The 88,262-nt window shown below is 75.7% G+C and carries 82 protein-coding genes; 51 read left to right on the top strand and 31 right to left on the bottom strand.

Going from position 1 to position 88,262, the window contains the following annotated elements; translation table 11 throughout:
- A partial coding sequence (locus ACI79U_RS12465; RefSeq protein WP_457069350.1) for a pentapeptide repeat-containing protein occupies positions 1 to 1,285 on the top strand: 1,285 nt, incomplete at its 5' end.
- Between the two features lie 19 nt (positions 1,286 to 1,304).
- On the opposite strand, the gene rfbA is transcribed toward ACI79U_RS12465, so the two are convergent.
- From rfbA to cofD, 4 genes are read right to left on the bottom strand one after another with little or no spacing between them, the layout of a single operon-like run.
- Complete coding sequence (gene rfbA / locus ACI79U_RS12470; protein ID WP_457069348.1) at positions 1,305 to 2,171, bottom strand: glucose-1-phosphate thymidylyltransferase RfbA; 867 nt, start codon at positions 2,169 to 2,171, stop codon at positions 1,305 to 1,307.
- A 56-nt stretch (positions 2,172 to 2,227) separates the two neighbouring features.
- Positions 2,228 to 2,830, bottom strand: coding sequence for a dTDP-4-dehydrorhamnose 3,5-epimerase family protein (locus tag ACI79U_RS12475; protein ID WP_457069346.1), 603 nt, complete (start codon positions 2,828 to 2,830; stop codon positions 2,228 to 2,230).
- 47 nt (positions 2,831 to 2,877) lie between these two features.
- Positions 2,878 to 3,933: a coenzyme F420-0:L-glutamate ligase gene (locus ACI79U_RS12480; protein WP_457069344.1), complete on the bottom strand. Its 1,056-nt coding sequence runs from the start codon at positions 3,931 to 3,933 to the stop codon at positions 2,878 to 2,880.
- Positions 3,934 to 3,967: 34 nt separating this feature from the next.
- Positions 3,968 to 4,918 (bottom strand): 2-phospho-L-lactate transferase, encoded by a 951-nt coding sequence (cofD, locus tag ACI79U_RS12485; RefSeq protein ID WP_457069342.1) that lies wholly within the window; start codon positions 4,916 to 4,918, stop codon positions 3,968 to 3,970.
- 318 nt (positions 4,919 to 5,236) lie between these two features.
- Here cofD and ACI79U_RS12490 point away from each other — a divergent pair, with 318 nt between their 5' ends.
- Both ACI79U_RS12490 and ACI79U_RS12495 read left to right on the top strand, forming a co-directional pair.
- Positions 5,237 to 5,566: a WhiB family transcriptional regulator gene (locus ACI79U_RS12490; RefSeq protein WP_457069340.1), complete on the top strand. Its 330-nt coding sequence runs from the start codon at positions 5,237 to 5,239 to the stop codon at positions 5,564 to 5,566.
- A 126-nt stretch (positions 5,567 to 5,692) separates the two neighbouring features.
- Positions 5,693 to 6,559, top strand: a complete 867-nt coding sequence (locus ACI79U_RS12495; protein WP_457069338.1) for a hypothetical protein — start codon at positions 5,693 to 5,695, stop codon at positions 6,557 to 6,559.
- Here the strand turns inward: ACI79U_RS12495 and ACI79U_RS12500 are convergent.
- Genes ACI79U_RS12500 through ACI79U_RS12510 form a run of 3 tightly spaced genes read right to left on the bottom strand, consistent with a single transcriptional unit; the run spans position 6,534 to position 9,219 of the window.
- The gene (locus ACI79U_RS12500; protein WP_457069336.1) at positions 6,534 to 7,946 is read right to left on the bottom strand and encodes a hypothetical protein; all 1,413 of its coding nucleotides are present in this window, start codon (positions 7,944 to 7,946) and stop codon (positions 6,534 to 6,536) included. The two genes, ACI79U_RS12495 and ACI79U_RS12500, sit on opposite strands and share 26 nt — an antisense overlap.
- Positions 7,947 to 7,975: 29 nt before the next feature.
- Entirely contained in the window at positions 7,976 to 8,434 is a 459-nt protein-coding gene (locus tag ACI79U_RS12505) for a metallopeptidase family protein (RefSeq protein WP_457069334.1), read from the bottom strand.
- A gap of 41 nt (positions 8,435 to 8,475) precedes the next feature.
- A complete protein-coding gene (locus ACI79U_RS12510; protein WP_457069332.1) occupies positions 8,476 to 9,219 on the bottom strand; it encodes an SDR family NAD(P)-dependent oxidoreductase in 744 nt (247 codons plus the stop codon).
- A 120-nt stretch (positions 9,220 to 9,339) separates the two neighbouring features.
- Between ACI79U_RS12510 and ACI79U_RS12515 the strand changes: the two genes are divergently transcribed.
- The 11 genes from ACI79U_RS12515 to hpf all read left to right on the top strand — a co-directional run bounded on the left by ACI79U_RS12515 (position 9,340) and on the right by hpf (position 21,577).
- Positions 9,340 to 9,690 carry a DUF3499 domain-containing protein gene (locus ACI79U_RS12515; RefSeq protein ID WP_457069330.1) on the top strand — a complete coding sequence of 117 codons (351 nt, stop codon included), beginning with the start codon at positions 9,340 to 9,342 and terminating at the stop codon, positions 9,688 to 9,690.
- 60 nt (positions 9,691 to 9,750) lie between these two features.
- Entirely contained in the window at positions 9,751 to 11,130 is a 1,380-nt protein-coding gene (locus ACI79U_RS12520) for a phosphomannomutase/phosphoglucomutase (RefSeq protein WP_457069328.1), read from the top strand.
- A complete protein-coding gene (locus ACI79U_RS12525; RefSeq protein WP_457069325.1) occupies positions 11,127 to 11,318 on the top strand; it encodes a Trm112 family protein in 192 nt (63 codons plus the stop codon). The genes ACI79U_RS12520 and ACI79U_RS12525 overlap by 4 nt, the downstream gene beginning before the upstream one ends.
- Before the next feature lie 10 nt (positions 11,319 to 11,328).
- Positions 11,329 to 12,477 carry an SIS domain-containing protein gene (locus tag ACI79U_RS12530; RefSeq protein ID WP_457069323.1) on the top strand — a complete coding sequence of 383 codons (1,149 nt, stop codon included), beginning with the start codon at positions 11,329 to 11,331 and terminating at the stop codon, positions 12,475 to 12,477.
- Between the two features lie 133 nt (positions 12,478 to 12,610).
- Positions 12,611 to 13,786, top strand: a complete 1,176-nt coding sequence (manA, locus tag ACI79U_RS12535) for a mannose-6-phosphate isomerase, class I (protein WP_457069321.1) — start codon at positions 12,611 to 12,613, stop codon at positions 13,784 to 13,786.
- A gap of 132 nt (positions 13,787 to 13,918) precedes the next feature.
- Positions 13,919 to 15,403 (top strand): adenosylhomocysteinase, encoded by a 1,485-nt coding sequence (gene ahcY / locus ACI79U_RS12540; RefSeq protein ID WP_457069319.1) that lies wholly within the window; start codon positions 13,919 to 13,921, stop codon positions 15,401 to 15,403.
- 234 nt (positions 15,404 to 15,637) lie between these two features.
- The gene (gene mtrA, locus ACI79U_RS12545; RefSeq protein ID WP_457069317.1) at positions 15,638 to 16,345 is read left to right on the top strand and encodes an MtrAB system response regulator MtrA; all 708 of its coding nucleotides are present in this window, start codon (positions 15,638 to 15,640) and stop codon (positions 16,343 to 16,345) included.
- Between the two features lie 37 nt (positions 16,346 to 16,382).
- Complete coding sequence (gene mtrB, locus ACI79U_RS12550) at positions 16,383 to 18,131, top strand: MtrAB system histidine kinase MtrB (protein WP_457069315.1); 1,749 nt, start codon at positions 16,383 to 16,385, stop codon at positions 18,129 to 18,131.
- A complete protein-coding gene (locus ACI79U_RS12555) occupies positions 18,128 to 19,858 on the top strand; it encodes an LpqB family beta-propeller domain-containing protein (protein WP_457069312.1) in 1,731 nt (576 codons plus the stop codon). Before mtrB ends, ACI79U_RS12555 begins: the two co-directional genes overlap by 4 nt.
- A 96-nt stretch (positions 19,859 to 19,954) precedes the next feature.
- Positions 19,955 to 20,758 carry a ComF family protein gene (locus ACI79U_RS12560; RefSeq protein ID WP_457069310.1) on the top strand — a complete coding sequence of 268 codons (804 nt, stop codon included), beginning with the start codon at positions 19,955 to 19,957 and terminating at the stop codon, positions 20,756 to 20,758.
- A gap of 90 nt (positions 20,759 to 20,848) precedes the next feature.
- Positions 20,849 to 21,577 carry a ribosome hibernation-promoting factor, HPF/YfiA family gene (gene hpf / locus ACI79U_RS12565; protein WP_457069308.1) on the top strand — a complete coding sequence of 243 codons (729 nt, stop codon included), beginning with the start codon at positions 20,849 to 20,851 and terminating at the stop codon, positions 21,575 to 21,577.
- A 101-nt stretch (positions 21,578 to 21,678) separates the two neighbouring features.
- Here the strand turns inward: hpf and ACI79U_RS12570 are convergent, their stop codons facing one another.
- Both ACI79U_RS12570 and ACI79U_RS12575 read right to left on the bottom strand, forming a co-directional pair.
- Positions 21,679 to 22,233 carry a GNAT family N-acetyltransferase gene (locus ACI79U_RS12570; protein ID WP_457069306.1) on the bottom strand — a complete coding sequence of 185 codons (555 nt, stop codon included), beginning with the start codon at positions 22,231 to 22,233 and terminating at the stop codon, positions 21,679 to 21,681.
- 2 nt (positions 22,234 to 22,235) lie between these two features.
- A complete protein-coding gene (locus ACI79U_RS12575) occupies positions 22,236 to 22,649 on the bottom strand; it encodes a pyridoxamine 5'-phosphate oxidase family protein (protein ID WP_457069304.1) in 414 nt (137 codons plus the stop codon).
- A gap of 86 nt (positions 22,650 to 22,735) precedes the next feature.
- On the opposite strand from ACI79U_RS12575, the gene secA reads away from it, so the two are divergent.
- Positions 22,736 to 25,885: a preprotein translocase subunit SecA gene (secA, locus tag ACI79U_RS12580; RefSeq protein ID WP_457069302.1), complete on the top strand. Its 3,150-nt coding sequence runs from the start codon at positions 22,736 to 22,738 to the stop codon at positions 25,883 to 25,885.
- A gap of 65 nt (positions 25,886 to 25,950) precedes the next feature.
- Here the strand turns inward: secA and ACI79U_RS12585 are convergent, their stop codons facing one another.
- Together ACI79U_RS12585 and ACI79U_RS12590 are read right to left on the bottom strand one after the other, a co-directional pair.
- Positions 25,951 to 26,532: an Rv3235 family protein gene (locus tag ACI79U_RS12585; RefSeq protein WP_457069300.1), complete on the bottom strand. Its 582-nt coding sequence runs from the start codon at positions 26,530 to 26,532 to the stop codon at positions 25,951 to 25,953.
- The gene (locus ACI79U_RS12590) at positions 26,529 to 27,326 is read right to left on the bottom strand and encodes a hypothetical protein (protein WP_457069298.1); all 798 of its coding nucleotides are present in this window, start codon (positions 27,324 to 27,326) and stop codon (positions 26,529 to 26,531) included. The genes ACI79U_RS12585 and ACI79U_RS12590 overlap by 4 nt, the downstream gene beginning before the upstream one ends.
- An 86-nt stretch (positions 27,327 to 27,412) precedes the next feature.
- Between ACI79U_RS12590 and ACI79U_RS12595 the strand changes: the two genes are divergently transcribed.
- Entirely contained in the window at positions 27,413 to 27,979 is a 567-nt protein-coding gene (locus ACI79U_RS12595) for a hypothetical protein (protein WP_457069296.1), read from the top strand.
- A gap of 17 nt (positions 27,980 to 27,996) precedes the next feature.
- Here the strand turns inward: ACI79U_RS12595 and ACI79U_RS12600 are convergent, their stop codons facing one another.
- The gene (locus ACI79U_RS12600) at positions 27,997 to 28,248 is read right to left on the bottom strand and encodes a helix-turn-helix domain-containing protein (RefSeq protein WP_457069294.1); all 252 of its coding nucleotides are present in this window, start codon (positions 28,246 to 28,248) and stop codon (positions 27,997 to 27,999) included.
- Positions 28,249 to 28,443: 195 nt separating this feature from the next.
- Between ACI79U_RS12600 and ACI79U_RS12605 the strand changes: the two genes are divergently transcribed.
- From ACI79U_RS12605 to ACI79U_RS12620, 4 genes are all read left to right on the top strand, one after another.
- Positions 28,444 to 29,154: an SAF domain-containing protein gene (locus ACI79U_RS12605; RefSeq protein WP_457069292.1), complete on the top strand. Its 711-nt coding sequence runs from the start codon at positions 28,444 to 28,446 to the stop codon at positions 29,152 to 29,154.
- Positions 29,154 to 30,431 carry an AAA family ATPase gene (locus tag ACI79U_RS12610; protein WP_457069290.1) on the top strand — a complete coding sequence of 426 codons (1,278 nt, stop codon included), beginning with the start codon at positions 29,154 to 29,156 and terminating at the stop codon, positions 30,429 to 30,431. The genes ACI79U_RS12605 and ACI79U_RS12610 overlap by 1 nt, the downstream gene beginning before the upstream one ends.
- A gap of 95 nt (positions 30,432 to 30,526) precedes the next feature.
- Entirely contained in the window at positions 30,527 to 31,924 is a 1,398-nt protein-coding gene (locus tag ACI79U_RS12615; RefSeq protein ID WP_457069288.1) for a WS/DGAT/MGAT family O-acyltransferase, read from the top strand.
- Positions 31,925 to 32,068: 144 nt separating this feature from the next.
- Positions 32,069 to 32,581, top strand: coding sequence for a DUF6912 family protein (locus ACI79U_RS12620; protein ID WP_457069286.1), 513 nt, complete (start codon positions 32,069 to 32,071; stop codon positions 32,579 to 32,581).
- 13 nt (positions 32,582 to 32,594) lie between these two features.
- On the opposite strand, the gene ACI79U_RS12625 is transcribed toward ACI79U_RS12620, so the two are convergent.
- The gene (locus tag ACI79U_RS12625) at positions 32,595 to 36,782 is read right to left on the bottom strand and encodes an FtsK/SpoIIIE domain-containing protein (RefSeq protein WP_457069284.1); all 4,188 of its coding nucleotides are present in this window, start codon (positions 36,780 to 36,782) and stop codon (positions 32,595 to 32,597) included.
- A gap of 152 nt (positions 36,783 to 36,934) precedes the next feature.
- On the opposite strand from ACI79U_RS12625, the gene ACI79U_RS12630 reads away from it, so the two are divergent.
- Positions 36,935 to 37,228, top strand: coding sequence for a WXG100 family type VII secretion target (locus ACI79U_RS12630; protein ID WP_457069282.1), 294 nt, complete (start codon positions 36,935 to 36,937; stop codon positions 37,226 to 37,228).
- Positions 37,229 to 37,239: 11 nt separating this feature from the next.
- Here the strand turns inward: ACI79U_RS12630 and ACI79U_RS12635 are convergent, their stop codons facing one another.
- On the bottom strand, positions 37,240 to 38,169 hold the full coding sequence (locus tag ACI79U_RS12635; RefSeq protein WP_457069280.1) for an MFS transporter permease: 930 nt from the start codon (positions 38,167 to 38,169) through the stop codon (positions 37,240 to 37,242).
- Positions 38,166 to 38,675, bottom strand: a complete 510-nt coding sequence (locus ACI79U_RS12640; protein ID WP_457069278.1) for a hypothetical protein — start codon at positions 38,673 to 38,675, stop codon at positions 38,166 to 38,168. Before ACI79U_RS12640 ends, ACI79U_RS12635 begins: the two co-directional genes overlap by 4 nt.
- 139 nt (positions 38,676 to 38,814) lie before the next feature.
- Here ACI79U_RS12640 and ACI79U_RS12645 point away from each other — a divergent pair, with 139 nt between their 5' ends.
- On the top strand, positions 38,815 to 39,396 hold the full coding sequence (locus tag ACI79U_RS12645; protein WP_457069276.1) for a MaoC family dehydratase: 582 nt from the start codon (positions 38,815 to 38,817) through the stop codon (positions 39,394 to 39,396).
- Positions 39,397 to 39,400: 4 nt separating this feature from the next.
- Here the strand turns inward: ACI79U_RS12645 and ACI79U_RS12650 are convergent, their stop codons facing one another.
- Positions 39,401 to 39,859: an NUDIX domain-containing protein gene (locus ACI79U_RS12650; RefSeq protein ID WP_457069274.1), complete on the bottom strand. Its 459-nt coding sequence runs from the start codon at positions 39,857 to 39,859 to the stop codon at positions 39,401 to 39,403.
- Positions 39,860 to 39,972: 113 nt separating this feature from the next.
- Between ACI79U_RS12650 and ACI79U_RS12655 the strand changes: the two genes are divergently transcribed.
- From ACI79U_RS12655 to ACI79U_RS12675, 5 genes are all read left to right on the top strand, one after another.
- Positions 39,973 to 40,596 carry a DUF6758 family protein gene (locus ACI79U_RS12655; protein ID WP_457069272.1) on the top strand — a complete coding sequence of 208 codons (624 nt, stop codon included), beginning with the start codon at positions 39,973 to 39,975 and terminating at the stop codon, positions 40,594 to 40,596.
- A gap of 151 nt (positions 40,597 to 40,747) precedes the next feature.
- A complete protein-coding gene (locus ACI79U_RS12660) occupies positions 40,748 to 40,903 on the top strand; it encodes a hypothetical protein (RefSeq protein ID WP_457069270.1) in 156 nt (51 codons plus the stop codon).
- Between the two features lie 8 nt (positions 40,904 to 40,911).
- On the top strand, positions 40,912 to 41,595 hold the full coding sequence (locus ACI79U_RS12665; RefSeq protein ID WP_457069268.1) for a PH domain-containing protein: 684 nt from the start codon (positions 40,912 to 40,914) through the stop codon (positions 41,593 to 41,595).
- Positions 41,596 to 41,646: 51 nt separating this feature from the next.
- Positions 41,647 to 42,504 (top strand): PHP domain-containing protein, encoded by an 858-nt coding sequence (locus ACI79U_RS12670; RefSeq protein ID WP_457069266.1) that lies wholly within the window; start codon positions 41,647 to 41,649, stop codon positions 42,502 to 42,504.
- A 49-nt stretch (positions 42,505 to 42,553) separates the two neighbouring features.
- A complete protein-coding gene (locus ACI79U_RS12675) occupies positions 42,554 to 43,402 on the top strand; it encodes a RecB family exonuclease (RefSeq protein WP_457069264.1) in 849 nt (282 codons plus the stop codon).
- Between the two features lie 22 nt (positions 43,403 to 43,424).
- Here ACI79U_RS12675 and ACI79U_RS12680 read toward each other — a convergent pair whose 3' ends face one another.
- A complete protein-coding gene (locus ACI79U_RS12680; RefSeq protein ID WP_457069262.1) occupies positions 43,425 to 44,045 on the bottom strand; it encodes a LysE/ArgO family amino acid transporter in 621 nt (206 codons plus the stop codon).
- A gap of 76 nt (positions 44,046 to 44,121) precedes the next feature.
- Between ACI79U_RS12680 and ACI79U_RS12685 the strand changes: the two genes are divergently transcribed.
- Positions 44,122 to 45,006 carry a LysR family transcriptional regulator ArgP gene (locus ACI79U_RS12685; protein WP_457069260.1) on the top strand — a complete coding sequence of 295 codons (885 nt, stop codon included), beginning with the start codon at positions 44,122 to 44,124 and terminating at the stop codon, positions 45,004 to 45,006.
- Here the strand turns inward: ACI79U_RS12685 and ACI79U_RS12690 are convergent.
- The gene (locus ACI79U_RS12690) at positions 45,003 to 46,106 is read right to left on the bottom strand and encodes a mandelate racemase/muconate lactonizing enzyme family protein (protein ID WP_457069258.1); all 1,104 of its coding nucleotides are present in this window, start codon (positions 46,104 to 46,106) and stop codon (positions 45,003 to 45,005) included. The two genes, ACI79U_RS12685 and ACI79U_RS12690, sit on opposite strands and share 4 nt — an antisense overlap.
- A gap of 126 nt (positions 46,107 to 46,232) precedes the next feature.
- Between ACI79U_RS12690 and ACI79U_RS12695 the strand changes: the two genes are divergently transcribed.
- Entirely contained in the window at positions 46,233 to 46,535 is a 303-nt protein-coding gene (locus ACI79U_RS12695) for a hypothetical protein (protein WP_457069255.1), read from the top strand.
- An 8-nt stretch (positions 46,536 to 46,543) separates the two neighbouring features.
- On the opposite strand, the gene ACI79U_RS12700 is transcribed toward ACI79U_RS12695, so the two are convergent.
- The 4 genes from ACI79U_RS12700 to ACI79U_RS12715 form a co-directional block, all read right to left on the bottom strand.
- Positions 46,544 to 47,416 carry an oxygenase MpaB family protein gene (locus ACI79U_RS12700; protein ID WP_457069253.1) on the bottom strand — a complete coding sequence of 291 codons (873 nt, stop codon included), beginning with the start codon at positions 47,414 to 47,416 and terminating at the stop codon, positions 46,544 to 46,546.
- Positions 47,413 to 48,387, bottom strand: coding sequence for an alpha/beta fold hydrolase (locus tag ACI79U_RS12705; RefSeq protein ID WP_457069251.1), 975 nt, complete (start codon positions 48,385 to 48,387; stop codon positions 47,413 to 47,415). The genes ACI79U_RS12700 and ACI79U_RS12705 overlap by 4 nt, the downstream gene beginning before the upstream one ends.
- Before the next feature lie 150 nt (positions 48,388 to 48,537).
- Positions 48,538 to 49,761 (bottom strand): outer membrane protein assembly factor BamB family protein, encoded by a 1,224-nt coding sequence (locus ACI79U_RS12710; protein ID WP_457069249.1) that lies wholly within the window; start codon positions 49,759 to 49,761, stop codon positions 48,538 to 48,540.
- Entirely contained in the window at positions 49,761 to 51,590 is a 1,830-nt protein-coding gene (locus tag ACI79U_RS12715) for a DEAD/DEAH box helicase (protein WP_457069247.1), read from the bottom strand. Before ACI79U_RS12715 ends, ACI79U_RS12710 begins: the two co-directional genes overlap by 1 nt.
- Before the next feature lie 301 nt (positions 51,591 to 51,891).
- Between ACI79U_RS12715 and ACI79U_RS12720 the strand changes: the two genes are divergently transcribed.
- The gene (locus ACI79U_RS12720; RefSeq protein ID WP_457069245.1) at positions 51,892 to 52,548 is read left to right on the top strand and encodes a ferritin-like fold-containing protein; all 657 of its coding nucleotides are present in this window, start codon (positions 51,892 to 51,894) and stop codon (positions 52,546 to 52,548) included.
- 138 nt (positions 52,549 to 52,686) lie between these two features.
- Here the strand turns inward: ACI79U_RS12720 and ACI79U_RS12725 are convergent, their stop codons facing one another.
- Positions 52,687 to 52,914: a DUF3107 domain-containing protein gene (locus ACI79U_RS12725; protein ID WP_457069243.1), complete on the bottom strand. Its 228-nt coding sequence runs from the start codon at positions 52,912 to 52,914 to the stop codon at positions 52,687 to 52,689.
- Between the two features lie 105 nt (positions 52,915 to 53,019).
- Entirely contained in the window at positions 53,020 to 53,670 is a 651-nt protein-coding gene (locus tag ACI79U_RS12730; RefSeq protein WP_457069241.1) for a TetR/AcrR family transcriptional regulator, read from the bottom strand.
- A 102-nt stretch (positions 53,671 to 53,772) separates the two neighbouring features.
- Here ACI79U_RS12730 and ACI79U_RS12735 point away from each other — a divergent pair, with 102 nt between their 5' ends.
- The 9 genes from ACI79U_RS12735 to ACI79U_RS12775 all read left to right on the top strand — a co-directional run bounded on the left by ACI79U_RS12735 (position 53,773) and on the right by ACI79U_RS12775 (position 66,304).
- Positions 53,773 to 54,798, top strand: coding sequence for an alpha/beta fold hydrolase (locus ACI79U_RS12735; protein ID WP_457069239.1), 1,026 nt, complete (start codon positions 53,773 to 53,775; stop codon positions 54,796 to 54,798).
- 74 nt (positions 54,799 to 54,872) lie between these two features.
- Positions 54,873 to 55,901: a DUF3152 domain-containing protein gene (locus ACI79U_RS12740; protein WP_457069237.1), complete on the top strand. Its 1,029-nt coding sequence runs from the start codon at positions 54,873 to 54,875 to the stop codon at positions 55,899 to 55,901.
- Positions 55,902 to 56,032: 131 nt separating this feature from the next.
- The gene (locus ACI79U_RS12745) at positions 56,033 to 56,395 is read left to right on the top strand and encodes a DUF6578 domain-containing protein (protein WP_457069235.1); all 363 of its coding nucleotides are present in this window, start codon (positions 56,033 to 56,035) and stop codon (positions 56,393 to 56,395) included.
- A gap of 148 nt (positions 56,396 to 56,543) precedes the next feature.
- On the top strand, positions 56,544 to 57,704 hold the full coding sequence (gene moeZ, locus ACI79U_RS12750) for an adenylyltransferase/sulfurtransferase MoeZ (RefSeq protein ID WP_457069233.1): 1,161 nt from the start codon (positions 56,544 to 56,546) through the stop codon (positions 57,702 to 57,704).
- A 130-nt stretch (positions 57,705 to 57,834) separates the two neighbouring features.
- Positions 57,835 to 58,422 (top strand): TIGR03086 family metal-binding protein, encoded by a 588-nt coding sequence (locus ACI79U_RS12755; protein ID WP_457069231.1) that lies wholly within the window; start codon positions 57,835 to 57,837, stop codon positions 58,420 to 58,422.
- A 324-nt stretch (positions 58,423 to 58,746) separates the two neighbouring features.
- Positions 58,747 to 59,382 carry a hypothetical protein gene (locus ACI79U_RS12760; protein ID WP_457069229.1) on the top strand — a complete coding sequence of 212 codons (636 nt, stop codon included), beginning with the start codon at positions 58,747 to 58,749 and terminating at the stop codon, positions 59,380 to 59,382.
- A gap of 4 nt (positions 59,383 to 59,386) precedes the next feature.
- A complete protein-coding gene (locus ACI79U_RS12765; protein ID WP_457069227.1) occupies positions 59,387 to 59,701 on the top strand; it encodes an MGMT family protein in 315 nt (104 codons plus the stop codon).
- Between the two features lie 55 nt (positions 59,702 to 59,756).
- Complete coding sequence (locus ACI79U_RS12770) at positions 59,757 to 62,978, top strand: ATP-dependent helicase (RefSeq protein ID WP_457069225.1); 3,222 nt, start codon at positions 59,757 to 59,759, stop codon at positions 62,976 to 62,978.
- A complete protein-coding gene (locus tag ACI79U_RS12775; RefSeq protein ID WP_457069223.1) occupies positions 62,975 to 66,304 on the top strand; it encodes an ATP-dependent helicase in 3,330 nt (1,109 codons plus the stop codon). The genes ACI79U_RS12770 and ACI79U_RS12775 overlap by 4 nt, the downstream gene beginning before the upstream one ends.
- 82 nt (positions 66,305 to 66,386) lie before the next feature.
- Here the strand turns inward: ACI79U_RS12775 and ACI79U_RS12780 are convergent, their stop codons facing one another.
- Positions 66,387 to 67,271: an alpha/beta fold hydrolase gene (locus ACI79U_RS12780; protein ID WP_457069221.1), complete on the bottom strand. Its 885-nt coding sequence runs from the start codon at positions 67,269 to 67,271 to the stop codon at positions 66,387 to 66,389.
- Positions 67,272 to 67,332: 61 nt separating this feature from the next.
- On the opposite strand from ACI79U_RS12780, the gene ACI79U_RS12785 reads away from it, so the two are divergent.
- From ACI79U_RS12785 to nudC, 5 genes are all read left to right on the top strand, one after another.
- On the top strand, positions 67,333 to 68,745 hold the full coding sequence (locus ACI79U_RS12785) for a dipeptidase (RefSeq protein ID WP_457069219.1): 1,413 nt from the start codon (positions 67,333 to 67,335) through the stop codon (positions 68,743 to 68,745).
- Positions 68,746 to 68,754: 9 nt separating this feature from the next.
- The gene (locus tag ACI79U_RS12790; protein ID WP_457069217.1) at positions 68,755 to 69,648 is read left to right on the top strand and encodes a DUF2510 domain-containing protein; all 894 of its coding nucleotides are present in this window, start codon (positions 68,755 to 68,757) and stop codon (positions 69,646 to 69,648) included.
- Between the two features lie 284 nt (positions 69,649 to 69,932).
- Positions 69,933 to 71,240 (top strand): M16 family metallopeptidase, encoded by a 1,308-nt coding sequence (locus tag ACI79U_RS12795; RefSeq protein ID WP_457069215.1) that lies wholly within the window; start codon positions 69,933 to 69,935, stop codon positions 71,238 to 71,240.
- Positions 71,237 to 72,607 (top strand): M16 family metallopeptidase, encoded by a 1,371-nt coding sequence (locus tag ACI79U_RS12800; protein WP_457072653.1) that lies wholly within the window; start codon positions 71,237 to 71,239, stop codon positions 72,605 to 72,607. Before ACI79U_RS12795 ends, ACI79U_RS12800 begins: the two co-directional genes overlap by 4 nt.
- Complete coding sequence (gene nudC / locus ACI79U_RS12805; RefSeq protein ID WP_457072349.1) at positions 72,604 to 73,566, top strand: NAD(+) diphosphatase; 963 nt, start codon at positions 72,604 to 72,606, stop codon at positions 73,564 to 73,566. The genes ACI79U_RS12800 and nudC overlap by 4 nt, the downstream gene beginning before the upstream one ends.
- A 60-nt stretch (positions 73,567 to 73,626) precedes the next feature.
- On the opposite strand, the gene ACI79U_RS12810 is transcribed toward nudC, so the two are convergent.
- The 3 genes from ACI79U_RS12810 to ACI79U_RS12820 form a co-directional block, all read right to left on the bottom strand.
- The gene (locus ACI79U_RS12810; RefSeq protein WP_457072802.1) at positions 73,627 to 74,193 is read right to left on the bottom strand and encodes a uridine kinase; all 567 of its coding nucleotides are present in this window, start codon (positions 74,191 to 74,193) and stop codon (positions 73,627 to 73,629) included.
- A 101-nt stretch (positions 74,194 to 74,294) separates the two neighbouring features.
- The gene (locus ACI79U_RS12815) at positions 74,295 to 74,879 is read right to left on the bottom strand and encodes an ANTAR domain-containing protein (RefSeq protein ID WP_457072345.1); all 585 of its coding nucleotides are present in this window, start codon (positions 74,877 to 74,879) and stop codon (positions 74,295 to 74,297) included.
- Positions 74,880 to 75,004: 125 nt separating this feature from the next.
- Positions 75,005 to 75,268, bottom strand: coding sequence for a mycoredoxin (locus ACI79U_RS12820; RefSeq protein WP_457072343.1), 264 nt, complete (start codon positions 75,266 to 75,268; stop codon positions 75,005 to 75,007).
- A 145-nt stretch (positions 75,269 to 75,413) separates the two neighbouring features.
- Between ACI79U_RS12820 and ACI79U_RS12825 the strand changes: the two genes are divergently transcribed.
- From ACI79U_RS12825 to ACI79U_RS12840, 4 genes are all read left to right on the top strand, one after another.
- The gene (locus tag ACI79U_RS12825; protein WP_457072341.1) at positions 75,414 to 77,444 is read left to right on the top strand and encodes an ATP-dependent DNA helicase UvrD2; all 2,031 of its coding nucleotides are present in this window, start codon (positions 75,414 to 75,416) and stop codon (positions 77,442 to 77,444) included.
- 209 nt (positions 77,445 to 77,653) lie between these two features.
- Positions 77,654 to 77,989, top strand: a complete 336-nt coding sequence (locus ACI79U_RS12830) for a hypothetical protein (protein WP_457072339.1) — start codon at positions 77,654 to 77,656, stop codon at positions 77,987 to 77,989.
- 148 nt (positions 77,990 to 78,137) lie between these two features.
- The gene (locus tag ACI79U_RS12835; RefSeq protein ID WP_457072337.1) at positions 78,138 to 78,467 is read left to right on the top strand and encodes a WhiB family transcriptional regulator; all 330 of its coding nucleotides are present in this window, start codon (positions 78,138 to 78,140) and stop codon (positions 78,465 to 78,467) included.
- Positions 78,468 to 78,611: 144 nt separating this feature from the next.
- Complete coding sequence (locus tag ACI79U_RS12840) at positions 78,612 to 78,776, top strand: hypothetical protein (protein ID WP_457072269.1); 165 nt, start codon at positions 78,612 to 78,614, stop codon at positions 78,774 to 78,776.
- Between the two features lie 127 nt (positions 78,777 to 78,903).
- On the opposite strand, the gene ACI79U_RS12845 is transcribed toward ACI79U_RS12840, so the two are convergent.
- Together ACI79U_RS12845 and ACI79U_RS12850 are read right to left on the bottom strand one after the other, a co-directional pair.
- On the bottom strand, positions 78,904 to 80,226 hold the full coding sequence (locus ACI79U_RS12845; protein ID WP_457072271.1) for an ABC1 kinase family protein: 1,323 nt from the start codon (positions 80,224 to 80,226) through the stop codon (positions 78,904 to 78,906).
- The gene (locus tag ACI79U_RS12850) at positions 80,219 to 81,295 is read right to left on the bottom strand and encodes a ThiF family adenylyltransferase (RefSeq protein ID WP_457072274.1); all 1,077 of its coding nucleotides are present in this window, start codon (positions 81,293 to 81,295) and stop codon (positions 80,219 to 80,221) included. The genes ACI79U_RS12845 and ACI79U_RS12850 overlap by 8 nt, the downstream gene beginning before the upstream one ends.
- A gap of 332 nt (positions 81,296 to 81,627) precedes the next feature.
- On the opposite strand from ACI79U_RS12850, the gene ACI79U_RS12855 reads away from it, so the two are divergent.
- Entirely contained in the window at positions 81,628 to 82,242 is a 615-nt protein-coding gene (locus ACI79U_RS12855) for a M48 metallopeptidase family protein (RefSeq protein ID WP_457072277.1), read from the top strand.
- Positions 82,243 to 82,308: 66 nt separating this feature from the next.
- Here ACI79U_RS12855 and ACI79U_RS12860 read toward each other — a convergent pair whose 3' ends face one another.
- Positions 82,309 to 83,739 (bottom strand): zinc-dependent metalloprotease, encoded by a 1,431-nt coding sequence (locus ACI79U_RS12860; RefSeq protein WP_457072280.1) that lies wholly within the window; start codon positions 83,737 to 83,739, stop codon positions 82,309 to 82,311.
- 170 nt (positions 83,740 to 83,909) lie between these two features.
- Between ACI79U_RS12860 and ACI79U_RS12865 the strand changes: the two genes are divergently transcribed.
- Positions 83,910 to 84,932 (top strand): YlbL family protein, encoded by a 1,023-nt coding sequence (locus ACI79U_RS12865; protein WP_457072283.1) that lies wholly within the window; start codon positions 83,910 to 83,912, stop codon positions 84,930 to 84,932.
- Between the two features lie 243 nt (positions 84,933 to 85,175).
- Entirely contained in the window at positions 85,176 to 88,139 is a 2,964-nt protein-coding gene (locus tag ACI79U_RS12870; RefSeq protein ID WP_457072286.1) for a UPF0182 family membrane protein, read from the top strand.
- The last annotated feature ends 123 nt before the right edge of the window (positions 88,140 to 88,262 follow it).

Genomic DNA, 88,262 nt, shown 5'->3' on the forward strand with positions numbered 1-88,262 from the left:
CGAGGGCGCGGACGTCGAGGGCGCGGACGTCGAGGGCGCGGACGTCGAGGGCGCGGACGTCGAGGGCGCGGACGTCGAGGGCGCGGACGTCGAGGGCGCGGACGTCGAGGGCGCGGACGTCGAGGGCGCGGACGTCGAGGGCACGGGTGTCGAGGGCGCGGACGTCGACGAGCAGCCGGTTCGAGCGGAGCAGCCGTGGGACCAGTGGCGCGCCGACGGCCGGTTCGGCGAGGGAACGTCAGGTGCCGGCGAGGACGCCGCGACCGAGGCTGCCTGCTGCGCGGGTGGCGGCGGAGGCGGCGGCGTCTACGGCGGCCGCGGCGGTGGGATCGGGTCTGGTGGAGAGGGCGGCACCTCGCTGATTCCGGCCGGTGGCTCGAGTGAGCTGGTCGAGGGCGCCGCGGTCGTGACGCTGTCCTACGCGCTGCCGAACGCCGCCCCGGTTCCCGAACCGGCCGAGCCGGTCCAGAAGCCGATCGCGCCGGTCGAGGAGCCGGTCGCTCCGGTTGAGGAGCCGGTGGCGCCGGTTGAGGAGCCGACCGAGCCAGTCCGGGAGCCGGCCGCGCCGGTTGAAGAGTCGGCGGCGCCGGTCGAGGAGTTGGCCGCGCCGGTCGAGCCCGTCGAGGAGCCGGCTGCTCCGGTCGAGGAGCCGGTCGCTCCGGTCGAGCCCGTCGAGGCGGCGATCGCCGGCCCGGCCGACCCGGCCCCGGCGCCGGCCGAGGTGCCCGCGGCTCCCGAGTCGTCGAGCGACGTCGAGATGCCGGCCGGCGTCCAGGCGCCCGACGCCCCGGTCGAGGAGGCTCCCGGCGAGGGCATCCCGGCGGAGCAGGCCCCCAGCGATGCGGCCCCGGTCGAGGAGGCCCCGGTCGAGGAGGCCCCGGTCGAGGAGGCTCCCGTCGACGGGCCCACGGTGACCGCCGCCGCTCCGCAGGTGGTGCCCAGCACGACCCAGGTGCTCACCGGCACCGGCTTCGCGCCCGGTGAGGTCGTCGCCGGCACGCTCGCGTCCGAGCCGGCGGACCACGTCACCGCGGTCGCCGACCGCACCGGGACCGTCGAGGTGGCGGTCGAGCTCCCCGAGTCCGTGGAGCCCGGCGACCACAGCGTCACCCTGGAGGGGGCCTCTAGCGGTCGCGTCGGCAGCGCCGGATTCGCCGTCCAGAGTGCGCAGAGCCGGTCGTTCCTGGACGCCGGTGGCGTCCGGCTGCTGGCCGGCGGTGTGCTCGGCGGCGGCATCCTGGCGATCGGCGTCGGGGTCGTGGCCGCCGTCCGGCGCCCCCTCTGAGCACCCGGGCCGCAGCCGGTCAGCGCTCGGCCAGCAACCCCAGCAGGTAGTCGCCGTACCCGCTCTTGCCCAGCGGCTCGGCGACGGCCCGCAGGCCGTCGTCGTCCAGCCAGCCCTGCCGCCAGGCGATCTCCTCGATGCAGCCGATCTTCAGCCCCTGCCGCTCCTCGATGACGGAGACGAACTCGGTGGCCTGCCGCAGCGAGGCGAAGGTGCCGGTGTCCAGCCAGGCGGTGCCCCGGTCCAGCGCGGTGACCGTGAGCCGCCCGGCCTGCAGGTAGTGGTCGTTGATCGCGGTGATCTCCAGCTCGCCCCGGGCGCTGGGGGTGATGCCGCGGGCCACCTCGACGACGTCGGCGGCGTAGAAGTACAGGCCCGGCACGGCGTAGGAGCTCTTCGGCACGGCCGGCTTCTCCTCGATGGAGAGCACCCGCCCCGCCGCGTCGAACTCGACGACGCCGTACTCCTGGGGATTGGCCACGTGGTAGGCGAACACGTGCCCGCCGTCGGGTTCGGGCAGCCGCGCCAGCGCGGTGCCGAGGCCCGCGCCGTAGAAGATGTTGTCGCCGAGGACGAGGGCGACCGAGGAGTCCCCGATGAAGTCCGCACCGATGAGGAAGGCCTGGGCCAGCCCCTCCGGCCGGGGCTGGCTGGCGTACTCCAGCCGCATCCCGAGCCGGGAGCCGTCGCCGAGCAGGTTGCGGAACGCGCCCTCGTCGCCCGGGGTGGTGATGATCAGCACCTCACGGATGCCGGCCATCATCAGCGTCGACAACGGGTAGTAGATCATCGGCTTGTCGTAGACCGGCATGAGCTGCTTGCTCACGGCCTGGGTGATCGGGAACAGGCGACTGCCCGTCCCGCCGGCCAAGATGATCCCGCGCATGAGGCGCACGCTACCGAGCAGAGGCGCTGGTGGCGGGGGCCTCCCACCCGGGAGGGTCAGGGTGCGCGGAGCTCCGCGTACCGGGCCAGGCACTGCTCCATCGTCGGCAGCAGCCCCTGCTCGCGGGCCTCGGCCAGGGTGGGGGCGGCGGAGTCCTTCGCGGAGAGCTGCAGCTCGACGTCGTCGGGCCAGGGGAGATCGAGCTCGGGGTCCAGCGGGTGGACGCCGAACTCGCGGCCCGGCGAGTACCCGGTGGAGACCAGGTAGGTGACCGAGCTGTGGTCCTCGAGGGCGAGGAAGGCGTGGCCCAGCCCCTCGGACAGGTACACCGCCCGCGGCTGCTCGCTGTCCAGCAGCACGGAGTCGTGGACGCCGAAGGTGGGGGAGTCGACCCGGACGTCGACGACCACGTCGAGCACCCGGCCCGCGGGGCAGTAGACGTACTTGGCCTGGCCGGGCGGCACCAGCGCGAAGTGCACCCCGCGCAGCGCGCCGCGGGCGGAGACGCTGTGGTTGGCCTGGGCGAGGGACAGCCCGAAACCGGTCGCCCCGGCCAGCACGTCGGCCCGGTACCACTCGGTGAACCGGCCGCGGGCGTCGCCGTGCGCCACGAGGTCGAGGACATAGCTGTCGGGCACGGCCAGTTCGCGGATCTCCACGTCCTGACGCTAGCGACCGGCCGTCGGTCGGTCAGCGGCCCTCCCCCTCAGGGGTGGAGCTGCGTCCCGGGGGCCGGGCTGCCCAGGTGCAGCCGCCCGGCCAGCGAGGCGCCGCCGAAGGTGGCCGCGGGCTCCCAGCGGGTGGACCACCCCTCGGCCTGCAGCTGGACCAGCGCTGCACCGACGATCGCGCCCAGCGCCAGCGAGGTGGCCGGCGTGATCGGGTCCGCCAGGTGGACGTCGACGACCTCGCCGGCGTCGCCCTCCTCGCTGCCGTAGCGGAAGACCACCGGGAACTCGGGCATCGCGGCCACGGCGGTGCGGAAGGCCTCGGTGGCCGCAGCCAGAGCGCCGTCCCAGGAGCTGAGCTGGGCCGCCGGGCGACGGCTGGCCACCAGGTCGCGGGTGCCGGTCGGGAAGAGGTCACCGGCGCCCAGCCGGACGAGTGGGCGGGTGCCGGGGTCGGGCTCGGGCGCCGGCAGGGTCAGCCCGCGGACGACGGCCACCGGCAGCCCGGCGAGCTTGCCCTTGACCAGGTCGGCGGCGGCGGCGAGCTCGTCGACCACCGCGACCTGGGTGGTCTCCAGCCGGTTGCCGTGCGCGTCGACGCGGCCCCGGTGGTCGACCAGGGCCGGCAGCCCCGCCGATCCGATGGCCACGTCGGTGACCCCGTCCCGCCAGGGCCGGCCGAAGGTGTCGCTCACGACCACGGCGACCGACACCCCGAGCAGGTCGGCCAGCGCGGCGCGCAGCTGCCGGGCGGACGCGTCGGCGTCGGCCGGCAGCAGCACCAGCGCGTCGGCGGCGACGTTCGAGGCGTCGATGCCGGCGGCGGCGACCACCCAGCCGTGCCGGGTCTCCACGATCCGCAGCGGCCCGCGCCGGGCCACCACCCGCACCGTCTCCGCGTCGATGGCGCGCTGCCGGGCGGTCTCGCGGTCGGCGCCCGGCTCGATCGGCACCAGGTTGCCCTCGACCTTGGACACCACCTTGGAGGTGACCACCACGACGTCGCCGTCGGTCAGCCAGGGGGCGGCGCCGGCGATGGCCCCGGCCAGGTCGTCGCCGGGCACGAACTCCGGCAGCCCCGGCACCGGCAGCACCGAGATGCCTGGTGGGGGGCGGAGGGGTCCTTCCTCAGACACCGGCGGCGTCCAGGGCGGCCCGGGCCATCGCGCGGGTGGCCTCGGGAGAGCTCATCAGCAGCGGCACGGCGCGCACGTCGACCCCGGGCACCGTGGCGGCGTCCCCGGTGTGCACCAGCCAGGCGTCCAGCAGCCCGCCGTCGCGCCGGGCGCCGTAGTGCCGGCCGACGCCCTCGGCGCTGACCTCCACGCCGACCACCGGCAGGCAGCGGTCGGCCATGCCGCGCACGACCTCACCGCCGACGACGGGGGACAGGCCCACCACCCGCCCGGCGGCGCCGCGGAGGGCGTCCCGCACGCCGGGCACACCCAGGATCGTGCCGATGGAGACCACCGGGTTCGAGGGGGCGAACAGCACCGCGTCGGCGGTGCCGAGGGCCTCGACCACCCCGGGAGCGGGGTGGGCGTCGTCGACCCCCACCTGGACGAAGGCCCGGGCGTCCAGGGCGGCGCGGTGGCGCACCCACCACTCCTGGAAGTGGATCGCCCGCTGCCGGCCGGTCTCCGGATCGCCGACGACGACGTGGGTCTCCACCCGTTGGTCGCTCATCGGCAGCAGCCGCACCCCCGGACGCCACCGTTCGGCGAGCGCGGCGGTGACCTCCGAGAGCGGGTAGCCGGCGTCGAGCATGCGGGTGCGGACGAGGTGGGTGGCGAGGTCGCGGTCGCCGAGCCCGAACCACGTCGGCTCGGCGCCGTAGGCGGCCAGCTCGTCCTTGACCGTCCACGTCTCACCGCGCCGGCCCCACCCGCGGTCGTCGTCGATCCCGTCACCCAGCGTGTACATCACGGTGTCCAGGTCGGGGCAGATGCGCAGCCCGTGCATGGTCACGTCGTCGCCGGTGTTGACCACGGCGGTGACCTGCGCCTCCGGTGCGGCGTTCGTCACACCGCGCAGGAAACGCGCTCCGCCGACGCCGCCGGCCAGGACCACGATGTGCACCGCCCCATCGTGCCCCTCGGCAGATGTGCACCGCGGCACCGGTTGCCACCGCCGCGATCTTCACGAAACCGGCCGGTTCCGGTGGGCAGATGGTGCTGGAAACCGCGGCGTGTCCGAGTGTTCGGTGATCACTTCCGGACAACTTGTGACTGGAGTGCTCAGAGTGACGAGCGGTTACACCTTCCCAACTTGACCTCGGCTCAACGACACGCGTGTAATTCCGATGTTGTCATCAGCCGCCGGCGGCTAGCAGCGCCTCCGGTGCGGTGACAGGAAGCCAGCGAGAGGGGACGCAACGTGATGGCCGAGGTGTCGTGGATGAGCGAGTACCGGAGCGCCGCGGCCGGTGCCGCGCCGGCCGGTCACGGGCGGGACGTGCTGGGGGTCGCCGCCGTGTTCGACCCCGGTTTCCCCGGGCTGGACGGCGACGAGCAGGGCTGGCAGGAGCGCGCGCTGTGCGCCGAGACCGACCCCGAGGCCTTCTTCCCGGAGAAGGGCGGCTCCACCCGCGAGGCCAAGAAGATCTGCACCGGGTGCGAGGTCCGCGCCGAGTGCCTGGAGTACGCGCTCTCCAACGACGAGCGCTTCGGGATCTGGGGTGGGCTGTCCGAGCGGGAGCGCCGCCGGCTGCGTCGCCGCGCCGTCTGACGAAGGACCCCGTCCTCCTCACCCCTCGCACGCTCGGGGCGAGCCTCTGGACGGGGCCGACCACCGGGCGATCGGGTCCCTCCCCTCAACGGGACCCAGCCGCTCCCGTTGTGGTCGACTGACCGCGTGGACTGCCGCCTCGCCACCGGTCGGGCCCGGGTGGTCCGGGAGATCCGCGCCGCCGCGCCGTTGATGGCCGCGGCCGCCGCCCCGGTCACCGCGCGCGGCCCCTGGCTCACCGCCGCCCTCAACGCACAGTCCGCCCGGGTGCTCTCCCCGGTGCGGCCGCGGGCCCTCGTGGTCGCCCCCGACCTGCGGACCCGCCCCGACGCGGTCGCCCTGCTCACCCTGCACCGGCGGGGCGCCGCAACCGTGGTCGGCCTGCTCGGCTCCGGCCCGGGCACCGCCCCGCTCCCCGAGGGCCGGCCGCCGGCCCGGCTGCTCGCCCGCGACCCCGAGGCCGCCGGGCACCTCGCCGCGGGCGTGCTCGACCTGCTGGACTCGATCCGCGGGGCCTGGACCCTGCGGCTGGCCGGCCTGCCACTGGGTGACCCGGTCGTGCGCAGGCTGGCCGCGGCCCTGCCCGACGCCCAGCTGGCCACCACCCGCAGCCGCCGGCTGGTCGACGAGCTCGACGCCGTGGGCGAGGTGCGGCGCAGCCGCGACCCCGCCGAGCTGGAGCACTGGCTGCCGGTGCTGGCCGACCGCCTCCCGCCCCGGGAGTTCGTGCCCGTGCGGGCCGCCGCCCGACTGCACGCCGCCATCGGGCGGCTGGAGCTGGCGGTGGTGCCCGCCGGCGCGGGCGCCGCGGCGATCCTGCTCACGCTGCTCGACAACGGTCCGGCCGGGGAGGACCGCTGGCCCTGGTGGGGGGCCAGCGACATCGGCGGGCTCCGCCGGGAACTCGGGTCGCCCTGGGTGGCGCTGACCGCCTCCTCCCGGCTGGTCAACCTGACCCGGCGCGGGGTCAGCCGGAGAACTCCAGCTCGCTGACGCTCGCCGGGGCGCTGTCCAACCCCAGCTGGAGCGCGCCGCCGTCGGCCGTCAGCGTCGCGGAGAGCCGGTAGGCCCGGCCGGTGTAGCTGGGCGCGCCGCCGTTGGGTCGGGTGTAGGTGGGGAACAGGCCGGTCAGCTCGACCCGCTCGCCGTCCCGGCGCGCCTGCAGCCCGGGGTCGGCGAGATCGGCGTACTCGGTGCGGCCCCGGGCGCAGCCGGCCGCGGCCGGCTCGGCCGGGGGCTCGTCGGTGAGGCAGTTCCAGATCGGCAGCCGGACGTGCGCCAGCGCGCGGTCCCCGTCGGTGGACAGGCTCAGGCTCGGGGTGGTCACCGTCAGCCCGACCGCGCGCTCCTCCAGCAGCAGCCCGGTGAACGTCGCCCGCGCGGTCAGCCCGTCCTCGCCGGGGAGCACCGAGTCGAACGCCCGGGACCCCGCCGCCTCGGCATCCGCCGGCGGCCCGGTGGAGTCCGGCGTCGGTCCGCTGGGCCCCGGCTCGGCCGGGTCGGCCGCCGGGAACGCCAGCGGGACCGACCGGGCCGCGGTGGTGGGGGAGCCGGCGTCGGTGCGCCCGGTGCCCGCCAGCACGGCGGCGCCGAGCAGCAGGACCACGGCCGCGGCGGTGCCGGCCCGGACGCCCCGGCCGCCCGGGTGCACGGGGGTGGCGACCGCGGTGCTGCCGCTCCGGGGCGCGGCGGTCGGCTCGGTGGTCGGCCGGGCGGGGGAGCCCGGCGGGTGCTCCAGGAAGCCGGGCAGGTCGTCGACGACGTCGTCCGGCGCACCGTGGTCCGGGCTGCCGTGGTCCGAGGCACTGGCGCCCGGGGCCGGTCCGCGGCGGGCGGCGGTGAGCGCGGCGGTGGCCAGGCCCAGGGCCAGCCCGGTCAGCAGCCCCACGACCAGCCACCGCCCGGTGTCGCTGCCGGTCGGTTCCGGCGCGGCGGTCGAGGCCCGGGCGACGTCCACCAGCTCCTCCGACGCGCCCTCCGCGACGAGCACCTCGACCACCGCGTCGGCGGCGCGGACGGCGTCCGTGCGGTCGGGCAGCGTGCTGCGCACCGTGATGGTCGCGGAGTCGCCGACCCGCTCGACCGCGAGGCCGTCCGCCAGCTCGGCCGGCGGCACCCCGGCCAGCTCCGCGGCGGCGGCACGCACCGTGCCCGGCGCGGTCGCCAGTGCGGTGTACCGGTCGGCCACCAGCACGGCCGCCGCGGCGCCGGTCTCGGTCCGCGGGGTGACGGTGAGGCTGGCGGCGGCGGTCGCCCGGTCCGGGCGCAGGGCCAGCGTGCCGAGGGTGACCGCCAGCACCAGGAGCAGGACCAGTCCGCCGGCCAGCCAGGGTCGCCGGGCCTCCCGTCGCGCGGTCGGGCGGTCGCCGGGTGTGCTCATCGCCGGACAGCATGGCAGGCGGTCCTGGGTCAGCCGGTCGGGTCGATCTCCTCCGGGTCCCGGCCCAGCAGCACCGCCACCTGGTCGACCACCACGTCGCGGACCAGGTCGGCGAGGTCGTCCCGGTCGGCGGCCCGGATCTCCAGCGGCCGCCGGTAGACCACGATCCGCGCCGGGTGCTCGCGGCCGTCCTCGCGGCGGGCCGGCAGCACCCGGGCCAGCGGGACGCTGCCGTCGTCCAGCACGTCGGAGTCGAGCACGACGTCGTCGGGGCTGGAGTGGTCGACCCACGGGACGTCCTCGACCGCGAACTCGACCCCGGCCAGCTCCCGCTCCCAGCGGCGCTCCAGGTCCTCGACCGCGTCCAGCACCAGGTCGTCGAACTGCTCGGCGCGGCTGCGCGACAGCGGCACGCCCGGCGGCACGAGGCGTCCGCGCAGGCCACGGCCGTGTCGGTCGCGCCGGGCGCGGGCAGGAAGGCGGTCCATGACGGCGCAGAGCCTACGGCGTGCCGGTGCCCGGGTGGGGCTCAGCGCGGCAGCCGCCGCCAGACCGCCCGCGGCAGCACCGCGAAGGCGGCCGCCAGCAGCCGCAGCGAGCCGGGCACCCAGACCACGGCCCGGCCGCGGCGCAGCCCGTCGACCACGGCGTCGGCCACCTGGGCGGGGGTGCTGGAGAGCGGGGCCGGCGTCATGCCCGCCGTCATCCGTCCCACGACGAAGCCCGGCCGCACCAGCAGCACGCGGACGCCGGAGCCGTGCAGCGCGTCGGCGAGGCCGGAGGCGAACCCGTCGAGGCCCGCCTTGGCCGCGCCGTACACGTAGTTGGCGCGCCGCACCCGGAACCCGGCGATGGAGGAGAACACCACGAGCGAGCCCTGCCCCCGCGCCCGCAGCAGCCGGGCGAGGTGGGTCAGCACGGACACCTGCGCCACCAGGTCGGTGTGCAGCGTGGCCACCGCCGCCGATGCGTCCACCTCGGCCCGGGCCTGGTCGCCGAGCACGCCGAACGCCACGACCACCACCACGTCGCCGGGGGGCAGCTCCGCCACCACCCGGTCCAGCAGCGGCCCGTGCGAGGCCAGGTCGTCGGCGTCGAACTCGACCCGGGTGACCGCCGTGGCCCCGGCGGCGCGCATCCGCTGGTCCTCCGCGTCCAGGTCGGCGTGGCGGCGGGCCGCGAGCACGACCGTGCCGGCCCCCTGCCGCACCAGCCGTTCGCCGACCTCCAGGCCGATCTCGCTCCGCCCGCCCAGCAGGACCACGGTCCGCATCGACGTCGTCTGCCCCTCTGTCCCCATCAGCACGTCCGGCCCACTCGCCTCACGCGTTCGGTGTGCCTGCTCCCCAAGTCGCGGGTGCGGGATTACTGTGCCCGACGTGAGGAACCGGTGGTGAGGCAGTCCCGTCGCTGCTCGCGCAGCGGCTGCGCGCAGCCGGCAGCGGCCACCCTGACCTACGTGTACGCGGAGTCCACGGCCGTCGTCGGCCCCCTGGCGACGTTCTCGGAGCCGCACAGCTACGACCTGTGCGAGTTCCACGGCCAGCGGCTGACCGTGCCGCGGGGCTGGGAGGTCGTGCGGCACGAGATCGACGCCGACGACGCCGGCATGACCGGTGACGACCTGCTGGCGCTGGCCGACGCCGTCCGTGAGGCGGCCCGTCCCGAGCCGCCGCGCAACCCCGCGGACGACGGCAGCGGTACCCGCCGCGGCCACCTGCGGATGCTCCCCGACCTCCCCTGAGCAAGGACCCCGACCTGCGGGCGGGCGCGATGGTGTCGGCTCGCCGTTAAGGTCCTCGGCGTGACAGACCTGTCGTCGATCATCAAGGCCTACGACGTGCGTGGGCTCGTCCCCGAGCAGTGGGACGAGGACGTCGCGCGTGCGATCGGCGCCGCGTTCGCCGAGTTGGTGCAGGCCGAGACCGGGGCGACCGCGGTCGTCACCGCGCACGACATGCGTGACTCGTCGGTCCCGCTGTCCCGCGCGTTCGCGGAGGGCGTCCTCTCCCGCGGGGTCGACGTCGTCGAGGCGGGGCTCGGCTCCACCGACATGCTGTACTTCGCCGCCGGGTCGCTGGAGATGCCCGGGGCGATGTTCACCGCCAGCCACAACCCCGCCCGGTACAACGGGATCAAGCTGTGCCGCGCCGGCGCCGCCCCGATCGGCCAGGACTCCGGGCTGGTCCAGATCCGCACGTGGGCCGAGCGGCTGGTCGACGGCGAGCCCGTCTTCGACCGCCGGCCCGAGCGGCTGGGCGCGGTGAGCAGCCGCGACCTGGTGGCCGAGTACGCCGCCTACCTGCGCGGGCTCGTCGACCTCTCCGGCATCCGCCCGCTGAAGGTCGTGGTCGACGCCGGCAACGGGATGGGCGGCTTCACCGTCCCGGTGGTGCTCACCGGGCTGCCGCTGGAGGTCGTCCCGATGTACTTCGAGCTCGACGGCTCCTTCCCCAACCACGAGGCGAACCCGCTGGACCCGGCCAACCTGGTCGACCTGCAGGCCGCGGTCCGCGAGCACGGCGCCGACATCGGCCTGGCCTTCGACGGCGACGCCGACCGCTGCTTCATCATCGACGAGCGGGGTGAGCCGGTCAGCCCCTCGGCGATCACCGGGCTGGTCGCCGTCCGGGAGCTGGCCAAGGGCCGCGGGACGACGATCATCCACAACCTGATCACCTCCCGCGCCGTGCCGGAGATCGTCCGCGAGCACGGTGGCGAGCCGGTGCGCACCCGCGTCGGGCACTCCTTCATCAAGGCGGAGATGGCGCGCACCGACGCGGTCTTCGGCGGCGAGCACTCCGCGCACTACTACTTCCGCGACTTCTGGCGCGCCGACACCGGCATGCTCGCCGCGATGCACGTGCTCGCGGCGCTGGGCGAGCAGTCCCGGCCGCTGTCGGAGCTCACCGCGGCGTACGAGCGCTACGCGGCCTCCGGCGAGATCAACTCCACCGTGGACGACGCCGCCGGGCGGGTCGCCGCGGTGCAGGAGGCCTTCGGCGAGCGCGAGGGGGTGACCGTCGACGAGATGGACGGGCTGACCGTCTCGCTGCCCGACGGCTCCTGGTTCAACCTGCGGGCCAGCAACACCGAACCGCTGCTGCGGCTGAACGTGGAGGCCCCGGACGCGGCGCGGATGGCCGAACTGCGCGACGAGGTGCTGGAGATGGTGCGGGCATGACCACGGACGCGACGTTGGGCATCGACCCGCAGCTGCTGGAGATCCTCGCCTGCCCGGACACCCACCACACGGCGCTGACCGTCGACGTGGCGGCGAGCGAGCTTGTGTGCCCGACCTGCTCCCGGGCCTTCCCGGTGCGCGACGGCATCCCGGTGCTGCTGCTCGACGAGGCGCGGCTGCGGTCATGAGGACCCGGTCATGACGTCGCCGGAGCTGGCCGAGGAGGTCCTCGACGACCTCTCGCTGCTGCGCGCCCGCGATCCCCGCGGCCTGCTGCCGGCGGTCGCCGGCGCCGGCGCCCAGGTGCGGGAGACCGCCGCGCTGACCAGGGAGACCGACCTGGGCCGGGTCACCGCCGGCGGCCGTCCCCGCGGCCTGGTCATCGTCGGCCGGCGCGAGGGCGCCGTCGCCGCCGACGTGCTCCGCAGCCTGCTCGGCCCGGCCAGCCCGGTCACCGTCGACGTCGTCCCCGGGCCGGCGCTGCCGGTGTGGATGGGCGCCTCGGACATCGCCGTGATCGCCACCCGGACCGGCGCGGGGCAGTACGCCGTCGCCCCCGCCTACGAGGCCGCGCGCCGCGGTGTCGCCGTCGTCGGCATCGGCGCCGTCGACGCCCCGCTGCACGCCGCCTGCGCCACCGCCCGGGCGCCGTACGTGCCGCTGCCGGTCAACCGGGTGCGGCACGCCACGCTGTGGTCGCTGCTCACCCCGATGCTGCTGCTCGCCGCCGAGCTCGGGCTACTGCCGGCCGACGCCGCCGACGTCTCCCCGGTCGCCGACGCGCTGGACGCGGTCGCCGCGGAGTGCGGCCCGGCCCGGGAGTCGTTCGTCAACCCGGCCAAGACGCTGGCGCTGGAGCTGCTGGACGCGCTGCCGGTGATCGTCGCCGAGGGGCCGCTGGCCGGCGCCGCGGCGGGCCGGGTCGCCGACCAGCTGGCCACCCTCGCCGGGCTGCCCGCGACCACCTTCCGGCTGCCCGACCAGCGGGTCGCCGCGCGCACGGTGCTGGCCGGTCCGCTGGCGCCGGAGGGCGGGCAGGACGACTTCTTCCGAGACCGCCTCGAGGACGCCGGCCGGCGGCTGCGGCTGCTGCCCATCCGCGACGCGGGCGCCGGCGCGACGGAGGGGGCGCACGAGCGCGAGCCCCGGTCGGCCGGCGAGGCGATGGCGGAGGTGCTCCGGATCGCCGCGGAGCACAACGTGCCGGTGAGCCGGCTGGCCGACGACGGCGACGAGGCCGAGCGGCAGCCCCGGCTGGGCCGGGTGGCCCGGCAGCTGGCCGTCGCCGACTTCAGCGCCGTCTACCTGGCGCTCGCGCTGGACCACGAGCGGGCGCTGGGTTCGTGAGCGGCACCTCGGCGACGACCGCCTCGGGCGCGACTGCCCCGGCCGGGTGAGCCCCGGCGCTCCGGGTCTCCAGCGGGCGGGGGAGGCTGCCGACACCCGGGAAGTGACCTCTACACCGGTAGCCTCCGTCTCGATGTGGCAGCTGGACAGCCCGGTACGGCACTACCCGTGGGGGAGCCGGACGGTGATCCCCGAGCTGCTCGGCCTGCCCTCCCCGGCCGAGCAGCCCTTCGCCGAGCTCTGGATGGGCGCCCACCCCGACGCCCCCAGCCGGCTGGCCGACGGCACCGGCCTGGACGACGCGATCGGGGCCAACCCCGACGAGCTGCTGGGCACCCGGGTACGCGAGCGCTTCGGCCCCCGGCTGCCGTTCCTGATGAAGGTGCTGGCCGCGGACACCCCGCTGTCGCTGCAGGCGCACCCCACCACGGCGCAGGCCGAAGCGGGCTTCGCCGCCGAGGAGGCCGCCGGGGTCCCGCACGACGACCCCACGCGCACGTTCAAGGACCGGTTCCACAAGCCGGAGCTGCTGCTCGCCATCACCCCGGTCGAGGCGCTCTGCGGCTTCCGCCCGCTCGAGGAGTCGCTGCACTGCCTGGCCAAGCTGCAGCTGCCCGAGCTGAAGCCGACGATCGCCGCGCTGGCCCAGGGTGGGCTGCGCGCCGCGATCCCGCAGCTGCTGGCGCTGTCGGAGCTGCGCAAGACCTCGCTGGTCGCCGCGGTGGCCGAGCGGGCCGCCTCCTTCGTGGCCGCGCACGACCCGGAGTTCATCAACACCTACCGCTGGGCGGCCTCGCTGGCCGAGACCTACCCCGGTGACCCCGGCGTCGTCATCTCGCTGATGTGCAACCACCTCCGGCTGGCACCCGGGGAGGCCGTGTTCCTCCCCGCCGGCAACCTGCACGCCTACCTGTGCGGAGCCGGGGTCGAGGTGATGGCCAGCTCGGACAACGTGCTGCGCGGCGGGCTCACCAGCAAGCACGTCGACCTGGCGGCGCTGATCGAGGTGCTCGACTTCACCGACGGCAGGGTCCCGGTCATCCACCCGGTGCTCGGCCCCGGCGGCCTGCGCTACCCCGTCCCGGTCGACGACTTCGACCTCACCCGGTGCCAGGTCGACGTCGAGCCCGGCGTGCTGACCACGGCCGGCCCGCAGCTGCTGCTGTGCGCCGAGGGCACCGCCCGGCTGGCCTCGGCCGACGGCGAGCTCGTCCTGGCCCAGGGGCAGTCGGCGTTCGTGCCGGCGGGCGCCCCGGTCACCGCCGAGGGCCCCGCGGTGCTCTACCGGACCACCACCGCCCTCCGCTAGACCGGCGGTACCCTGGACGACGGCCACGAGCCCCGCCGAAGCCTCGGCATGCTCGCTCGCCCCGCACAGCCGGGGACCCACAGCGACCGACAGCGCCCGCCCCTCCCGGGCCGGGCCGGACACTGGAGCGACATGACCGCCAGCACTGGCAACCCCGTCCTGACCGACGGCGACTTCAAGGTCGCCGACCTCTCCCTGCACGGCTTCGGCCGCAAGGAGATCTCCCTCGCCGAGCACGAGATGCCGGGCCTGATGGCGCTGCGCGCCGAGTACGGCGACGAGCAGCCGCTGGCCGGCGCCCGGATCGCCGGCTCGCTGCACATGACCATCCAGACCGCGGTGCTCATCGAGACGCTGACGGCGCTCGGCGCCGACGTCCGCTGGGTCAGCTGCAACATCTTCTCCACCCAGGACCACGCCGCCGCGGCGATCGTCGTCGGCGACGGCACCGCCGAGCAGCCCACCGGCGTCCCGGTGTTCGCCTGGAAGGGCGAGACGCTGGAGGAGTACTGGTGGTGCACCCAGCGGTTGTTCGAGTTCCGCGACGAGAGCGGGGACGTCGTCGGCCCCAACATGCTGCTCGACGACGGCGGTGACGCCACCCTGCTGGTGCACCTGGGCACCCGGTTCGAGGCCGACGGCGTCGTCCCGGACACCACCGACGCCGACTCCGAGGAGTACGGGGTGATCCTGCAGGTGCTGCGGGACAGCCTCGCCGAGGACCCGCAGCGCTGGACCCGGATCGGCCAGGGCATCAAGGGCGTCACCGAGGAGACCACCACCGGCGTGCTGCGGCTGTACGAGCTCGCCCGGGAGAACCGGCTGCTCTTCCCGGCGATCAACGTCAACGACTCGGTCACCAAGAGCAAGTTCGACAACCTCTACGGCTGCCGGCACTCGCTGATCGACGGCCTGAACCGGGCCACCGACGTGATGATCGGCGGCAAGGTCGCCGTCGTCTGCGGGTACGGCGACGTCGGCAAGGGCTGCGCGGAGTCGCTGCGCGGCCAGGGCGCCCGGGTCATCGTCACCGAGATCGACCCGATCAACGCCCTGCAGGCGGCGATGCACGGCTACGAGGTGACCACGCTGGACGAGGTGATCGGCAAGGCCGACATCATCATCACCACGACCGGCAACAAGGACATCATCTCCGCCGAGCAGCTGGCCTCGACCAAGCACCAGGCGATCATCGGCAACATCGGCCACTTCGACAACGAGATCGACATGGCCGGCCTGGCCCGCACGCCCGGCGTGGTGCGCACGACCATCAAGCCGCAGGTCGACGAGTGGCGGTTCGCCGACGGCCACACGATCATCGTGCTCTCCGAGGGGCGCCTGCTGAACCTGGGCAACGCCACCGGGCACCCGAGCTTCGTGATGAGCGCGTCGTTCTCCAACCAGACGCTGGCGCAGATCGAGCTGTGGGGCAACCGCGCCGCCTACGAGGGCAAGACCCCCGGCGTCACCGTGCTGCCCAAGAAGCTCGACGAGCACGTCGCCCGACTGCACCTGGACGCCCTCGGGGTGAAGCTGACCACGCTGACCAAGGTGCAGGCCGACTACCTCGGCGTGCCGGTCGAGGGCCCGTACAAGAGCGACCACTACCGCTACTGAAGAAGGACCTGGCCGCCCCCCGCGACACGCTCCGCGCGCCGCGGGTCCCTGCGGCCAGGCCGTTCCAGCACGTCACCAGCTCGCGGCGGGACCCTGCGAGGGGGCCGTTCCAGGCCCTCACCAAGGCCGTTCCATCCGCTCACCTCCGCCCCTCACCCCGTTAGGGGTGAGGGGCGGGTGGCTTTTCCCGGCGGGTGGGAACGATTGCCGCGCTCCGTCACGCACAATGGCGCCGTGCCCCCTTCCGCACCCATGCCAGGAGCCAGTCGCGGCCGCGTGCTGGTCGTCGACGACGACGCCGCCCTCGCCGAGATGCTCGGGATCGTGCTGCGGCGCGAGGGCTACGAACCAGCCTTCGTGTCCGACGGCGCCCGCGCGGTCGCCGCGTTCCAGCAGGTCCGGCCCGACCTGGTGCTGCTGGACCTGATGCTGCCCGGCCGCAACGGCCTGCAGATCTGCCAGGACATCCGCAGCGAGTCCACCGTGCCGGTGATCATGCTGACCGCCAAGGGCGACACGATCGACGTCGTCCAGGGCCTGGAGGCCGGCGCCGACGACTACGTCACCAAGCCGTTCAAGCCGGTGGAGCTGGTCGCCCGGGTGCGGGCGCAGCTGCGCCGCGGGGAGAACGTGCAGGCGGAGAGCCTGTCCATCGGGGACGTGCTGATCGACGTCCCGGCGCACCAGGTCACCCGGGACGGCGTCCCGATCGCGCTGACCCCGCTGGAGTTCGACCTGCTGGTGGCGCTGGCCCGCAAGCCGCGCCAGGTGTTCACCCGCGAGCTGCTGCTGGAGCAGGTGTGGGGCTACCGGCACGCCGCGGACACCCGGCTGGTCAACGTGCACGTGCAGCGGCTGCGGGCCAAGGTCGAGCGCGACCCGGAGAAGCCGGAGGTCGTGCTGACCGTCCGCGGTGTCGGGTACAAGGCCGGCCCCCCGTGATGCTGCGCCGACGCACCGGAAGTGGACCATCGGTCTGGTGAGCACCGTCCGACCCGCGCCGCCGGCCCCGTCCGTCCCGCCGGCGACCGGACCCGACCCGGAGCCGGCACCGGCCGCGCGTCCCGGCGGCGCGCCGGGCACCGTGCAACGGCTGCGGCGCGGCCTGGCCCGCCGGGCCCGGCGGTTCCGCCGCAGGGCGCTGGTCAGCAGCTGGCGGCTGGCCCGCAGGGTGCTGCACGCCTGGCGGTCCTCGCTGCAGCTGCGGGTCGCCTCGATCACCGTGCTCATCGCCGGCGCCGTGGTGGTCGTCGTCAGCCTCGTGCTGTTCCGCCAGATCACCGACCAGCTGCTGGGCGTCAAGGAGCAGGCGGCGATCGACCAGACGCTCAACGGCATCCCGTTCGCGCAGTCCGAGGTGAGCGGGATCGCCACCGGCGACTCCGCGAGCGTGCGGTCCGCGCTGGCCCGCACGGTCGCCGGCCTGCAGCAGCGCGGTGGCGCCGCCGGTGACTTCGACGTGGTGATGGTCTACCGCTCCGGGGAGCTCGAGCGACCACCGGCATTCAGCCGGCGCGACGTCTACCCGGCGCTGCCCAGCGACCTGCGCGCGGAGGTCGCCGCCGGGTCGCAGGCCTACCGCTACGCGCCGGTGCCCGACGACGAGGGCAACCCGGTGCCGACCCTGCTCGTCGGCGCGCCGGTGCCCACCGACGCCGAGGCGGGGGAACGGGTCGAGCTGTACTTCGCCTTCCCGCTGGACCAGGAGCAGGAGAGCCTGGAGCTGATCCGTAGCACCGTGGTGATCAGCGGGACCGCGCTGGTGCTGTTCGTGGTGGGCATCGGGGTGCTGGTCACCCGGCTGGTCGTGGACCCGGTGCGGCGCGCCGCCGGCAGCGCCCAGCGGCTCGCCGAGGGGCACCTGGAGGAGCGCCTGGCCGTCCGCGGTGAGGACGAACTCGCCCGGCTGGCCACCAGCTTCAACGCGATGGCCGACAGCCTGCAGCGCCAGATCACCCAGCTGGAGGGGCTCTCCCAGCTGCAGCAGCGGTTCACCTCCGACGTCTCGCACGAACTGCGCACCCCGCTGACCACGGTGCAGATGGCGGCCGCCGTGCTGCACGACGCCCGCGGGGAGTTCGACCCGGCGGTGGCCCGCTCCGCGGAGCTGCTGCAGGCCGAGCTGAACCGGTTCGAGGTGCTGCTGTCGGACCTGCTGGAGATCAGCCGGTACGACGCCGGGGCCGCGGTGCTGGAGGCGGAGGCGCAGGACCTGCGGCGGCTGGTCGAGCAGACCGTCGAGGGGATGACCGCGCTGGCCGAGCTGCACGGTTGCGAGCTGCGGGTCGACGTCCCGGCGAAGCCGGTGGTCGCCGAGGTCGACGGCCGCCGGATCGAGCGGGTGCTGCGCAACCTGGTCGGCAACGCGATCGAGCACGGCACCGGGCGTCCGGTGGAGGTGACCCTGGCCGCCTCCGGCAGCGCCGCGGCGATCACCGTCCGGGACCACGGCGTCGGGTTGAGCAATGCCGACGCCCAGCACGTCTTCGACCGCTTCTGGCGGGCCGACCCCTCGCGGGTGCGGACCGTGGGCGGCAGCGGGCTGGGCCTGTCGATCAGCCTCGAGGACGCCCGCCTGCACGGTGGCTGGCTGCAGGTGTGGGGCCAGCCGGGGCAGGGCGCCCAGTTCCGGCTCACCGTGCCGCTGACCGCGGGGGCGGCGCTGACCAGCAGCCCGCTGCCGCTGCGCCCGGCCGCGCTGCGCCGGACGGAGGGGGATGCCCGGTGAACGCACCACCGCGGTCCGCCGCGCTGCTGGGCCTCCTCGTGGTCCTCCTCCTCGCCGGCTGCAACACCGTGCCGAGCAGCTCGCCCACCGTGCAGATCACCCAGGTGGCCCAGCCGCCCCCCGGTGACGTCGGGGTGGAGCCCTTCGGTCCGGTGGCCGGGGCGACCCCGGAGGAGGTCGTCCGGGGCTTCATCGAGGCCAGCGCCAGCCCGACCCGCAACCACCCGGTGGCCCGCCAGTACCTGGCCGCCGGGGCAGCGGAGTCCTGGTCCGACGCCGATGGCGTCACGATCATCAGCCGCGACTACGCCGCGGTACGCACCCAGCCGGGCACCGTGGAGGTGACCGCCGCCCAGGTGGGCACCGTCGACCGGCGCGGGGTCTTCACCGTGGCCGGCGACGAGCCGTACAACCGCTCCTTCACCCTCGTGGAGGAGGACGGGGAGTGGCGGATCACCGACCCGCCGGGTGGCCTGGTCATGCTGCAGCCGGACTTCGAGCGCACCTACGACCAGCTCGACGCCTTCTTCCTGGACCCCACCCTGAGCCGGGTCGTGCCCGACCCCCGCTACCTCGTCTCCGGCGACGCCCAGCTCAACCAGCTGGTGGAGCGGCTGCTCGCCGGGCCCGCGCCGACGATCGCCGCCGGCGTGGAGAACCCGCTGGCGGGGGCCACGCTGCGCAGCGCCGTCGAGGTGTCCGGCCAGACGGCGACGGTGGACCTCACCTGGCCGGAGCGGGTCCCCGACACGACGGTGGAGGCCGCGGCGGGTCAGCTGGTCTGGACCCTGGTGCGCGCCGGGCTCGGCGCGGTCGAGGTGCTCCGGGACGGCCAGCCGCTGGGCATCGACGGCCTGCCCACCGCCCAGACCGCCGAGGACTGGGTGCGGCTGGACCCCGACTACGCACCGGCCGAAGCCGTCGGGCACTACCTCGCCGACGGCGCGCTCCGCCGGGCCAACGACGGGGAGCCGGCGCCGGGCCCGGCGGGCACCGGCGTCTACGGGCTGCAGTCCGCGGCGATCACCACCGACCGGGACGGTGCGCTCGGCCTGACCGCGGGGGTCTCGACGACGGTGTCCCCGACGGGCGCGCCGGCCACGCTGTACGCCGGGCCCTACGGCGGGGAGCTGGCACCGGTGCTCGGTGGCCCGGGGTTCACCCCACCGACGACCGCGGGACCGCGGGCGGAGGTGTGGACGGTCCGCGACGGCACCGAGGTGGTCCGCCTCGCGGCCGGGGGCGCGCCGCAGACGGTGAGCGCGACCACGCTGGCCGGCCTGGGACGGGCGACGGCGTTCCAGCTCTCGCCGGACGGGGTCCGCGCGGCCGTGGTCATCGAGGGGCCCGACGGTGGCCGGCTGCACGTCGGCACCGTGGTCCGCGACGAGGAGGCGGTGAGCGTCCGCGACCTGCGGTCGATCACCCCCTCGCTGCGCGGGGTCACCGACGTGGCCTGGCGGACCGCGGGCGGGCTCGTCCTGCTCGCCGCCGACGCGGGGGAGGAGCGCGCCGTGCCCTGGTCGGTCGACGTCGACGGCTGGGGGCTGACCCAGCTGGCCACCGCCGGCCTGCCCGGTGACCGGACCGGCCTGGCCGCCGCCCCGGGCCGCCCGCTGCTGGTCAGCGCCGACGGCACGATCTGGCAGCTGGTCAGCGGCACCTGGGTGACGCCGATCCGCAGCGAGGGCCCGGTGGCCGGCGCCGCGCCGTTCTACCCGCTCTGAGCAGCCGGTGACGGCCGCCGTCCCCAGCGCGGGTGGCCGTCCCCAGGTCGCCGTGCGGTGCGGCGGTCGCCGCGGGCGGCGGGCAGCCTGACCCCCGTGGGTACGACGCCGGCCGGCCCCGGCCCCGGCGGCCCACGGGCGGGCCGGTGGGCGGATGCGGCCCGGGCGCTGGCCGACCTGGTGCTGCCCCGCGCCTGCGCCGGGTGCGCGGTGCCCGGCCCGGTGCTGTGCCCGCGCTGCTCGGCGCTGCTGGCCCGTCCCCATCTGGCCCAGCCGCGGCGGCACCCGCCGGGGTTCCCGCCCACCGTCGCCGCCGGCGCCTACGCCGGCCCGGTGCGCCCGGCGGTGGTGGCGTTCAAGGAGCACGGCCGGGCGGAGCTGGCCGGTCCGCTGGGCAGCGCGCTGGGGCTGGCGGTCGCCGCGGTGCTGACCGGCCTGGCGCAGCCGCCCGCTCCCGGCACGCCGGTGGTGCTGGTGCCGGTGCCCAGCTCCGCCGCGGCGGTCCGGGCCCGCGGCCGGGACCACGTCCGCGAGCTGGCCGACCGGGCGGTGGCCGAGCTGCGCGCCGCGGGGGTGCCGGCGGCGGCGGTCCCGCTGCTGCGACGGCCACGGGGGACCGCGGACAGCGCGGGCCTCGGCGCACGGGAGCGGCAGGCCAACCTCGCCGGCCGGTTCGCGCTGCGGCGTCGCCCGGCGCCGTCCGGCGTCCTGGTCGTGGTCGACGACGTGGTGACCAGCGGGGCCACCCTGACCGAGGCGGCCCGGGCGCTGCGGGCCGGCTCCGGGCACGCCCCGCCGGCCCGCGCGCCGGTGCTCGCCGCGGTGGTCGCCGCGACTCCCCGGCGTACTTCGGGCCAGGCCACGGCGCCCCCACCAGGGGCCTTCACGGTGCGTTCCTGACGGCCGGTCCCCGTGGGGGTGTCCCCGGTGTCGGGAACGGCGTGGGGCAACTAGCGTGGGTGCGATCACACCCGCTCACCGGGAGGTCCCATGGAGATCGTGGTCCGTGGCAGGAACGTCGAGGTGCCCGAGCACTTCCGCACGCACGTCGAGGACAAGGTCGGTCAGCTCGAGCGGTTCGACGGCAAGTTGATCCGGATCGACGTCGAGCTGCTGCACGAGAAGAACCCGCGTCAGTCGGCCATCGCCCAGCGCGTGGAGATCACGCTGCGCGGCAAGGGCCCCGTGGCCCGCGCCGAGGCGTCCGCCCACGACTTCTACGCCGCGCTCGAACTCGCGGTGGAGAAGGTGGAGAACCGGCTGCGGCGGGCCAACGACCGCCGCCGCGTGCACCACGGCCGCCGGACGCCGGCGAGCGTCCGGCTCGACGGCGCCTCCGACGCGCCGGTGGAGACGATGCTGACCGGCAACGCCGCCGACCTCGGCGGGGGCGTGCCCGACCTCGAGCCGAACGCCGCGCCGCTGGTCACCGATCTCGACGAGCACCTGCCCGGCCGGATCGTGCGCGAGAAGATGCACCCGGCCACGCCGATGCACGTCGACCAGGCCCTCTACGAGATGGAACTCGTGGGTCACGACTTCTTCCTGTTCCTGTGCGCCGACACCGGGCAGCCGTCGGTGGTCTACCGCCGGCACGCCTTCGACTACGGCCTGATCCGGCTGGGCGGCGAGCCGGCGGGCGACGGGACCGCCGAAGCCGACGCGGCGAGCGGCGGGGACACCGTGGGCACGACGGAGCGGCAGCCCGCCACCGTCTGAGGAAGGACCTCCCTGCCCCCCACCACTCGCAAGCTCGCGGCGGGCCCCTGCAGGGAGGCCGACGGCGGGCCGTCTCCCTATCGGGAGGCTGCCCGCCGTCCTCAGTCGCCGGGCAGCCGGGAGAACAGCGCGGCGTCGCCCACGCCGCCGTCCGGGTAGTGCAGGTAGGAGCGCAGCACGCCCTCCTGGGTGAAGCCGGCCCGGCGGGCCACCGACTGCGAGCCGGTGTTGCGGACGTCGGCGACCAGGTACACCCGCGGCGCACCGAGCCCGATGGCCCACTCGGCCATCGCATGCGCGGCCTCGGCCGCGTAGCCGTGCCCGCGGGCGTCGGGGGCGATCCAGTAGCCGACCTCCGGGCCCAGCGGGTGCTGGTTGATCCGGTGCACGCCGGTCGACCCGACGAACCGCCCCGCCGCCTCGATGGCGACGGTCAGCCCGGTGCCGGCCGACCGCTCGCCCGGCGCCTCCCGGGTGACCCAGTCGACGGCGTCGTCCCGGCTGTACCGGGGCCCCACGGCGGGGATCCAGCGCCCGACCTCCGGGTCCTGGCAGGCGGTGAACACGGCGTCGACATCGTCGGGCCGGTAGGGCCGCAGCACCAGCCGTTCGGTGCGTACCACCTCGGTGGTGAGGTCGATGCCGGAGATGTCCATGCTCAGCCCTCCTCGCCGGTCGGCGGGAAGCGGTTGGCGTTGCCCAGCACCCGGTCCACCGCGATCTCCAGCACCACCCGGGCCGGGTTGGGGCGCGGCTGCCGGTAGCGGCGGGCGTAGCGGGCCTCGGCGTCGGTGATCGACGCGGCGTCCTCCCGCAGCACCGCCGTCCCCTCCAGCGTCGCCCAGCGCCGGCCGTCGACGGTGCAGACGGCCACCCGGGTCTGCCCGGCCCGCACGTGCCCGGCCTTGACCGACGTGCCCGAGGTGATCACCCGCGCGGTGCCGGTGGCCGGGTCGAAGGTGACCCCGACCGGGACGACGTGCGGGGTGCCGTCGGCCCGCATCGTGGTGAGGGTCGCGAGGTGGCGTTCGGTCAGCAACGCGATCAGACCCGGGCCGTAGGCGTCATCCACGCCTGGAGAGGGTACGGACGGGGCAGGCGTGACCAGAGCGGTCCAGCGGGCAGCAGGTTCCCAGCCGGGCCGCCTACGCTGGGGTCGTGGTGTTCTCCAAGATCCTCCGTGCCGGTGAGGGCAAGATCCTCCGACGTCTGTCGAAGATCGCGGATGCGGTCGAGGCGCTCGAGGTCGACGTCGTCGACCTCACCGACGCCGAGCTGCGGGCCAAGACCGACGAGTTCAAGGAGCGCTACGGCGACGGGGAGACCCTCGACCAGCTGCTGCCCGAGGCGTTCGCGGTGGTCCGCGAGGCGAGCAAGCGGACGGTCGGCCAGCGGCACTACCGAGTCCAGCTGATGGGCGGCGCCGCGCTGCACCTGGGCAACATCGCCGAGATGAAGACCGGTGAGGGCAAGACCCTCACCGGCGTGCTGGCGGCCTACCTCAACGCGCTGAGCGGCGACGGCGTGCACGTCGTCACCACCAACGACTACCTGGCCTCCCGCGACGCGGAGTGGACCGGCCGGATCCAGCGCTTCCTCGGCCTGAGCGTCGGCACGATCGTCTCCGGGCAGAAGCCCGACGTCCGCCGGCAGCAGTACCTGGCCGACATCACCCACGGCACGAACAACGAGTTCGGCTTCGACTACCTGCGCGACAACATGGCCTGGTCCAAGGCCGACCTGGTGCAGCGGGGGCACTCCTTCGCCATCGTCGACGAGGTCGACTCGATCCTCATCGACGAGGCCCGCACCCCGCTGATCATCAGCGGCCCGGCCGAGACCAGCGCCAAGTGGTACGGCGAGTTCGCCCGCATCGCCCCGCTGATGAAGCGCGACCGGCACTACGAGGTCGAGGAGAGCAAGCGAACGATCGCCATCACCGAGGAGGGCGTGGAGTTGGTCGAGGACCAGCTCGGCATCGACAACCTCTACGAGGCGGCCAACACCCCGCTGATCAGCTACCTGAACAACGCCCTCAAGGCCAAGGAGCTGTTCAAGAAGGACCAGCAGTACATCGTCAGCAACGGCGAGGTGCTCATCGTCGACGAGTTCACCGGCCGCGTGCTGGCCGGCCGCCGCTACAACGAGGGCATGCACCAGGCCATCGAGGCCAAGGAGCGGGTGCAGATCAAGGACGAGAACCAGACCCTCGCCACGATCACCCTGCAGAACTACTTCCGGCTCTACGACAAGCTCTCCGGGATGACCGGCACGGCGCAGACCGAGGCCGCCGAGCTGCACCAGACCTACGGCCTGGGCGTGGTGCCGATCCCGACGAACCGGCCGATGATCCGGGCCGACGAGTCCGACCTGATCTACAAGACCGAGAAGGCCAAGTTCGAGGCGGTCGTCGACGACATCGCCGAACGGAACGAGGCGGGCCAGCCGGTGCTCGTCGGTACCGCCAGCGTGGAGAAGTCCGAGGTCCTGGACAAGCTGCTGACCCGCCGGGGCATCCCGCACAACGTGCTCAACGCCCGCCACCACGCGCAGGAGGCGTCGATCATCGCCCGGGCCGGCCGGCTGTCCGCGGTCACCGTGGCCACCAACATGGCCGGCCGCGGCACCGACATCCAGCTCGGTGGCAACGCCGACGTGATCGCCGACGAGGCGCTGCGGGCCAAGGGGCTCACCCCGGCGGAGACCCCGGAGGAGTACGAGGCGGCGTGGGACGACGCGCTCGCCGCGGCCAAGGCCCAGGTCAAGGTCGAGCACGACCAGGTCACCGAGGCCGGGGGCCTCTACGTGCTGGGCACCGAGCGGCACGAGAGCCGCCGCATCGACAACCAGCTGCGCGGGCGCTCCGGCCGTCAGGGCGACCCGGGCGAGTCCCGGTTCTACCTGTCGCTCGGCGATGACCTGATGCGCCGGTTCAACGGGCCGATGCTCGAGAACATGATGAACACGCTGCGCGTCCCCGACGACCAGCCGATCGAGCACAAGATGGTCAGCCGGGCCATCCGCTCGGCGCAGACGCAGCTGGAGCAGCAGAACTACGAGGTCCGCAAGGACGTCCTGAAGTACGACGAGGTGCTCAACCGCCAGCGCACCGTCATCTACGCCGAGCGCCGCAAGGTGCTCGACGGTGAGGACCTGCACGTGCAGGTGCGCGGCATGGTCGACGACGTCGTCGCCGCCTACGTGGACGGCGCCACCGAGGCCGGGTACGCCGAGGACTGGGACCTCGAGCAGCTGTGGTCCGGCCTGAAGGCGCTCTACCCGGTGGGCCTGGACCGGCAGGAGCTGCTGGACCGGGTGGCCGACGGCGAGCAGGCCGCGCTCACCGCCGACGTGCTCAAGTCCGAGCTGCTCGCCGACGTGCACCGCGCCTACGAGGAGCGGGAGGCCGGGCTCGGCGCGGAGGTCATGCGCGAGCTGGAGCGGCGGGTGCTGCTCTCGGTGCTGGACCGCAAGTGGCGCGAGCACCTCTACGAGATGGACTACCTGCGGGCCGGCATCCACCTGCGCGCGATGGCCAACCGCGACCCGGTCGTGGAGTACCAGCGCGAGGGCTACGACATGTTCAACGCGATGCTCGACGGGATCAAGGAGGAGTCCGTCGGCTTCCTGTTCCACCTCGAGGTCAAGACCAAGGACCAGCAGGAGGCGGAGGCCCGGGCCAAGCAGGCGCAGTCCGAGGCCGAGGCGCTGGCTCGCGCCCAGGCCGGGACCCAGCGGGTGCTGGCCCGGCAGGCCGCCGCTGCGGCGGCGCAGGCCGCCACCGCGACGGCCGCGCAGGCCCCGGCGTCCACCGACGGGGACGGCGCCGCGCCGGCCACCGCCCCTCCCGCGCCCAGCACGGACGGGAACGGTGCCGCTCCGGCCGCGGCTCCGGCTCCGGCTCCGGCCGCGCGTCCGGCCGCGGACGCCGACGGCGCGGGCGACGGTGGGGGGACGACGAGCTCCGCCCGGCGCACCCGGAAGCCCGCGCCCGCCACCGCGTCGGCGCCCGCTGCCGCGTCTGCGCCCGCTGAGGCCACGGCGCCGGCTGCCCCAGCCGCGGCGGCGGTGCCCGGCGCCCCCGACGGCGGGCCGGAGCTGTCGGTGAAGGGGCTGGAGGCGCCGAAGCAGGAGCAGCTGACCTACAGCGCGCCGAGCCTGGACCAGTCCGCCAAGGACGCCGGCCGGCCGAAGGCGGCGAAGTCCGCGACGGTCACCGGTACCAAGGAGACCCCGCGGAACGCGCCCTGCCCCTGCGGCTCGGGCAAGAAGTTCAAGCAGTGCCACGGAGTGGCCGGCAACAGCTGAGAAAGGGCCCCTCCGCAGGTCCCACGCCTCGCAGGCTCGGCGCGGGACCTGCGGAGGGGCCGGACTCAGCCGATCTGCAGTGCGGTGCACCGCCAGCGCCCGTCGATCCCCTCCAGGCGCGCGGCGACCGCGTGCGCCCGCCCGCCCCGGCGGGCCACCGCGCTGATCTCGGCGACGCCGTCCACCGGCTCGCAGACCCGCACCCCACCCACCACCAGCGGCGCCGTGCCCTCGGCGCACCAGCGAGGGCGGCGCCGCTCGCCGAGCGCGGTGTAGAGCGCAGGGGTCACCAGCGGCTGCAGCTGCGCCATCGGCCGGCGGCCGGCGAACGCCTCCAGGGTGAGGATGACCAGCCGGCGGCCGGCCGACATGGCATCGGGCAGCTCCGCCCGCCCGGACCAGCGGGGACCGAACTCCGCCTCCACCGGCGCGAGCAGGGGCTGGACCCGGTCCAGCCGCGGGCGGGGGCCGGGTGGCGGCGCCGGCCGGCGGTGCCGCTGGCCGGGCACCAGCACCCGCACGGGGTGCGCCGCCGGTTCCAGCGCCGGCCCCGGGGTGCGCACCACCGTCAGGTGCAGGCGTGGGCGGGTGGTCGGTCCGGCCGGGCCGGGGACCGTCGGGGTCAGCTGGTGCTGCGGTGCGCTCATCGGAGCTCCTCGGAGGACGGGGGCGGCGCCTGCAGCACCTGACCGGGCAGCAGGAGGTCGGGGTCGGGGCCGATCACGTCGGCGTTCGCCTGCCACCAGTCGGCGACCGCGGCGGCGGTGGCGGCGTCGGTGACCGGGGTGCCGGGGGAGGACCGGGCCAGCCAGGCGGCCGCGATGTCCCACAGGCAGTCACCGCGCAGCACCACGTGCTGCGCGGACCGGGTGTCGGGCGGCGCGCTGTCGGCTGGCCCGGTGTCGGCCGGCCCGGTGTCGGCCGGTGCGGTGTCGGCCGGTGCGGTGTCGGCTGGCGCGGTGCCGGGGGCGCCGGGCCGGTCCACCGACCACGGCCAGTCGGCATCGGGCGCCGTCGGCCAGTCCACCGACACCGGGAACCCGATGTCGGTGGCGTCGGCCACGGTCGCGACGACGGTCGGTGCGGGCCACGCCACCGCCGGCGCGGCGGTGACCAGGCCCAGCCCGACGGCGAGCGCGGCCGCCCGCCGGGCACCGGCGGGCAGCAGCAGGTGGAGCAGCCGGCCCGCGGCCCGACCCGCTGCGCCCGGCGCGGTGGACAGCGCGGTGAGCAGCAGCCCGACGGCGCCCCATGCCCAGCAGGCCCAGGCCGCCGCGGTCACCCCCACGACCACCAGCGCGTCCGGGCCCGCGCCGTCGACCAGCCCCTGCGGATCGGCCAGCGCCGCCCGCACCGCGGCCGGATCGGCACCCAGCGCCGCCAGCGCCCAGGCGACAGCGGCCATCACCGCCGCCGTCGTCAGCCATCGCCGAGTGGACATCACACCTCCTGGATGACCACCAAACAGCACCAACGCAAGCAAATGCAACCAAATGCAAGCATCTGTGGACGAGTTACGCTCCGGCCATGCGCTGGGAGCAGCTGTTCGCCGACCTCGAGGCGCAGGCCGCCGACCAGGAGGCGGCGGAGCTCGACGCCGAGTCGGCCTCGCGGTCGCGCGCCGAGCTCGGGCGGGTGCACCTGGCCGATCGGCTGCGTGGCGCGGTCGGCGCCGAGGTGGTGCTGACCTGCGCCGGGGTGGGTGAGCTCGCCGGCCGGCTGGTCGAGGTGGGTGTCGACTGGCTGCTGCTGACCGACGTCCAGCAGCGTGAGCTGCTGGTCGCCACCCGCGCGGTCCGGGCCGTCGGCGGGCTGACCACCCTGACCGTCGACGGTGCTACCGACGGGACGCAGTCGCGGCTGGACCTCCGCCGGGCGCTGCGTGGCCTGGCCCGGGACCGGGCGACGGTCCAGTGCCTGCTGGACGACGGCAGCGTCTTCGCCGGCACGGTCGACCGGGTGGGCGCCGACCACCTGGAGCTGGCCGAGCACGCGGTGGACCGCCCGCGCCGACGGGGTGCGGTCAGTGGCGTGCGGGCGATCGTGCTGGCGGCGGTGGTCGCCGTCCGGACCCTGCCGCCGGCGGTGGTCTGAGCCGGGAGCTCAGCCGGTCAGGAGGGGGAGTCGACCTGGGTGTCGGCGGTCGTCTCGGCGTCGGCGGCCTCCGGCTCGACCGCACGCGCCTCGGCGTACTTCTGCTGGATGAAGCGCTCCAGCTCGTCCTTCTCCACCCGCCACTGCCCGCGGCCACCGATCTGGATGGCGCCCAGCTCCTTGCGGCGGACCAGCGCGTAGGCCTGGGACCAGGAGACGTTGAGGATCTCCGCGACGTCGTCGAGGGTCCAGAACCGCTGGGTGGCCATGAGGTGGGTCGCTCTCCCGTCGAAGGTGGTCGCCAGTCTGTCAGTCGGGTGATCCGGGGCCCCATCGTCCACCCGAAGGTGTGGACAACGGCTGCGCGGTCCCCGGTTCCTCGGTCATGATCTGCCTCCGCCGCACCGTGCGGTACCGCTCCGGACGCCGTCCGGTGGGCGGTGACCGGGGAGGACGACCCAGCCATGAGCGCGCCGACCACCTCCGCGGCCCCGGTCGTCGAGTCGGCGCCGGCCGGCCCGGTCGCCCGGCGCGTCCGCCCGCCGCGCTGGCTCGACCTGCGCCTCGTCCTGGGGATCCTGCTGGTGCTCGGGTCGGTGCTGGTCGGGGCCCGGGTGGTCACCGCCGCCGACGCGACCGTGCCCGTGTGGTCGGCCGGCGCCGACCTCGCGGCCGGCACGGCGCTGACCGCCGAGGACCTGGTGCCGGTGTCGGTGCGGCTGGACGACGTCGCCGGCTCCTACCTGTCCGCGAGCACCCGCCCCGAGGGCCGGGTCCTCGCGCGGGCGGTCCGCGCCGGTGAGCTGGTGCCCAGGTCGGCGCTGGCGGAGGTCACCGGGCAGGTGCAGCTCGCGCTGCCGGTCCAGGCCGGGTACGTGCCGCCGGGGCTGTCCCGCGGTCAGCTGGTCGACGTCTACGCCGTGGCCGACCCCGCCGTGGGCGCGTCCCTGGAGACCGGTGGTGACGTGGACCTGGTGGTCGGTGCGGCACCGGTCCAGGCGGTGACCGGCCGGTCCGACGGCGTGCTGTCGGCGTCCACCAGCACCCTGCAGGTGGTGGTGACCGTCCCGGCCGACGAGGCCCCGGAGGTGCTGGCCGCGATCGGTGGCCGCGGTCTGGTCGTGGTCGTCCGCGACTCGGTCGACGCCACCGCCGAGGCGGGGTCGACCGGCTGATGTCGCTGCAGGTCTTCACCGCGGTCACCGGGGCGGCCTGGGAGTCCGAGCTGGTCGGTGCCCTGGACCGGGAGGACCACGGCGTCACCGTCGTCCGCCGGTGCGTCGACGTCGCCGACCTGCTCGCCGCGGCCAGCACCGGCACCGGCCAGGCCGCGCTGCTCTCGGCCGAGCTGCGCCGGCTGGACGGCGCGGCCGTGACCCGGCTGGTCGCCGCCGGGGTGGCGGTCGTGGGGCTGGTCGAGCCCGGGGATGCACGCGCCGGTGACCGGCTGCGCCAGCTGGGGGTCGAGCGGGTGCTCCCGGCCGACGCCCCGCCGGAGGAGATCGCCCGCGCGCTGCGTGCCGCGGTCGCCGGGGGAGCGCCGGCCGGCCGGGACGTGGCCGATCCGCGTGCGGCGCTCCGCCCGGTGGGTCCGGAGCAGCAGGAGCCGCCCCGCCCGGGCGGCCGCGGCCGGGTGGTCGCCGTCTGGGGCCCGACGGGCGCGCCGGGGCGGACCACGGTCGCGGTCGGCCTGGCCGACGAGGCCGCCCGGCTGGACGTGACGACCCTGCTGGTGGACGCCGACGTGTACGGCGGCGTGGTGGCACAGGTGCTCGGCCTGCTCGACGAGTCGCCGGGGGTGGCCGCCGCGGCCCGGCAGGCCGGCGCGGGCACCCTCGACGGACCCGCCCTCTCCCGGCTGGCGGGGTCGGTGGGACCGCGGCTGCGGGTGCTCACCGGGCTGGCGCGCGCCGACCGCTGGCCGGAGGTGCGCCCCCAGGCGCTCGCCGTGGTGCTGGCGGAAGCCCGGCGGCTGGCGACGCTCACCGTGGTCGACTGCGCCTTCTGCCTGGAGGAGGACGAGGAGCTGTCCTTCGACACGGCGGCGCCGCGACGCAACGGCGCGACCCTGGCCGTGCTCGAGGCGGCCGACGAGGTGCTCTGCGTGAGCGGCGCCGACCCGGTGGCCCTGCAGCGGACGATCCGGGCCCTCGGCGAGCTGCGTGAGGTGCTGCCCGAGGTCCGCCCCCGGGTGGTCGTCAACCAGCTCCGCCGCGGTCCGGTGGCCGGTGACCCGCGGCGGGAGATCGCCGCGGCGCTGACCCGCTTCACGGGCGCGGAGGTGGACTGCTTCCTGCCCGCGGACCGGCGGTCGACCGATGCCGCCCTCGCCGCGGGCCGGACGCTGGCCGAGGTCGCCCCCGGGTCCCCGCTGCGGGTGGCGCTGCGCGAGCTCGCCGTCGGCCTTAGTGGCGCGCCGGTGCCCGCCGGCCGCCGGCGCGCCCGCGGCTGAGCCGCCGGCCGGACGTGACCGGTTCCGGGGCCACCCCGGCCGGGGGCGGGGCCTCCGCGTAGGTTGGGGCGACCGTCAGTGGGGGAGGTCACGCCGTGGTCCAACGGCTCACCGCGCTGGACGCGTCGTTCCTCTACCTGGAGGAGCCGGCGACGCCCATGCACGTGGGTGGGGTGCTCGTGCTCGAGTGCCCCGACGGCGGGCTCGACCACGAGGCGCTCATCGAGCTGGTCCGGGCCCGTCTCCCGCTCGTGCCCCGCTACCGGCAGAAGGTGCTGGAGGTCCCCGGGCACCTGGCGAACCCGGCCTGGGTGGACGACCCGGACTTCGACATCAGCTACCACGTGCGGCGCTCGGCGCTGCCCCGGCCGGGCACCGAGGAGCAGTTGCTGGACCTCGTCGCCCGGCTGACCGCCCGACCGCTGGACCGCACCCGCCCGCTGTGGGAGATGTACCTGGTCGAGGGGCTGGCGGGCGACCGCACGGCGGTGGTGACCAAGACCCACCCGGCGCTGGTCGACGGTCTGGGGGCCATCGACATCGGTCAGGTGATCCTGGACCCCAGCCAGCACGCCGACGCCGGCACGGTGGCGGTGCCCGACGACTGGCGGCCACAGCGGCCCCCGGGGTCGGCCGCGCTGGTCTGGGAAGCGGTCGAGGACTACCTGCAGCGACCCTCTGCCGTGCTGGACACGGCCCGGACCGCGGTCGGTGACGTGCGCGCCACCGCCGCCCGGTGGGCCGGGGTGGCCACCGGGCTGCTCGCCGCCGCCGCCCGGACCGCGGTGTCGCCGGCGCCGGCGAGCCCGCTGAACGCACCGATCGGCCGGCAGCGGCGGTTCGCCGTCGCCCGGGTGTCGCTGGCGGAGTTGCGGGAGGTGCGCCGGTCCCTCGGGGGCACCGTCAACGACGTGCTGCTCAGTACGGTCACCGGCGCGCTGCGGGAGTGGCTGCTGTCCCGCGGGGAGCCGGTGGTGGGCAGCACCGTGGTGCGGGCCCTGGTGCCGGTGTCGGTGCGCACCGAGGATGACGGCGGCGGCAACCGGGTCTCCTCGCTGCTGGTCGACCTGCCGGTCGGTGAGCCGAACCCACGGGTGCGCATGGCCCGGATCAGCTACGCCATGCGCGGCCTGGCGCCCCGCGGCCAGTCGGTGGGCGCCGACACGCTCAGTGCGCTGAGCGGCTTCGCCCCGCCGACCCTGCACGCGCTCGGCGCCCGCGCCGCCAGCGGGCTGTCCCGCCGGCTGTTCAACCTCGTGGTCACCAACGTGCCCGGCCCCCAGGTGCCGCTGTACGCCGGCGGGGCCCGGATGGTCGAGGTCTTCCCGGTGGTGCCGCTGGTCCGCGGCCAGGGTCTGGCCATCGGCCTGACCAGCTACGACGGCACGGTGTACGTGGGCCTGAACGCCGACCGGGACAGCATCAGCGACGTCGAGGTGCTGGCCGACCTCATCGAGCGGGAGGTCGGCGACCTGCGGGAGGCCGCCCGCTGAGCGAGCACCAGCTGGTCCCCACTCCTCGCCGGCCCGCGGCGGGCGTCGGGAGGCGGTCGGCCGGGCCGGCTCGGACCGCCGGGGAACGGGCAGCCCGGTCGGCGACGTTACGGTCGCTGTTCCACGACTGAGGAGGCGACCCGGGTGCGCGTGTACCTGCCGGCCACGACGACCGTTCTGCGGCGGCTGCTGGACGACGGCCGACTGGAGGGGCCGCTCACGGTGTTCGCGGTCACCCCGCAGCTGCGTGCCCACTACGAGCTCAGCGACGACCTCCGCGATGACGAGGAGCTGGAGTACGCCGCCCTGCTGGCCGCGGCCCGGGCCAGCCTCCGGTTGATCGACGTCGACCCGACCGCGGCCCGGCGCCGGGTGGTGCTGGCCGCCGACGTGCCGGAGTCCTCGCTCACCCCGATCGAGGACCTCGGGGCCGACCCCGGCGCCGCGCGGACCACCGCGACCGTCACGCTGGCCGACGTCGCCAGTGCGCACGTCGACGTGGCCGAGGCCGAGGCCGACGTCGCGGCCGCGGTCGCCGTCGTGCTGGAGGCCGACCTCGGCAGCGACGAGGCGCAGTTCGCCGTCGACCAGGCCGAGGGGCACGAGCTCGCCTGGTACGCCACGCAGGAGATCGGGCCGGCGCTCGAGCTGCTCTGACCGGCGCACCGGGTCACCGTTCCCGGCCCGGCCCGGGAACGGGCACCCGGTGCCGCGCCACCTGCACCCGGGTCGGCTCGCCGCGGGCGAGCAGCCAGCCGGAGCCGGGGCGGGCCGGCAGGGGGGTGCGCGGCACCCGCAGCCCGAGCAGCTCCGCGTCCCCGGGTCCGGGGCGCAGCAGCAGCGCGGTACGGGACCGCCGCAGCGCCGCCACCGGACCGCGGAAGCTCCCGGCGAGCTCGGTCGGGCTGCCGGCGGCGATCACCAGCACGTCGCCCGGGGGCGGTGCGTCGTCCGGGGGCTGCTCGGCCGGTGAGCTCAGCGCGACCGCGAGCACGTCGGCCACCGCGTCGGGTAGCGAGGTGACGTCGTCGGCGAGGACCACCCGGGCGTCGGGTGTGGTCTCGGCGAGCCAGGCCCGCAGCCCGGCCGCGTCGCGGCGGTCCACCCGGTCGATCCGGTGCTCGGGGCCGTCCGGGTCGCCATGGAGGTCGCCATGGAGGTCACCGAGGTCACCGCGCGGGCGCGACGACGTCAGCTCGAGCACCCGGGCTCCCGCGGCGCGGCAGTGCCGGCCGAAGGCCCGCACCGCGTCGCTGCGACCGCTCCCCGGCGGGCCCACGACGAGCAGCCCGCCGGCTGCCCCGAGGTCGATCCCGGTCACGCGCCCCTCGTCGCCGCCGGGGCCCACCGGCAGCCAGCGGTACCCGGCGTCCGGGAACGGCAGCGGCAGCTCGGGGTCGGCGGACAGGTCGCTCACCCGCAGCGGGACGGGGGCGGCGCCGGCCGGGAGGGGCCAGGCGCGGACCGCGTCCCGGGGCAGGGCCAGCTGGCACTCCACGGCGTCCTCACCCACCAGCGCCCGGCCCGGGGGACGGTGTTCGGGGACGGCGCGCGCGGGCACCCCGGCGACCGCGTAGTCGGTCCGATCGGGCAGCGGCAGCACCAGGCGCTCCCGCACCGAACCGGCCAGCCGGCTCCCGGGTACCGCCCGGTCGGCCGTCAGCGCGACGGTCAGCCCCACCGCGCCACCCTCCCGGCACAGCCGGATCAGGTCGGCGGCGCCGCCCGCGGGGTCGCCGTTCTCCAGCTCGGCGGCCAGGCCGTCGTAGCCGTCGACCAGGAGCAGGACGAGGGGCCGGTCCGCCGGTGCGCCGGTGCGCCGGCTGTCCAGCTCCGCGGCCAGGCGGTGCAGCAGCCGGCCGCTGCGGTGCGGGTCGCCGCGTCGCACCACGGTGCCGGTGTGCGGCAGGTCCGCGGCCCGCGCAGCCAGTGCACCGCCGCCGTGGTCGAGCACGTGGACGTGCAGCTGCTCAGGGGAGAGCTGGGTGGCCGCCTCGGTCAGCACCGTCTCCAGCGCGGTGCTCCGCCCGCTGCGTGGCCCGCCCACCGCGAGCCACCCGCCACCGGCGGCGAGGTCCAGTTCGTACGGCGGCTGCACCTGCCGGTCGGGGACGTCCAGCAGGCCGATGCGGACGACCGTCGGGGCGGTCGGGGCCCGGTCGGGGTTCAGGTCGGCGGCGGTGAGCCGGCTGGGGAGCGGGGGCAGCCACGGCCGCTGGGGCAGCGCCAGCCCCGCCGCCGCGGTCCGCCGCGCGACGGCGGTGACGATCCGGGCCAGGTCGCTGTCGCCGGCGGGGGCCGCGCCCGCGGTCGGGGCGGGCAGCGGCGGCCAGGCCCGCCGGCGCACGTGCACCGCCGGCCCGGTCGGTGCCGAGGTGGCGACCCGGGCCACCTGGAGGAGGACCGGTGCCGCGCCGCCGGCCCGCAGCCACGCGCGACCGGGCCGGTCGGCGGGCAGCTGGGCGGGCAGCGCGCTGCCCAGCACGTCACGGGCCTCCGCCTCGTCGGTGGTGCGCAGGCAGATCCGCAGGGAGCAGTTGGCCCGGATCTCGGGGCTGACCACGCCGGAGGGGCGCTGGGTCGCGAGGACCAGGTGCACGCCCAGCGAGCGTCCGCGCTGCGCGATGCCGACCAGGCCGCTGACGAAGCCGGGCAGGTCCTCCACCAGCGTGGCGAACTCGTCGACCACGATGACCAGCCGGGCCAGTGCCACGTCGTCGGGGAGCTCCCCGACGTCCCGGGCGCCGTGCGCGGCGAGCAGCCGCTCCCGGCGGGTCAGCTCGGCGGCCAGGGAACGCAGCGCCCGCGCGGTCGACTGGTGGTCCAGATCGGTGAGCACCCCGACGGTGTGCGGCATCGCCGCCGCCTCGGCGAAGGCGGCGCCGCCCTTGTAGTCGACCAGCAGGAGGCTGCACCGATCCGGTGGGTGGTGCAGGGCCAGGCCGGCGACCAGCGTCTGCAGCAGCTCGGACTTCCCCGAGCCGGTCGTGCCCGCGACGAGCGCGTGCGGCCCCTGGGCCACCAGGTCCAGGGTCAGTGGGCCGCGGGCGGTGGCGCCGAGGGTGGACAGCAGCCGGGTGCGGGACCGGTCCCAGGCCGGTGCCGGCTGGTCGGCGTGCTGCCCGGGGGGCGCGGACAGCTCGAGCAGCCGGGCGCTGTCGGGGATCCCGTGCGCGTCGGCCGGCGCGGTGAGGGAGGCCAGGGTGCGGGCCAGTGCGGCCGCGGTCGTCTCCCGCAGCGCGTCGAGGACGACCGACCGGCCGGGGGTGCCGGGCAGCTCGAGTCGGCCGGCCGAGCCCGTCTCGCCGGTGACGGTCAGCTGCGCCCCGGCCCCCGACCCCGGCCGGTCGGTGAGCTCGAGCAGGGACACCCGGGGCGCGGCGGCCACCAGCGCAGCCCGCGTCTCGGCGTTCACCGCGCCGTCGACCACGACGAGGGTCCGGCCGTCGCCGGCGGTCGGGGACGGGGCGTGGTCGCCGTCCGCGGCGTGCCCCGCCGGGCGGACGGTCCCCAGGTGGGGCAACCAGCGGGCCCAGGCCCAGTCGGCCAGTCGGGCCGGGTCGCAGACCAGCTCGAGGGACAGCGCACCGGGTGGGCAGAGCGCGGCCAGCTGGCACACCAGCGCCCGCGCGGTGCCCAGCACTGCCGGCCGCGGCCCGCTGAGCGTCAGGCCGGCGCAGGAGCCGAGGTCCAGGGTGACCGGGACGGCGCCGGCCGGAGCTGCCGACCGCGCGCCGTCCGGGCCGGCCGCGGTCACCGCCGTGGGGCCGGGGCCGCTGCCCAGGCGCACCACCCAGCCGGTCGGGTCGTGCCCGCCGCGGGACCACAGCGGCGAGACGCGCCGCCGGGCCGCCGCGACCAGCCGGGCGGGATCGGGGTGGCGTTCCTCCTGGCCGGCCACGTCGGCGGTGACCGCGGCAGCCAGCTCGAGCTCGGCCCGGGCCAGCGCGACCGCGTGCTCGGCCCGGGCCCGCCGGCCGGCCCGACGGCCGGTGAGCCGGTCGGACCACCAGCCGCCCACCGCCACCGCGGGGCCGAGCAGGGCGAAGAACAGGAACGCCGGGGTGTCGAGCAGCCAGGCCATCGTGACGCCGCCGACCGCGGGGAGGGACACCGCCACCCAGCCCAGGCGCCGGCTCGGCGGGTCAGCCGGCGGGGCGGGCAGCTCGACGCTGACCGGGACGGCCGGCGGCGGGCTCACCGCGAGGGGGCGCACCACCACCCGTCCCGCGCCGGTGCCCTCGGTCTCCAGCGGTGCGCCCGCCGGGCCGGTCAGCCGGACGGTCGTGGCGCCCAGCCGGATCGCCTCGCCCACGGGCCAGGTCGTCGCGGTGCGGTCCAGCGGGGCGGCGCCCCGCCGCGTCGTCAGCACCGTGCCGTTCGAGGAGCCGAGGTCGGCGACGGTCACCCGCCCCTCGGCGACCGTGACCACGGCATGCCGGCGGGACACGTCCGGGTCGGCCAGGTGCAGCCCGCACGTCGTGCTCCGGCCCACGACGAGCCGCCCGCGCCCCAGCGGCAGGCTGCGCCCGGCATCCGGCCCGCCGACGACCTGCAGCTCCAGTGCACCCGAGCCGTCCGCGGCCGGGTCGCGGGGGGCCGGCCGGCCCCAGCCCAGCACCGCCCCGTGGCGCAGAGCCGGGGCGGACAGGGGTGTGCCGCCGGGCAGCTCCGCCGACCCGGACCACAGCGGGCCGGCCGGCAGCCCCAGCTCGGCCGCGAGGGCGGGCAGGACGTCGGCCAGCACGGCGTCCTCGGGCGCGGAGACCTCGACGTCGACGGCGCCACGGGCCGCGCACAGCGTCCAGCCGCGGCTGCTGGTCCGCGCCCCGCCCGGGGCGCCGGCTGAGGTGGGCACCGGGTGATCGTGCCGCTCGGGCGGGGCCCGCGGTCGGCGGCGGAGGCGACCTGTGGACAGCCCTGGGGGCTGTGGACAACAGCCGACCCGGACCGACTCGGCCCCCTACCGTCCTGCTCCACCGGGAGGTGCCCGGGTCAGGAGGAGGAACCGTGAAGGTCGACATCGCGACGTTGCAGGGGATGGCCGGCCGCTGCCAGGCCGAGGCCGGGGACACCACCGCGCGGCACCCCGCCTTGTCGGCGGGGATCAACACCTCGGTGCTCGAGGGGTGGACCGACAGCCAGGCGGCGGTGCAGTTCACCGAGCTCTACGAGAAGTGGCGGCTGTCCAGCCAGGGGCTGAGCGAGGCGCTGACGGGCATGGGTCAGCTGCTCACCAACGTCGCGGCCGCCTACCAGCAGCACGAGGCGGAGATGGCCGCCCGGATCGGCGCGATGATCTGAGGCGGCACCGGTCAGCTCCGGGCGGGAGCCGGGACCGGTGCGGCGGGCCGGTCGAGCACCGTGTCCCGCCGGCGGGTGGTCAGCCGCTCCCAGGGCAGGATCGACAGGATCGCGATGCAGTGCGGCAGGAAGATGATCGCGACGCCGGCGTAGACCATCACGTGGAAGCCGAGCAGGAAGAGCACCAGCCCGATCCGGGCCCGGTCGGTGCGCACCAGCAGGATCAGGGGTGCGGCCAGCTCCAGCACGATCATCACCCACTGCGCCGCCGGCAGCAGCCAGGCCACGTCCAGCGTCCACATCGACAGGTCGGTGCCCCGGCGCACCAACGCGCGGGTGAGCGTGGCCCCGGTCGCCCAGTCCCAGCCCCCGAACCGGATCTTCGCCCAGGCGGCGAGGAAGTAGGTGAGCATCACGGTGACCAGCACCGCCGCCATCGCGAACCCGGCGGCCTCCGACGAACGCCGGTCACGCAGCCGCGCCCGCCCGATCGTCGGCAGCACCGCCAGGGCGACCAGGAAGGCGATCCGGTCGTGGTCGACCTTCCCGTAGCTCATCGCGATCACCATCCACTCCGAGTAGAGGAGGAAGACGGCGAAGCCGAGCAGCCGGGGCGCCCGGCCGGTGGCGGCGGCCAGTGCGGCGATCACCAGCGCCCACTGCACGACGAGCACGACCGTGTGGGTCGGGGTGGGCAGCGGCAGCAGCCGGCCGATGAGCAGCGGTGCGTACCAGTCGGTGGGCACGTCGGCGTGGGCGCGCACCCACCCCGTGGTCAGGAAGACGTCCACCGGGATGAACAGGTAGGCGATCAGCCGGAAGACCGCGACGCGGGCCAGCGGCACCGGGCGGAACCACCAGCGGGGGGTGCCGGGGATGGCCGGCGCCTCCTCCGGGCGCACCGGCGCCGCGGTGGGTGGGGTGGTGGCCGCGGTGCTCACTCGCCGTCCTCCAGCTGGTACTCGATCAGCACCCGGTCGCTGACCGCACCGGTCCGCTGACCGTCGGAGAGCTCGAACCGGCGCTGCACGACCTGCACCTCCACCAGCTCCTCGGCGTCGGGATTGCGTTCGGCGTAGGAGTCGGCGAGGAGCCCCAGCAGCGACGGGTCGCGGTGAATGCGGGGGAGCTGACCCTCGAACTCCGCCCGGCGCAGGCCCACCTCGCCACCGGAGAGCCGCACCTCCGCACCCGCCGGGGTCAGCCCGACCACCCGGGTGGAGGTCACCGGGGTGTCCGGGTTCGCGCGGGTCGAGTACATCCGGAACGGGCCGAAGGGGAAGGCGTCGTCGTCGCCCCACACCGTGCCGGCCAGCAGCAGGGCCAGCACCGTCGCCGCCGCGGCCAGCCGGACGCGGCGGCCACCGGGGCTCAGGCGCTCGACCTCGGCCTCGGCCGGCAGGTCAGCGGCCTCGGCCGGCAGGTCAGCGGCGGACTGCAGGGGCACCAGCTCATCGTAGGATCGGCGCCCGTCCGGACGGGTCATCGTCGCCCCGCACCGGCAACTCCCGTTCCCCGTGTGGACCGGGGGTCGCCTGAGGCGCCCGCGTCCCGTCGCAGTGAGCCGATGATCGGGAGCTGAGCAGATGCAGTTCGGCCGGTACTACGAGGAGTTCGAGGTCGGCGCCACCTACAAGCACTGGCCCGGCAAGACCGTCACCGAGTACGACGACCACCTGTTCTGCCTGCTCACGATGAACCACCACCCGCTGCACCTCGACGCCCACTACGCCGCGGAAACCACCGAGTTCGGGGCGAACGTCGTCGTCGGCAACTACGTCTACTCCCTGCTGCTGGGCATGAGCGTGCCCGACGTGTCGGGCAAGGCGATCGCGAACCTGGAGGTCGAGTCGCTCAAGCACGTCGCCCCGACCTTCCACGGCGACACGATCTACGGCGAGACCACCGTGCTGGACAAGGCAGAGTCGCGGTCCAAGGACGACCGCGGGGTCGTGCACGTGGAGACCACCGGCTACAAGCAGGACGGCACCGTGGTGTGCGTCTTCCGCCGCAAGGTGATGGTGCCCAAGCGCTCCGCCGCGGAGCAGCACGGCGGCGGGCAGCACGGTGGCGGGCAGCACGGTGGCGGGCAGCACGGTGGCGGGCAGCACGGCGGCGGGCAGCACGGCGGCGAGCAGCCCGGGCGACCGGAGCCGGTCCGCCGCTGACCCGTCACCGGTGGGGGAGCAGACCCCAGCCGGTCAGGGCCGCGACCACACCCGGCGCCACCCGGCCCGCGGCCTCCAGCGCGGCCAGGCCGGCGGCGTCGACGAACGCCACCGCGGCGGCGTCGTCACCGGCCACCGGCCGCTGGCCTTCGCCGGCCAGGTCGCAGCGCCAGTCGGTCACGGTGAACAGCACGCCGTCCCCGGGGATGCGTACCCGACCGGCGACCGAGACCGGGCGCACCCGCAACCCGGTCTCCTCGTGCGTCTCGCGCACCACCGCGTCCGGCTCGGTCTCCCCGGGCTCCACCCGGCCGCCCGGCACCGACCACAGCCCCGCGCTGGGGGCGTGCCCGCGCTGGATCAGCAGCAACCGGCCCGCGGCGTCGTGCACCACGGCACCCACGCAGGGCACCTCCGGGACGGCGCAGGGCACCTCCGGGACGGCGGCGTCGCGCTCGGGCACGTCCGGAGGCTACGGCCGGCCGCCGGTGCGCACCGCCCCGGGCGGGTGACCGCGGCACCGGGAGCAGAACGAGTGCTTGACGAAACCGCGCCGGGGACCGACGGTGAGCGGCGATGAGCGTCTCCCCGGTGTGCCCTCGCTGCGGCGAGGCGCTGATGGTGAAGCCAGGCTCCACTGCGGAGGGCTGGTGCCACCTGCATGCGGCGGTCACCCCGCTGCACCACACCGCGGTGGTGGCGCACGACGCCATCACCGCCGTCTGCGCCGACGCCCGGGTGCCGGCCTGGGTGCCGGACCCGATGCCGTCGGGCTGGTCGGTCACCGGGCTGGCCTGGGGTGGTGAGCCCGGCGCCCGGGCGATCGTGGTGGCCTGCGCCGGCCCCGGCCCGCTGGGCGAGGCCGCCGAGCTGGTGCTGGTCGCCGAGGAGCCGGGCACGGGACTGGGCTGCGGGTACGCCGGGTTCCCCGGTGTCGACCCCGGTGAGCTGATCGACGGCCCGTCCGCCGCGGCCGTCCGCGCCGCCGGGCAGCGCGCGCCGCTGTGGACCGTGCCCACCAGCGACGACCGGGCCGCGTTCGTCGGCGAGGCGTACGGGGTGTGGCTGTGGCTGGTGACCTGGCCGTCCTCGGCCGCCTGGCTGCTGGCCGAGGACCCGGTGCTGCTGGACCTGCGCGAGCGCGTCTACCCCGACCTCCCGCTGGGCCCGCCGACGGAGCGGCTGCTCCCCGGACGCTGATTCCACCCCGGCCCGGCGTGGCGACTGGTGTGACGCGCGGGATTGCTGTTACCCATGTGGCGCGGTCCAGCAGGCCGTGGTGGAGTCATGCCGTCGTCCGTGCGCGGATGCCGTGGCCTGCCTGCTGCCCGATGGGAGGAACGGTGCGACCGTGCTGAAGAAGGTGCTCACCTGGGTGGCCGTGGCCTTCGTCGTCTTCTACGTGATCCAGCGACCGGAGGACGCCGCCGGCATCGTGCGCAGCGCGGGCTCGGCCCTGGGTGATGCGGCCCAGTCGCTGTCGGCCTTCGTGGGCTCGCTGGTCTGAGCCGGGCCGTGTCCGGCCCGCGACGGCCCCGCTGGGGCAAGGACGCCGAGAAGTACCTCCTCCCCGACGAACCGCCGGTGATCGCCACCCGCCGGCACCCGGCGGTGCTGGTCCGCCCGTACGTGCGGGGGCTGCCGGTGCTGGTCGCCGGCGTCTGGTTGCTGCAGCTCGACCCGCAGAACCAGGTGAGCACCCTGTTCGGCCTGGCCGCCGCCGTCGGCGCACTGGCCCACCTCGGTCTGCACACCGCCGAGTGGTGGGTGCGGCACCTGCTGGTCACCCGGCGCCGCGTGCTGCTCACCTCCGGGGTGATCATCCGCACCGTCGCGGTCATGCCGCTGCGCCGGATCACCGACCTGACCTGGAAGGAGACCTTCTGGGGGCAGATCCTCGGCTACGGCACCTTCCGCTTCGAGTCGGCCGGTCAGCAGCAGGGGCTGGACGTGGTCACCTTCATGCCGCACGCCGGGTCGCTGTACAAGCGGCTGAGCGAGCTGATGTTCGGCACCGACTTCTCCAGCAACCCGGTGAGCAGCGACGAGGACGCCGACGGGTCGATGAACGCCGACGACCGCGGGGAGGACGGCGCGCCCGAGCAGCACCTGCCCCGGCCGCTGGTGTCCGGGCGGCGGCACGACACCGAGCCGATCCCGCGGGTCCGGGCCGGCCGGCCCACCCCGCCCGCCGAGTGAGCACCGGCCGCCGGTCGACCGGCACCGGGCCGGATGCGGCAGGCTGACGGCGTGCGCATCGACCTGCACACCCACTCCGCGGTGTCCGACGGCACCGACAGCCCCGCGGCGCTCGTCGCCACCGCGGCCGCGGCCGGCCTCGACGTCGTCGCCCTCACCGACCACGACACCACCGCCGGGTGGCAGCCGGCCGCCGCTGCCCGGCCGACCGGGCTCACCGTCGTGCCGGGGATGGAGCTGTCCTGCCGGTGGTTCCCGGCCGACGAGCCGCCGATGAGCGTGCACCTGCTGGCCTACCTGTTCGACCCGCTGCACGCCGGCTTCGCGACCGAGCGCGTCCGGCTGCGGGAGGAGCGGCTCGGGCGCGCCGAGCGGATCGTCGGCAACCTCGCCCTGGCCGGCTACCCGATCACCTGGGCTCGGGTGGTGGCCCGCAGTGGCGGTGGGGTGGTCGGCCGGCCGCACATCGCCGGGGCGCTGGTGGAGGCCGGTGTCGTCGACTCGGTCGACCACGCCTTCGCCACCGTGCTGAGCCACCGCAGCCCGCACTACGTGACCAAGGCCGACACCGACGTGCTCGACGGCATCGCCCTGGTCCGCGCGGCCGGCGGGGTGCCGGTCTTCGCGCACGGGCTGGCCACCTCCCGCGGCCGGGTGGTCGACGACGCTGCCCTCGCGACGATGGCCGACGCCGGGCTGCTCGGCCTGGAGGTCGACCACCCCGACCACACCCCGGCGCAGCGCGAGCACCTGCGCGGCCTGGCCGGCGACCTCGGGCTGATCCGCACCGGGTCCAGCGACTACCACGGCACCAACAAGCTCACCCCGATCGCGGCGTGCACGACCGACCCCGACCAGTACGAGGCGCTCGTCGCCGCGGGCACCGGGAGCGCCGTCCTCACCGACTGAGGACCGTCGGTGCCCCCGGCTACGGTGGCGGCATGGGGGAGGACCGGCGGTGAGCGCCCAGCTGGAGATGCCGGGCATGCCCAAGCGGCTGTTCGCCTGCACGCCGAGCAAGCTCGCCACCTTCGCCGACTGCCCGCGCCGCTACCGGTTCGCCTACGTCGAGCGGCCCAGCCCACCCAAGGGCCCGCCGTGGGCGCACAACACCGTCGGCTCCGCGGTGCACGCCGCGCTGCGCAGCTGGTGGGAGCTGTCGATCGAGAAGCGGACCACCGCGGCGGTCCGGCAGCTGCTGTACGGGGGCTGGTCGACCACCGGCTTCCGGGACGAGGAGCAGTCCCACCGCTGGCGCGCGAAGGCCGCCACCTGGCTGACCGACTACGTCGCCGGGCTCGACCCGGCCGACGAACCGGCCGGCACCGAGCGCACGGTCGGGACGACGACGCCGGCGCTGGCGCTGTCGGGCCGCGTCGACCGGATCGACCGGCGCGGCGACGAGCTGGTCGTCGTCGACTACAAGACCGGTCGGACGCCGTCCACCGAGGACGAGGCCCGCGGCTCACCGGCGCTGGCCGCCTACGTGCTCGGTGTCCGGCGCACGCTGCGCCGGCCGTGCAGCCGGGTCGAGCTGCACCACCTGCCCAGCGGCACGGTCGCGGCGTTCGAGCACACCGACCGGTCGCTGGCCAACCACGTGCGCCGCGCCGAGGACATCGCCGCCGACATCACCGCGGCCACCGCGGCGGTCGAGGCCGGGCAGAGCCCCGACGAGGCGTTCCCGACCGTCACCGGCCGGCAGTGCAGCTGGTGCGACTTCCGGCCCAGCTGCCCCGCCGGTCAGGCCGCCGTCCCCGCGCGGGAGTCGTGGAGCTTCCTCCCCGAGGAGCCGGTGGCCGGCTGAGGTCGGCGAGCCGCCGCTCTGGTCAGCGCAGCCCGCGGGCCACCAGCGAGGCCGCCAGCAGCACCATGACCACGGCGATCACCGCGTCGAGCACGCGCCAGGCGGCGGGCCGGGCGAACACCGGGCGCAGCAGCCGCGCCCCGTAGCCCAGCCCGGTGAACCAGACCGCCGACCCCAGCGCGGCCCCGGCGGCGAACCACCAGCGCTGCTCGGACCAGGTGCTGGCCAGCGAGCCGAGCAGCACCACGGTGTCCAGGTAGACGTGCGGGTTGAGCCAGGTCAGCGCCAGGGCGGTGGTGACGGCGGCGGCCAGCGAGCCGCGGGCGCCGCCGTCGGCGGGCAGCAGCGCGGCCGGACGGAGCGCCCGCCGGGCGGCCAGTAGCCCGTAGCCGAGCAGGAACGCCGCGCCGGCGAAGCAGACGACGGTGAGCAGCTCCGGCACCCGGGTGACCAGTGCGCCCGCGCCCGCCGTACCGGCCGCGATGAGCGCGACGTCGGAGAGCAGGCAGACGGCGACGACGGCGGCGACGTGCTCGGCGCGGAGCCCCTGCCGCAGCACGAAGGCGTTCTGCGCGCCGATCGCGATGATCAGCGACAGCCCCAGTCCGAGTCCGGCGGCGGCGGCGAGGGCGGCGGTGGGCACGTCGAGGACCCTAGGCAGCCGACATCTGCAGCACCGCTCACGTTCTTCATGCAGCAACAGTTGCTCTAATGGTGCGGTGGACCTCGATCTCGGTCAGCTGCGCGCCCTCGAGGCGACGGTCGCCGCCGGCAGCCTGGACGCGGCCGCCCGGGCGCTGCACGTCACCCCGAGCGCGGTCAGCCAGCGGCTCAAGGCGCTGGAGACGGCGACCGGCCGGGTGCTGCTGGTCCGCAGCCGGCCGGTGCGGGTCACCTCGTCGGGGGAAGCGGTGCTGCGCCTGGCTCGCCAGGTGGGGCTCCTCGCCGCCGAGACCGCCCGCGAGCTGGGCACCGACCGCGGCCCGGTGCTCCTGCCGATCGCGGTCAACGCGGACTCGCTGGCCACCTGGGTGCTGCCGGCGCTCGCCCCGCTCGCCGGCGAGGTCGCCTTCGACCTGCGCCGGGAGGACCAGGAGCACACCAGCGCGCTGCTGCGCGACGGGTCGGTGATGGCCGCGATCACCGCCGACGCCGACCCGGTGCCCGGCTGCACGGTGACCCGGCTCGGGGGCATGCGGTACCGACCGATGGCGACCGCCGCCGTCGCCGCCCGGTGGTTCGCCGACGGCGTCACCGCGGCGGCGCTGGCACGGGCGCCGGTCGTGGTCTTCGACCGCCGGGACGACCTGCAGCACCGCTACCTGCGGTCCCGCGGTGTCGCGACGGACGGCGTCCCGGCGCACTTCGTCCCGTCCTCGACCGACTACGTGGAAGCCGTGCGGCTGGGCTTCGGCTGGGGCATGGTGCCGCCGCAGCAGGAGCCGCCGGGGGAGCTGGTCGCCCTGGACGACGCCGGCGCCGTCGACGTGCACCTGTACTGGCAGCAGTGGAAGCTGCGCTCCCCGGTGCTGGACCGGGTGGCGGGCGCCGTCCTGGCCGCCGCCCGCCAGACCCTGGAGCAGCCGGCGGGGCAGGCGGGCTAGGCGAACGATGCGACGGGATCGCCGAGGGCGCCGTCGTCGGGGACCACGCCGAGTCCGGGACCGGTCGGCACCCGGATGCGGCCGCCCTCGACCCGGACCGGGTGCGCCGAGTCGTAGTGGAGGTCCACGAAGGGTTCGGCGATCCAGACGCCCTCGAGCAGGCGGGGGTGCACGGTCGCGGCGACGTGGACGCAGGCCGCCGCGATGATGTCCCCGCCCCAGGAGTCGTCGCAGGTGTGGGGCAGCGAGCGTGCCTCGCAGACGTCGCGGACGGTGGCCATGGCTCCGAGGCCGCCCAGGCGGGTGACCTTGAGGCCGAACCCGTCGCACACCCCGAGCGAGATCGCCCGCAGCACCTCGCCGAGGTTCTCGGTGCTCTCGTCCAGGTAGACCGGGTGGTCCAGCTGGGCGCGGATCGCGGCGATCTCCTCCATGGTGTTGCAGGGCTGCTCGAACACGAACGGGATGTCGGCGCACTCCCGGTCGATCCGCAGGACGTCGCGCGTGAGCAGCGCCCGGTTGGCGTCGACGACGAGCCGTGTGCAGCCGGTCGCCTCCCACACCTTCCGGATCGTCTCGATGTCGATCTCGACCGGCCGTCCACCGATCTTCACCTGGAGACGGGGGTAGCCCTCGGCGATCTTCTGCGCCGCGACGCGGGCGGTCTCGTCAGGGTCGCCGAGCGTCAGCGAGTAGTACGAGTCGACCTGATCGGTCGTCGCACCGCCGAGCATGTCGCACACCCTCAGGTCGTAGGCCTTGCCGAGCAGGTCGTACACCGCGATGTCGATCGCGGCCTTCGCGTAGTTGTGGCCGTGGAGCAGGCCGTGCAGCGCGCGCTGGACCGCCGCGGGCCCGGTCACGGTCCGGCCGATCAGCCCCGGGGCCATCTGGGTCAGGGCCGCGCGGGCGCCGAGGGCATGGGCCGGAACGTGGGTCGGGCCGATGGGGCAGGTCTCACCCCATCCGGAGATCCCGATGTCCGACACGATCTGCACGACCGTCGAGTCCAGAGCGGTGTAGGCGCCCTCGGACATCCGGTAGCCGGTGCCCTTCGACGGCAGGTCGACCTGGTAGAGGTGGATCTCGGCGATCCGCATGGTGGTCCTCCTGATCCGCGTGTCGACGTCGGTGTCGTCGACTCCTGGTGGTGCTCGACGCTGCTGTCCTGTCAGGTCACTCGACCGTTGTGGGCGAGCAGGTGAGTTCTCGGCGCCGAGTTCACGTTGACCGGCGCACTGTTCCCGAAGCCGCCGGAGATCTCCCAGACCCGGCGGCGCACCACCGCGGGCGCAGAGGGGACCTCGTTGCCGGTGCTGCTGGACGGCCTACGGGTACCCCGCCGCGGCTCGGCCGGCGGACGCCCAGTCGGCTACGACACGAAGACCTGCAAGCGCCGCAACGTCGTCGAACGAGCGATCAACCGCCTCAAGAACTGGCGCGCCCTGGCCACCCGCCACGACGAGCTCGCCGTCGTCTACCGCGGCGGACTGCTCCTCGCCGCCGCCATCGCCTGGCTCCGCACCTGAGACACGGCCTAAGCGCTGAGCGCGACGTCGCCGGCGACGCGCTCCCGGGCGGCGCGCACGATCGGCGACTCCCGCACCCGGGCGGGCACCGCCAGCGCCGTCTGTCGGAACGCGCGCAGCGCCGCGGTCGCCGCCGCGTCGGTGAGGCCGAACCCGGGCAGGCCGTACAGCCGGCGGGCCCACTGCGGCAGCGTCGCCGCACCCAGGGTGGCCAGGGAGCTCCACGCCGGGCGGGCGGGGGTGAACAGCTGCACCCAGCCGGGCATCGGCGGCACGAGCACGAACCGGGAGGCGGTGCGCGCGGCGGGGGTGACCGCCAGCCGGGGGCGGGTGCGGTCCAGGTAGCCGGCCAGCTCCGCGGCGGTGGCGGGGACGTCGTCGGGCTCGCAGCCGATGAGCACCGCGGCCACCACCTGCTCGGCGACGTAGCGGTCGGCGTCGGCATCGGTCAACGGCACCCCGGCCCGGCGGGCGGTGGACAGCAGCGAGTCGACCTCGCAGCAGTGCACCCAGAGCAGCAGGTCGGCGTCGTCGACGGAGTATGCCCGCCCGGTGGTCTGCTCCACCGCCGACTTGTCGCGGTGCATCCCGCGCACCCGGCGCACCGCGCGCAGCGCGTCCCGGCGGGTGCCGAAGGTGAGCGTGGCGACGTACTCGGCGGTCCGGGTCAGCCGCGCCCACGGCTCGCTGCCGAAGGCCTCGGAGAACTGGTGCACGCCGTCCATCGCCACGGGGTGCAGCGCCTGCAGCAGCAGCGCCCGGATGCCCCCCACGGAGAACGCCGGATCGGCGTGGATCCGCCAGGTGATGCTGTCCGGGCCGAAGAAGCCCAGCCGGTCCTCCTCCGCGGTGAACTCGCGCAGGGAGGGCGTCGGCCTCATCGCACCGCCCCGGCGTCGTCGGCGGACCGGGGGGTGGACGAGCGGGGAGCGGCGGAGCGCGCGGCGTCGGTCGAGGCGGCCGGGTCGGCGAGGAAGTCCAGCAGGACGGCGAGCGTGCGGGCCGGGTTCTCGATCGCCGGGGAGTGCACCGCCTGCGGGATGACCTCGTGCCGGGCGCCCAGCCGCTCGGCCATCTCCGCCTGCAGCGTCGGCCGCCACGCGTCGTCGGCGATGCCGTGCGCCACCAGCACCGGCACCCCCGAGGCGGCCAGCTCGGCCACCCGGTCGGGTTCGCCGAGCATCGCGTCGGCCATGCCGAGCAGCCCGGCGGCGCTGTTGGCCAGGAAGCGGCGGGTGAGGAACTCCCGGGTGGGCGCCGGCACGGCCTGGGCACGGGGATCGGTCATCGCCAGCTGCTCGAGCGTGTCGCTGACCAGCTGCACGCCCCCGGCCGCCAGCAGCGGGGAGAGGTGCTGCAGCAGCTCCGCGCGGGGCCCGGTCAGCCCGGCCGGGCCGCTGCCCAGCAGGGTCAGCGAGGCGAACAGGGCCGGGTCGGCGAGCACGGCGGCGCGGCTCACGATGCCGCCGAAGCTGTGCCCGAGCAGGTGCACCGGGTGGCCGTCCCGCTCCTGCAGCTGGCGGGCCACGGCGACGACGTCGGCGGCGAGCTCGGGCACGGTGTAGGCCGCCGGGTCGTCCGGGCCGGGTGACTCGTACTGGCCGCGCTGGTCGATCGCGACGGCGCGCAGGCCGGCCTCGGCCAGCGGCGTCAGCAGCGGCGCGAAGTCCTCCTTGCTGCCGGTGTAGCCGGCCACCAGCAGCACGGTGGCGCGGGCGTCGCGGTCGGCGCCGGTGTCCAGCCCGGCGATCGGCCCGGTGCCACCGCGGAAGGTGACCGGGCGCGCGTCGTGCTCGGCGAGCTGGCGGAGGTCGTGGGGAGCGGTGTGCTCGGAGCCACCTGGCAGGACCATGACCCCGAGTGTGCACCTCCTCTCGGCCAGTCGTCAGGCCACCCTTCAGGGCCCGCGCCGAGCGTGCGAGGCGTGGGGGGCACGGCCCGCTTCCAGGGGCCCGCCGCGAGCTTGCGAGTGGTGGGGAGGAAGGGGGTCCTTCGACCTTCGTCAGCGGAAGGTGCGAACCTCACCCGGGGTGGCCAGGACGACGGTCGGGCCGACCACGGCGGCGCGGCTGCCCGCGGGCACCTCGTCCGGAACGGTGGACCGGCCCAGGTCGGCGCCGTCGGCCAGCGACCGCCGGACGAACGCGCCCTCCTCGGGCACCAGGACCTCGGTGACCGGGGAGCTGCCCAGCGCGGCGGGGAGCCCGCGGGCCGGCCCGCTCCACCGGGGTGCGCCGCTCTCCGGGTCCAGGGCGAACACCGTGCCGCGGGCCCACAGCAGGGCGACGTCCTCGACACCGGCCTGCAGCAGCGGCTCGCTGCGCACGTCGGCGCCGGCGGGCAGCGGCGGGAGCTCGAGGGTCTGCAGCGTGGCGCCGTCGGCCGGGTCGAGCACGGTGACCGTGTCCCCGACGACGACGTGGACCAGCCGGTCGGTCCCGGCCAGGCGCGCCGTCGCGGTGCCGGTGTACAGCTCACGGGTCCAGGTGAGGCTGCCGGCGAGCCCGTCGTAGAGCAGCACCTGCAGCGGGGCGCCGTCGCCGCAGCGCTGCAGCACGGTCACGCCGGTGCTGCCGGCGTCGGCGTCGACGAACCGGCACCCGTCCGCGGGGGAGACCCGCCAGCGGGTGTTGTCGCCGGTCGGGTCGATGGTGACGATCCCGGTGGGGCTGCTGGCCAGCAGCACCTGCTCGGTGCTGGTCAGGTCGGCGTCGGTGCGGAATCGCACGTTGCGGTACCAGGCGCGCTCACCGGTGGCCGCGGTCAGTGCGGTCAGCTCGTTGCACCGGCTGGCGGTGCGGAAGGCCACGATCACCAGGCCGTCGACCGCGGTCGCGTCGCACAGCTGCGCGTTGGACCGTCGGTAGTGCCAGGCCTCCGACCCCGTGGCGGGGTCGACCATGGCCACCCCGTGCTCGTCGGTGACCAGCACGCGCCCGCTCTCCACCACCCGGCCGCTCTCGGCGCCGGTCGGCGCCGACCACGCCGCGGCCAGCGTCCCCGCCGGCGCCTGGTCGGCGACGGACGCGGGCGGCGCGGTCGTCGAGGAGGTCGCGGCGACGTCGGAGGTCAGCCACAGCGACACGGCGACGGCGGCCACCACGAGGGCGGCCGCCGTCCAGACCCACACCCGCAGCGGCGGGCGCGAGGTGACGCGCTGGAACGGCCTGCCTCCAGGGGCCCGCCCCGGGCGCAGCGAGGAGCGGGGGGAAGGCAGGCCCGTCATCAGGCGGTGGGGTCGCCGCCGCCGGCCGAGCCGGTGTCGGCTGCGCCACCGCCGCTGCGCTTGGCGCCGCCACGACGCCGGCGACGACGCTTGGGCGCGCCACCCTCGCCGGTGGCCGACGCGGTCGCGGTGGCCGCGCCCTCCGCGCCACCGGCCTCGGGGGCTGCCGGGGAGTCGCTGCCGAGGGCGGCTGCCGCGCCGGCGGCCGCGGGGCCGTCACCGCGGGTGCGGCGGCGCGGGCGGCTCTTGCCCCGCCCGGCCGCGGGGTCGGCGTCCTCCCGGCCGGGGCCGGAGTGGTTGCCGCTGGAGGGGGCGCCGCCGCCGGGGCCGCGCCCGGAGCCGGCGGCAGGGCCACCGGCACGCTGGCGCTTGCCGGTCTCGCCGAGGTCCTCGAGGGTCTCGGCGCCCAGCCCCTCGCGGGTGCGCTGCGAACGGGGCAGCCGGCCGGTGGCCGTGGTCGGCACGTCGAGGTCGGTGTAGACCCACGGCGAGGTGGAGTAGGTCTCCGGCGGGTCGGCGAAGTCCAGGTCCAGCGCCTTGTTGATCAGCTGCCAGCGCGGGATGTCGTCCCAGTCGACCAGGGTGACCGCGACGCCGGTGCTGCCGGCCCGGCCGGTGCGGCCGATCCGGTGCACGTAGGTCTTCTCGTCCTCGGGGCACTGGTAGTTGACGACGTGGCTGACGCCGGTGACGTCGATGCCGCGGGCGGCGACGTCGGTGGCGACCAGCACGTCGACCTTGCCGGCCCGGAAGGCGCGCAGCGCCTGCTCGCGGGCGCCCTGGCCGAGGTCACCGTGCACGGCGGCCGCGGCGAACCCGCGGTCGACCAGCTCGTCGGCGACCTTCTGCGCGGTGCGCTTGGTGCGGCAGAAGACCATCACCAGACCGCGGTCGCGGGACTGCAGCACCCGGGACAGCAGCTCGGGCTTGTCCAGGTTGTGCGCCCGGTAGATGAACTGCGTGGTCTGCGGGACCGTCGAGCCCTCGTCGTTGCCGTGCGCCCGGATGTGCGTGGGCTGGCTCATGAACGACCGCGACAGGGTGACGATCGGGCCGGGCATCGTCGCGGAGAACAGCATCGTCTGCCGCTTGTCCGGGACCATCGCCAGGATGCGCTCGATGTCGGGCAGGAAGCCCAGGTCGAGCATCTCGTCGGCCTCGTCCAGGACCAGGCCGCGGACCTTGCCCAGGATCAGGTGACCCTGCTGCGCGAGGTCCAGCAGCCGGCCGGGGGTGCCGACGACGACCTCGACGCCGGCCTGCAGCGCGGCGACCTGCGGCTCGAAGGCGCGGCCACCGTAGATGGCCTGCACCCGGATGCCGCGCTTGGCGCCGGCGGCGGCCAGGTCGCGGGAGACCTGCACGCAGAGCTCACGGGTGGGGACGACGACGAGCGCCTGCGGGACGCCGTCACCGCCCTCGGCCGCGGGGACGACGCGCTGCAGCAGCGGGACGCCGAAGCCCAGCGTCTTGCCGGTGCCGGTGCGGGCCTGCCCGATGAGGTCGTTGCCCGCGAGCGCGAGCGGGAGCGTGAGCTCCTGGATGGCGAAGGTGCGGTGGATCCCGACCTCGGCCAGCGCGGCCACGATGTCGGGGTGCACGTCGAAGTCGCTGAACAGCGGGCTGTCGGGGGCGACGGGTGCGCCGCCCAGCTCCTCGACCTGCGTCTCCAGCTCCTCGGGAGCCGGTGCGCCGGTCTCCGCGTGCTCGAGCTCGGGGGCGGTGGTGGGGGTGTTCTCGGTGGAGGTCAGTTCTCTCGCCTCGGTCTGGTGGGGGACCTGCGGCGTCGTGGTGCGGCCCCGGTCCTCGGGGCGCCGCCGGCGACGCACGCCGGTCCCGGTCGGTTCCGGGATTGTCGATCCAGCGCCGACGTGGCCAGTTCGACCGGGCGTCGAGTGCAGACTGCCCGGGAGAGCTCCGCGAGGAGCGTCATCCAGCGGTCATCAGCGCACACGGAATTGCATTGCGGTCCTGCTGTGAAGTGAACGGACCTCGCGGTCCGCGCATTCCATCCTAGCCTGCGGCAGCCCGATAGCCTGCCCGTGCGCCGCTGCGACACCGCCGGGACCACCCGACGGGGGCAGGGCGGACGGCGACGGGGGGCGGGCGCGAGTGAGTGCCGACGGGCGCGTGCTGGACCCCGAGGTCCAGCGGCGGGCGGTCGTGGAGCTGCTCGGCGTGCTCGCCTACGCCGAGCTCACCGCCTTCGACCGGCTGGCCGAGGACGCCCGGATGGCACCGACGCTGGCCGGGCGTGCGGCGCTGGCCCGGATGGCGGCGGCGGAGATCGACCACCACGGCCGGCTGACCGCCCGGCTGGTCGAGCTGGGCGTCGACCCGGCGGAGGCGATGGCCCCCTTCGTGGCCGCGCTCGACGGCTTCCACGACCAGACGCGGGCCGGCAGCTGGCTGGAGGGCCTGGTCAAGGCCCACGTCGGCGACGGCCTGGCCACCGACTTCTACCGCGAGGTCGCGGCGTTCCTGCCCCAGCCGGACCGCGCGCTGGTGGAGGAGGTGCTCGCCGACAGCGGGCACGCCGACTTCGCCGTCCGGGAGGTCCGGGCGGCCATCGCCGCCCACCCGACCCTGGCCGGGCGGCTGGCGCTGTGGGCCCGGCGGCTGGTGGGTGAGGCGCTCACCCAGTCGCAGGCGGTCATCGCCGAGCACGACGACCTCGCCGACCTGATGATGACCGGCACCGGCGACCTGGCCGGCGTGGGCCAGCTGCTGCAGCGGCTCACCGAGGCGCACGCGGTGCGCATGCGCGCCCTGGGCCTGAACCCCTGAGGAACGCCAGCCCCTGAGGAACCCCGAGGGGGCGTCGCCGCAGCTGCGGCCACGCCCCCTGGCGAGGTGCTGGAACGGCCCCGGCGCGGGGCCCCGCGACGAGCGTCAGCGAGTCGTGGGGGGCGCCGGGGTCCTTCGTCAGCCGGCGATGAAGCCCACCCGTCGCTGGTCGGCCTCGGCGATCTCGACATAGGCGATCTTGGCCGTCGGGACGACGACGCGGCGGCCGCGCTCGTCGACCAGCGTCAGCAGACCGCCGTCGGCCGCCATGGCCTTCGAGACCTCCGCCGCGATCTCGTCGGGGGTCTTCGGGCTGTCGATGACCAGCTCGCGGGGGGAGTGTTGGACACCGATCTTGACTTCCACGTGGAGATGCCTCCTCAGGTCTGGCTGCTCCGGCCCACGCTAGTGCAGCCGCCGTGGACCAGCCGGTCCGGCGGATGCGCCGTCAGCGAACGAGGCCGCCGGCGGTCACGGTCCCTCGGTGCCGTCGCGGCGGGGGAAGCCGGAGATCCCGCGCCACGCCAGCGCCGACATCAATGCCACCGCCTCGTCCCGCGAGAGCGTGCCCTTGCGGGCCAGCCACCAGCGGGCGCTGCTCTCCGCCAGGCCGGTCAGGCCGGCCGCCAGCAGCAGGGCCCGCTCCCGGTCGGCGCCGGTGTCGGCGGCGATGACCTCGGCGATCGCCTCGGTGACCGCGTGCGTGCCCCGGTCGGCGAGCTCCCGGACCTCGGCGTCGTTGCGCAGGTCGGACTCGAACACCAGGCGGAAGGCCTCGCCCTCGGCGTCGATGAAGTCGAAGTAGGCGCCGACCGCGCCGTCGACCCGCACCCGGTTGTCCTCGGTGCCGGCCATCGCCTGCCGCACCCGGTCGGTGAGCTCGTCGACGTGCTGCTCCAGCAGCGCCAGGTACAGCTCCCGCTTGCCGGGGAAGTGCTGGTAGAGCACCGGCTTGCTGACCCCGGCCCGGTCGGCGATGTCGTCCATCGCCGCGGCGTGGTAGCCCTGGGCGACGAAGACGTCCTGGGCGGCGCGCAGCAGCTGCAGCCGGCGGGCGCCGCGCGGCAGGCGGGCGGTCCGGCGGCCGGCCGACGGTGCGGGGGCGGGGGGGCTGGGCTGCATGGCCCGCCGATCCTACCGGCGGGTAGTGCGGACGACGTCGTACCGGCCCACGGTCGGGCGACCCGGGGCGGCGGGTCACGTCGGTGTTCTACCGTCGATCGGGTGACCGACGCCCGGCTGTCCGAGAGCCCGCTGCCCCGGCTGGGCCGGTTGCTCCCGCCGTGGCCCGGGGAGCTGGTGCCCGTCACCGGCGGCGAGGTGTTCGTCCGGTCCACCCCCTGGCGGGGGCCCGTCGACGGCACGGACGCCGCCGGGGGACCGCGCGAACGGGCGCTGTACGTGCACGGGCTGGGCGGGGCCTCCACCAACTGGACCGACCTCGCCGCACTGCTCGCCGTCCGCTTCGAGGGCCACGCCCTGGACCTGCCCGGGTTCGGCCGGTCGGGCCCGCCGCGGCGGTACTCGATCGAGCGGCACGCGCAGGCCGTCATCGACGTCCTGGAATGGGTCGCCGCCCGTCCCGGCCCCGGGCAGGGGCAGCCGGTGCACCTGGTCGGCAACTCCCTCGGCGGGCTGGTGAGCGTGTGGGTGGCCGCGCGCCGTCCCGACCTGGTCGCCACCCTCTCCCTGATCTCCGCGGCCATGCCGGTCTACCGGGTGCCCGCCGCCTTCGACCGGGCCATCACCCTGGTCCTGCTGCCGGGGGTGCCCGCGCTGGCCGAGCGGCGGCTGGCCGGGATCGACCCGGAGCAGCGGGTGCGCGGGCTGGTGCAGACCTGCTTCGGCAACCCCGATGCGGTCCCGCCCGAGCGCCTGCAGCAGGTCGTCGAGGAGATGCGGGAGCGCGACGAGCAGCCCTGGGCGGGGCAGGCGCTCACCCGCAGCCTGCGCGGCCTGATGACCTCCTACCTGCGGTTCGGCCGCGCCAACGCCTGGCGGATGGCCCGGTCGGTGCGGATGCCGTCGCTGGTGGTCACCGGTGACCGGGACCGGCTGGTCGACCCGGAGATCGCCACCCGGCTCGCCGACGTGCTGCCCGACGCCCGGCTCCAGGTGCAGGCCGGCATCGGTCACCTGGCGATGATGGAGGCGCCCGAGCCGACCGCCCGGGCCGTGCTGGGCCTCGCCGAGGACGCCGTGGACCGCGCCCGCGCCACCGGCCGGGACGCCTCCACCGCACGGACCTGAGACCGGGACACGCGACCGGGCGGTCGCCCCGCTGCTCTGCCGCCCCGCGTGGGATCCGTGAGAGCCTGACGGCCGTGGGCAGCCCCGACGACCGCTCCGGTCGCGACCCGGTGCGACCGCCACGGCCGCCGCTGCCTCCCGTCCCGGCGCCCCGGTCCACCGCGACGGCGAACCGGCCGCGCCCCGCCCGCACCGGGGGACCCGCCGGGGGCCCGCCGCGGCTCGGCGCCGGCCCGCGCACCGGCCCGCTGGTCGCCCGGCCCGACCCGGTGCCCCGGTCCCGCCGGGGCGCACCGCCGCCGCCCGAGGGCCCGGTGCGCCGGTTCGTCCGCCGGTACGGGTGGCGGGCCTACGCGATCCCGGTGCTCGCGCTGGCCACCGTCGTCACCCTGGCCGACGTCGCGCTCAGCGGCTCGGACCGGACGTCGGTGGCCGACCCGGCGGCCACCGGCTCGTCGGTCACCGCACCCGTCGTCGAGCCGCCGCCGGCGCCGACCGAGCCGGCCCCGGCCGAGGGCGAGGGCGCGCCCGCGGAGGAGCCCCCGCCGCCGGCCGCCCCCAGCTACGTCGAGCAGGGCGCGGGCACCGTCTCGGTCGTCGACGGCAGCTCGCAGGTCTACGGCACCGGCCCGCTGGAGCGCTTCGTCGTCGAGGTCGAGGACGGCATCGGGGTGGACGGCGCCCAGTTCGCCGCCGCTGTCGAGGCCACCCTCGGCGACCCGCGCTCGTGGGGCAGCGGCGGGCGGGCGTCCTTCCAGCGGGTCGGCGCGGCCGAGGCCGCCGCAGGTGGCTACGACTTCCGGGTCAGCCTGGTCAGCCCCGGCAGCATGGAGACCTACTGCCCCGGGGTGGGCACGGGTGGCTACACCTCGTGCCGGTACGGCGAGCGCGCCGTCATCAACCTGGCCCGCTGGGAGACCGCCGTCCCCGACTACGGGGGCGACATCCCCACCTACCGGCAGTACGTGGTCAACCACGAGGTCGGGCACGCGCTGGGCAACGGGCACCAGTCCTGCCCGGCGCCCGGCGAGCTCGCCCCGGTCATGCAGCAGCAGACGCTGGGGCTGCAGGGCTGCGTCAAGAACGCCTGGCCCCATCCCTGAGTCGCCCTACCGGACTCCACCGCGGCCACCTGCCACGGACCTCGCGCTGAGCCGTTCCCAGCGTCTCCGGCGGGAGCCCTACCGGGGTCCTCATCGCCCGCGCGGCACGGAAGCAGGAATAGCGTGCCGGGGTGGACGTCGTCGTGGAGGTGGGTGGCTGGGAGCACGAGTGCTGCGGTGAACCCATCGAGCGGAACCAGCTCGTCGATCTCCAGTGCATCCGGCACCAGGGGCCGGACGGCCACCTGCACCTGGTCGAGACCCACCACGGCGGCCTCGACGTCGCAGCCGACGAGCGGGTCCGTGGGCGGGTCACCGAGATCCAGGTGGTCCCGGGGGCGGGGACCGCGCAGCCGGTCCTCCGCGTGCCGGGCGGGCCCGCGCTGCGGGGCTTCGCCGAGGACGACGACGGCCACCTGGAGGACCCGTGGACCGGTGAGCTGTTCACCCCGGGACCCGGCACGTTCCTGGTGACCGTCCGGACGTCCCGCTGACCGCACCCGCTCCCGGCCGTCGGGCATCCCGGTGGATGGGACGGGATCCGGGACGGGGATTACGGGCCCGTGTCAGGCTGTTGCGCAGTCCAGGACGCCGGCTCGGGCCGGACAGCCCTGACGTACACAGCCGTGTGAGGAGCGCACCGTGCAGTTGCCACCCCTGGTGGAGCCCGCCGACGACCTGTCGATCGACGAGGTCCGCCGCTACAGCCGCCACCTGATCATCCCCGACGTCGGGATGGACGGGCAGAAGCGGCTCAAGAACGCCAAGGTGCTCGCCGTGGGCGCCGGTGGCCTCGGCTCGCCGGTGCTGATGTACCTGGCCGCGGCCGGTGTCGGCACGCTCGGCATCGTCGAGTTCGACACCGTCGACGAGTCCAACCTGCAGCGCCAGATCATCCACGGCCAGTCCGACATCGGCCGCTCCAAGGCCGAGAGCGCTCGTGACTCGATCAAGGAGATCAACCCCTACGTCGACGTCCGCCTGCACTCGACGCGGCTGGACAACGAGAACGTGCTGGAGATCTTCAGCCAGTACGACCTGATCGTCGACGGCACCGACAACTTCGCCACCCGGTACCTGGTCAACGACGCCGCGGTGCTGCTGGGCAAGCCGTACGTGTGGGGCTCGATCTACCGCTTCGACGGTCAGGTGTCGGTCTTCTGGAACGAGCACGGGCCCAACTACCGCGACCTCTACCCGGTGCCGCCGCCGCCCGGCATGGTGCCCAGCTGCGCCGAGGGCGGCGTCCTGGGCGTGCTCTGCGCCACGGTCGGCGCCATCCAGGCCACCGAGGCGGTCAAGCTCATCACCGGCATCGGTGACACGCTGCTCGGCCGGCTCATGGTCTATGACGCCCTGGAGATGACCTTTCGCACCATCAAGGTGCGCAAGGACCCTGAGGGTGAGCCGATCACCGGCCTGATCGACTACGAGAGCTTCTGCGGCGTCGTCTCCGAGGAGGCCCAGCTGGCGGCCGCCGGCGCGACGATCACCGTCGACGAGCTCAAGGACATGATGGACGCCGGCAAGGACTTCGCCCTGATCGACGTCCGTGAGCCCAACGAGTACGAGATCGTCTCGATTCCGGGCGCGACGCTGATCCCGAAGGACGAGATCCTCTCCGGCCGCGCGCTGGCGCAGCTGCCCAACGACAAGCCGATCGTGCTGCACTGCAAGACCGGTGTCCGCTCCGCGGAGGCGCTGGCCGCGGTGAAGAACGCCGGCTTCAAGGACGCCGTGCACGTGCAGGGCGGCGTCACCTCGTGGGCGACCCGGATCGACAAGACGCTCCCCACGTACTAAAGGACCCCCTCGCCCCCCGACCCTCGCTCCGCTCGGGCCGGGACCCTGCGAGGGGGCCGCTCCAGCACGTTACCTGGGCCCCGGCTCCGCCACTGCGCGGGCCGGGGCCCGGCTGCGTTCTACTGGCGTCATGCCCGAGCCGAGCCACACCGATCTGCTGCTGCTCTTCCAGCGGGCCCAGGCGCAGTTCACCGACCGGGTGGACGCCGTCGAGCCCGGCGAGTGGGACGCTCCCGCCCTGCCCGAGTGGAGCGTCGCCGACCTGGTGGCGCACCTGACCAGCGAGCAGCTGTGGGTGCCGCCGCTGCTGGCCGGTGAACCGCTGGACGTCGTCGCGCAGCGCATCCCCACCGACACCGACGAGCTGGTCGGCACCGACCCGCTCACCGCCTGGGAGACCGCCGCCGACGGCGCGCTGACGGCGTGGGCCGACCCCGCCGTCCTGGACCGCACGGTGCAGCTCCCCGCCGGCCCGGCGAGCGCCGCGGACCACCTCACCGAGATGACCGCGGACCTCACCGTCCACGCGTGGGACCTCGCCCGGGCCGTCGGCGGCGACACGCACCTGGACCCCGAGCTGGCCGCCGCCGCCTTCCGGTACGCCGAGGCCAACCTCGGCGACGAGGGGCAGCCCGGCCTGTTCGCCGCCCCGGTCGAGCCGCCGCCCGGCGCCGACCTGCAGACCCGGCTGCTGGCCAGGTTCGGACGTCGCTCCTGAGGGTGGGTCGTGGGCCCGTTCGGCCCGATGACGGGCATCACCCACCTAGGCTCCGTCGTCGAACAGCCGAGCCGGAGGTCCGCACGCATGAGCCAGCCACCCCAGGGACCGCCCACGCCGGGGCCCCACACCGCGCAGCCCGCCGGGCAGTCCCCGTGGGGTCCCCAGCCGGGCGCCGGCTGGGGGATGCCGCCGGTCGGCCAGCAGCAGGCCGGGGGCAGCTGGGGTCCGCCGCCCGGGCAGCCGGGCAGCTGGGGAGCTCCGCCGCCGTGGGCCGGGTCCGGGGGCCCCGGCGGCCCCGGACCGGACCGCAGGCGGACCCTGGTGATCACCGCCTCGGCCGTCGGCGCCCTGCTGGCCGGGCTCGCCGTCGGCCTGGTGCTGTGGCTCGGCAGCGACGGGGACGACGGGTCGTCCAGCACCGCCTCGGCCACCCCGTCCAGCGACACCTCGGCCCCCGCCTCCCGACCGGCCGCCCCCTCGTCGGCCGCGGGCACCGGCGGCTTCACCGCGGCCCCGACGGTGGGCACGGAGGAGTTCATCGCCACGCTGCCGGCCGACTTCACCGACTGCGGTGCGGCCGAGCTGATCGGTGACGGCGACGTCGCCGCGGCCGCCTGCGGGCCGGCGTCCAGCGAGCCCGGCCCGAGCGACGCGGTCTTCCTGCGCTACCCCGACGTCGACACCCTCGACGACGTGTTCGCCGCCGACGTCGCCGCCCTGGGCCTGGAGGAGTGGGGCGAGGCGACCGACTGCACCGAGGACGGCTACGGCGAGTGGGTGCGCGGCGAGATCACCGGCGGGCTGCTCGCCTGCGGGCTGACCGACGGCGCCGCCTTCATCTACTGGACCGACGACGAGTTCCTCACCGAGGGCGTGGTGAGCATGCCGGGGGAGACCCAGGGCGACGTCGTCGCGCTCTACGGGTGGTGGGTCGAGAACAGCGACTTCGTGGGCTGAGCCGGTGACGCCAGCGGGGGAGGGCCGGTCGGCCGCCGACGTCGACGAGGCCGTCTTCGACGCCGTCGAGGCGATCCCGCCTGGCCGGGTCAGCACCTACGGCGCCATCGGCCGCCTCGTGGGCGTGGGCCCGCGGCGGGTGGCCCGGGCGCTGTCGGCCGGCGGCGGGGCGGTTCCCTGGCACCGCGTCGTGCGCGCCGACGGCACCCCGGCCGAGCCGGTGCGGGTCCGCCAGCTCGAGCTGCTGGCCGCCGAGGGCGTGCCGGTGCGCGGCGTCCGGGTCGACCTCGCCGCCGTCGGCTGGCCCGACGAGCCCTGAGACCGGAACCGGCGGCGTCCACGGAACCGTCGGTGGGTCGTGTTCTCATCGAGGGGTGCGGGGGGAGAGCGGGTCGGCCGGGTCGACGGTGGAGCCGGTCTACCGGCTCGTGCAGCCGGCGGCGGTCCCGGTCGCCCGCCCGCGGCTCGACCCGACCCAGCAGGCGGTGGTCGACCACCCGGGCGGGCCGCTGCTGGTGCTGGCCGGGCCCGGCACCGGCAAGACGACGACGATCGTGGAGGCCGTCGCCGCCCGCATCGACGCCGGCGCCGACCCCGAGCGCCTGCTGGTGCTCACCTTCAGCCGCAAGGCCGCCGCGGAGCTGCGCACCCGGATCACCGCCCGGGTCGGGCGCACCATCCGCGAGCCGGTGGCCCGTACGTTCCACTCCTACGCCTTCGGCGTGCTGCGCCGGGCCGCGGTGCTCCGCGGTGAGCCCGCCCCCCGGCTGCTGACCGCGGCCGAGCAGGACGCCGTCGTCGCCGAGCTGCTGGCCGGCGACGTCGCCGAGGACGGCGTGCGCTGGCCCGACGAGCTGGCCGCGGCGCTGCAGACCACCGGCTTCCGGGAGGAGCTGCGCGAGCTGCTGCTGCGGGCCACCGAGCGCGGCATCGACCCCGCGCGGCTGGCCGCCTGGGGGCGGGAGCGCGGGCTGCCGCACTGGGTGGCCGCCGCCCGCTTCGCCGACCAGTACGCCGGGGTCTCCGCCTTCGCGACCGCGGCCCGCGGTGGCGCCAGCGGCTACGACCCGGCCGAGCTGGTGCGCACCGCGATCGACGAGCTGCACGCCGACCCGGAGCTGCTGCGCACCGAGCGCGAGCGGGCGCGCTGGCTGTTCGTCGACGAGTACCAGGACACCGACCCGGCACAGGTCGAGCTGGTCGAGCTGCTGGCCGGCGGCGGTGGCGACCTGGTCGTGGTCGGCGACCCCGACCAGGCCATCTACGCCTTCCGCGGGGCCGAGCCGCGGGGCATCGTCGAGTTCCCCACCCGCTTCCGGCACCGCGACGGCCGCCCCGCCGACCGGCTGTCCCTGGGTGTGTGCCGCCGCTCGGGCGCCGAGCTCCTCGCGGTCAGCCGCCGGGTCGCCGAGGGGCTGCCCGGCCCCTGGGAGCACCGCCGCCTGGCCGCCGGCGACGGGGTCGCGCCCGGGGAGGCGGAGGTGCATGTCTTCGACTCCCCGGCCACCGAGGCCGCCTTCCTCGCCGACACCCTCCGCCGGGCGCACCTGCTCGACGGCGTGCCGTGGTCCCAGATGGCGGTGGTGGTCCGCTCGGCCGCGACCGGGCTCGCGCCGGTACGTCGCGCGCTCACCCAGGCCGGGGTGCCGGTCGCCGTCTCCGCCGACGACGTCGCGCTCGCCGCCCAGCCGGCGGTGCAGCCGTTCCTGGCCGCCCTCGGCGCGCTCCTGCCGGCGGCGAGCCCGGTCGACGGCGAGCCCGGTGAGGCCGGCTTCGACGAGCCGGGCGCGGAGGCGCTGCTGGCCTCGCCGCTGGGCGCGGCCACCGTGCTCGACCTGCGCCGGCTGCGCCGCGCGGCCCGGCGGGCCCAGGTCGACCGCGGGGAGGACGCCGGCTCCCGCGGCACACCGCTGGCCGCGGTGCTCGCCGACGCCACGCTGCTCGACGCGCTGCCCGAGCACGTGGCCCGCCCGGCGGCCCGGGTCGCCCGGGTGCTCTCGGCCGGGCGGCTCGCACTGCTCTCCGACGGCTCCGCCGAGGACGTGCTGTGGGCCATGTGGCAGGCCAGCGGGCTCGGCCACCGCTGGGCCCGGGCCAGCGCCGCCGGCGGGCCGACCGGCGCGGTCGCCGACCGCGACCTGGACGCGGTGGTCTCCCTCTTCGACGCCGCCGCGGCGTTCGTCGACCGGCTGCCGCACGCCGGGGTGGCCGCCTTCCTCGCGCACCTGGGCGCCCAGCAGCTGCCCGGTGACAGCGGGGCGGCCCGGGCGCCGGCCGGGGAGACGGTCCGGCTGCTCACCGCGCACGCCTCGAAGGGCCTGGAGTGGGACGTCGTCTGCGTGGCCGGGGTGCAGGAGGGCGTGTGGCCGGACCTGCGCACCCGGGCCAGCCTGCTCGGCGCGGAGGACCTGGTGGACGCCGCCGGGGGCACCGACCCGGCGAACCTCGACCGCCGGACGCTCGCCCTCGCCGAGGAGCGCCGGCTGTTTTACGTGGCGTGCACCCGGGCCCGCCGGCGGCTGCTGGTCACCGCCGTCGACGGCGCGCTCGAGGGTGGTGACGCCGGGGCCGCGGCGTCGCGCTTCCTGGACCTGGTGGCTCCGCTGCCCGCCGGCGGCGACGGCACCCGGCCGCACACCCCGCTGCCCCGGCAGCTCACGCTCCCGGCGCTGGTCGCCGAGCTGCGCCGGCACCTCACCGACCCGCACACGCCGGCGCCGCGCCGGTCCAGCGCCGCCGCCGTGCTGCGCCGGCTGGCCGACGAGCGGGTGCCCGGCGCCGACCCGGCCGGCTGGTGGGGCCTGGCGCCGCTATCCGACGACGCGCCCCTGGTCGACCCGGCCGACGTCGTCCCGGTGCGGCCCTCGGCGATCGACACCTTCCAGCGGTGCCCGCTGCGGTGGGTGCTCGGCGCGGTCGGCGCCGAGGCCGCCCCGGAGGCGACCCGCACGGTCGGGTCGGCGGTGCACGACGTCGCCCAGCGGGTGGCCGAGGGGCTGCCCCCGGCCGACGCGCCGGCGGTGCTCGACGCCGAGCTCGACGGCCTGGACCTCGGGCCGGGCTGGTTCGACCAGCGGCAGCGCGACCGGGCCCAGGAGATGCTGACCAAGTTCCTCGCCTGGCACGCCCGCGGCGACCGCGAGCTGGTCGCCGCCGAGGAGGACTTCGACGTCGTCATCGGCCGGGCCCGGCTGCGCGGCCAGGTCGACCGGCTGGAACGCGACGCCGAGGGTCGGCTGGTCGTGGTCGACCTGAAGACCGGGAAGACCGCGCCGCGCACGGTGGAGGAGCACGGGCAGCTGGCGGCCTACCAGCTGGCCGTCGCCGAGGGCGCCTTCGAGCAGCACGGCACGGTGAGCGGGGGAGCGGCGCTGCTGCAGGTGGGCGGGGCGCAGAAGGCGGCCAAGGAGCACGCGCAGACGCCGCTGCCCACCGACGTCGACCCGCGCGAGACGTGGGCCGGGGAGCTGATCGCGGAGGTGGGCGAGGGCATGGGTGCCGGCACGTTCGTGGCCCGCACGGACACCGACTGCGAGCGCTGCGCGTTCCGGCGCAGCTGCCCGGTGCAGGAGTCCGGCCGGCAGGTGACCTCGTGACGCAACTCGCGTTCGACCTGCCGGGGATGGGTCCCGTCGGGGAGCCCGAGGTGCCCCGGCTGCTCACCCCCGCTGAGGTCGCCACCCGGTGCGGGCTGGGCTACGCGCCGTCGGACGAGCAGGCCGGGGTGGTCTCCGCGCCGGTCGACCGGCCGCTGGTCGTGGTCGCCGGCGCCGGGTCGGGCAAGACCGAGACGATGGCCGCCCGGGTCGCCTGGCTCGTCGCCAACCAGATGGTCGCCCCGGAGGCGGTGCTCGGGCTCACCTTCACCCGCAAGGCCGCCAGCGAGCTCAACGCCCGGGTGCGGCTGCGGCTGGGTGCGTTGGCCGAGCACCCCGACACCGACCCGGCGCTGCGCGAGCGGCTGTCCGTCGCGGCGCCCACCGTCGCCACCTACCACGGCTACGCCGCCGGGATCGTCGCCGAGCACGGACTCCGGATCGGCGTGGAGCCCGGTGCCGGCGTGCTCGGCCCGGCGATGTGCTGGGGGCAGGCGGCCACCGTCGTCGCCGGGCACACCGGCGACATGGCCGACGTGGCCCTGGGGCTGGTCACCACCACCGAGGACGTGCTGCAGCTGGCCGCGGAGCTCGGCGAGCACGACGTCAGCCCGGACCGCTTGCGCGCCTGGACCGCCCGCTTCGAGACCCAGCTGCACGGCTACGCCGACGCGGGCCGGAAGAAGGGCCCCTACGCCGACGTGCTGGCCCTGCTGGCCCGCCAGCGGGCCCGCGTGGCGCTGCTGCCGATGGTCGAGGCGTTCGAGGCGCGCAAGCGGGCCGCCGGCGCGATCGACTACGCCGACCAGGTGGCCTACGCCGCGCGGGTGGCGGTCGGCTCCCCGGAGGTGGGCCGCCGGGAGCGGGCCCGCTGGCGGGTGGTGCTGCTCGACGAGTACCAGGACACCAGCGTCGGCCAGCTCCGCATGCTCGAGGCGCTGTTCGGTGGGCCGGGCGGGCACCCGGTGCTCGCCGTCGGTGACCCGCGGCAGTCGATCTACGGCTGGCGCGGCGCCTCGGCCGGCACCATCGAGCGGTTCGCCCGCACCTTCCCCGGCAGCCCGGAGCGGCCGGCCGAGCGGCTGACGCTCTCCACCAGCTGGCGCAACGACCGGGCCGTGCTGGCCGTCGCCAACGCCGTGGCCGCCGCGCTGCCCGAGCCCGAGCAGCCGCTGCCGGACCTCACCGCCGCGCCGGTCGCCGGCCCGGGCGCGGTGCACGTCGGCCTGTACGAGACCGTCGCCGAGGAGACCGCGGCGCTGGCCGACCGGCTGGCCGCCGAGTGGCACCGCCCTGCCGAGCGCCGCCCGACGATCGCGGTGCTGGCCCGCCGCCGGGCCCAGCTGCCCGGCATCGCGGCGGCGCTGCGCGAGCGCGGGCTGCCGGTCGAGGTGGTCGGGCTCGGTGGGCTGCTCGACGTCCCGGAGGTCTCCGACGTCGTCGCCACGATGCGGGTGCTGGTCGACCCCACCGCCGGCGACGCGCTGGGCCGGCTGCTCACCGGCGCCCGCTGGCGGATCGGCCCGCGCGACCTCGCCGCGCTGGAGGCCCGGGCGCGGTCGCTGGTGCGCGAGCGGCGGGCCGCGGCCACCGAGCCCGGCAACCCACCCGGCGACGTCGCCGCCGGCCCCACCGAGGCCGCCACCCCCGAGCTGCCCCGGGAACGCGGCAGCATCGTGGAGGCGCTGGACGACCTGGGCCGACCCGACGCCTACTCCGCCGAGGGCTTCCGCCGGCTCCGGCGACTCGGCACCGAGCTGGCCACGCTGCGCGGGCGGCTGGGCGAGTCGCTGCCCGACCTGGTCGACGAGGTGGTGCGCACCCAGGGCCTGGAGACCGAACTGGCCAGCCACCCCGACGCCACCCCGGGCCGGGCACGCACTCACCTCGACGCCCTGCACGAGGTCGCCGCCCAGTTCACCGAGCTGGCCGAGCTGCCCTCGCTGCCGGCGTTCCTCGGCTACCTCGCCGACGCCGAGGTCCGCGAGCGCGGCCTGGAGCCCGGGGAGGTCGCGGTCAACCCGGAGGCGGTGCAGCTGCTCACCGGGCACTCGGCCAAGGGCCTGGAGTGGGACGTCGTCGCCGTCCCCGGCATGACCGTCGGCCAGTTCCCGGCCAAGGGCGACGCCTCCGACTCCTGGATCCGCGACCCCGGCGCCGTCCCGGTCGACCTGCGGGTCACCGACCGCGCCGAGCTGCCCCGGCTGCACCTGCCGGTACCCGGCTCCGGTGACCAGGCCTCCGTCCGCGACGCGCTGGCCGACTACGTCGCCGAGTGGAAGGACTTCGGGCTGGCCGAGGAGATCCGGCTCGGCTACGTGGCGGTCACCCGGGCCAAGCACCTGCTGCTGTGCTCGGGCAGCTGGTGGCGCGACGGCAAGACCGTGTGCGGGCCGTCCTCGCTGCTGCTGGCGGTCAAGGACGCCGTGGAGGCCGGGTCCGTCGACGGCGGGGCCGGCGTGGTCGACGCCTGGGCCGAGCCACCGGCCGACGACGCGGAGAACCCCGCACTGGCCGAGTGGCCGATCGGGGTGTGGCCGGCCGACCCGCTGTCCGCGAACCGCCGCCGGTCGCTGAGCGCGGCCGCCGAGCTGGTCGCCGCCAGCCGGCCGCACCCGCTCACCGACGAGGCGCTGCAGGCCACCGACGACGCGCTGGTCGCCGACTGGCTGCGCGACGCCGAGCTGCTGCTGCGGGAGCGGGCCGAGTCCTGGCGCGGCACGGTCGAGGTGCCGCTGCCCGCGCACCTGTCGGTGTCGGCGCTGGTGGCGCTGCGCCGTGACCCGGCCGAGCTGGCCCGGCGGCTGCGCCGGCCGATGCCCGCGGCACCGGCGCCGCTGGCCCGCCGCGGCACCGCGTTCCACGCCTGGCTGGAGGAGCGGTTCGGCACCTCCCGGTTGATCGACCTCGACGAGCTCCCCGGCTCCGGCGACGCCGCGGCCGCGCCCGACGAGGCGCTCGGGGCGCTGCAGCAGGCCTTCCTCGCCGGCGAGTGGGCCGACCGGCAGCCGGTCGACGTGGAGGCGCCGTTCGAGACCCCGCTCGGGCCGCTCACCCTGCGCGGGCGGATCGACGCCGTCTACGCCACCCCCGACGGCGGCTTCGAGGTGATCGACTGGAAGACCGGGCCGGTGCCCGGCGCGGCCGAGCTGGCCGCGGCGAGCGTGCAGCTGGCCGCCTACCGGCTGGGCTGGTCGCGGTTGACCGGCGTGCCGGTGGAGCGGGTCAGCGCCGGGTTCCACCACGTCGCCGACGGGGTCACCCTGCGCCCGGTCGACCTGCTCGACGAAGCCGGACTGCTCGCCCTCGTCACCGGCGCGGACTGACGGCGGATCCGTCAGTGTGCGCTGAGTGCTGGTTCCAGGCCCCGGAACCAGCACTCAGCGCACATCAGCGGGCCCTGGGCGCTCAACTCGGCGGGGCGTGGTGGTGGCCTCGGGCCGGGTCGAAGACGACCCCGCCGGCCACCCGCTCGATGATCGCCCCGGCCAGCGCCTCCGGTGCCTGCTCGGGCACCCAGTGGGTGATCCCGGGCAGCTCGACGAAGCGGTAGTCGCCGGTCACCTGGTCCGCGCACGCCTCGGCGGCGGTGCGGCCGATCGCCACGTCGCCGTCGCTCCAGACGAACGTCGTCGGCACCTCGACCGGGTCGACCCGGGTGCGGGCGTCCATCGCCCGGTACCAGTTCAGCGCGGCCGTAAGCGCGCCCGGCGCCGACAGCACGCCGACGTAGGCGTCGACCGCCTCGGCGGGCACCCCGGGCGCCTCCAGCAGCCGGCGCAGCCGCCGGGCGCCGTCGCGGAGCAGCGCCTCCTCGCCCGCACCCTCCTGCCGGAACAGCCGGATGTACCCCGACCGCTCCTTCTGCTCCGGGTCGGCCCGGTAGGCCAGCGTGAACGCCGTCGGGTGTGGCACCGAGACCGCGGTCAGCGACGCCACCCGGTCCGGGTGCCAGGCGGCGAGCGCCCAGGCCACGTTCGCGCCCCAGTCGTGGCCGACCACGTGCGCCACCGGCACGTCCAGCGCGGTCATCAGGTCCGCGGTGACCTGGACCAGGTTGGCCAGCGCGTACGAGTCGACGTCCATCGGCCGCGCACCGGGGGAGTAGCCCAGCTGGTCGGGGGCGAAGGTGCGCAGCCCGGCCTGGGCCAGCAGCGGCGTCACCGCCGACCAGGACAGCGACGTCTCGGGGAAGCCGTGCAGCAAGAGCACCGGCAGCCCGTCGTCCGGTCCGTCGGTCCGGACGTCGAAGGTCAGGTCGCCGACATCCACCTGCAGCATCCCCACGGCCATGCAGGCAACCTAGCCCGGCGCGTGCTCGGACGGGCCGGCGCGGCGGGATACCGTCGGCGCCGTGAGCAGCTCCGCCGAACGCGACTTCGTCACCGCCCACCTCGACGACCTGCACGCCGACCTCGACGCGTGGCTGCGGATCCCGTCGATCTCCGCCGACCCCGGCCATTCCGGCGACGTGCGGGCCAGCGCCGAGTGGCTCGCCGAGGCGCTGCGCCGCACCGGCTTCCCGACCGTGGAGATCTGGGAGACCCCCGGCGCCCCCGCGGTCTTCGCCGAGTGGCCCTCGGCCGACGCCGGTGCCCCGGTCGCGCTCGTCTACGGCCACCACGACGTCCAGCCGGTCGACCCGCTGGAGCTGTGGGAGCACCCGCCGTTCGAGCCCACCCGGGTCGAGGGCCCCGACGGCCCCGAGCTGCACGCCCGCGGCGCCATCGACGACAAGGGCAACGTCGCCTTCCACCTGCTCGGCATCCGCGCGCACCTGGCCGCCACCGGCCGCGACACCCCCGCGGTGACGGTCAAGCTGGTCATCGAGGGCGAGGAGGAGTCCGGCTCACCGCACTTCGCCGAGCTGCTCCGGCAGCGGCGCGACCGGCTCGACTGCGACGTCGTCGTGGTCAGCGACACCGGCATGGCCGCCCCCGACCTGCCCAGCGCCGTCACCTCGATGCGCGGGCTGGCCGACGCCGAGATCACCCTGCGCGGCCCGGCGGTCGACCTGCACTCCGGCTCGTTCGGCGGTGCCGTCCCCAACCCGCTGCACGCCATGGCCCAGCTGATCAGCGCGCTGCACGACGACCAGGGGCGGGTCACCCTGCCCGGCTTCTACGACGCGGTGCGGCCGCTGTCGGACCGCGAGCGCGAGCTGATGGGCCGGGTGCCCTTCGACGAGGCCGCCTGGCTGGCCGGCCCGGCCGCCTCCCGGGCCACCACCGGCGAGGCCGGCTTCACCACGCAGGAGCGGATCGGCGCCCGGCCGACGGCGGAGGTCAACGGCATGTGGGGCGGCTACTCCGGCCCCGGCCACAAGACGATCATCCCGGCCGAGGCGCACGCCAAGCTGACCTTCCGGCTGGTCGCCGACCAGCGCCCGGAGGAGATCGCCGGCCAGGTCCGCGCCTGGGTCGAGCAGCACCTCCCCGAGGGCATCGAGGCCGAGGTGCACGCCCCGCCCGGCGGCGTCGCCCCCTGCGCCAGCAACCTGGACTCCCCGTACATGGACGCGCTGCTGGCGGCGATCGCGCAGGCCTGGGACAGCGCCCCGGACCAGGTGCTGTTCATGAAGGAGGGCGGCAGCGGCCCCGAGGCCGACCTGGTCGAGCAGCTGGGCGCGCCGCTGGTGTTCCTCGGCGCCGGGCTGCCCACCGACCGGATCCACTCGCCCAACGAGCGGGTGCTGCTGTCGATGCTGCACCGCGGCGCGGAGGCGGCCGCCCACCTGTGGCGCGAGCTGGCCACCGTCGCCCGCTGAGGTGCTGACGTGACCGCACCCGGGGGAGTCGCCCCGGCCGGCTGGTACCCCGACCCGGACGGCGCACCGGGACTGGTGCGGTGGTGGAACGGGGAGAGCTGGTCCGACGTCACCACCCCGGCGGGTCCCGGCGTCCAGGTCGGCCAGGCGTTCGAGGCGACCACCCCGCCGGCCGGGCAGCCGGAGGCCGGGTGGGAGGCCTGGAGTGCCGGGTCGCCCGCGCCCGCCCGGCGGTCACGCCGGCCGCTGCTCGTCGGGCTCGGTGCGCTGCTGGTGGTCGCCCTCGTCGTGCTCGTCGGGGTGCTCGTCGGCCGCTCCGGCGACGACCCCGCCACCGCCCCGGTCGCCCGCCCCAGCAGCGAGCCGGGCACCCCCTTCCCGCCGGGCACCGTGCGGATCATCGACGAGGACGCCGGGATCTCCTACCCGTGGCTCGGCGACGGCTGGTCCGAGTGGGACCGCGGCGACCAGGTCGAGACCACCGCCACCGCCGGGCAGTACTTCGTCACCCAGGAGGAGCTGCCCGGCGACTTCGACTCCTTCATCGCCCAGTGCACCTCCGGGCCCCTGGTGCCCGCCTTCGGCTGGACCGGGCCGGGCAGCCTGCAGATGACCACCACCACGATCGCCGACTTCGTCCGCTACGCCCACTACCCCGGGCCCAACGAGCGCACCGTGCGCCGCGACGAGGCGGTGACCGTCGACGGTGCGCCGGCCTGGGTGTACGAGTTCGACCTCACCTGGGACGTCGAAGGCTACGACGCCACCGGGGAACGGGCCGCGCTGCTGCTCATCGACGTCGGCCGCGAGGCACCGGCCCTGCTGTACGTCTCCGTCCCCAACACCCACGCCGAGCTGTACGGCGTCGTCGACCGGGTGCTGGCGTCCGTCGAGGTGCTGTGACATCGGTCGGCCTACCGGCCTCCACCGCGGCCACGTGCCGTGCCCGGCCGGCGCGGAGCCGTTGCCGGCGTCCCCGCCGGGACCCTGCGGGCCCGCGGCGGTTCCACCGACCGGCTGTCGCCGGGCACCGCGGCCAGGTGCCGTGGCCGGGCGTCGCTGAGCCGTTGCCCGGCTGAGCCAGCCCGTCGCCCTCCGTGGCCGGGGGCTGGGCAGGGGGCGTCCTGCCCACTCGGACAGGGGAGCCCGGGGGCGGCGTGTCGGCCCTCGCGGTTAGGGTCGAGCGCGTGACAGCAGCTCAGGGAGACCTGGTCCTGCGCCACCCGGTCGAGCGGTTCACGCTCGACAACGGGCTGCGCGTGGTCCTGGCGCCCGACCGGAGTGTCCCCGTCGTCGCCGTCAGCGTCTTCTACGACGTCGGCATGCGTTCCGAGCCGCCGGGTCGCACCGGCTTCGCCCACCTGTTCGAGCACATGATGTTCCAGGGGTCGGCGAACGTCCCGAAGATGGAGCACGCCCGGCTGGTGCAGGCCGCCGGCGGCACCTTCAACGGCTCCACCCACCAGGACTACACGAACTACTTCCAGGCCCTGCCGTCGGAGGCGCTCGAGCGCGCGCTCTTCCTCGAGGCCGACCGGATGGCCGCCCCGGCGATCACCCCGGAGAACCTCCGCAACCAGATCGACGTGGTGAAGGAGGAGATCCGGGTCAACGTGCTCAACCGCCCCTACGGCGCCTTCCCGTGGCTGCAGCTGCCGTCGATCGCGTTCGACACCTTCGCCAACACCCACGACGGCTACGGCTCCTTCGTCGACCTGGAGTCCTCCACCGTCGACGACGCGCAGGACTTCTTCGACCGCTACTACGCCCCGGCCAACGCGGTGCTGTGCATCGGCGGCGACCTCGACGTCACCGAGACCGAGCAGCTGGTCCGCCGCTGGTTCGACCAGGTGCCCGCGCGTCCGGCCCCGCCGATGCCGAACACCGGCGAGCCCTCGCCGACCGCCGTCCGGCGTGGCGTGGTCGAGGACCCGCTCGCCCCGGCGCCCGCGGTCGCGATCGGCTGGCGGGTGCCCGACCCGGTCAACGACCTGGACACCTACCTCGGCACCGTGCTGCTCACCGAGCTGCTCAGCGAGGGCGACGCCTCCCGCCTGGAGCGCCGGCTGCTGCACACCGACCAGCTCGCGGTCGGGCAGAGCAGCTACCTGGGCCTGTTCGGTGACCCGTTCGACGTCCGCGACGCCACCCTGCTGGTCACCCAGGTGCACCACCCGGCGGAGGTGCCGACCGACACGGTGCTGCGCGCCGTCCACGAGGAGGTCGAGAAGGTGGCCACCGACGGTGTCCCCATCGAGGAGCTCGCCCGGGTGCAGGCCCGGGCCGAGGCCCAGCTGCTGCAGCAGGCCGACTCCGTGCTCGGCCGCACGCTCGGCTTCGCGGCCGCCGAGCTGATCCACGGCCGAGCCGAGCTGGCCGGGGAGCTGGCCGCGCGGCTCGCCGCGGTCACCCCCGACCAGGTGCAGACGGCGGCGCGGGGCCTGTCCCCGGACACCGCCGCGGTGCTCGAGCTGCGCGCCGGCGGTGCCCGATGAGCGCCCCGGTGCTGGTGCCGCCGCTGGGCGACCCCCGGCCCACCCCGGTTCCCCAGGTGCACGAGACCACGCTGCCCAACGGCCTACGCCTGATCGTCGTCCCCCGCCCCGGCGTGCCGCTGGTCGAGCTCCGGCTGCGGGTGCCCTTCGCCGCCGCGACCCCGCGCACCGCCGCCGTCCACGCCGCCCGCACCGCCGTCCTCAGCGGGGCGGTGCTGCTGGGCACCGCGCAGCACGACGAGCTGCAGCTCGCCCAGCTGCTCCAGGCGCAGGGCGCGGAGCTGGCGGTCTCCGCCGACGCCGACCGCCTGCTGCTGGCCACCACCATGCTGCCCGGCGGCCTGGGTGAGGTGCTCGGCGTCGTGGCCGAGCTGCTCGGTTCGGCCACCTACCCGGCGCGTCAGGTGGAGGCCGAACGGTCCCGGGTCGGTGAGCGGCTGCGCATCGCCCGCTCGCAGCCCGGGCTGATCGCCCGCACCGCCCTGGCCGCGCGCCGCTACGGCGCACACCCCTACGCCCAGCAGCTGCCCTCCGCGGAACTGGTCGGGGCGGTCACCCCCGCCGCGCTGCGCAAGCTGCACCGGGATCGCGTGCTGCCCGCGGGCAGCACGCTGGTGCTGGTCGGCGACGTCGACCCGGCCGCGGCGACCGATGCGGTGGGCACCGCTCTGGCCGGCTGGACCGCCGAGGGCGTCGCCGTCACCGCGCCGCCCGTGCCGGAGACCGCCCCCGGTCCGCTGCAGCTGGTGCACCGGGCCGGCGCCGTGCAGTCGAACATCCGCCTCGGTGGCCCGGCCCCCGGGCGCACCGACCCGCAGCTGCCCGCCGTCCGGCTGGCCAGCATGGTCTTCGGCGGCTACTTCTCCTCCCGGCTGGTGGAGAACCTCCGCGAGCGGCGGGGGTACACCTACAGCCCGCGCAGCTCGGTGGAGCACCAGGTCGCCGGGTCCTCGTTCCTGGTCGACGCCGACGTCGCCACCGAGGTCACCGGCCCGGCGCTGCTGGAGACGCTCTACGAGCTCGGCCGCATGGCGCTGACCCCGGTCACCGAGGCGGAGCTCGAGTCCGCCCGCCGCTACCTGCTCGGCACCCTGGCGCTCGGCACGGCCACGCACGCCGGCCTGGCCAGCACCCTCTCGGCGCTGTTCGGGTCGGGGCTGTCCGCGGAGTGGCTGACCGACCACCAGCGGGCGCTGGCCGCCGTCGGGGTCGACGAGGTGACCGAGGCCGCCCGGCGGTGGCTCGCGCCCACCGGTCTGACCGCGGTCGTGGTCGGGGACGCCGAGCGGGTCGCCGACCCGCTGGGCGCGGTCGGCCCGGTCGAGGTCGATGCGACCACCGCGCCGGCGGCCCTGGCCGGCGAGTGAGCGTCCCGCCCGGCGGCAGCACCCCGGCGGACAACCCGCCGCCCGACGTCCGTGCGTTCTGGCCCGACGACCGCCACGCCGGTGCGGTCACCGACGTCCCGCTGCTCTCCCGCGCCGCGCACGACCGCGGGCACCTGTCCCGGCTGCTGCCCGACCCCGCCCAGGGCCGGCCGGTGCGGGTGCTGCTCGTCGACGACCAGCGTGCCGTGCCGGTCCGCGACGCCGGCGGCCGGCCGGAGCTGGTCTACGACGAGCGGCCCGCGATGCCCGAGGGCGCGATCTACCTCGGCGAGGCCGACGGCGTCCCCTACGCCGCGCTGCGGATGCCCCGCCCCGCGGCACTGGACGGCCGACCGGTCGACCGCTGGGCCGGCCTGCGCGAGGTGGGGGGCGAGCTCGGCGACCTCGACGCCGGACTCCTCGCGCAGGCCGTCGGCATCATCGAGTGGCACGAGCGCAACCGGTTCAGCCCGATGACCGGCGCCCGCACCACCATCGAGCGCGCCGGGTGGGTGCAGCGCGACCCGGAGAACGGCCGTGAGGTCTTCCCGCGCACCGACCCGGCCGTGATCATGCTGGTGCACGACGGCGGCGACCGCTGCGTCCTGGGCCGGCAGGCGGTGTGGCCCCCGGGACGGTTCTCCATCCTGGCCGGCTTCGTCGAGCCGGGGGAGTCCGCGGAGGCAGCGGTGGCCCGCGAGGTCGCCGAGGAAGTCGGCATCGGCGTCACCGACGTCCGGTACGTCTCCAGCCAGCCGTGGCCGTTCCCGCAGTCGCTGATGCTGGGCTACGTGGCCCGCGCGGTCGACACCGAGTTGCGCATCGACCACGACGAGATCGAGGAGGCCCGCTGGTTCAGCCGGGACGAGCTGCGCTCGGGCACCGGCCCGCAGGCGCTGCCGCCCACCGTCTCCATCGCGCGGCACATCATCGACCGCTGGGTGGCCGGCGAGTTCTAGAAGGGCCCCCCCTGCCCCCCACCCCTCGCAAGCTCGCGGCGGGCCCCTGCAGCGGGGCCGTCAGCCCCACCGGCCCTGCAGGACCAGGGCCGGGCGGTCGGCGTGGTCGGCGAGCACGACGGCGTCGGCCAGCGCCCGGGGGTCGACCTCGTCGTCGTAGCGGTCGAAGGCGGGCAGCTCCCACGCCCGCTCGGCCGGTACGCGGCGGCGTCGGGCGGCCGGGCTGACCCGCAGGTGGACGACGACGTCGAAGGCCAGCCCCAGCCCCTGCAGCAGGGAGCCGGCCACCAGCAGGACCCCGCCGGGCGGAGCCGGCCGGTAGTCGGCCCGGGCCGCCCGGTCCCGGGTCAGGTCCCACAGCGCCGGCAGGTACTCGCCCGGGCCACCGGGGCCGCAGCGGTCCAGCACCTCCCGGGCCAGCGCCCCGGCGTCGAGCCAGTCGGTGTACCGGGCGTCGGGATCGGTGCGGCCGTGCTCCAGCCGCAGGGACGCCGGGCGGTAGAACCCCTCGGCCGGCACGACCTCGGCTGCGCGGCTGAGGCCGGGCAGGCGCTCGGCGACCGCCCGGGCCAGCGCCTCCGGCCCGGTCACCCCACCGGCGGCGCCGGGCAGGTCCGGCCCGTCCACGGCCACCCGCAGCGCGGCACCGCCGGGTTCGGGCGGCAGCGGGGCGAGCAGCTCGGCCAGCCGATCGGCGAGCGCACCGGGGGAGAGCGGGAGCGGAGCGGTCAGCTCGGCGCTCCCGGGGCGGGTGCGTCGGTGCCCGCGGAGCCCAGCACGCGTGGCTGCCGGCCGGCGCGCCCGCCGTCGGCGCCGGGGTGCCCCGGCGACTCCGGGGCGAGGGAGGCCAGCACCTCCAGGGCGAGATCGGCGGCCGAGCGGCCGGAACTCCGGGCCTGCTGGCGCAGCGTCTGGAAGGCCTCGCGCGGGGGGATGTCGTGGCGCTCGGCGAGCACGCCGATCGCCCGCTCGATCGAGACCCGGGCGGCCAGTGCGTGCTCCAGCTGGGTGACGGTCCGCCGCAGGCCCTGGAGCTCCTCGCTCCCGGCGCCGTCCTCGGCATCCGCCGCGGCCGCGCCGGACCGGGCTGCCCGGCGCGCCTGACGGTCGGGCTCCGGGTGGACCCCCAGCTCGCCGGCCACCAGGTCGGCGAGGGTCATCGCCTCGACCAGCGGCAGCCCGGCGTCACCCTCCGCGGCAGTGGGCCGGCCGCCGCCGGCCGAGGGCTGGAGCACCAACCACCCCCCGGTGGTGCGGGTCAGCAGGACCGCCGGCGCGCCGTCGGGCGTGCGCAGCGCGTCGGGGGGCAGCACGATCGAGGTGCTCCGCGGCTGGGCCAGGGGGCACTCGGCAGCGGCGTCGGGCTCGGAGGTCGTGGGCGCGTTCCCGCAGCCCCCCGCAGGGCGGTCGTCGCCCCCGGAGGGCCGCGGGTCGGGGATCACGCGCCCGGGAGCTGTGCGAGCTGGCCCTTGACCTGCTCGATGCTCGGGTTGGTCAGCGCCGAGCCGTCGGCGAACACCAGGGTGGGGACGGTGCGGTTGCCACCGTTGGCCTGCATGACCAGCTCGGCGGCGTTCTCGTCGGTCTCGATGTTGACCTCGGCGTACTCGATCCCCTCGAGCTGCATCAGCTTCTTCAGCCGGACGCAGTAGCCGCACCAGCTGGTGGTGTACATCGTCACTGTGGGTGCCGGAGCGCTCATCGGGTGGATCCTCCCTCGTTCGGGCCCCGGAAGGCCACCCGGGGAGGGCGGCCCGACCCGGGAGCCTGCCGGTGGGGCAACGTCCCGGTCCTGGGGATGCTTCCCCGGCCTGTCGTCCCTGGCTGGGAGGATCGGGGGTGTGGGGATGCCGCGGGTAGCAGAGGACCAGATCGCAGGCGACGGGGTCCGAGAGGGGACGGCGGGCGCCGAGGCGGTGCTCGCCGGGCTGGACGAGCAGCAGCGGGCGGCCGCGGAGGCGGTGCGCGGGCCGGTCTGCATCCTGGCCGGGGCCGGCACCGGCAAGACCCGCACCATCACCCACCGGATCGCCTACGGCGTGCACCTCGGGGAGTTCGTCCCCGAGCAGGTGCTCGCGGTGACCTTCACCGCCCGCGCCGCCGGGGAGCTGCGCGGCCGGCTCGCCGCGCTCGGCGTGGGGGGCGTGCAGGCCCGCACCTTCCACGCCGCGGCGATGCGGCAGCTGCGCTACTTCGCCCCCCGGGTCCTCGGGGGCCCGATGCCGGAGCTGATCGAGAACAAGCTGCGCGTCGTCGCCGGCGCCGCCACCCGCAACCGGCTCACCACCGACCGCACCAGCCTGCGCGACCTGGCCAGCGAGATCGAGTGGGCCAAGACCACGCTGGCCACCCCGGAGGACTACCCGGCCAAGGCCGCGGCGGCCGGGCGGGAGCTGCCCTTCGACCCGGCCGCGGTGGCCGCGGTGTACGGCAGCTACGAGGAGGCGAAGTCACGCGACGGGTCGCTGGACTTCGAGGACCTGCTGCTGGTCACCGCCTACGCCATCGAGGAGCACGGCGACGTCGCCCGGGAGGTGCGGGCGCAGTACCGGCACTTCGTCGTCGACGAGTACCAGGACGTCAACCCGCTGCAGCAGCGGCTGCTCGATGCCTGGCTGGGCGGCCGCGCCGAGGTCTGCGTCGTCGGCGACCCCAACCAGACGATCTACTCCTTCACCGGCGCCGACCCGGAGTACCTGCTGGGCTTCGCCGACCGCTACGGCGACGCCGAGGTGGTCAAGCTCGAGCGCGACTACCGCTCCACCCCGCAGGTCGTCGGGCTGGCCAACAAGCTCATCGGGCAGGCCCCGCCGCGCAAGGGCCTGCCCGGGCTCCGGCTCCTGGGCCAGCGTCCCGAGGGGCCGGTCCCGCGGTTCGTCGAGCACCCCGACGAGCCGGCCGAGGCCGCCGCGGTGGCCAAGGCCTGCCGGGAGCTGATCGACGGCGGACTGCCGGCCAGCGAGATCGCGGTGCTGTTCCGGATCAACGCCCAGTCCCAGGTCTACGAGGGTGCGCTGGCCGACGTCGGCGTCCCCTACGTGCTCAAGGGCGGCGAGCGGTTCTTCGAGCGGCCCGAGGTGCGCGAGGCGGTCCTGCTGCTGCGCGGCGCGGCCGCCGGGGGGCACGAGGCCGGCGCCCTGGTGCCCACGGTGCGCGACGTGCTGGCCTCCCTCGGGTGGGCCGAGCACCAGCCCCCGCCGGGCGGTGCCGCCCGCGACCGGTGGCAGTCCCTCGCCGCGCTGGTCGACCTCGCCGTCGACCTGGTCGCCGAGCAGCCCACGCTGGACCTGGCCGGGTTCGTCGCCCACCTCGCCGAGCGGGCCAACGCCCAGCACGCGCCGACCGTGCAGGGCGTGACGCTCGCGTCGATGCACGCGGCCAAGGGGCTGGAGTGGGACGCGGTCTTCGTCGTCGGTCTGGTCGACGGCGTGCTGCCGATCGCCCAGTCGCAGTCGCGCCCGGAGGCGGTCGAGGAGGAGCGGCGGCTGCTCTACGTCGCGATCACCCGGGCCCGCGAGCAGCTCACCCTCTCCTGGTCGCTGGCGCGCAACCCGGGTGGACGCCGGGCCCGGCCGCGCAGCCGGTTCCTCGACGGGCTGGCCCCGGACACCGCCGCGGCCCCCCGGCGCCCGGCCAAGCGGCCCAAGGTCGTGCTGGAGGGCGAGGCCGGGGAACGGTTGGAGCGGTTGCGGGCATGGCGCAGCAGCACCGCCCAGGAGGCGTCCGTCCCGGCCTACGTGGTCTTCACCGATGCCACCCTGCAGGCCATCGCCGAGACCCGCCCCACGTCGCTGCGCGAGCTGTCCACGCTGCCCGGCGTCGGCGTCCGGAAGCTCGAGCTCTACGGCGCCGGGGTGCTCGCGGCGATCGACGGCTGATCGAAGGACCACCCTTCCCCCACGCCTCGCACGCTCGCCGCGGGCCCCTGAAGGGCGGCCGGATTAATTCGATTGACCCGTCCGTCGGCCAGCCCCTAGCCTTCGCTGCACCACCTGGGGTGACCCAGGACGCACTCAGCAGGACACCGCAACACCCGCAGGGGGCACGGCCGGCAGGCCGAGCTCCGACCCCGGAGAGGAGGGGCCCCGTGAACAGCACCGACTTCGTCGTGACCGGCCTGGGCGTCGTGGCCCCCGAGCCGGCCACCGGCGTGCGCGCCACCTCCTGGACCGAGCGCTGGACCGAGCGGGTCGTCCTGATGGCGCCCACCGCCGCCCCGTGCCAGGGGACCGGTCTGCCCGCCGTCCGGCTGCGCGGCCTGTTCTCCGGCGCCACCGCTGCTGACGCCACCGGTGCGCCGTACGGCACCGGTACGCAGCTGATCGACCTCGCCCGCACGGGCCTCGCCACCACCGGCGTCCCCGCGCAGCGCACCACCAGCACGACCCCGGGTGACCTGCCCCCGGAAGACCCGCTGAGCTAGCAGCTCGGCTGGTCCTCCTCGAGGCCGCGGAACCCGGAAACCGGGATCCGCGGCCTTCGTCTTTCTCTGCCTCGCGGACCCACCCCGACCACCGGTCGGCGGGACCCCGTCGACCGGTCACACCGACCGAGGAAGAGGAGGAGCGGTCGTGCCGACCACGATCGAGCCCGCGACGACCCACCGCCGGCGAGGGATCGACCGCACGCACGTGTCCACCACCGGGCTCACCCCCGCGCCGCGCCGGACGCTGCCCTGCCGGGTGTCGTCCGACCCGGACCTGTGGTTCGCCGAGGCGCCGGCCCAGCTCGAGCAGGCGAAGACCCTGTGCGTCGAGTGCCCCGTCCGGGCGTCCTGCCTGGCCGGCGCGCTCGACCGGGCCGAGCCCTGGGGCGTCTGGGGCGGAGAGATCTTCGACCGCGGGGTCGTGATCGCCCGCAAGCGGCCGCGGGGCCGTCCCCCCAAGGTGCGGGCGGCATGAGCCGCACGCACCACAGCACCCGGCCGGGGGGGGGGGGCGCCCCCCCCCCCCCCCCCGCCCCCCCCCCCCCCCCCCCCCCCCCCCCGCCACCCGATGCACCACCCACCGGCGCCCCACGGCGCCCCCGCACCCGGAGGACCCACGATGTTCCTGATGGACCCCGACCTGGCACGGGACCAGGTCCGGCAACGACTGGCCGACGCCGACCGGTCGGCTCGCGCGCGACGGATCGTCACCGCCCGCCGCTGTGACCGCCGGGCGGAGCGGGCGAACCGCCGCGCGGCCCGGGCCGGAGCCGCCGCCTGGTGAGCGCACCCCGAGCGCCGCGCACCCGAGCACCGCGCACCCGAGGACCGCTCACTCCGACCAGCTGGCACCCGCCCCGGGTGCGGGGCGGTTCCACCGCCTCCGCGCCCGGGCGGTCCGGGGTGGACCGTCAGCCGGCGAAGCCCGGCAGCCACTCCTCGCACACGCCCCGGTAGGGCGCCTCGGCGTCGAGCTGGCAGAGCACCCCGATCGACCCGATGGTCACCCGGTGGATGAGCAGGTAGGCGGGGGGCAGGTTCAGCTGCCGGCCCAGCTGGCTGGCCTCGCTGCGCGGGTCACCGAGCCGGTTCGCCTGCTCCTGCATCCACTTGCGGGTGAACCGGAAGGACGGCTCGGCCACCGGTGCCAGGAACGGCAGCAGGAAGTCGAGCACCGCCTGGGCGTCCACGGTCACCGACTGGCGCACGAAGCCCTCGGCGCGCAGGTCGGTGAGCACGTCGTCGGCCCGGCCGTCGAGCGCCCAGTTCACCAGCCGCCCGATCGGCTCCGGCAGCCCGGCGGGCAGCCGCGCCGTCGCCCCGAAGTCGATGACCCCCAGCCGCCCGTCGGGCAGCAGCCGGAAGTTGCCCGGGTGCGGGTCGGCGTGCAGCAGGCCGGCCCGCTGCGGACCGGAGAAGTGCAGCTCCGCCATCAGCAGACCGGCTCGGTCGCGCTGCTCCCGGGTGCCCTCGGCGATGATCCGGGACAGCGGGGTGCCCTCCAGCCACTCCGAGACGATGACCTTCGGCGCGCTGGCCACCACCCGGGGGACGGCGATCTGCTCGTCGTCGGCGTAGGCGGCGGCGAAGCCGCGCTGCGCGTCGGCCTCCAGCCCGTAGTCCAGCTCCTCCTCCGCCCGCGCCTTGAGCTCGGCGATGAGCGGCTTGACCTCCATGCCCGGGAACAGCACCGCGAAGAGCCGGGCGAAGCGGGCGAGCTGGTTCAGGTCGGCCATCAGCGCGGTCCCGGCCCCGGGGTACTGGATCTTGACCGCAACGTCCCGGCCGTCGCGCCAGGTCGCCCGGTGCACCTGGCCGATGCTGGCCGCCGCGGCCGGGGTGTCGTCGAAGTCGCGGAACCGCTCGCGCCAGCTCCCGCCCAGCTGCTGGGCCAGCACCGCGTGCACCGTGCGCAGCGGCATCGGCGGCGCGGCCTCCTGCAGCTTCACCAGCGCCTCGCGGTAGGGGCCGGCCATCTCCTCGGGAACGGCGGCCTCGAAGATCGACAGCTGCTGGCCGAGCTTCATCGCACCGCCCTTCAACTGCCCGAGGACGGCGAAGAGCTGCTCCGCGGTGCGCTGCTGCAGTTCGGCGTCGACCTCCTCGGCCGGCCGGCCGGACAGCCGCTTGCCGATGCCGAGGGTGGCGCGCCCGGCGGCGCCCAACGGCAGCGCGGCCAGCCGGGCCGATCGGGACACCGCCCCCCGTGGGATGTCCCGCCCGGTGTCACTCACCACCCCATTGTCCCCTCTCCGCCGTCACCCCGCCCTGTGCCACGGCTCCGCAGCCGCACTCGGGGTGTGCGGGCCAGCGGCGCAGCCGGGGCTCGAGCGACGGTGGCCGCAGCTCGAGCGTCGCATCCAGCACACCCGGTGCCCGGTCGTCGCCGTCGAGGTGGGCGAGGGACTGCACGGCGGCGGTCACCGCGGTGGCCAGGCAGGTGAGGGTGCTGCCCGCGGGGCCGGGGTGGGCGGCCGCGAGCTGGGCGGCGACGGCCGGCCAGCTCGGGTCGTCGTCCCGGCGCCACGCGTCGGCGCAGCGCAGGCAGCTGCTCACCCCCGGCAGGACCAGCGGGCCGACCACCCCGGTGTCGCCACGCACCGTCGCGACCAGGTGCGGCACCCCGTCGCGCTGCAGTGCCGCGGTCAGCGGGTCGACGGCGGCCCAGGGACGGCAGAGCACGACCAGGTCGGGGCGGTGCTCCGGGGGGAGCGGCCGCAGGTCGGTCAGCGGGCTGGCCCGCCGGACCGCGTCAGCGGCCGCCAGCACCCGCGGCCGGCCCTCGTCGTCGGCCGCGACGCCGCCGACGACCGGGTCCCCGGCCGTCGTCAGACCACGGTCGCGGACGGAGACCCGGCCGACGCCGCTGGCGGCCAGCAGGGCGGCGAGCGGGGTGCCGACCCGGGTCGCCCCCTCGACGACGACGGTGCTCTGCCGCCGGACCCGCCACCGTCCCGCGGCGACGGTGGGCAGCTCCAGCCCCGCACGGGCGGCCGCCGCCGGCCCCGGGTCGGTGGCCAGCAGGTCGCCGGCGGTCACGTCGTGCAGCAGCCCGGCGCCGCGGAGCCCGGCGAGCAGGTCGTCGACGACGTCGTCGTCGAGCCCGGCCGCGGACCAGTCGCCCCGCAGCGTGCGCTCGGTGCGCCGGCCGTCGACGGCGGTGAGCAGCCGGGCGACCGCCGGCCCGGCCGGCCACACCCGCACGCCGTCGCGCCCGTCGACGCCACCGACCTGCACCGTGCCCTCGTCCGGGCACGTCACCGGGGTGGTGGCGGGGAGCAGCGGGTGCGGGATCTCGGTCACCGGCAGCAGGGTGCCAGCGGGTGGCGCCCCCGCGCCGGCGCCGTCCACAGGCCCCGACGGGAGCCCCGCGGGCGGCCATCGCCCACATCCTGTGGATGCTGCTGGGGAAACGCTGTGCACGAACGGGGGACGGCCGGTGGGCAACTCGTCCACGAGGCCTCCGGTGCACCGCTCACCTGCGCCGACGTCGTCCCCCCGGGGCGAGCGGACGCGTATCCGTTCCACCGTTCGGGGGACCCGCCGGCCGTGGTTGTCCACTGACCGTGTGGACCTGTCCACCACCGGGTGTCGGTCCGCTGGGCGGACCCTGTGCCGACGGCTACCGTGCGTTCGTGCACCAGCGACCCGAGCGCCGCCCGGCCGCCTCGTCCCCCGCCGCCGCGGCGATGACCACGATGGCCGGGCCCGTGGAGGTCCGGCGCAGCGCACGGCGGCGGCGGACGGTGACCGCGTACCGGGAGGACGGCCGCACCATCGTGCTGATCCCGGCCGCGTTCAGCGCGGCCGAGGAGCGCCGCTGGGTCGACCAGATGGTGGCCAAGCTGCAGACCCGTGAGGAGCGGCGCAAGCGCACCCTCGGCTCGGACGACGACCTGATGGCGCGCGCCCGGCAGCTGTCCGACGCGCACCTGGACGGGCTCGCGGTGCCGACCAGCGTGCGCTGGGTGGACAACCAGAACCGGCGCTGGGGGTCGTGCACCCCGGCCGACGGCACGATCCGGCTGTCCAGCCGGCTGCGCGGGATGCCGGAGTTCGTCGTCGACTACGTGCTGGTGCACGAGCTGGCCCACCTGCTCCAGCCCAACCACGACGAGCGGTTCTGGACGCTGGTGCACGCCTATCCGCGGGCCGAGCGGGCGCTGGGCTTCCTCGAGGGCGTCGAGCACGGCGGGCGCAGCACGCCCGCCGTGGCCGACGACGACCTGGAGCCCGGCACCATCGACTGAGAAAGGACCCCGCTGCCCCCCACCACTCGCAAGCTCGCGGCGGGACCCTGCAGCGGGGCCGTTTCGTCAGCTGCGGGGCGTCTCGCCGTCCTCGGGGGCGTCGCCCGGCTGCTCGCGGCCGTCGCCGGCGTCGTCGCCGTCGGCCGGGGACTGCTCGTCGAGCCCGTCGGTCAGCTCGGCGAAGGGGTCCGCGCCGCCCTGGCGGGCGACGAAGTCCAGCGGCTCGTCGAGGTCGTCGGAGGTGGGCAGCAGGTCCGGATGCGACCAGAGCCGGTCCCGCGCGGCGGTGCCGTGCTGCTGGGCCATCGCGCCCCACACCGTGCTCGCGTCGCGCAGCCGGCGCGGCCGCAGCTCCAGCCCGACGAGGGTGGCGAAGGTCTGCTCGGCGGGGCCACCGGACGCCCGGCGGCGGCGCATCGTCTCGGCCAGCGCGGAGTGCCCGGGCAGCCGCTCGGCCGCCGCGGCGGCGACCAGGCTGTCCACCCACCCCTCGACCAGGGCCAGCATCGTCTCCAGGCGGCGCAGCGCCATCTGCTGCTCGGGGGTCTCCTCCGGCTCCAGCACCCCGCTGCCCAGCAGCCGCTGGATGCTCTCCGGGTCGCTGGGGTCCATGCCGCCCTCCATGCCGCCCATGGCTTCCTGGATGCCCCGCTCGATCGCGTCACGATCGACGTGGATGCCCCGTGCGTAGGCGTGCACGGCGTCGGTCAGCTGCTGGCGCAGCCACGGGACGTGCGCGAACAGCCGCTGGTGGGCCGCCTCGCGCAGCGCGAGGAAGAGGCGGACCTCGTCCTCGGGGCGGTCCAGCCCGGCCCCGAAGGCGGCGACGTTCTGCGGTACGAGCACGCCGGCGCCCTGCGGGCCCAGCGGCAGGCCGACGTCGGTGCTGGTGGTGACCTCGTCGGCGAGCCGCGCCAGCGCCTGGCCGACCTGGGCGCCGAACATGACGCCGCCCATCTGGCCCATGATCCCGGCCAGCGGGCCGGCGATCTGCGCGGCCTCCGCGGGCAGGGCGCTGGTCATGGCCGCCACCACCCGCTCGGCCAGCGGGTCGATCAGGGCGGCCCACGCCGGCAGGGTCTGCTCCACCCACTCGACGCGCGACCAGGCCAGGCCGCGGTCGATGCCGGAGGGCAGCTCGGTGACCTGGTCCAGCCAGAGGTCGGCGAGCCGGAGCGCCTCGGTGACCGCGGACTGCTCACCGGCAGAGGTGGGCTGGTGCCCCGGGGCCAGCTGGCTGATCGCGCCCTGACGTGCGAGGTCCCAGTTGACCGGGCCGCCGGACCAGTTCATCAGCTTTTGCAGCTCGGCGAACAGCGGCATCTTGCCCAGCAGCTCGGCCGGGTTGCCGGCGCCACCGGCGCCCCCGGCGGCGCCGAACAGCGCCCCCAGGCCGAACGGGTCGTTCCCGGCCGGGCCACCGCCCGAGCCGCCGGACTCGCCCCGACGCTCGGGGTCGCGGTCGGGAGGGCCGAAGCCGAACGGGAGATCACTCATGTCCCCACCGTAGACGCGGGCGGCGGTCCGCAGCGCCCCCGCGGGCCTTCTCCGGCGACCCGCGGTTGCGCCCAGAGCGGAGCGCGCTCCGGAGCCGTCCCCGGCAGGTCACCTACTCTCGCCGTTCGACAGGCGCCCTGGGTCGGGGTCGCGCCGGACGAGGAGGAGACGTGAGCCGTCGGACCACCGTGCTGGTCGCCGGGTCGGTGTTGCTGCTCGTGTTCGGCGCGCTCGGCTCGCTGCTGCCGGTGCCCTACGTCGCGCAGGTGCCGGGCCCGACCTACAACACGCTCGGCGAGATCGACGGCACCCCGATCATCGAGCTGATCGGCCGGGAGGAGGAGGAGGTCTCGGGCAACCTCAACCTGACCACCGTCGGCGTCCCCTCCGGCCCGTTGACGCTGGTCGGCGCGGTGCAGGGCTGGTTCGACGACGAGGTCACCGTCGTGCCCCGGGAGCAGGTCTACCCGTCGGGCCAGTCGGAGGAGGAGACCCGCCAGCAGAACCGGCAGGCCTTCCTCACCTCCGAGCAGGCCGCCCGCGGTGCGGCGCTGGGCGAGCTCGGGTACCCGGAGGAGGTCGTCGTCCAGACGCTGGTCGACGACTCCCCGGCGGAGGGGACGCTGCAGCCCGGTGACGCCGTCCAGGCGGTGGACGGCACCCCGACGCCGGACTTCGAGACCCTCGTCGAGGTGCTCGGCGCGATCCCACCGGGCACCGAGGTCACGGTCGACTACAGCCGCCTCGGCGTGGACGGGAGCGGCACGGTCACGACGGCGGCGGCCCCGGAGGGGGAGGGGTCCGTGCTGGGCGTCACCGTGCTGGAGACCCCGCACGCACCGTTCGACGTCGACATCCAGGTGGACGACGTCGGAGGCCCCTCCGCGGGCCTGATGCTCAGCCTCGGCATCATCGACCTGGTGGATGCCACCGACCTCACCGGTGGGGCCGTGGTCGCGGGCACCGGGACGATCGCCGTCGACGGCGCGGTGGGGCCGATCGGCGGGATCCCGCTGAAGCTCGTCTCCGCCCGGGAGATCGGCGCCGAGCTGTTCCTGGTGCCCAGCGCCAACTGCGCGGAGGCGGTGGCGAACGCCCAGCCCGGCCTCCCGATGGCCGAGGTGGCCACCCTGGACGACGCGCTGCAGGCGCTCGCCGACCTGCGGGCAGGGGTCACCCCCGACCCCTGCTGACCGGCCCCGCCGGCCCCCGGGGCCAGTCCCTCGACGGCGCCGGGAACCCGCCGACGTCGGGGGGAGTTGAGGATGCGACCCGGGAGTGTCCGGCGGCCCACGAGCGCCGCTGGAGCCCCTACGGTCGGATCCGGGCGACCGGCACCGCCGGGCCGTCCGGGCCCCGAGACCACTGTTCGACAATCCGCCCTTCGAGAACGTCTCTTCGAGAACGTCGCAACAGACAGGAGACCGACCGTGGCCATGCGGCCCCCCGTGCCGGTGCCGACGCTGTCCCGGCGCGCCAAGCTGGTCATCGGCGTCGTCGCCGTCCTGCTCGTGCTGTTCACCGTCATCGGCACCCTGACCAGCGTCTACGTCGACTACCTCTGGTTCGACGAGACCGGCTTCACCGAGGTCTTCTGGACCGAGGTGCAGACCCGCGCGCTGCTGTTCGCGGTGGCCGCCGTCGCCACCGGTGGCCTGGTCGCGCTCGCGGTCTACCTCGCCTACCGCTTCCGGCCGACCTTCCGGCCGATGTCGCTGGAGCAGCAGAACCTCGAGCGCTACCGCCAGTCGATCGAGCCGCGGCGCAAGACGCTGCTGACGGCGCTGGCCGTGGTGCTCGGCCTGTTCGCCGGCTTCACCGCCCAGGGCAGCTGGCGCACCTGGCTGGAGTTCCGCAACGCCACCGACTTCGGCCGGACCGACCCCGAGTTCGGCCTGGACCTGTCGTTCTTCATCTTCGACTACCCCTTCTACCGGCTGGCGCTGGGCTTCGGGTTCGCGATCGTGCTGCTCGCGCTGATCGGCTCCGTGCTCACCCACTACGTCTTCGGCGGGCTGCGGCTGCAGACCCCGGGGCAGAAGCTCAGCGGCGCCGCCCGCGTGCAGCTGTCGGTGCTGGTCGGGCTGTTCGTCGCGCTGAAGGCGGTCGCCTACTGGCTGGACCGCTACGGGCTGGTCTACTCCAACCGCGGTGACGTCTTCACCGGTGCCTCGTACACCGACGTGAACGCGCTGCTGCCGGCGAAGAACATCCTGGTCTTCGTGGCGGCCATCTGCGCCATCGCCTTCTTCGCCAACATCCTGGTGCGCAACACCCTGCTGCCGGCCGCCGCGCTGGTGCTGCTGCTGGTGGCCAGCCTGGTGATCGGGGTGGCCTACCCGGCGATCGTGCAGCAGTTCGTCGTCCGCCCCTCGGCGGACCAGCGGGAGCAGGAGTACATCGAGCGGGCCATCGGGTCCACGCTGGCGGCCTACGACCTCGACCAGGTCGAGTACGTGCCCTACGTGCAGGACCAGACCACCGGCGGTGGGAGCGGCGACGACGGCGTGGCCGGCAACACCGTCGACACCGAGGCGGCGCTGGCCGAGCTGGCCGACTCCCCGACGATCTCCAACGCCCGGCTGCTCGACCCGAACGTCCTCTCGGCGACGTTCACCGCGCGCCAGCAGATCCGCAACGTCTACGGCTTCCCGGAGAAGCTGGACATCGACCGGTACGACATCGACGGCGAGCTGCAGGACTACGTGGTCGCCGTCCGCGAGCTCGACCAGTCCGGGCTGAGTGAGAACCAGAGCAGCTGGATCAACCGGCACACCGTCTACACCCACGGCAACGGCTTCGTCGCGGCCCCGGCCAACGAGGTGGTCGCCGGCCAGGAGGGCGGCGAGCCGAACTTCACCACCGGCAACCTGCCCACCACCGGCGACATCGAGGTCGACCAGGCCCGCATCTACTACGGCGAGCTGATGAACGTCCTCGGTCAGGACGTCTACTCGGTCGTGGGCGGCACGGGTGAGCCGCGGGAGTTCGACCTGCCCGAGGGTGGGTCCGACGAGCGGCAGATCAACTCCACCTACGACGGCGAGGGCGGGGTCTCGATCGGCAGCTTCTTCCGCCAGCTGACCTTCGCGATCTTCTACCGCGAGCGGAACTTCCTGCTCTCCGGTGCGGTCAACGACCAGTCGAAGGTGCTCTACGTCCGCGACCCGCTGGACCGGGTGGAGAAGGCCGCACCCTTCCTCACCGTGGACGGCGACCCGTACCCGGCGGTGATCGACGGCCGCGTCCAGTGGATCCTCGACGGCTACACGACCTCGGACGCCTACCCGTACGCCGAGCAGATGTCGCTCGGCGAGGCGGCCACCGACGCGCTGACCGGCACCGGGACGACGGCGCTGCCCGACCAGCAGTTCAACTACATCCGGAACTCGGTCAAGGCGACCGTGGACGCCTACGACGGCACGGTGACGCTGTACGCGTGGAACCAGGAGGCCAACCCGGACCCGGTCCTGCAGACGTACATGAAGGCGTTCCCGGGTGTGGTGCAGCCGCAGGGGGAGATGTCGCAGGAGCTGATCAGCCACGTCCGGTACCCGGAGGACCTGTTCAAGCTCCAGCGGGACGTGCTGACCCGGTACCACGTGGCCAACCCGGTCGACTTCTACAACCAGAACGACCGCTGGCAGGTGCCGAACGATCCCACCGCGACCGTGGACGAGGCGCAGCCGCCGTACTACATCCTGGCGCAGCGGCCGGGCGACGAGCGGGCCAGCTTCCAGCTGACCAGCGCGCTCAACGCCTTCAACCGGGACAACCTGTCGGCGTTCGTCTCCGCCTCCTCGGCGCCGGAGACCTACGGCGAGATCCAGGTGCTGCGACTGCCGGGCAACACGCCCTATCGCGGTCCGCTGCAGGTGCAGAACGCCTTCGAGTCGAACAACCAGGTGCGACCGGACCTGACCCTGTTCAACAGCGAGAACTCCGAACCGGTGTTCGGCAACCTGCTGACGCTGCCCATCGGTGACGCCGGGCTGGTGTACGTGGAGCCGCTCTACGTACAGGGCACCGGCGCCGGCGGGTTCCCGCTGCTGCAGAAGGTGCTGGTGAACTACCAGGACCGGATCGGCTACGCGAACACCCTGGCCGAGGCGCTGACCCAGGTGTTCGGGGAAGGTGCCGGGCAAGCAGCCCCGGACAGCGACGGCGTCGAGGGTGAGACCCCCGCACCGGAGGAGCCGGCCGAGCCGGGCACCACGCCGCCGGCGGAGGATGGGTCCCCGACCCTGGAAGCCGCCCTCGCCGACATCGACGCGGCGATCGAGGCACTGGCGGAGGCCCAGCGCAACGCCGACTTCGCAGCGATCGGCCAGGCCCAGGCCGACCTGCAGGAGGCGGTGAACGCCTACCAGGCGGCGCAGGCGGCGGCGCCGGCCGACTGACGGACGGGCTGCACGGCGCCCGCGGGCGCCGTGCCGCCCCCCTCCGCAGGGCCGGAAGGACCTGTTGTTCAGTTTTCTCAACCACCCGCGGTTGTGCAGCTCGGTATCTCGCTGGGCTCATAA

The sequence above is a fragment of the Modestobacter sp. SYSU DS0904 genome, assembly GCF_054051115.1.

Excerpts from the sequence above, each read along its gene's own strand:
- rfbA (WP_457069348.1), bottom strand. The coding sequence starts at position 2,171 with ATGCGCGGGATCATCTTGGCCGGCGGGACGGGCAGTCGCCTGTTCCCG.
- ACI79U_RS12490 (WP_457069340.1), top strand. The coding sequence starts at position 5,237 with ATGAGCGAGTACCGGAGCGCCGCGGCCGGTGCCGCGCCGGCCGGTCAC.
- ACI79U_RS12500 (WP_457069336.1), bottom strand. The coding sequence starts at position 7,946 with ATGAGCACACCCGGCGACCGCCCGACCGCGCGACGGGAGGCCCGGCGA.
- ACI79U_RS12505 (WP_457069334.1), bottom strand. The coding sequence starts at position 8,434 with ATGGACCGCCTTCCTGCCCGCGCCCGGCGCGACCGACACGGCCGTGGC.
- ACI79U_RS12510 (WP_457069332.1), bottom strand. The coding sequence starts at position 9,219 with ATGCGGACCGTGGTCCTGCTGGGCGGGCGGAGCGAGATCGGCCTGGAG.
- ACI79U_RS12525 (WP_457069325.1), top strand. The coding sequence starts at position 11,127 with ATGACCACGGACGCGACGTTGGGCATCGACCCGCAGCTGCTGGAGATC.
- ACI79U_RS12530 (WP_457069323.1), top strand. The coding sequence starts at position 11,329 with ATGACGTCGCCGGAGCTGGCCGAGGAGGTCCTCGACGACCTCTCGCTG.
- manA (WP_457069321.1), top strand. The coding sequence starts at position 12,611 with ATGTGGCAGCTGGACAGCCCGGTACGGCACTACCCGTGGGGGAGCCGG.
- ahcY (WP_457069319.1), top strand. The coding sequence starts at position 13,919 with ATGACCGCCAGCACTGGCAACCCCGTCCTGACCGACGGCGACTTCAAG.
- hpf (WP_457069308.1), top strand. The coding sequence starts at position 20,849 with ATGGAGATCGTGGTCCGTGGCAGGAACGTCGAGGTGCCCGAGCACTTC.
- ACI79U_RS12570 (WP_457069306.1), bottom strand. The coding sequence starts at position 22,233 with ATGGACATCTCCGGCATCGACCTCACCACCGAGGTGGTACGCACCGAA.
- ACI79U_RS12585 (WP_457069300.1), bottom strand. The coding sequence starts at position 26,532 with ATGAGCGCACCGCAGCACCAGCTGACCCCGACGGTCCCCGGCCCGGCC.
- ACI79U_RS12590 (WP_457069298.1), bottom strand. The coding sequence starts at position 27,326 with ATGTCCACTCGGCGATGGCTGACGACGGCGGCGGTGATGGCCGCTGTC.
- ACI79U_RS12595 (WP_457069296.1), top strand. The coding sequence starts at position 27,413 with ATGCGCTGGGAGCAGCTGTTCGCCGACCTCGAGGCGCAGGCCGCCGAC.
- ACI79U_RS12600 (WP_457069294.1), bottom strand. The coding sequence starts at position 28,248 with ATGGCCACCCAGCGGTTCTGGACCCTCGACGACGTCGCGGAGATCCTC.
- ACI79U_RS12605 (WP_457069292.1), top strand. The coding sequence starts at position 28,444 with ATGAGCGCGCCGACCACCTCCGCGGCCCCGGTCGTCGAGTCGGCGCCG.
- ACI79U_RS12610 (WP_457069290.1), top strand. The coding sequence starts at position 29,154 with ATGTCGCTGCAGGTCTTCACCGCGGTCACCGGGGCGGCCTGGGAGTCC.
- ACI79U_RS12645 (WP_457069276.1), top strand. The coding sequence starts at position 38,815 with ATGCAGTTCGGCCGGTACTACGAGGAGTTCGAGGTCGGCGCCACCTAC.
- ACI79U_RS12655 (WP_457069272.1), top strand. The coding sequence starts at position 39,973 with ATGAGCGTCTCCCCGGTGTGCCCTCGCTGCGGCGAGGCGCTGATGGTG.
- ACI79U_RS12690 (WP_457069258.1), bottom strand. The coding sequence starts at position 46,106 with ATGCGGATCGCCGAGATCCACCTCTACCAGGTCGACCTGCCGTCGAAG.
- ACI79U_RS12700 (WP_457069253.1), bottom strand. The coding sequence starts at position 47,416 with ATGAGGCCGACGCCCTCCCTGCGCGAGTTCACCGCGGAGGAGGACCGG.
- ACI79U_RS12705 (WP_457069251.1), bottom strand. The coding sequence starts at position 48,387 with ATGGTCCTGCCAGGTGGCTCCGAGCACACCGCTCCCCACGACCTCCGC.
- ACI79U_RS12710 (WP_457069249.1), bottom strand. The coding sequence starts at position 49,761 with ATGACGGGCCTGCCTTCCCCCCGCTCCTCGCTGCGCCCGGGGCGGGCC.
- ACI79U_RS12730 (WP_457069241.1), bottom strand. The coding sequence starts at position 53,670 with ATGCAGCCCAGCCCCCCCGCCCCCGCACCGTCGGCCGGCCGCCGGACC.
- ACI79U_RS12755 (WP_457069231.1), top strand. The coding sequence starts at position 57,835 with ATGCCCGAGCCGAGCCACACCGATCTGCTGCTGCTCTTCCAGCGGGCC.
- ACI79U_RS12780 (WP_457069221.1), bottom strand. The coding sequence starts at position 67,271 with ATGGCCGTGGGGATGCTGCAGGTGGATGTCGGCGACCTGACCTTCGAC.
- ACI79U_RS12800 (WP_457072653.1), top strand. The coding sequence starts at position 71,237 with ATGAGCGCCCCGGTGCTGGTGCCGCCGCTGGGCGACCCCCGGCCCACC.
- ACI79U_RS12820 (WP_457072343.1), bottom strand. The coding sequence starts at position 75,268 with ATGAGCGCTCCGGCACCCACAGTGACGATGTACACCACCAGCTGGTGC.
- ACI79U_RS12825 (WP_457072341.1), top strand. The coding sequence starts at position 75,414 with ATGCCGCGGGTAGCAGAGGACCAGATCGCAGGCGACGGGGTCCGAGAG.
- ACI79U_RS12840 (WP_457072269.1), top strand. The coding sequence starts at position 78,612 with ATGTTCCTGATGGACCCCGACCTGGCACGGGACCAGGTCCGGCAACGA.
- ACI79U_RS12860 (WP_457072280.1), bottom strand. The coding sequence starts at position 83,739 with ATGAGTGATCTCCCGTTCGGCTTCGGCCCTCCCGACCGCGACCCCGAG.
- ACI79U_RS12870 (WP_457072286.1), top strand. The coding sequence starts at position 85,176 with ATGCGGCCCCCCGTGCCGGTGCCGACGCTGTCCCGGCGCGCCAAGCTG.